We start from the raw sequence: 113,756 nt of genomic DNA, 5'->3' as shown, positions 1-113,756 counted from the left end.
CCGCAGCTACAACATCGGCGGCGAGAACGAGCGGACCAACCTCGAGCTGGTGAAGACGCTGTGTTCGATCCTCGATGCAAAGCGTCCCAAGGAAAGCGGCAGCTATGCCGATCAGATCACCTTCGTCACCGACCGCCCGGGCCATGACGCGCGCTACGCGATCGATCCCAGCCGGATCCGCGACGAGCTCGGCTGGCGGCCCTCGGTGACGGTGGAAGAGGGGCTGGAGAAGACCGTGCAATGGTATCTCGACAACGAGGCCTGGTGGCGGCCGCTGCAGGACCGCAAGGGCGTCGGCCAGCGGCTCGGGACGGGAGGAGCGGCATGATGCGCAAGGGGATCATTCTCGCCGGCGGCTCCGGCACGCGGCTCTACCCGCTGACCCAGGCGGTGTCGAAACAGCTGATGCCGGTCTACGACAAGCCGATGATCTACTACCCGCTCTCGGTGCTGATGCTGGCCGGGATCCGCGAGATCGCCATCATCACCACGCCGCAGGACCAGGCGCAGTTCCGTCACCTGCTCGGCGACGGCAGCCAGTGGGGGCTGGCGTTCACCTACCTCGAGCAGCCCAGCCCCGACGGGCTGGCGCAGGCCTACCTGCTGGCCGAGGAGTTCCTCGCCGGGGCCCCCTCGGCGATGGTGCTGGGCGACAATATCTTCTACGGCCACGGGCTGCCGGAGATGCTGGCCGAAGCCGATGCGCGCGAAAGCGGCGGCACGGTCTTTGCCTACCACGTGCAGGATCCGGAGCGTTACGGCGTGGTGGCGATGGACGCGGCGGGCCGCGCCACGGCGATCATCGAGAAGCCGCAGGTGCCGCCCTCGAGCTACGCGGTGACCGGGCTCTACTTTCTCGACGGCACGGCGCCGGAGCGGGCGCGGGCGATCACCCCCTCGGCGCGCGGCGAGCTGGAGATCACCACGCTGCTCGAGAGCTACCTCGCCGAGGGCGCGCTCGACGTGGCGCGCATGGGCCGCGGCTACGCCTGGCTCGACACCGGCACCCATGGCTCGCTGCTCGATGCGGGCAATTTCGTGCGCACGCTGCAGATGCGCCAGGGTCTGCAATGCGGCTGCCCCGAGGAGATCGCCTTCGAGCAGGGCTGGATCTGCCGCGAGGCGCTGCTGGCGCAGGCCGCCGCCTATGCCAAGACCGACTACGGCGCCTACCTGATGCGGCTGGCTGACACCTCGCACTGAGCGGGGTCCGCGGCGGCGGTGAATGGCGCAACGAACGGGGCGGAAACACCCCGTTCGCTTGACAAGGGCGCGGCTCTGCCCCTTCTGTCGCGCCACGCAGAAAAAGGGGAACTCCCATGAAAATCGCAATGATCGGCACCGGCTACGTGGGGCTTGTCTCCGGGGTCTGTTTCTCGGATTTCGGCCACGAGGTGGTCTGCGTCTTGGGGTGCGAGGACACCAAGCGGCGGATGACCGACAAGCTGCTCGACCTTTGCGGCGGCAGCTTCAACGGCAAGAAGGTCGCGGTGCTCGGTGTGACCTTCAAGCCCAACACCGACGACATGCGCGACGCGCCGGCGCTGACCATCGTGCCGGCGCTGGTGGGCGGCGGGGCGAGCGTGTCGGTGGTCGACCCGCAGGGCCGCCGCGAGGGCGAGGCGCTGCTGCCCGGGGTGACCTGGGAGGAAGACCCCTATGCCGCCGCCGCGGGCGCCGACCTGCTGGTCATCCTCACCGAGTGGAACGAGTTCCGCGCGCTGGATCTGAAGGTATTGGCCAAGGGCATGTCGACACCGCGCATGGCCGACCTGCGCAACATCTACACCTATGAGGATGCGCTCGCCTCCGGCTTCATCGATTACCAGAGTGTGGGCCGCGGCGATCCCGCGGGTGCCTGAAAGCGAGAACCGGAAAACGAGAACCGGGCGGCGCAGTGTTGCGCCGCCCGATCCGGATTTTACAATTTCTCCGCGTGTGCGGATCAGGAGAGGATCGTGTCGCTCGGCATGAACTCGAGCGCGTCGATGCGCAGCGGTTCGCTGCCGCCGTCCCCGTAGCCAACAAGCGAGATCTCGTCCCCGGCCGAGATCTCGACATCCGAGACCAGGTGGCGGGTGAGGGTGTTCTTGTTCGCCAGGCGATCGCCGAGGTCGGCATCCCAGTGCCAGGAGTCGATTACCTCGCCGTTGACGCGGAACTCCAGGTAGGAGACGCCGTCGTTCTCGTCGAAGTGGTCGATGCCCACGTCGTAGGTGCCGCTCTCGCCGTCGAAGTTGGTCCAGGCCTCGGCATCGCCGAGCGCGCTGAGCACCTGGCCGCCGGAGGCGGCCTTGAGGTCGGTGACCTCGAACCCGCGCTTGGCGCTGGTATCGAAGACAAAGCTCTCGGCCTCGATGAACAGCCATTCGGCCCCGTTGTCAGCGGCCTGCTCGCCCGACCCGTCGATCACATTGGTCATCTCGAGATCGATGCTGTCGACGCGGACCGGTTCGCCACCGTCGTTCAGACCCTGCAGGCTGATCACGTCGCCTGCGGAAAGCTCGAGGCCCTCGATCAGCTTGGTGGCCTTGGTGTCATTGTTGGCCAGCGCGCTGCCCAGGTTTGCGTCCCAGTCCCAGCTTGCGACTTTCTCGCCGTTGACCAGCACCGCCAGCGAGGCAACACCGTCGTTTTCGTCGAAGTAGTTGACGCTGAGACTGTAGACACCCGCATCCCCGTCAAAGGCGTAGGAGGCTGTCTGCACGGTGTCGGTCTCGTTCTGGATGACCGTACCGCCCGAAGCGCCGCCGACGTTCTTCAGCACGTAGCCATCGGTCAGCACCATGTCTTCGGCTTCGACCGAAATCACCGTGCCGATCGCACCCACATCACCCACATCACCGAGATCGCCCGTGTCGCCCGTGTCGCCAAGGTCGCCGGTGTTTCCGGTGTCCGTGCCAGTGTCGGTGTCGGTGTCGTCGAGTTCGCCGGTCATCTCGAGGCTGACCGTGTCGATCCGCAGCGGCTCGCCGGCGTCGTGCTGACCCTGCAGGGTGACGACGTCACCTTCCTTGAGCTCGAGACCTTCGATCACCTTGGAGGTGAGGGTCGACTTGTTGGCCAGCGCGCTGCCCAGCTCCTCGTCCCAATCCCAGGTTGCCACCTGCTCGCCGTTGACGAGAACCGCCAGCGTGCTCACACCGTCATTTTCGTCGAAATAAGTGACAGTGAGGCTGTAGACACCGGCATCGCCGTCGAAGGCCAGCGAGGCGCTCTGCAGCTCGCCGCTTTCGTTCTGGATCACCTTGCCATCCGAGGCGCTGGACAGCGACTTGGTCGCCCAGCCATCGGTGAGATCAAGGTCTTCAGCCTCGACGGTGATCACCGTGCCGATCGCGCCGGAGGTGTTGTCGTTGCCGTTGCCGTTGTCCAGGTCGGTCTCGTCGCCGCCGTCGGGCTGGGTCACGTTCCCGTTGTTGCCGGAATTCGAGAAGCCGTCGAGCAGGCCGTTAATGTAGTCCTCGATGTTCGAATAGCCGTCGCCATCCGCGTCACGATTGGCATCCGCGACCTTCGCGTCGGAGCCGATCACCTGCTCGTAGAAGTCCGGGATGCCGTCGCCGTCGCTGTCGGCGAGAGCGGTGCCACCTTCCAGCTTGCCGTAGCCGCCAGCTTCCTTCTGCGAGTCGATGATCGCGCCGGTGTTGTCCAGCACCGAGTCGATGATGCGCTGGTCGATCTCGCTCACCTCGCCGTCGAAGCGTGCGCCGGCGTTCTCGAGGATCCAGTCGACCACTTCGCTCGACGACATCACCTCGGTGGTGGCCGGATCGAACACGAAGTCGGATTGAATCTGCGAGGTGTTCACGCCACCGACTTCGGCGACGTTGTCGGTCACGTAGTAGGAGGCTTCGCCGGTGTTGCTGATGAAGCGGATGGCTTCACGTCCGCCGGAGTCCTGGCCCTTGATGAAGACGTTGCCGATTGCGTGCACGTCCCCTTTGCCAGCGACGACGAGGCCTTCTCCGCCGTAGTTGTAGATGAGGTTGTTGATGAACTCGATATTCGTCGAGTCATCCTTGACCAGCGCGTTGCGGAACTCGTTGCTGACCAGCAGGTTGCCGATGACGCTGACGTTCGAGCTTTCGTCACCGATGAGCAAGCCCATCGAGTGATCGCCCTTCGAGTGCAGCGAGCTCCGCAGCGCCTCGGCGATGATATTGTTCGAGATCGTGATGTTGCTCGGCGAACCCCAGGTCGAGATGTTCTCGTCAATCGCCCAGCTGACCGAGTTGCTGTCGAGAATTACGTTCTCGACGACAGAGCCCGACTTGCCGATCGAGAAGCCGTCGCGGTCGTCCGGGTCCTGTGCGTCGGGATCGTCGCCCGGACGCAGGGTCATACCGCGGATGATCACGTTGCTTTCGACGACACGCAGACGGCCACCGGTCACGGTGATCCCCCCGGGCGCAGTCTGCCCAGCCACCGTAACGTCACCGTTAATTTGAATCTGGCTCTTCAGGTCGATTTGTCCGCCGACGTCGAAAACCACAATGCGCGGGCCGTCCAGATCTTCGAGAGCCCAGCGAAGCGAACCTTCCCCGGAGTCGTTCAGATTTGTAACTTTAACAACTTCACCACCACGGCCGCCTGTCGCGCCTGCACCAAACCCTTGCGCTCCCTCAAACGCAAGAAGTTCCGAATTTTTGTCCACCATTATGTGACTTAGTCCCGATTTGTTACTTCATGTTGTGTGTGAGTAGGTCCTCTACAGTGGCTATCGGATACCCGCAGACCGCCTCGGAAGCATGCCGCTTGAAACTTTACCTAGGGGTACTGGGTGAATTTCCGCCGACAGCTGGGCGGTAAATTTCTGCCGGAATGCGCGATGCGACGGTTAAAATGGGCGACGTGCTTTGGAAGTGTGGCGAGAATGTGACCAGCCATCCGGACGCTTGCGCGACCGGAACTCGTCTAGACGATTAACTTTCAATGAATTTTGTACGTTAAAGTTAAGTTAACGTTTTACAATGGACATTGTTTGTATCGCCTGAGGAAAGGCGAGAAACCGCCGGATGGCCGCTGCCCAAAAAATGGGCGCGCTCCGAGTTTGCGCTGTTCGGTGAAGGCGCGCTGCGGCATAATTGGCGCAAGCAGCGTATGCTGCCCCTGCGGAAGTGGCCATTTGAGGCCGAATCGGCGCTGCAGCGCAGCACCCCGCGGCCCTAGAGTAATGAACATTTAAGACGAATTGTTTCTCAAATATGTGGATTACCCATGCGACAGATCAGTCTTCTCGCCCTGACGAAGTCGACCGGAGGCATTGCTCTCTACAACAAGTTGCTGCTCTCGGAGCTGCGTCGGATCGGGGTGCGCTCGCACACTCTTTGCCTTTCTGAAAACTCCGAAGCCTATGCTGCCGACCTGACCCGGCGCGGGCTCGGGGCGGAGCCGGTCGAGATGGCGCGCTACAGCATCGATCTAGGCGGTGATGCGCGCGTGCTGCGCCGCGTCATCGAGGCCAGTCGCGAGCAGGACGCGGATGTCATCGTCTGCCACGGCAGCAAGTCGGGGTTCATTGGGCGTGCCGCGGGGCGGATCACCGGTCGGCCGGTGGTGTATCGACAGGCGTCGATGCCTTTCCAGCGGCGGGTGCAGGGGGCGAAGGCCCCGTTCTACTGGGCTCTGGACTTCGCAGCGCGGGGGTTTGGCGGGCACGTGGTGACGCTGACCGATCACGCGCGGGACCAGACGCTGAGGGCAAAGCTCATGCCGCCCGAGCGGGTCAGCGTGATCCGCACCGGCGTGGATGTGGACCGGTTTCGCCCGGCACGGGAGCGGGCCGAGGCGCGCCGTGCGCTGGGGCTGGATCCCGAGCGGCCGGTCGTCGGCTGGATGGGGCGTATCGAGCCGCAGAAGGCGCCGCTCGACTACGTCGAGGCGCTGCGCGACCTGGTGGCGCGATATCCCCACGTCCAGTTCGTGATGGCGGGGGAGGGCCGTTTGCAGGCCGAGGTCGACCAGGCACTGCAGGCGGCCGGGCTGGCCGGCAGGGTGCGGATGCTTGGCTGGCAAGCCGACCCCGTCGCTGCGTTGCAGGCCTTCGATGTCTACGTGCTGAGCTCTCACTGGGAGGGGCTTCCGATCACCCTGCTCGAGGCCATGGCCTGCGGCTGCTGCTGCATCTCGACCGACGTGGACGGCTGCTCGGACGCGCTGGAGGACGGCATCAGCGGGCGTCTTGTGGCGGCTGCGGACACCACGGGCCTTGCCCGGGCGCTGAACAGCGTTCTGCACGATCCGGAGCTGCGCTGCCGCTACGCCGCCGCGGGGCGGGAGCGCGCAGTGACGCTCTTCGACAAGGAAACCATGGTGGCCAAATGGGTGGAGCTGCTGTCTCAGCTGACTGCGGGGCGGGCTTCCGTGCCGGTTGCTGGCGCGGCAGGAGCGGCATCGGAGGGCGGACAATGAGACCGGACAGCACCTCCTCCCTGACGCGGGCCCTCGGTGAGACGGACCTCGCCGCGGCCCAGCCGCTGCGGATCTGCATGATCATTTCGTCCTACCACCCGATCGTCGGCGGTGCCGAAAAACAGGTGGCGCAACTGGCCGGGTTGATGACCGGGCAGGGGCACGAGGTCTTTATCCTCACCCGCCGCTACCCGGGCTTGCCCGCCGCCGAAACCATTGACGGGGTCAAGGTCCGGCGCATCGCTATGCGCAAGCCGGCAAAGGGGGTGGGCTTCATTCTCGGGGCCGCGCGCATGGTGCGCGACCTCAACCCCGACGTGATCCACTGCCATTCGCTCTTTTCCCCGTCGCTGGCTGGGGCGCTCGGCAAGCGCTGGACCGGAGCGCCGCTGCTGGCCAAGCCGATGTGCGGCGGCGAGGCGAGTTCCATCGCGCAGAAGCCACTCGGTCGCCAGCGGCTGGGTTACATGGCGCGGGTGGTCGACCGCTTTCCGATGGTCAGCCGCGAGATCGAGGTGGAACTTACCGACCTCGGGGTCCCGGCGGAAAAGCTGCGCTTCATTCCCAACGGCGTCGACGGAGCGCGCTTCTGCCCGGCCAAGACCCAGGTCGACAAGGACAAGTTGCGCCTAAGCCTCGGCCTGCCCGCGGGACCGCTCTTCCTGTTTGCCGGCCGGCTCGCGGCGCAGAAGCGTCTGCCGCTGCTGCTCGAGGCGTGGTCGGACGTCCGGACGCGCATCCCGCAGGCGACGCTGGCGATCGCCGGGGCCAACCGGTCCTCCGGCTCGGGTTACCAGGCAACCTTTGGCGAGGGCGACGAGATTCCCGAGGCGCTGCTGCAGCAGCCGGGTGTGCGCATGCTGGGACACGTGGCGGACATGCCGAACCTGCTGCGCGCCGTTGATGTCTTCGTGCTGCCCTCGGCCCGCGAGGGGCTGTCCAACGCGCTTCTCGAGGCCTGCGCTTCGGGGCTGGCCTGCATCACCGCGCGCACCGGCGGGGCGATGGACTTCATGGTCGAAGGCGAGAACGGGCTGCTGTTCGATGTCGACGACCGCTGCGCGCTCGCCAAAGCGCTCGAAAAGATGGCCGGCGACTCCGAGCTGCGCGCCCGGCTCGGCGCCGCGGCGCTGCGCACGGTGGCCGAGAGCTACGACATTCGCCAGACCGCGACGTCGCTGCTGGGTCAATATGTCGAACTGGGGGCCGGCGCGCGCGCTGCGGCCGCCCGGAGGGTGTGACATGAGCGATACCTCCCCGATCTTCATTCTCGGCCTGCAGCGCGGTGGCACAAACCAGTTGCTCAACGCGCTGCGCTCGCATCCCGACACGGTCTGGCCCGATGGCGAGATGCACGAGGTGCTGCGCCCGAAGCCTGCGGTTCGCGCCGACGTCTTCCAGGCCCTGGCCGGCTACCTGCCCACCGTTCTGCGCAGCGGCGACATCATGAACCCCCGTCAGGCCCCGGGGCCGCTGCGTCCGCGCGACAGGGCCTGGATCGCCCGCGAGCTCGCCCGTGCCACCGCCCGCAACCTGCCCGAGGTCAGGCGCTACAAGCGCGCGCTGGCAGCGCAGGGGCTGGGGCCGAGCTTTCCCTCGGGGCGCAACCGGATGCTGGTCAAGGTGATGAACTACAACATCGGTCTCGCCACCGAGCTCGACCGGATCTATCCCGGAGCCCGCTTCGTGGGGCTGGTGCGCGATCCCTACGGCATCTGCGAGAGCATGATGGCCCGCGGCGCGGATCCGGCAAAGATCCTGCCGCTCTACCGTTATTTCGGCGAGACCTTGCTGCGACTCGAGGCGCGAGGCCTGCCGCTGAAGGTGGTCCGGCTCGAAGACATGATCACCGATTTCCGCAAAACCGTGGACGAGGTCTTCGCGCTGTGCGGACTTGAGCCCGGGGTGACCCAGGGGTTGTGCCTGCAGAGCAAGGAGCGGATCACCGACGCAAGCGGACGCGTGGTGGGGACGCGCAAGGTCGACACCTTCCATGCCTTTGACCACGTGAACGGGCACATGCGGGGAGACGTCAACGACATGGCGCGTGCGAGCCTCGCCCCCGAGGTCGCCGGCATGATCCAGAAGAACTGCGCGGCGATCATGGAGCGGTTTGGCTATCTGGCGCCCAAGGTCCTTGGGTGAAGAGGCGGCGGGGCGCGCTGCCCCGCCTGACCGATGGCACCTCTGCGTGGTTCACAACCCTAGCCTCGGATATCTGCTTGACGGCACTCCGCAAGAAACTTAAGGAGTGCCACACCCCCGGCGAGTTGGCGGAGTGGTGACGCAGCGGATTGCAAATCCGTCCACACCGGTTCGATTCCGGTACTCGCCTCCATATTATTCTACTGGGCATTTAAGCTGTTTTAGCCCTCTTCGGAGGAGCGCGAAATCGCCCAGTTTACACGGTGGTTTACAGGCCACCGGTTTCAGCCTCATCAGCGACACGAAAAGGGCCGCGAGGGTCTCTCCTCGCAGCCCTTGGTTTTTTGTCGGCTATGATGCCGGATCAGGCGGTCAGGCCCAGCCTGGAGAATCAGCGGAGCGCGGCGGCTCGGTCATTGTTCGACTGCGCCTCGATCCGGATCAGCGCGGCGCGGACCTGGTCCCGCGGCGCACCGAAATCGAGCGGCGCATAGCCGAGGAGCTTCAGGAAGACCCCGGCGAGCGCTACCGCGCCGGTGTCGACCATCGGCGCCACCCGCGTCCGGCCGGTATGCAGCGCGAACACATGGTCGTAGACGGGCAGGCCCGCAATGCAGGGGTGACGGACCTCGCACCAGGCCGCCGCAAGCGTCAGGTCGTCCCGGGTCTGGTTCAGCGCAATCATGCCCCGCCCCGCTTGGCCTCTTTCTTGGCGGCCTTGCGCTCAGCCTTCTCGACCTTCTTCCGGGCCTTCTTCAGCTTGCGGTGCACCTCGTCCGAGACTTCGGGTACGAGCGCGGCGTAACGCTCGATGACATTTGCCGCGTGGCGCAGCCCCCAGCCCATAGTCACCGCGATCTGGTTGAGCGAGCAGTCAGCGCGCAGAAGCGCCGTCGCCGCCGTGCCGCGCATGTCGTAGGGGCGCAGCTCATCCCTGATGCGCACCTTCAGCAGGCCATCATCGACCTTCTTGTTGTGCCTGATTTTGAGGTCGCGGATGATCTGGGACGCGCGTAGCGCCGTCAGTGGCTTGCCGGTCAAGGAGGTCACCAGCAGATCCTGCCCCTCGGGAAGGCTGTCGATCACCTCGCCCAGAGCCTCGGTCACAGGCAGACTGACGGGGTTGTCCGTCTTTTTCCTGGCGAAGAACAGGCGCCGGCCTTTCGGAGTGGTCTGCACATGCCGACGCCGAAGCAAGCCGACATCCTGCGGGGCCAGGCCCCCCTCGCTGAACGCGACCACCACGGCCTTTTCTTCAGGGCGTGCCTCGTCCAGAAGCATCTGGATCTCTTCCGGCATCCAAATGACCTGCGCCCTGTTCGACGAATAGAGCTTCTTCTGGCCTTTGTGGTGATGGAATTCGAGCGCGTGATCGGTGTCGACACACCAATTCAAGAAGGTTGTCACGGCGCCGCCCGCGTAGTCGTATTGCCTCGGTGAATTCTTCCACTTCGTGCGCCATTCGCGGATTTCTCCGATGGCCTCACGTTCCTGAAACATCGCGAGAGGATCCTCTCCGAACTCCGCCTCGAATGAGGTCAGGAACTTCTCGTAGTCATCCCGCGTCCGTGGTGCCAACCCGTTGAATTCGGCAGAGTCGCGATAGCGCTGCAGGGCGAGTGACGTGGATTTGCTGTCCGCCGCCGGAATCCGCATGTCCCTCTGGGCCTTCATGGCCGCATCGTAGGCCGAGACGTAGCGTGCATCGGTCGCATCGAAGGCCATGGAGCTGTCCCAGAACTTCGGGCCGCCTCTGAAGGCATAGTGATACTGGCGGTCAGGACCGTTCTTGCGCGACTTCGTGACCCGATGCACACCCTTAATGCGGTGTTCTTGATGATTACTTGCCACGACGCTGCCTCCGCATTTCAGTCAGGCTCCGGGGTTCGTTATTTTCGGTCGGCGCCTCCGGTGGCGTGAAGCCCCGAAGAGAGAGCCCCTGCGCCTCGTTGAGGCGGTGCCGCACATGATGCGGATCATAGAGATCGCTCCGGCCGGGCACCGGTTTGATGTCGAGCGACTTGAGCCACCCACGGAATGCCGAGGTGACACCAGAATAGCGCATCGCTTCGGCCAACTCGGATCCCGTCATGAGGGGCGGCAGCCACGGGTAGGAAGGGAGGGTGTCGAACATTTTTTCATCCTTTGCGTGTCGTTGTACGCAGGAAGTGCGATCGTTCCCGACCAGGCGGCCGGAACTGTGAATACGGTGCGTTATCTCGGGTCCGGCGCGCCGGCCGTGAGCAGCAGAAGGACTGCCGGCGCGCCGTCATGCAGTTGATTTTACTGCATGTTTCTGGATCATAAGGCCTGTCTTAGGGCCTCGATGGCGGCCTCGGCGGCGAGCCGATCCTGGATGGCTTCGAGAAGAAACTTGAGCTCGAGAATGACCGCGAGGGCTTTCGAAAGACCGTCCACCTCCTCTGTCGTCCTGGCCTCTTGCCAGAACACCGGTGAGACATTGCCTTCGCCCGCCTCGGCCCGGTCGACCACGAAGGTGCATTCGGTGATCCGCTCAACGAGCGGGGTCTCCAAGGCGTTGAGGTGGTCGAGAACCTGCGGCGCAAATATCTCGCGCGCGCCGAACATCCTCACCAGCAGCTCCGGCCCTGTTCGCTCCTGCGGCGCCAGCCGATGGAGCACGTCCTCGCGAATTGCTATAGCGGCAATTCGGGCGGTGGAGAGCGCCTCGGCGGCGAGGTCTTCGAGAGTCGGGTAAGTCTCGAGGCCGCTCATCGGGCGCCTCCCGCCAAGCCGCGGCCTTGCAGTAGGCGGCGGTTGTGCTGCGCCGCTGCGCGCCCCTCGGCCTGCCAGCGGCGGCGTTCCTCGAGCCGCACCCGGCGATGGTCGGCCGCGATGTCCGCTGCGGCCTGCATGCGGGCGCGAAGAGCGTGCAGCCGCTCCATCAGACCTTCGTCCAGTCGTCCGATGCGAGGGTCGCCGTGTTTCTCTGCCTCGAAGCCCGGGTGATCGAGACTGACGAGTAACGTCCGCTCGAGGGTGAAACGCGATGGCCGGTCAAGGCCGGCCGCTTCGATGCTGGTGGGCTGCCGGATGCTCACCTCGCGGCCCCGGTTCGAGTTGCCGTAGGCGGAAGTGCCGTAGGCGAGCTTGGCGAAGCGGTGCAGGCCGAGTCGGGGCGTGTCGAGGACGAGGCAGGGCCGCATCTTGGGCGTCTCCCCATCGGGGACATCCTCAGTCGTCGGAAAGCGGAAGAGGACGACGTCGCCGAGCGCGAGATCCTGCTGCCAGTCGTGGGGGTGTTGGTCGAACATATAAGCTCCTGTCGTAACGTGAAACGACGGCAGCTTTTCCTTCAAAGGCCCCATGGCCCCTTGCCGCTGCGCGTCACGAGGCGCGTGCGGCGGCAAGGGGGATGGGGCTTGGTATCGCCCCCGGGAAGATCTCCTCGGCCAGTGCGTTCTCTGCCGGTGTGGGTGACAGGTCCGACACGATGTTAGGCAGCTTCTCGGGCGGTCTTCGGCCGGGGTCGGGCCGGGTCGGGGTCGGTCGTGCGAAGCGCTGGTTGCGCTTTGCGGGGCCTTCGGGGGACAGGTGGAGGGGCTGGTGCCTCGCTGAGAGGTTGGGCCTGGGCCTGCGGCGTGGCAAGCCCCCCTGTGGCGGCGGCGGAGGTGTCTCACGCCAGTTGAGCGGGACCGGGCGCGCCCGCTCGGCGGTATTTGAGGCGGGCGCCGGCGGGCGGCCACGACGATACCATGTGGCACGGGAAATGCCGTGGGCTTCCCAGGGCTTGTCGCGCGAGACGCGGTGGGTTGCGAGGTACTCTTCGCGCGGCACCATTCCCTTCGCGCGGCGGCGGCTGGACTCCCGCTCCAGCCGCCGCCGGCCCCTTTCTGCCTCGGAATGGATCTGCTTCAGGTGCAGGCGGCGGGCGAGGTCGTCGGAGACGCCCAGCATTTCGGCTATGCGCCCCCCCGAATAGTAGTATCTCTCCTGCTCGCCCTTATGGCGCCGCTCCGCCGCGCGGATCAAAGTGGAGACTTCGGCGGATGGCAGGCCGGCACAGTAGCGTGCGGCAGCCTCGACTTCGGCTTCCAGATCGAGGTTCCCGTGTTGGTGCGTAAGGCAGGTGGCGACGAGGTGCAGCCACGTGTTCCGCAGTCCCTCGGGCACCTGCGCGCCCCAGTGGCGAGCCAGTGCCATCAGGTCGCCCCGCACCTGCGCGAAGCGGGGTGCGGGGGCGAGGCCGCGCGGGCCACCGGCCGGTTTTGCCTGCCGCTCCAACTTCCGGGCTTTGCGCCGCGCCATCTCCGCCCGGGTGGGCTGTCCGGCAGCGGTGTGGATCATATCGGCCAGAGGGTCGAAATCATGACGCTGTAGGGTGCCGTCAACAACGGTAACAGTACGGCCGCACTTGGTATTGACCGTCTCGGGGATCCGGAAGATGCGGGCGGCATCGCAGCAGGAGCGATCGGCTCCAAAGGCCATGAAAAGCCCGATCAGGCAGCGCTGCGCCGCCCGCCAGCGTGGCTCGGCGGCGGCGGGCAATGCGTGAAGCAGCCAGAGCAGGGCGAGGCCCCGACCGGTGTCGGTAATGACCGAGGGCAGCGGCAGGCCGAGGCCCTGTGCCGCCGTCTGCACCGCCTGTGCAACCTGCTCCGGTGCGCGCCCGTGCCATCGCGGCACGTCCCGATAATCGAGGTCCAGCGCCAGCACGTTCAGCGCCGCCAGCCGACCGCCGGACCGCGGGCCATGAAAGCGATGCAGGGTCACGTAGGATGAGGTGTCAAGCCAGACCGCGGCAGCGACAGGCAGCGCATCGGGCCGGAATGTGCGGGCGCAGCGCTTGTCGCCTTCGATCCGCATGAGCGTCGCCGAACCATGCGCTCCGAGCGGGTGCAGCAGGCGCAAGTAATCCTCCGCCGGCATCCGAGCGGCGGCGGGGCGGGCGTCAATGAAGGTTTGGTGCTGCGAGAGATCCATGGGGAGGACCTAAGTCCAGGCGGCACTCTTCAGAAATTGACGTAAAGTCATGCTGAAGATCGTTATCGGGCCACCCCGGATGCTCCGAAATCCTGATCAGGTAGTCGACCCTCGGCCGCCGCGCATCACAGGAAAGGAACCTCCGATGCATGTTCTCCCCGTTGGCCTGCCAGTACTTCTGCCGGGCATGGTCGCCCTCGAGGCGGCGAAGCTGAAGCTCCAGCTCAACGCCGCCGTCTCGGACCGGCTCCGCGAAGCGATGAGCCGGCATGAAGTGACGTGCTACGCCCGCCTGCACTTCGACACTCGCGGCGGGTTCAAGACGCTGACCATCAGCCTCGAGCGCCTCTCGGCGGAAGATTTCGAGGTCATGCTTTCGTGGGACACCTTCGGACTGCTTCGCTACCGGCTCGAGGAGCAGGTCGTCGCCGCATACCTGAACTGCGCCGTCAACCGCCGACTGAAGTGGGGGCGCGAGCTGGCGCATCTCGACGACGAGGCGCTTGAGGCTCTCCGGCTGCGCTGCCACTCGCGCATCGGCTCCGACCGACTGTCCAACACTCATCTGCAAGAGGCGTTTCTCGGCCGGCTCGCCGACGCAGAGGTCGCGGAGCGCCAGCGCGACGGCTCGAAACACCGAAGGCTTCAGGCCATCAAACAGGCCAAGCCCTTGCAGGAACTTCTGGAAGCAGAGCGTGCCGATGCAGAGCTCGATGGCGCGCGGCATCCCGATCTCAACGGCAGCAACTACTACGGCGTGGCGGCCAAAGCGCCCGAGGAGACCCGCAAGATCTACGACTACCGGGCCTATCACGCCGAACGGCGCGAGGGCTTTCCCCTGTTCGACATCTGGGGTGAGCCCTGGCCGAAACGCGGCCGGCCCAGGCGGGTGGCACCGGACGGCCAAGAGGTCGCGAAGGCCGGTTGACCGGGCGGTGGACGCCTTGCGCGCCCGGCATCGACGCGCATCACACGAAGGAAGTCTTCCATGAAAGACGCAGTCGACATGCTCCGCCACACCAAGGCTGAGAAAGCCGCGCACGAGGCCGCCCTGGCCGAGATTATCACTGGGACCGGAGGCTGCGCCACCGGCGCCTGCCGGCGGATCCTGAGGGCGTAGAGGTGGACGAGGAGATCGGCCCGCTTTCGACCAGCGAGATCATCGCCGTCGCGCTCGCCTTCGGTCGGCTGGACATGCTGCTCGAGGACCACGCCGATTTCCGCGCTGCATGGCACCGGCTCGACACGCGGCAGCGCCGCCTCGTCGACACGGTGGCCCGCGCGCCCTGGCGGCGGGGCTGAGCCGGAGAGGCTCTGAAGAATGGGCGGCAGCGCCAATCGGGGCGCGACATTCTCGCCAAGCGCAAGGCGTTCAACATGGCAAAGAGAGTTCTCCATCTACAATACGGCAACGGTCGGTCCTTCCTGAACGGCCACGTCACGTTGCTGGGCCGCGATTCCCATCGCGAGTTCCTTGTGGACGATTCCAAGGTGGTCGCGCGCCGCGACCTCGACCTGCGAAGAGCACCCCGCGAACGAGTTCAATCGGTCTGGCCGTTTCAGGATTTCGTGCTCAACGGCAAGTTTCCTGACGAGCGCAATGCACGTCAGCGAGGAGAGCGGGAGCTTGACGAAACGCACCGTCGATTCGACGACTGAGCGGCTTCTCGGGTCGGCACCCTGCCGCGACCGGCTTCACCCGCCGCCCCTCACCCTCTGCCGCTGACGCGGCCGCCAGGCGCATTTCTTGGCCCTCTCGTTCATTGCGAATTTCGGCGGTTGCTTGGGTTGCGGGGTGGCCACTGTTTCGTTTTCGAGATCGATGGTCTTGTCGCTCTCTGGGTCGATGTCGGCCTTGAGCCGTCCTTCAGCCCAAGAAATCGCGGCCTGCCATGGGTCGAGCGCGTCGAGGTGTGGGGCGGCTTCGATAACGTCGGCCCGAGCGGTGGTGGTTTCGGCGACGCCGATTTTCGCTTTGTCCTTGATTACTTCCGCTTTGCGCGCCGCCTCGGTTTCGGCGGCGATCCGCTGCGACCTTTCCAGCCGCGCCTTCTCGCGCTCGGCGTCCCGCAGGATCAGCCAGCTCTCCCAGAGTGCCTCGTTCGCGGCCCGTGTTTTCGCGCGAGCCTGTCCGAGGTAGGTGTCGTCGCTACCTGTCTCCAGTTCTCGCCGCCGACCACGCGCGGCGTTCCGTGGCCCGAGCTTGGTCTGCGGGGTCAGCCCATCGGGCGCGTCGCCAGCCAATGCAGCCGCCTCATAGCTGCGCAGATCGACACGGGTCGCCACCCCGGCCTTTTCCAGCTGCCGGTTGACGCGCCGCTGCCATTCCTCACGGATCTGCTGGACGCATTCTGGTCCGGTTTTCACGTCATCGAGGTCGCGGATTTTCCTGCCGAATCTTTGCGTTTCCTCGTCCCAGACTCGGGTCGGGCACAGGATATGTACATGCTGGTTCAGCGCATTGCCCCGTTCGTCCTTGCGCGGCTTGGCTGGCTTTTTCCGGCCCTCGGTCTGCGGGATCATGTCGGCGACGACCTCGTCATCGACGCCATGGGCAAGCGGGTGATGGATCGCCGCCATTGAGGAAATTCTGTAGCGGTCGTGCAGCCAGAGGCAAAAGCCGCGGACCAGAACGCGCTGCGTCTCGAGCGGTAGCTCGTGCGGCAGAGACACCAGAATTTCACGTGCGAGCCGGGCGCGGGGGTGTTTCTCCGAAGCGCTCGCGAAGTTCCAGATCCGCTCGGGATCATGCGGCATCTTGATCGACTCGACCGAGACAACATCGCGCCGGCGGGAATAGTTCTTCACTCGTTCGGTGCGGTCGCAGCGGTAGCGCCCGCCCGCACAATAGGCCGCCGCCGCTACGATGGAAGCGGTGTTGGCTCGGTTGCGAATCTTCACCTCAAGGCGTGATGCTTTGTGTCTCATAGCGAGGAGGTGGTGCCTGGTGCCGACCCTCGCTCCCGGAAAAAAGCCCGCCGCAGGCGCGCGGCAACTCCCCCGGAGTTGCGTAACCGCGCCCTTCGCCTTTTCAGGCTCGGTGGGGGCGCCTTTCGCCGCCATCGGGCGCACGGGAATTTTCGAGGAGCGGCACAGGCACTGGGGCTGCATTTCCCGTTCGGTGACAACGAACCGAATGGAGATGACCATGACACACACTGAGAAACAGATCGCTGCGCTGGAGGCGAAGATCGCGCGGGAACGCGAGAAACTGGCCGATGCGAAGGCCAAGGCGGCCGCCCAGAGCCGCAAGCGCGACACCCGTCGCAAGATCCTGTTCGGCTACGCCTTCCTCGACTGGCTGACTGCCTTGCCGAGGTCCGAGCGGCAACGCATTCTAAAGCTCGTTCATGTTCGCCTGAAAGAAAGGGAACGCATAGCGTTCCCTTTGGCTGAAATACTCAATCACGTCGATGCCGCTGCGGTGGCCCATACCTCAGCGAAGAAGGACGACGCCGAGACGGCGCAGCTGCCGTTTCCCTTAGAACATTCTTGACCGTTCGCAAGAACACCGGTGGCCTCGATGAGGGCGCAAACTCAGCAGGCTTCTAGCACGATCTCCGGCAGCACGACTTCCCAGGTATCGCGCCGAAGCTTGGATCGGTGTTCTTCGCTGCTCTCATGAGCGCGACGAGAGACAATCGCGCCGACCTCGGTTGAAACGATGCGCTGACCGGCGGGAACATCCCACCCGCCTTTCATCATGATCAGAGTGCGCCCGTCCAAGTCCCGGACCGCCCAACGGGAACCATCTTTCACCAGCGCGAGCCTGTCGCCGACCTGGGCCTCGGCGATCGCGGCGAGGCAGCGGTCTTCATCGCGCAAACGCCCGGGCCAATCTATGAATACCTGGCTCATGTCAGGCATCAGATATGTGCGATCTGGCGGCAGTTCGCGCGCATCGGGCAGCGCCGTTTGCCTGCGCAGGATGTTGTCGCCATCTGCTGGCATGAACGCATGTGCCCCCTGTGTCATCACCGCAAGGCTGCGCCGCGCTCGAGTCATGGCCACGTAGAACAGCCGGCGCGGCGCATCCAGATCTTCGTTCCTTGACGGCCTGTCCCAACCGCCGTTTAGGATCACGACATCGTCAAACTCGAGCCCCTTGGCCCGGTGCGCGGTCATCAGCAACAGTCCCCGCTGCTCGCCCCGTGCATCGCGTGCCCATTCGCCGAACCACTCTATAAGATCGGGGACCGAGACCTGTCCGGTACCGATCTCTTGCGCCAGCGCGGCGATGCCCTCAGCGATAAGGTTGGTCCAACGATTGCTCTGCAGGGCATTCACCACATCCAGCAAGTCCGTCACCCCAAGAACGTGTGTTCGATCGCGGCTCATACGATCGATGAACTGTCGCATCTCTCGCAAGCGCCAGAGGCTTGGCAGGCTTTCATTAGCCATCTCGACTGGGATCCCTTGTGCCTCAGCAAAGGAGCGCACCGGGGCAAGTTGCCGCCAGTTTCGCGCGATGATGGCCGTGCGCGACCAGTTCCACCCTGGCTCCTGCGCCTGCAGACGCTGCAGCTCGGACACGGCGACGACGGCTTGCGACCGATCTCCCGGTGGACAGTGGATCAATTGGACTCGCCCTTGCCCGACTGGGTCGCAAGTCTCCATGACACCGCCCGCCGCTTCTTTACGGCGCTTTCGGTCGATGGTGATGTCATGACCCAGCTTCATCCGGTCAGATGCCCCGGCTATCACCGTGTTGGAGGCCTCGATGATATGGCGGGTGGAGCGATAGTTCTCGACCAGAAACTCGGGCTTTGCCCGGTAATCCTGCTCGAACTGTCGGATGAATTTGATGGACGCCCCGGCGAACGCATAGATGTTCTGATCGTCATCCCCCACCGCGAAGAGACTGAGCTTCATGTCCTCGTCGTCGATTGTCCGCCCTGCGACGGCGGCGATCAGGGCATATTCCTCGGGGCCGATGTCCTGATATTCGTCTACGAGGATCCATCGATACCCTTGGATCAGCGTCTCGCGCTGCGCCTCGGCTTCGGTCTTGCTCAGTCCCTCTCCGGTCAGCTGGCGCACCGCCTCCATGACGATACCGTCAAAATCCCGGCTCTCGGCTTGCGCCCCGGCAAAGCTGGCGCCCACAAGTCGCATGGCCATTGCATGACAGGTCGAGACCGTCACGCCGAATGCCTCGTCTCCGACCAGATGCCGAAGCCGTGCCCGGATCTCCACCGCTGCGTGGCGGTTATAGCTCAGAACAAGAATGCTGCGCGGATCTTCACGCCGGACGCGGATCAGGTAGGCAATGCGGTGCACCAAGACACGGGTCTTGCCCGAGCCCGGGCCTGCAAGGACCAGCACATTGGTGGCGTCCCGGTCGTCGGCTACGATCTTTTGCTGCACGGGATTGTCCAGCACCTCGACAACATTCTGCCACGACTTCCCAGTTGTCTGTCGCTTTACTTCGGTCGTCTTGCCCTTCATCCAGCGGCCCATGAAGCCTTCCTGATCGAGGGCGAAATAATCCTCTGTCAGGCGGATGGCGTCTTGCATCGAGGACAGCCCGGTTTCCGCATAAGCCGCCATGACGTGGGTCTGCACCGTCTGTTCGTCGTAATGCTCTTGCAGCGGGGCGAAATCCTTGACCAGAAATTGCGTCTTTCCCGGCGCAAGCTGCACCGTCATCGCAGGCCGGAACACGGTCAGCCCTTTGCCAAGGGTCACCACCTCTTGCTCGTGCAGCCAGAGAAGTCCTCGGTCCATTAACCGGGTCATCTCCTTGACCTGGCTCCGGAGGAACGCGTCGCTCGTCAAACTCGCCAGCATGTCGCCCAGCGTGGTTTCGATCTGTTGGTCCTTGCCCCGCTGACCTTTTTCGAGCCGCCCCAACAAATGCTCCACCAGTGCCTCGCCAGCTTGGCGACGCAGCGCGGCCGACTGCTCCAAAACCGACCAGGACCGCTGCAAGGTGACGAACAGCGTGTCCCGAGAGGCCTTGCGCAGCCGGACATTGCCCTTGCCCCCGTCCAAGTCGCGGCCGTCGCGCGCCATGCCGCGCAACAGCTTCTCGACCACGTCAGGGCGGACATGACTATGCCCTTGGTCGCGCAGCTGCTGGCTGGCGAGTTGCAGGTTGAAGGGTGTGCTGACTGCGTCCTCTGCGTCGGGCGCCTCTTCCCTCATGAATGCGATCAGGTCTGTTTCGAGCCGTGTCGTCTGACTAAGCCGCTTGCGGGAATCGTCCGGCACTCCGAAATGCACAAAGACCGTAACCGCGGTATCGTTCCGGGCGATCCCGAGGGTTTCGAGGTCGGCCATGGCTTTGGTCAGCTGCCCGCCGGTCAATCCGCTCACGCCGGTAAGCTCGTCGGTCGATATGCCCTCATCAGGCGGCGCATTCATCAGGTGGCGGACGATGTCCATCAACTGCGTCCGGCGCATCCCGGTGATCTGCGCCTTGTCCAGTCGCAACCCAGCCTCTTTGGTGTCGCGCACCCGAAGCGACGACGGGAAAACCTGCACACGGTTCTCTTCGCGCGAGACCAGCCTGGCCTCCTCCAGCCAAGAGACCGCGGTCTTAACCCGCGTGTCGTCGGTCGCACTTTCGCGCTGAAACTCGCGGTCATGTTCCTGCCGCACGATCTCGCCCGAGGTGGCGACGACCGTGCCCGTGCTACGGGTGCGGACATCCATCCGGCGAAGCGCCTTCAGAATGGCCCCGATCTCGCGCCGGTCAAGACGCGATCGCGCCGACAACTGGAACTGGCGTTCGACATCGTCTGGCGCGTATAGCAGCACACAATTGGCGTGATCCCGATCCCGCCCCGCGCGGCCTGCCTCCTGCAGGTAATTTTCGAGCGATCCGGGAATATCGCCATGAACCACCAGCCTGATATCAGGCTTGTCGATGCCCATCCCGAAAGCATTTGTGGCGGCAATGACCCGCAATTCGCCGACGCGGAACCTCTCTTGGATGGTTTTTTTCTCATCCGGTGTCAGGCCCGCATGATAGCGCTCTGCCAACAAGCCCTGCTGTTGAAGGAACTGCGCGACGTCCTCTGTCGCTTTACGCGTCGCGCAATATACTACAGCGCCAGAGGCCCCTTCGGCGGGAAGCCTCTGTTCGATCACATCAAGGATATCGGCCAACTTCGTCCGCTTGCCGGTCGCGCGGACCTCGAAACTCAGATTCGAACGCGAGGCGCCGCCATCCAGCAGCAGCAGCTCGGTTCCAAGTCTTTGATGGAAATGGTCCCTGATATCGGCCACCACTTCGGGCTTGGCTGTGGCGGTCAGGCAGATCACCGGAGCCGGATCTCCGTCTCCTGCCGTCTCACGGATGAACCGAGATATATAGCGATAGTCGGGTCGAAAATCGTGCCCCCACTTTGAAACGCAATGCGCCTCGTCCAACACCCAAAGCCCGATCTCGCGCTGCTTCAGAGCTGAACGCACCGATATGCTGCGCAATTGTTCTGGCGAGATCAGCAGCATCGCAGCCTCGCCCATACAGACCCTGTCGAGTGCATCCTGACGTTCGGGCAGCGAAAGCATCCCGTTCACCGTGACCGCAGAAGAGATCCCCGCACGTTCCATCCCCGCCACCTGGTCCGCCATCAGCGCGACGAGTGGCGAGATCACGACCGTCAGCGCGCCGGTTCGGTCGAACTTGGCCAGCGCCGGGATCTGGTAGCAGACGGATTTTCCGGTCCCGGTTGGCAGGATACCAAGAAGGCTGTTGCCGCGCATACCCTCATCGACGATGCGCTCCTGCAAGGGGCGACCGTCTGCGTCCGTGGGCGCGGGCCGAAACCCGTCGAAACCGAACCAGCGAGAAAGCGCCTTAACTGGGTCGGCCTTCTCGCGGCACCACGCGCAGTCAGCGGCATCGCAGGCGGTGTCGCGCAGGCGTTTCACCATTCGCGCTGCGTCCGGAAACTGCATTCGCACCCAGGGCGGCATGACAGAATCGCCGCCGGCGACCGAAATCCATGCCACCGCATAGGCCAAAGGCCAGCCGGTATGCGGCGCACCGACCTGGTCCAGAACGTCCTGCACCGCCGTCGCGCAGGCCTCGTCGGCCAGCAAACCCTGCAGCGCCTGCCGCGCCTCGGCACCTGTGGGAACAGAAGCGCCACGCACGTAGCTGAACACGGCGTTGAACCCCTGATCCTGCTCGTCTCGCGTCGTCAGATAGTGGTAGGCAGTCACGGTCTCCGGCGCCGTGGCATTCAACGCGCGGAAGGCGTTGAGTTGATTTTGCAGCACGTCGAATACAAGCCGCGCGTCTGCCTCTGGATCGTTGACATGCCCCGACAGCAGCCGTCCGTCATGATAGTGCTTGACGAGGTGGTGATACGGGTTGCGCGGAAAGGCCAAAGGATTGAGCCAGAGCGTGTCGATCGGCGCTTCGGCAAGTTGCAACAGTCTCGGCCGCATGGCCGCCAGATGCGGCAGGTCATGGCGCAGGATATTGTGCCCGATGAGGTGCCGTGTTTCACCGAGGTCTGCCTCCAACTGATCCAGCGCGCCCGCCATGTCGCCTTTTTGGCAACGCAATGCTGGCCTGTCGTCACAGCGCACCGCCGCCAGGTCGAATACGCGCGCGGTTTTCGGGTCGATCTCGAGGTCGACAGACAGGCATCGTGCCAGGAATGGATCAGGTTGGTTGACGGTCTGTAGCAGGGGGCACCGGTGGAGCTATTTATATCAACAACTTATCTGAGATGCTTGGCCTGGCGTGGTCAAGCATGACACAGTATTTGACGTCGCCCGACCGCAAGGCCTGTGTTCGCAAAAGCACTTACTCAAAATGAAAGAACGTAATCATTGTCGAGTTTGTTAAGGCCTCGCAAATATTCCAAATTGATCATCAATAACTTGCACGAACCCGATAATCCTCCAGAATCGCGACGAAAAGATCGCGGCAAATAAAATTGCCCGAAAATTTATATGAGCGAATTTTACAACACGAACGCCGAGAAATTCCTGCAAGACACTCAAAACGCCGACATGTCGTCCCTTCGCGATCGATTTCTCGCTGCAGTCCCGAAAACTTATGCCGGGATTGCTCGCATCCTTGATGCCGGGACAGGATCCGGTCGCGAGGCGCGCGCACTTCACCTCGCAGGATACCAGGCTGAGGCATTTTCCGCCTCACCTTCCATGGTGCGTGCGGCGACCGCTTTTTCCGGTGTTCCCGCCCGGCAGATGCTCTTTGAAGATTTCGAGTGGGAACACTCTTTCGAGGGCATCTGGGCCTGCGCTTCTCTCCTACACGTCGAGCGCGGCGACTTGCCGGATGTCTTGCGAAGATTGGCAGACCATTTGGTCTCTGCGGGGGCTCTGTATGCCTCGTTTAAGATTGGCGACGGCGACCGGCAAGAGGCGGCGCGACAATTCTCCGACATGACTGAGGAATCCTTTGCGGCGCTCCTGGACGAATGCCCGTCGCTCCGGCAGGTTAAATTTTGGCGGACTGAAGACCGCCGTCCGAATAGAAAAGACGACCTTTGGCTCAATGCCTTGATGAGAAAAGCCTGACGAGTGCCCTCCGAGATTACCCGACCTAAGTCAAAACCATCCTGCCCGTGCTGCGCGCCATCCATCGTGAAGATAGTCGAGTGCGATGCTCAAACCATCCTGATCCGAGATGGAATGGCCATCATTCTCGCGCCGCGACGCCATGTGACCCGTTGGCGCGACCTTTCGGAGCCTGAACAAGCTGCCCTTGTTGCACGCATCACGCCGGCGCAGGCGCTCTTGGAGGGTGATGGCGGCCTGGCGCCCGTCAAACTTATTGAAACCACCGAGCACTTCCATATTCGGCTGGATGTTCCCAGCATCGCCTTTAGCCCCATCCCCGGCGCGCCACATGATCGCGCATTGATCTCCGGCGGCGAGGATGCGCTGCACGCTCATCTGCGCCCCTTGATTGACCAGGCGCAATCTGTCGATCTGGCTGTATCCTTCCTGATGACCTCGGGAGCGCGTTTGGTCCTGCCTCATCTGCGCGACCTTTTGGAACGCGGTGGTCGGCTTCGGCTGCTCACAGGCGACTACCTCGACGTGACCGAGCCGACTGCACTGCGCCTGATGGAGGATCTGGACCACGACCGCCGGCTCTACGTTTTCCGAGCTACCAGCATCCCATTTCACCCGAAGGCATGGATGTTTTCTTTTGCCGATGGAGCCGGGGCGATGATCGTCGGCTCGTCGAACCTTTCCCGTTCGGCATTGACCGATGGTGTCGAGTGGAACCTACGCCACTTTGATCGGTCAGAGGCTGCGCCTTTGACCGCTGCCCGAGAGGCTTTCGAAGACCTGCTGGTCCGAGCAGAGGTGACAGAACTCTCGGGGGAATGGATCGACAGCTATGAGGCCCGCCGGATTCCCCCCTTGCCAATGCACTCCGGCGTTCCGGAAGAGACACCCGAAGATGCGCCCAAGCCCCACGACATCCAGAGAGAAGCCCTGAACGCTTTGGCTGCCACGCGCGTCAAGGGGTATCGCGCCGGGCTGGTCGTGCTTGCAACTGGCCTCGGCAAGACCTTCCTTGCCGCATTCGACAGCCAGCCGGCCACACGCATTCTCTTCGTTGCCCATCGCGAAGAGATCCTGACCCAGGCCATGGAGGCTTTCCGCGCTGTAAGACCCAAGGCACGCCTCGGTCGGTTCGGCGGGGGCGACAAGGATTTCGACGCGGATGTCCTTTTTGCCTCGATCCAGACGCTCTCCCGTAACCAGCACCTGCAACGCTTCGCTCCAGACGCCTTCGACTACATTGTCGTCGACGAATTTCACCACGCCGCCGCGGCGACCTACCGCAGGATCATCGACCACTTCACCCCGAAATTCCTGCTAGGCTTGACGGCAACACCAGACCGCAGCGATGGTGGCGATCTTCTGGGCCTTTGCGAAGAGAACCTCGTATATGAATGTGACCTCTGGTCCGGTATCGATCGCGAACTTCTGGCCCCGTTCAAATACTTCGGCGTGCCCGACCCTGTGGAGTATGCGCAGATCCCCTGGCGCAGCGGCAAGTTCGACGAGGCCGCGCTGACCTTGGCCGTCGCTACGCAGGCGCGCGCGGAAAACGCCCTTGATCAATTGGCCCGGCGCGGCGGCAAGAAGGCTATCGGCTTCTGCGTCTCGCGCCGCCACGCAGATTTCATGGCCGAGTTCTCGCAGGCGCGGGGATTGCGTGCTGTCGCCGTACATTCCGGCGACACGTCATCCCCGCGCGCCAGCGCCCTCAAGGCCCTCGAAGACGGCGACCTCGACATTGTCTATGCCGTTGACATGTTCAACGAAGGAGTGGACGTGCCGTCTATCGACACCGTGCTGATGCTGCGCCCGACTGAAAGCCCTGTGATCTGGCTCCAGCAACTCGGGCGCGGCCTGCGCCGCTCAATCGGCAAGACCCACCTTGCCGTGATCGACTACATCGGCAACCACCGGATCTTCCTCACCAAGGCGCGCACACTGCTACAGAGCGGCGCAGGCGAAGGTGCCCTGCGAATGGCACTCGAGAGGTTCGAGCGCCATGAGATCATCTTCCCTGCAGGCTGCGAGGTCACTTACGATCTCGAAGCCCTCGACATCCTTAGATCCTTAATTCGGCTGCCACGCGACGGCGAGGAACTGGCAGCCTTCTATCGCGATTTCCGGGATCGGCATGGCGTCCGCCCAACCGCATCTGAGGTTCAACACGCAGGCTTCAACCCAGGCCGCACGGGGCATGCTGGATGGTTCGGCTTCGTCAATGACATGGGCGACCTCACCGGCAGTGACCATGCCGCCTGGACGTCGCACAAAGGTCTGCTCGACGAAATTGAAACAACCCGCATGACGCGCAGCTACAAGATGCTGGCGTTGCGCGGCATGATCGAGGCCGGAGCCTTCCCGGGCCACATCTCTGTTAAGACTCTTGCCGAGCGCATTGCTCGCCTTGCTAAGCGAAACCCTGAAATCCAGGCGGATATCAGCGTCGCCCCGGACGACCTTGAGGCCGTTCAGGCCATGCTCACGAAATACGCCTTGAAGCTCTTGGGCGACACCAAATGGTTCCGCTTCGGCCCTGGCGTATTCGAGACCACCCTTGACGACAACGGCGACATCTCGCTTGCCAATCTCGCCTCGGAACTCGTCGACTGGCGGATACTTCGTTACTTGCAAACCCGCAGCGTGACCTACGATCAGCACGAAACAAGCCCTCTTGCCGAAGCAACCGAAGCACCTGCCGCGCCTCTCTCTCCTCCTGCTACGGGCCCCCAGATCTGGGAAGAATACCCGCGCGACCGTATCCCACCGCTCTTTGGCGCGGTTTTCAACACTGGCTCTTGGAATTCCGGCATCGTCGTCATCCCAGATGCCAAGGCCATGGTGCTGCTTGTGACCATGGATAAGAGCAGCATGTCCGTCGGTGACCACTACGCCGACGCGTTCGTCAGTCCCACCCGTTTTGTCTGGCAGACCCAAACCAGCACTCGACGAAATAGCGCCCGCGGACGAATCATTTCAGGGGAAGAACCAGGCTGGAGCGTGCACCTATTCATCCGAAAATCGAAACTTCGTGATGGTCGCGCGGCGCCTTTTCGATATGCGGGGCCAGTTCATTTCGCCGGGTGGGAAGGCGAGGCGCCAATCACTGTGCAACTGAATCTACCCGATGCATTACCCGAGGGCTTGCGCACACTTTTCGGCATGAAGTGAGCGATCGGCGATACTGGCGTCGGTGCGATAGCTCATACCTCAACCCTTTGGGGCAAGTAAGGTGTCAGTCGAACCCAAATGGTCGGAGAGACACCGGTCGCTACAATCGCTCCGAATGTGTGCTTTATACGCTTAGTTTTCGTGTTGCTGCGACAGAACAGTAAGCCGAATAAAGTCAGGATGATTTGATAGGGCAGGATTGGCTCCCTGGATAATGTGCAACAAAGTGCTCAGACCGCCATACAAATAGTGAACGTCCTGAGGGATTGTGGCGTGCAATAGCGACAGTATCTCTCTGGGATGTTCAGCGGCCAGACCACCATCCTCTAGGAGATGGAGTAGATAGCTAAAGTCCGCGGTTTGCCCTAAGTGATTTTTGAAACAAGCGAACGCTTCTTCAAACCCGTTTCGAGATACTGCTGTCATTTGAGCGAAGTACCGGAACGTTTTCGGGGTGCGTGATTCATGCTTGCTAGGCCAGAATTTCTTTACAAATGGTATGACCCGGTTCGTTAGGTACTCTTCTTGTTGTTCACCTGAGCTCTGCAAGGCTCGGAAGAGTGTTTCTGCGACGGTTTCGAGTTGCTCAACAGTGAGCTTAGCAAAAACTTGCCTCAATTCACTCGGACTAAAAACCGATGCTTCGCCTAGAGAAATGTAGGTTAAGAACCTCGCATATTGCTCTAAGCACTGCTCTTCCATATCGCCGATGTGGTCGGGAACTTCTAGAAATGGCGATTTGAGTAGTTCAAGCAGTGGCAGGTATATTCTTGGGGCGTGCAGAAAACTATCCCAGATCGCGGCGGCTTGTGTAACGTCTGGCTCCCATTCAAACGATGGTATCAAATACTGTTTGGTCCAGTCCCGGTCCACACGCAGTAACGGGATGACTTGTTGCGCTAGAACAACCGAGCCAATCCAAAGGGACTGATTGTCGGAATTACACATCTCTGAAAATCGATCCTTCAGCTCATCTGGAAGCCCCTGATCATCTTCGGGTTTCATTGAGAACCACCAGTTCAAGAGTGAACTTGCAGCATGACCAACTGGATGATTTATGGCTTGATTGAGCGAAAAATCGTCGGAAGCTTCGATATTTGTGGCGCCGGTTTCTATTATTCGGTTAACAAGCGCGAAGAACGTTTTTTCATGCTCCCTGACGTTCTTTGATATCCGATTTACCCACAATGCAACCGCATGCAGGACATCAACGAAGTACTCGTCAGGCATGCCCTCAATAACGGAGGATGCATACTTCCATGAACGGCCTAGAAGCTCGTCACTGGACCACGCGTACAAGGCCTCAGCCCAACGTTGAGGAAGCCACACATCTTCGCTTGCCAGGCTCCTTAACGCAAAGAACGAACGCCTAAAGTCATCGCGGCATCTCTCAGACCAATTGTCCCCGCTGAAAACATTTTCAGATGCGGGATTGTTTCGGAGCCACTCAACCAGCTTCTTTATATTCTTAGGTGATTGTTCGGCCGGCTGCTCTTCACCATTGGAGCTCCATATTGGGAATTCATCGCGCTCATCAGGTGACAATTTCCATTCTGGATATCTCTCTTCCACCGATGCGATGAAAGTGTCTGCATCTTCTGTTGCGGTGCCGCCATTGGAAAGGAGCTTTCTCAATCTCAACCAGCGCATTCGATCTGAATGACGCTGAAGCGTATCATCGCCAATATCATTTCTGAAGCGCGTCCTGGGAGGGCCTTGGACTATTGCAGCTTGAAGCCTCTCCATGTGGCTAACAGTCAAAATTGGACCGAACGAAACCAGCAAGCGCATCACCTCTCGCATTGTCGAGGTCGACCAAAGCCAATGCCCATCTTCTGCCAAGAGCCACGACGTCGCTGTGTCAAACGACACGAGATAGGGCCTCTGCGCCAACGCGAAAAAGACTAGCCGGCGGAATACGGCATGTTTAGAATTTGCCCAGATCGATAGCATCGCTTTTGCATTTTCACGATTGCGATCTGCAGTTGCCAACCAAGCGTCGCGACACAGGGTCACCAAGAGTGTCCAGTCGTTGTAATCCTTGTTTTGATTATGGTCTGAAATCGACGGGAGTTGTATGTAGCTGTAGTCTTTAAGCTCGGATGAAATTTCAGCTTCGCACATAAGGGCGAGCGTTTCCGACAACAATTCTGACATGTCGGTCAAAATATTTGCAAGAAAACTCTCGAATTGCTCGGTTTTTTGAATGCTCTCATATGCCGAATGAACGTGATCGGATGCCAACGCCACTTCCACGTTAGCAATCGATGAAATCTTTTCGCTTGTATCGATGGAAGGGTCTGTTCTGAAATAATATGGGCGTGAGATCCTTAGCGATGGACGCAGTGCATCCTTGAACTCTTGCCTTATAAGAATTGTGTCCCCATGTGTCTTGAAGCGCTTTTCCCACCCGTAAAGGCTGCCATTGTAGTGGCGTGATCGGGCGTACCCTGAAACTACAAAATCCCATAGCTTTCGCATGGTCGGGTTAAGGTGGTTAGCATCCTCTAGAGCTTTCCGAAGGTACCATTCGAAACGTGGACTTAGATTGCTACCTTGCCCAATTACCCAGAAAAGGGCCTCGGTTTCTTCCAGGTGTCTCACCAGCCACTGCGCAAGTGCCTTCATTACTTCGTCCCAATCGGAACCGTGTCTGGAATTGAGATCAACAATAGACATTTGAGGAGCTAGATGGGCTGGGGCAGGTCTTGATAGCAGGCTGAATTTGAATTCTTCGCTAGGCCATGTGGTAAAGAGATCACTTCTTGGCACTGCAAATCTGGGGAGATCATCAATACCAAATCTCCGTTTGGAGAACTCTTCCAACCATTCAATTGGTGGAACAGGATCGAGTTGAGCGAAGTGCTTCGCGGGTAAACCTGTTGGATCGCTCAGCGCCCAAATCATCCGCGTCACGAAATCATCCTGCACTGTGCTTCCACTTGGTTTATGGTGTGCATGACGCGCCACAATTGCCGACTTGCCATTAATGCCATCGCGATAGCTGTTGGCCCATGCATGGAGCGTTTCGTGCAGATAATAGTGATGGCTGTGGTTTTTATAGAGTATGGGAACTACGTGTTTGGTTACCCACTCGGAATGGACTCGATCCTTTTTGCTTGGCGTATAGTTTCCAAACGCATATGCGATCCGGGTGCTTTCACCCATCATGCTATCGGCTGCCAAAGCGTCCATCATGTACCGCAGAATGGGGTCGTTGATGCTGTACCCAATAAAACAGACTGTATAGTTACGAAATAGTTCAGACACAAAGCGCGCAGCCCATCTTTCCACAAGGTAAGCCAAGCCAAAGTCACCGCTTGTGGCAACGAGACTATTCAGGTTCGCTTCGGATCCTGATCCGTCTAACAGGCCGTGTAGGTAAATCAATCCGTCCCATCTGTTCTTTGGAATCGGTAGAAATGGGGCCGCATGTGTTGGTGTTTGGAGCTTTCTCGTCTCTATAACCTCTTCAAAAACTCGATCAAAATTCGTAGTAATAAGCCGCGTGGCACCCGAGCGTGTCTTGCTAAGTTGAAGGAGCGCCTCATGTGTCTGTGTCGATTTTTTGCCGCTTAAATTCGGTTGAAGCGCACTTGAAATTGCCTCACGCACCCTCTGTCTGCCGTTCGGGAGCCTTTGCTCCAAAAGGCCCAGTGTTGTGTCATAATTGTTGGCTTTTAATGCTTCGGCTTCGGCCCCACTGCATACCTCTCCGAGTACATCAAATACGGCTTTCACCAAACCTCTGAAGGTTGGCAGTTCTGCGGGGTAAGATATTCCTGCGCCGCAGAAGAAAACCACTTTCCCATCTTCATGAGCTTCTAAAAGGGCTTCTGGAATGTCCGGGCCATTGGGAATGTACTGCATATTGTACTCAACAAGTCAGGGTAGTGCTGCTCCACGGATAGTTTGACCATGCTTCCATGACAAGTGAAGTCTTTGGTCTTGGTCTACGCAGAATGGACATCAATTTTCGATCTTCTTAAAATCCGTTCAGGGCCGGGAGTGACGGCACATGTGCGTGCCCCGTGCGTCGCCGCATATATGGCCCCGAACGGCCATATTGCGCTAATCGAACAACAGTACGAGGATCCCCTTCTTCGAGAGGGTTACCCTCCTTGTCGCAATCGATCCTATGGTCGAGTGCGGCTTACCTAGTCAGCGGCTGCATAGTCGGAACGTGTTTCAGAACCTCTGAGGCAGCGGCAACTGGATCTTCGCTGTCGAACAGGGCCTTCAGTGGACGCAACGCATACTTCTTGAGGTCGTGCTCATTCCGAAGCGCAAAGATTGGGATGGAAAAGAAATATGAATAGTACTTGCCGTTAAGCGGCCATGCCCAGAGGCCGCTGCCAGCATGCGCGATGCTGGCCACATTTTCGTCCTTAGGCTCAAAGTTTTCGATCTCCCAGTAGTCATTAGGTGCATCTGAGGCGCGCCAGCCGAGGATTAGGCAAGCTTGGTCCAGCCACGGCCAATCGACAGATTTATCTTCGACCTCCTCTATATTGCAGAGGCGTACGATGAACGTCAGGGTGCCGAGCTGAATCGGCTTTGGAGGACGGCCCCGTTTAACCGGCGATAGCTCTGGGCGCCGCAGCACCTTGGCGTTGTAGGCATAGCCGGTCGCTAGCCAATCATCCTCATCCCCGGCGCCTTCGTCGCCTAGGTCCTCAATCGGCCCGAAGTATTCCTGACTCTTAACAGCCTCCCACAGGCTATCCATCAACGCACTCAGATCAGGAGCCGATCTTCGCAGGTTCTCCGCAGAGCGGAAGAGCCTTCGGCTGTTTTCAATGATCTCTGCGTCGGTCACTGCGCTTCTCCGAATGTATATTTTATGGACTGAGGTTCTTGCAGGGCCCGATCAAGCCATGGTGGATGTCCCGGCTTGCGGAACTGGAAGGATGCGCCGTCAGGATCGGCAATTGCAGAGAGCCCGGCGAATACGCGCCCCATATCCGTTTCTTGCAGGAAGGCGAGCATCGTCGCTTGCCACCGCCACAGCGGTGAGCGCCGCGGGGCGCTCGCTTTCTGAAGCTCCGCAGCGACGTCACGCCATGTCCGGCGGAATGCGCGCACGCCGCAGATCTCGTCTTCTACGCCGGCTTCTCCCAGCATGACGACGGCGGTGATGCTTTCGGTTCCCGCGGCTTCGACCTGTTGCTCAAGCTGACGCTCGGACAGGGGGGCGTGCCACTTCACTTCAACGACTGCGGTCCTGCCGGCCGATTTCAGAAGGATGTCGGGTTCGACATGCCTCCGCCCTGCGGGCCCTGCAAGGCGCGGCCAAAAGTCCAAGTCGATGTCATCTTCGGGTGTGAAGCCAGTTTCCTTGAATGCGTCACGCCCCAGCAGGATTTCGATCGCGCCATATCGATCCTCTGGCGACATCTGCGAGATCGAACCAAACACCGCAGATGTGACCATGTCTTCCTGCGGCCGCCGTTTGCCATAGAAGGACTTCGCGCTTTCAGCGTTGAAGAGCCAGTGGGCCTTCCGTCTCGCAACGGCTTCTAACATAGCACTACGCCTCCACAATCTGTCAGGAAGCTGGTCTAATGTAGGGGGATAGGCAACCCCGAACGCCTCACCGGCAGAAAAACGATGCGATGCCTGCTGATGTTGCGCCGCTACCTCCACTTGCTAGGATCGCCCGAAACACCGGAGCACTGACGTATGTACGATGAAAGCCCAGTACCGCGCGCGGATCTTCTGGCGATGATCTCAGACGAGATCTCGGAGGTCTATCCGGACTACGGTATCAAAAAGACCGAGGCTCTGGCCGTACGGGTCTTGGAGGACCTCTATATCTTGGCGAGATGTGCGATCAGCAAGTGCCGTCTGACCTACACCGATGCGATCATCCTTCGGGGATATGGGAATAGGCAAAATGGCAAATGGCTGGATGACGTCTACGGCTTTGCAATCTCTCCTTTGGGGTTCCCTGATCTCACCATGCTGGTGGTGAACGCGGCCACCGGGCAGCCCAGTGAGGACGCCTTCGAGGCACGCCGGAGCAAGCTCAGTGAGATACAGGTCTCAGAAGTCCCCCGGGAGCAGAACCGGTGCATTTGGTTCGATGGCTATGAGGCAGTGCTCGGGCCGCTGGAGCCTATTCCAAAGGAATATCACTATGCACGATCGGTGATGCCAGAGCCGCCACTGGAAACCGAGATCCGTCGGGCAGTCTCGAACGCGATACAGCGTGTGAATGGCGTCGGCAAGGTGACCATGAAGTTCGGCAAGGAGTACGCGGGCTCTGGGAGCTACTCGGAGCTCTGTCTTCTGACGAGCCAGCTTTTGAAAAAGCAGAAAGGTCGCTGCGCTTTGACCGGCCAGCCTTTCGAGAAGCGCTCGGCCGCGGAGGGGGGCGTCCAGGATGATCGAATGTCACTCGACCGGATCGACAATTCCCACGGCTACTACGATGGGAACGTCCAGCTTGTGACGCAGTTCGCAAACCGCGCACGCGGGCAGATGTCGGTCGAAGAAGCTCGGCGCCGACTCATTCAGCATGAGGAGCCTTGATCGCTCATATACCTGCGCCGTCACGGGAGCCCGGTTTGGGGAAGCTGCACCGCAGCAGAGCCCATCCCGGTGAATGGCCGCTTAGGGCCAGAGTATCACTGCGCCCTGCTGATGAATTTCCCTGAGGTCCTGCCTTCTCCTGTTAACCCATGCTCCATGTGAACCAGCCCTCCGCTGCTTGGCAAGCTGGGGGTTAAAAGTATCCTTGAATGGCAAGGGACTCGCTTTTGGCCTGTCCGGGGCGCCTCTGGCATACGACGTCCGCATGGTGTCAAGCAGCTCAAGGCCGGTTTACATAAGTCCGACTAACCCATTGAAATTCGGTGACCACTCCGCAGAGTGGTTTACAAAATTACGTAGCAAAATCAACGTTGCCGACGGATTGCAAATCCGTGTACACCGGTTCGATTCCGGTACTCGCCTCCAAACACCCCCCCTAGAAAATTGCGTCATAGCTTGTCTCCGCGATCTGACCGTGCGCGCCGGTGAGCTTGTGTGGCAGTGGCTGCATGAGTCTCAAGAGCTTGCAGGGCCCCGAGCGCGGCAGAACGTTCGAAACACGAGTTTCCCATACATATTCTGATCAACTTCTGACGTTGCGCCGCTGAAGCGCTCGCATCTTCAGCATCTTCGTGCACGAACCAGCGAAAACCAAAGAAGTGTATTTTACCGTTTGGTAAAAAAAACTTTGCTGACCTCAGACGGCCCGCGGGCCGCATGACACCTGTCCGAACAAGAGGTCGCACATGGAAATCGGGGTCTTTCTTCCCATCGGAAACAACGGCTGGCTCATCTCCGAGACCGCGCCGCAGTACAAGCCGAGCTTCGAGCTCAACAAGCAGATCACGATGAGCGCCGAAAAGCACGGGCTCGACTTCGTGCTCACCATGATCAAGCTGCGCGGCTTCGGCGGCAAGACGGAGTTCTGGGATCACAACCTGGAAAGCTTCACGTTGATGGCCGGTCTGGCGGCCTGCACCAGCAAGATCCGCCTCTATGCCACCGCCGCCTCGCTGGTGATGCCGCCGGCGATTGTGGCGCGCATGGCCGCGACCATCGATTCCATCTCGAACGGCCGTTTCGGGGTGAACCTGGTGACCGGCTGGCAAAAGCCCGAGTACACGCAGATGGGTATGTGGCCGGGCGACGAATTCTTCGGCACGCGCTACAAGTACCTCGGGGAATATGCGCAGGTGCTGCGCGACCTCTGGGAAACCGGCAAGAGCGATCTCAAGGGCGAGTTCTTCCAGATGGAGGACTGCCGTCTGAGCCCGCAGCCGCAGGCCGACATGAAGGTGATCTGCGCCGGCTCATCAGACGCGGGCATGGAGTTCTCGGCGACCTATGCCGACTACAACTTCTGCTTCGGCAAGGGGGTGAACACGCCCACGGCCTTCGCGCCCAACGCCGAACGGCTCAAGGAGGCCACCGCCAAGACCGGGCGCGACGTGTCCACCTACGCGCTCTTCATGATCATCGCCGATGAAACCGACGAGAAGGCCCGCGCCAAGTGGGACCTCTACAAGGAGGGCGCCGACCAGGAAGCGCTGTCCTGGCTCGGGTTGCAGAGCGCGGCGGACACCACCTCGGGTTCGGACACCAACGTGCGGCAGATGTCGGACCCGGTCTCGGCGGTGAACATCAACATGGGCACGCTGGTGGGTTCGTATGAGACCGTCGCGAAGATGCTCGACGAAGTGGCAGAGGTGCCCGGAACGGGCGGTGTGCTGCTGACCTTCGACGATTTCGTGCAGGGGGTCGAGGATTTCGGCTCCAAGATCCAGCCGCTCATGGCCTGCCGCAAGTCGGTGCAGGTCGCAGAACCCGCATGAGGACCGAGATGGAAGTTGCCGCACAACCCGAAGCCTTCGGCTTCGATCCAGAGACCACCGCGCTGATCGTGGTGGACATGCAGAACGCCTATGCGACCAAGGGCGGCTACGTCGACCTCGCGGGCTTCGACGTGTCGGGCGCGCGGTCCTGCATCGAGAACATCTCGAAGGTGACCAAGGCCTGCCGCGACGCCGGCGTGCTGGTCACCTTCCTGCAGAACGGCTGGGATCCGGCCTATGTCGAGGCCGGCGGGCCGGAATCTCCGAACGTCAAGAAATCCAACGCCATCAAGACCATGAAGAAGCGCCCAGAACTCTGGGGTCAGCTTCTGGCCAAGGGCGGCTGGGACTATGACATCATTGACGAGCTGAAGCCGCGGGAAGGCGATCTGTTGATCCCGAAGCCGCGCTACTCGGGCTTCTTCAACTCCTACCTCGACAGCGCGCTGCGCTCGCGCGGGATCAAGACGCTGATTTTCACCGGCATCGCCACCAACGTCTGCGTCGAAAGCTCGCTGCGCGATGCCTTCCACCTCGAGTACCACTGCCTGATGCTCGAGGACGCGACCAACCACCTCGGCCCGGACTTCATCCAGCAGGCCTCGGTCTACAACGTCGCCACCTTCTTCGGCTGGGTCGCCAAGACCGAAGACTTCTGCGCCGCACTCATCTCCAAGGAAGAAAAGGAACTTTCGAATGCCTAAGACTCCCGTGATCCCCGAAGGCACCGGCAAGCCGCTCGCACCCTACCTGCCGGGCGTGCTGGCCGACGGGGTTGTGTACGTGTCGGGCACGTTGCCCTTCGACAAGGAAAACAACGTCGTGCACGTGGGCGATGCGGCGGCGCAGACCAAGCACGTGCTGGAGACCATCAAGGCGGTGATCGAGAAAGCCGGCGGCACGATGGACGACGTGGTGATGAACCATATCTTCGTCACCGACTGGGCCAACTACGCCGCGGTGAACGAGGTCTATGCGACCTATTTCCCGGGCGACAAGCCGGCGCGCTACTGCATCCAATGCGGGCTGGTGAAGCCCGATGCGCTGGTCGAGATCGCCACGGTCGCGGTCATCAAGTGATGGAATTCACCCATCTCAAGTGCGGGCGCGAGGGCGCCCGCACGCTTGTCCTGTGCTCTGGTCTCGGCGGTGCGCAGGGCTATTGGGCACCGCATCTCGAGGCTCTCGAGCCAGCCTTCGATCTGATCCTCTATGACCAGCGCGGCACGGGCGCGAATGGCTGCGATCTGGGGCCGACCTCGATCAAGGACATGGCCGACGACATTCTCGAAGTCTGCGACGCCGCCGGTGTCGGGGACTTCGACCTGATGGGCCATGCGCTCGGCGGGCTGGTAGGCTTCGATCTGGCCGCCCGCCCGGAGCGGCGCGTCGGGCGCGTAGTGGCGATCAACGCCTGGCCCGAGATCGATGCCCATACGGCGCGCTGCTTCGACATCCGGCTGGCGACGCTGGCGGGGCAGGGGCTGCCAGCCTTCGCCGCGTTGCAGATGAACTTCCTCTACCCGCCGTTCTGGATTGCGGCGCATCCCGAGAAGATCGCGACCGAGGAAGCCCATGCCGTGGCGCATTTCCAGGGGGTGGAAAACATTACCCACCGCATCAATGCGCTGCGCGATTTCTGCCTGCCGCAGATCGCCGACGGATCGGGCATCCTGCTGATCGCCAGCAAGGATGACGCGCTGGTGGATGTGGCGCAGTCCGAGCGGCTTGCGGCACGCATCCCGGGCGCCAAGCTTGTGATCTTGGATCAGGGCGGCCATGCGATGAATCTGACCATGCGCGTGGAATTCGAGGCCGAGGTCCTGCCGTTCTTGTCGGCAGGCTGATCTTTGCGTCGCGTCGGCCCGTCAGTGCGGGCTGGCGCTTTGCCGCCAGGGTGAAGGCATCCCGCCTTACTTGGGACAAAGCACTGAACTCGAGGGTGGAGGCGCGATCCCACTGCCCCGGGCTGGCGCTGGACAATCCCTGCCCGCGCTTGCACCCTCCGCCTTACTCACCGAAAAGGATCCGCCGCATGGCCCACGAGATGCAGAAGCCTGCCGCCCCCGCGCCGCTGCGCAATGTCGATCTGGGCACCGACGCGATCCAACTTGCGCGGGTCGATCTCGCCGCGACCCTGCGCATGGCGGCGCGCTACGGGCTGGAAGAGGGCATCTGCAACCATTTCTCCGCCGTGGTGCCCGGCCATCCCGATCTCTTCCTCGTCAACCGGCTGGGCGATGCCTTTGCAGAGGCCAGGGCCTCCAGCCTGCTGATCTGCGATTTCGACGGTCACGTGCTGCAGGGCGATGGAGAACCCGAGGCCACCGCCTTTTACATCCATGCCCGTCTGCACAAGCGGCACCCGCGCGTCGGCGCGGCGTTCCACACCCACATGCCCAACGCCACCGCACTGACGATGATCGAGGGCGAGCCCCTGGTCTGGGCCGGGCAGACCGCGCTGAAATTCTACGGCCGTACCGTGGTGGACGAGGCCTACAACGGGCTGGCGCTCGACAACGCCGAGGGCGACCGTATCGCCGAGGCGATGGGCGAGGCCGACATTGTTTTCATGCGCAACCACGGCGTCATGGTCTGCGCGCCGAATATCGCCGAGGCTTGGGATGATCTCTACTACCTCGAGCGCGCCGCCGAAGTGCAACTCAAGGCGATGAGCTCGGGTCGCCCGCTGATCCCCGTTGCGAAGGAGCTTGCCGAAAGAACGGCAAGACTGATGCGCGAGGGCGACCCTGAAAGCGCGCGCATGCATCTCGAGAGCATCAAGCGTCAGCTCGACCTGACCTCGCCCGGTTTCCGGGACTGAGGCGCGACGGCGTCAGGCGACGATCACCTCAACCTGCGCCGCCGCGAGCGCGTCGGCAAAGGCGCCCTGCGGCGCGGCATCGGTCACCAGGGTGTCGATCTTCTCGAGCGCGGCCACCTGCACCAGCGCGGGCAGGCCGAACTTGCTGCTGTCGGCCAGCACCACGCAACGCCCGGCACGGGCGGCAAAGGTGCGCTTCATCTCGGCATCCTCGATGCAAAGATCGAAGATGCCCTCCCCGGAGATCGAGGCGACACCAAGGAACACCGTGTCGAACCACAGCTTCCCGGCCTGCTCCATCGCCACCGGGCCGACCAGCGACATCGCGGCGGGGCGGATCCGGCCGCCCAGCATGTAGACCTCGGCTTGGGATTCGAGCGCCGCGATGCGCAGGTTGTTGGTGAACAGGCGACGCCGGGCATCACCGACCATCAGCCGGGCCAGCTCCAGAACCGTGGTGCCCACGTCCAGTGCCACCATGTCCGTCGGACTGGTCAGCGCCAGCGCCTGCCGTGCAATGCGCGCCTTGGCCCCGGCGTTGCGGTTCTGTCGCTCGCAGAAGAAGGGCGCGGGCACCGGATCTGGCAGCCCGCCGTCCCCCAGAACGGCGCCCCCGTGGGTGCGGCGCAAGTCCCCCCGGTCCTCCAACTCGCGCAGGTCGCGGCGCACGGTCATCTCTGAGACGCCGAAATGTCCCGCGAGATCCGCTGACGACAGAAAACCGGCCTTGCGGATCATCTGCGCGATGCGATCCTTGCGAACCTCGCCCATCATGCGGGGCTGGGAGACATCCTTTTCGGCGGTCATGATCTCTCGGCCACGCCCCTACCGCGAACGTCTCACGGGGTCTTTGGCAGGGCGGGCACGTGCCTCCTTGGGGCAGGGGCACCTGACAGGCGCGCGGGCTGCGCGGGTGTCGGTGCCGATGGTCACAGTCTAGCACGAGGCAACATGAGCGAACAAAAGATAACGTGAAGTAAAGGGCGCTCGCCGCTGCTGCCCGGTCGCGCTGCATTCATATGCGACGCAACGTCCCTTTCCAAGGTCCGTGAAAGGGCAGTACACATCGGGGCATGAGCCGTTTGCGCGCCTTTCGTCTGACCCTGCCTCTCGTCATCCTTGCGGTGGCGCTGGCCAGCGTCGTCTTTGCGGCGCGTATGGCGCCCGAGGAACCGGCGGAGGCAAGCCTGCGCGGCTACCTCGCGATGGGTGGAACCCTGGCCGACCTCTGCGAAGGTGACACCTTCCACCACGCGCACCATTGTCCGGTCTGCAACCTCTTGCCCGAGGTGCCCGAAATTGCGCCGGCTGCCCTGACGCACAGGATCGATCACCGCTTCCAGGTGGCGGCCCTGCGCGAGCTCGGTCTGGTGCCGCAGCAGGCTTATCCGCGAAACTCTCCGCGCGCGCCCCCGGCGCAGGTCTGATCCGGAGCCGCGGCGCGAGGCCGCTTTCCCGAACAGACCCCAGGGCCGCATGGCCCGAGACATGTCCCGCGCAGGCAGCGGTGCGTCCGCGCGCGCGTCGGAGGAGAGAAAAAATGAAGACCCCCCTGATCACCGCCCTCGGCCTTGCCCTGCTGTCCACCGCGGGCGCCCATGCCGGCAACGAGCTTGCAGGGCACGAGATGAGCAAAGCCCAGCACGTGGGAATGCGGGCCGATGCGAGCTACGAGATCGGCGCCCTACGCATCGAGAAGCCCTTCTCGCGTGCCAGCCTGCCCAACCAACCGGTGGGCGGCGGTTTCTTCACGGTGACCAACACCGGCACCGAGGATGACCGGCTGGTCGCCGCGGGCACCTCGGCGGACCTCGCCGACCACATGGAAATCCACGAGATGGCCATGGAAGGGCAGGTGATGAAGATGCGCGCGCTGCCGGACGGGCTGGTGATCCCCGCGGGCGAGACTGTCGAGTTGAAGCCGGGCGGCTATCACCTGATGCTCATGGGGCTTAAGCAGCCGCTGGTGATGGGCGAGAGCGTGACCATCTCCCTCACCTTCGAGAAGGCTGGCACGATCGAGGTGCCGCTGGCCATCGGCGCGCCCAACGCCAAGGGCGCGGGCCACGGCCAGATGACCCACGGCAACTGAGGGCTGGGCGCGTGACGAAACAAGGCATCACCACGATCCGCATCGCGCTCTGGGGTTTGGTCTTCCTTGCCCTCCTCGCCCTGCTCTGGTTCCGCGTCGTTGCCCCGCGGCTGGAGCAGGACGTGACGGCCTCGCTGGGCCGGGGCGACTATCACCTGACCGCCACCGACGGCAGCACCTTTACCCAGGACAGCCTGAAAGGCGCGCCCTCGGCGGTGTTCTTCGGGTTCACCCATTGCCCCGAGGTCTGTCCGACCACCCTGGGCGACATCGCCACGTGGCAGGAGGGGCTCGGTGAGGCGGGCGAGGCGCTGCGCGTCTATTTCGTCACCGTCGACCCCGAGCGCGACACGCCCGAGCAGCTGGAGCAATACGTCTCCTGGGTGCCCGGCGTGCTGGGGGTTTCGGGCGCGCGCGAGGAGATGGACAAGGCGATCAAGGCCTTCCGCATCTATGCCCGGCAGGTGGCGCTGGATGATGGGGGTTACACCATGGATCACTCCGCCATGGTGCTGCTCTTCGACGAGGGCGGCGATTACGCCGGACTGATCAACTACCAGGAAGACTACGACCGGGCGCTCGGCAAGCTGCGCGCGCTGGTCGGGGCCTCCTGAACGTCGGGCCGGAAAACCCGCCCGGTGGCAAGGGCTTGCCGATGGTCCGGCAGGCCCTTGCCGAGGCGTCCGGGGCGGGTCAGTCTGCCTGCAAAACCTACAAAGGGGCGGAGCGGGCAGATGGGCAGCACAAGACGGACTTTCCTGATCACGGGCGGGGCGATGGCCCTACTGGCGGGCTGCGGAGGCGGCGGATATTCGGGCGGTGCGAGCGCGCCGGACGATCCCATGCTGCGACCCCAGCCGAACCCCGGCTGGGATGCCTGGGTCGCCTCATTCCGGGGCAGGGCGCTGTCGCAGGGCATCTCGGCAAGCACCTATGACGGGGCCTTCCGGTCGGCGGGTTTCCTGCCCGGGGTGGTCGAGCGCGACCGCAGCCAGACCGAGTTCACCCGCACGCTCGAGGATTACCTCGCGATCACCGCGAACGAGCAGAAGGTCAGCCAGGGGCGGGCCGAGCTACGCCGCAACATGGATGTGCTGCGCCAGATCGAAGCGCGCTACGGGGTCCCGCCGCATGTGGTCTGCGCGGTCTGGGGCATGGAGAGCAGCTACGGCACCCGGCGCGGCAACATCCCGGTGATTTCGGCCTGCTCCACGCTGGCCTACGACGGGCGGCGCGGGGCCTTCTTCGAGGCACAGACCCTCGCGGCCCTGCGCATCCTCGAACGCGGCGACATCGACCCGGCGCATCTGACCGGCAGCTGGGCCGGGGCCATGGGGCACACGCAGTTCATCCCCACCACCTACCAGAGCTACGCGGTCGACTTCCGGGGCGACGGGCGACGCGACATCTGGTCGGACGATCCGACCGACGGGCTGGCCTCCACCGCCAACTACCTGTCGCGCAGCGGCTGGCGGCGCGGCGAGCCCTGGGGGCTCGAGGTGGTGCTTCCCTCCGGCGGTGCCTCCATGGCGGGCGGTACCCGCAGCGGCGCGGGCTGGGCCTCGGCAGGTGTCCGGCCGGCGGCGGGTGGATCGCTGCCCTCGGGGTCCGGCAAGCTGCTGCTGCCGCAGGGCGCGAGCGGCCCGGCATTCCTCGTTTACCGCAACTTCAACGTGATCCTGCGCTACAACAACGCGCAGAATTACGGCATCGGCGTCGGCCACCTGTCGGACCGGCTGCTCGGAGCGGGACCGATCCGCGGGGGCTTTCCGCCGGATCGCTACGGGCTGACCATCGATGACCGGCGCGAGTTGCAGGGCCGGCTCAACAGCGCGGGCTTCGACGCCGGCACGCCTGACGGGGTGTTGGGCAAGAAGACCACCGCCGCAATCGAGGGCTATCAGGCGCGCGCAGGCCTGCCGGTCACCGGCGAGCCGTCGCAGGGCCTTCTGGCACGGTTGCGGCGCGGCTGAGCGCCGCGCCACCTTCGCTCCTCAGGCAGGGTCAGACCCCTGCGGTGCCGCCAAGCGCCGCCTGCAGGTCGGCCAGCGTCTTTTTCTCGGCGTCGGAAACGGCCTCGCCGCCGAAGCCGAGAAAGCCGCCCTCCTTGGCCGCCTCTGCAGTGCGGGTCGCGGTGTCGATCAGGAACTCCGAGAAGGCCCCCGCTTCTTCCGGGACGGTGGTCTTTACAGTGCCGAGGATCTCCGACAGGCGGGCGATTGCGGCTTCAGTGATCTCTGGCGGCTTCTTGCCCTTCACCAGCGCCTTCACCCCGTCCATCGCGGTCGAGCGGCCCTCTGAGGTCTTGTAGGCCTCGGCCACCTCGGCGGCGAGCGTGCCGGCGGAGGCATCTTTCAGCGAGCCGGCCATGGCCGCGCTTTCCTGAACCGCGCCGATCAGCCCCCCGGGATCGGCGGCGGTGATCGCCAACCCCGAGAGCATCGGGGCCTCGAGAACCATCGCCCAGTCGGTCTCGGAGAATTTTTCCTTGAGTGCCATGAGTGCCTCCGCTCAATCGTTGTGTGAGTCCGTTGCGGGTGTCCCGGGGAAGGCCTATGGGTAGTCCGCCGCTATGACGCGGCTTTCCCGGACGTGAGCCCGAGGCTGGGTGCAGGCTGAAAACAGGTACCTGCGCTTGTCTGAAATGATCGGGTCCGACCTCAATCTTCTGGTCGGCCCCCGGGGTCTAAGGTCCTGAACCGGAACGTTTGGATGCTAGCTCAACCATCGCGGGTGATCCAGCGTGCGCCCGGTGGACCGGCGTCTATGCGCGCACGGTGATCGGATTTCCGCCGATGCCCTGCAGGCCCGGCGGGGGCGCGGCATGGCGCTCCAGCCCGCGATAGAGCGCGTCTGCCTCGGCGAAGAGCGCGGGGGTGTAGAGATCCTGCGGCGCGCGGTCGGGCGTCGGGCGGAAATGGGTGCTGAAGTTCACCCCCGCCGGATCGACGTCCAGCTGCGCGCAAAGCGCCTCAAGCGTCTCCTGCGGCTCCGCCCGCATGTCGTCCTGCAGCACGAAGAGGCAGCGGTCCTTGTAGCGCTCGACATGGCGGAAGGCGTGCAGCCAGTAGTCCATCCAGTGGTCGGGCGTGACGGGATCGAAGGCCTCGGGATCGAAGCCGGGAAAGAGCAGCGGCTTGTGGATCTGGCCGAATTCGAAGTGACCGATGTCGCGCATGTAGCGGCGGATGAACTCGTCGTCTTTCTGCAGCTTCAGGAAGTTCAGGTGCTGGCGCAGCAAAGAAGCGGCATGGGTCTCGGGGCGGCGCAGCGGCACCACGATCCGGCAGCCGGGGAAGGCCTCGAGCAGATAGGGGATGCGGGCGATGTTGGCATTGTTCTTCGAGCAGTAGCGGGCTGCTCCGGGCGCCGCGCGCCGGGCGTGGATCACCTTGCGCATCTGCCGGGAGATGAAGGCCTCGGCCTCTGGAGCGCGGTCGGACGTGTCCCACAGAGCGATCCCCTCGGACCGGTACTTGCCGGGCCAGAGGGTCTTCCACAGCACCTCCTCGAAGGCCTCCGGGCTGTCGAGGTCGATCTCCAGCCCGTCGCCATGCGCCCGCTCGTGGCGTCCGACGTCGCGCCCGCGTCCACCGGCGAGACGGTTCCACAGCGCGGGGGCGGTGACGAAGGGCATGTCGCGGTAGGTGTGCGTGGCGATGCCCGGCACCTCGTGCAGGGCGTTGAGCAGCGCGGTGGTGCCGCCGCGCGCCAGCGAGGTGATGAAGATCGGCGGGCCGTCTGGGGCCTGGACCGCGTCCGGCATCAGCCTGTCCTCGAGCTTAGAGGCGCCCTTCATCACCGCCGGGCTGGAAAAGGCCAGCATGTGGAAGAAGCGATCCGCGGTGGAATAGCGGTTGATCTCGGGCAGGGCCTCGGGGTCGTGCCGTGCCGGGCCGCGCAGGCGCCGGAGCAGGTGCGCCCCCGCAAGCACTGCCACCGAGACGATGAAGAGGTAGTCGAGCCGCATCATCAGTGTCAGTACCGCCTCGGCCGGTACGAGCCCCACCTGATCGGCGGTGAAGATCGGCAGCGCCGCAAGGGCAAGCGACAGGGCGAGGCGCCAGCACAGGCCGAAGGCGGCGCGGATCAGCGCAAAGCCGGCGCGGCGCACCGCAACCTCCTTCGCATCGTCGTCCAGCTCGCTGTCCATCATCGCGGTGATGCCGGCCATGGCGGTGCCCATGGCAGAGCGTGCGACCGTCGCCACGTGGCTGCGCCAGAGCCCGATCCCGAAACCGGCCACGGCGAGCAGAGAGACGGCGAGGGCAACCATCATTTGCGGGTATCGCTCGCGGTATCTCCGCGCGCGGCGGCCCGGTTCCTCAGCATCCGCTTGAGCGGATACCACACCAGGCCAACCAGCAGCAGCAGGACTCCCAGCAGGATCGCCAGGGTCACGGCGATCGCGCCGAGGCCGGCTCCCGGACCGATATAGGCCGAGGCGGGGTCGGGCATCGCGATCACGAATGCCAGGAGGAAAAGCGCCGCTGCGCGTACGTTGCTCGTCATCTGTCGCTGTCTCCTTTTGGTGCGGGGGAGGCCGCTCGTTTCCGTGGTCCGGCTACTCGCCGGCGCAGCTCTCCCAGGCGGTTTCGAAGTGCTCGGGCGGATAGGCATCGGCATTGGTGATCTCGCCGACGCTGTCTGCGTCGAAGGCGTTGACGTATTCCCAGACCACCTTGCCGGCAGCGTCGGTCTCGATCACCCGGCCGCCGTCGAATTCGGCGATCACCATGCCGCCGCCGGGCCGGATCTCGTGCTGGCCGCGGATGGCCGAGAGCATCTCCTGTCCCGGCGCCTCGCCGAAGAGCACCTCGACCTCGCCGCTTTCGGGGTCCACGGCGGTGATGTTGGTGACCGGCGGGGTCGACAGATCGAGCACCTCGTCCGGGTAGACGGTGCGGTAGACGTTGTTGTTGAAGATCGAGATGCGCCCGTCGGGAAGGAACTCGGGGTCGTGCTGGCGAAGCCACGGTCCGGTCTGGTGCCATTTCACGTCCCAGCTGAGCGGATCGACGACCATGACTAGGTTGAGGTCGCGCATCGACAGCAGCAGGTCACCCGTGTCGAAGCGCGGGAAGGCATCTGCGTAAACGGAGGAGAGCTCGGCCACCTTGTTGGCGTGGACCAGCTCGCCCCGATCGGCGGACTCGCGGCTGAAATCCTCGCCGTTGGCGGTCAGCAGCGCCTCGAGGTGGGCGTCGCGCATCAGCTGCGGGATCGACACCTCCAGCAGGATCTCCCCGTCCTCGCTGATCTTCATGATGGTGTCCTCCTTGATCTCCTGATCGGTCGCGGAGGTCGAGAAGGGCGGCATGCGGGCGGGCGCGTCGGCGGCGGTCCAGCGCTGGCGCCCCAGCAGCCAGTAACCGCCCCCCGCGGCGGGGACGATCGAATGGTGTGTGCGGTCGTTCAGGGTCCAGACCACGTCGCCACAGGGCGACAGCTTCACCGTGCCGCAGTACTCGTAGTTGAAGACCACTTCGCCCCGGCGCGTGACCAGCGCGCCATGCTGGTCCACGTTGAGGGTGGTGGCCAGCGCGCACATCCGGGTCTCCGCGTCGGGGAAATGCGTGAAGTAGTCGAGCGACCACTTGCGCATCACGCTGCCGTCGCGGTGCACCAGCCGGGCCTGGTTCTCGTCGTCGAAAAAGCCGGCCATGAAGACCAGAGCGCCATCGTCGCCGATCTCGTTGACGACGACTCCCTCGCCCAGGCCGCGCGACGGCTGCAGGTGGTGGCGCCGGGGATGGCTCGTCAGGTCATTGTGCCCGAGGGTGGTGAGCATGTCATAGGCGAATTCGAGCTGCGGAGCGGGAAACAGGTTCTTTCGGGTTGCGAGCGCGCCGTAGAGGAAACCAGCGCCAAGAACGGCGAGGATCAGGCAAAACGAGAATACGCGCCGCGCGATCTTGTCGGAGGCTTGCGACATAATGACTGGCTTTCAAATTCTGACCTGCCCCGGAAATCACTGGGGCTGACCCGGCAAAAACATTCGGGCGTGGGGCAGTCTTGAACAGAGATTGTGGAATCGCAAGCTTTTCCTAGGAAAAACGGCACAGTAGCGCGGTTTTCTGTCCTGCGGCCGGAAAATCCTTGATGCCTGCGGTATCAGACGACCTCAATCACGTCCTTGTCGATGGCGAGGTGATAGCCCTTGCGCGCGATGTTGCGCACCAGCAGTTCGCTGACCATCTGGTTGCCGAGGCCATCGCGCAGCCGCTTGATCCGGGTCGCCCCCGCGGCCTCCTCGCAGTCGCTGGCATCGCGGCCCGAGATCATGCCCTCGATCTGAGCGCCGGTCAGCGTCTCGTCGTCCATCCGCGCCTCGGCCAGGACCGAGAGCGTCTCGATCATCGCCGCCGTCAGCTTGAAGCCCATGGTGTTGAGATAGACCATGTTCTCCTCGCGGCTGATGATCAGCGAGCTGACCTGGATGCCCGAGCGTTCGATCTGCGCCATGCGGCGGTTCATCCCGGCCAGCATCACCAGGAAGACCAGCGCGGCGACCAGCATGGCGGCGGCGAAGACCAGCAGCACGAAGATCACCATCCGGTAGCTCGCCAGCGTGTCGGCAAAGGCGGTGCCCGAGAGCGCGAGGATCTCCAGAAGTTTCACTTCGGCCTGGGCGGTGAGATCATGCTCGACGAAGATCCGCTCGACCCGCGCGTTGAAGGCGTTGCCGTCGGGCAGGGTGAACATCAAAACCCCGCCGGCAAGAACCAGCAGGGCGATGATCGCGGCGATGCCGAATGTGACTATGCGCCCGCCCGCGCGGCGGGCGTCAGTAGCGGAGATAGAACTCGCCGGCATTCTTCTTCTTTTCTTCCGAGGGCGGCTGTTCGGACAGGGCGACGACGCTCAGCAGCGTCCAGCCATTGCGGTCGAGCCGGATCTCCAGCTGTGCCGCCGCGGTGTTCTTGGACGGGCAAGTCTCCGTCGGCAGCAGGGCGATGCCGTACTGAAGGCGCAGCGGGTCGTCCTGTTTGGCCTTGTACTCCGCATAGCACTCGGCCTGCGCGGCGGTGGCGCCAAGGGCGAGCAGAAGCGAGAGGGTGAGAAGCGGCGTGTTCATGCCTGAAGACTGAGCGCGCCGCCGCCGCAATTCAATAGCCCCGAACGGATAGGCGGCGGATATCCGATAACATCGGAGGGATATTGCCTGTTTCGCCGGGGCGGGCCGAGGCTCCTTGCAGATCGCGGCATCCGCCGTGATGGCCTATCGGACCCATTCCAAGGAGACAGCCCATGTCCAGGAAGTTCATTGCCGGCGTGCTCGCGGCCTCGCTCGTCGTCACCGGTTTCAGCGCCGCCCCCTCCCGTGCGGCGGAAGCGCGGGACGTCGCCAAGGTGATCGGCGGGGCCGCTCTCGTCTACATGATCGGCAAGGCGGTCAGCGAGGCGCGCGCGGAGGATCGCGAGCGGGACAAGAAGAAGGAAGCGCAGAAGAAGGCGCAGCAGGAGGCGCAATGGCGCGCGGAAAATTCGGCGCCCTACCTGCCGCGTCCCTATGTCTTCGACAACCGCGCCGGCCAGGTAGCAAAGTCCTCGCAGGCGCAACCTCGGGGTGTTTTGCCGGGCACCTGCCTGCGCGAGGTGCGTGGAGAGCGGGGCGCCATCATGCAGCGCTCCTGCCTGCGCAGCGCCGCGGTACGGACCGACGCGCTGCCGGACCGGTGCAGCAAGAAAATCCGCATCGGCAAGGACAAGGAGCGCGTATTTTCGGCGCAATGCCTCGAGAAGGCGGGCTGGCGCATCGTTGGCCGCGGGACCGGGCAGGGCCGCGATCGGCATGACGGCTGGCAGCGCGACTGGCACCACGACGGCCGGCGCGACTGAGCGCGCCGGCCTGTTCGGCTCCCCGGGGGTCAGTGCAGATCCTCGGGCAGCAGCAGGTTGAGCAGGATCGACAGACCTGCGGCGGGCAGCAGCCCCGAGGTCAGCAGCACCTGTGCCGTCTGGGGCAGGTGCTGCAGCGCCGAGGGTTCGAGCTGCAGCCCGAAGCCCACCGAGAGCGAGATCGCGAAGATCACCATGTTGCGGCGGTTCCAGACCACCTCCGAGAGCATGTTGACCCCCGCGGCGCAGACCATGCCGAACATCACGATGACGGCGCCGCCCAGCACGTTGATCGGCACCGTCGAGACCGCCGCACCCACTTTCGGCACCAGCCCGCAGACGATCAGGAACAGCGCGCCGATGGTGACCACGTGGCGGCTCATCACCCCGGTCATCGAGATCAGCCCGACGTTCTGGCTGAACGAGGTGTTGGGCAGGCCGCCGAAGACCCCGGCGACCGCCGAGCCCAGCCCGTCGGCAAAGGTTGCCCCGCCAACCTCGCGGTCGGTGGCCTCGCGGCCCGCGCCGCCCTTGGTGATGCCCGAAACGTCGCCCACCGTCTCGATCGCCGAGATGATCGCCATGAAGCACATGCCGATGATGATCGCCGCGTTGAACTCGATGCCCCAGCGGAACGGCATGGGCAGTTCGAAGACCGGCGCGTTGGCGACGCTGCCGAAGTTGACCTGCCCCATGGCCAGCGATACGAGATAGCCCGCCACGAGACCGACCAGCACCGCCGAGAGCGACAGCAGCCCCCGGGTGAAGAATTTCACCGCCAGTGTCACGAGGATCACCACCAGCGCCGGCAGCCACATGGCGAGACTGCCGAACTCCGGCGTGCCCAGCTTCGGCACCCCGCCCGCGGCGTATTGGATGCCGACCTTCAGCAGCGCGAGGCCGATCATCAGCACGATCAGCCCGGTGACCAGCGGTGGCAGCGCGTGGCGGATCTTGGTGACTATGAAGCCGAGGCAGAAATGGAAGATCCCGCCGATCACGATGCCGGTCATCAGCCCGGCCATGCCCGCGACGCCCTGTCCGGCCACCGCCGGGATCATCACCGGCAGGAAGGCAAAAGACGTGCCCTGCACGATCGGCAGCCGCGCCCCCACCGGGCCGAAGCCGATGGACTGGAACAGCGTGGCGATGCCGGCAAACAGCATGACCATCTGGATCATGTAGATCATGTTGGGAAAGTCGGGGCTGTTCGAGCCGTAGCCGAAGCCCGCGGCCCCGGCGATGATGATCGCCGGGGTGACGTTCGAGGCGAACATCGCCAGCACGTGCTGCAGCCCCAAAGGCACGGCCTTGCCGAGCGGCGGCATGTAGTCGGGGTTCATCAGCTGCTCGGGCGTGCCGATCGGGTGGCCCTTGGGGGCGGTTGCGTCAGTCATTCCATAGTCTCCCTCGTCGTGTTTGCGTCGTGGTTATGAGATGACCCGCCGCCTCTGCCGGGCGTCTGCGCGGGGTGGCCCCGGCGGGGCCGGGGCTCTGTCAGCCCCGGGTGATCAGTAGCGGCTCCTCCAGCCAGTGTTCCTCGAGGTTGGGCGTCGCGCCGATGCGGTCGACCACGGCAAAGAGCCCCGGCGCGTGAAGCGGTGTCAGCACCCCGTGCCAGGTGCCGCGGTGGAAGTTGATCCCCTGTCCCGGCGCGGCGAGGAAGGCATGCACCGCGCCCGGCGCCTCGTTCTCGCCCGGGCCGGGCTCGGCGACGATCACCAGCCATTCGTTCTGGTGAATCGGCAGGAAGGCCTGCGAGCCTTCGGGGTGCCGCTCGACCAGTTCCAGCGTGTAGGGCAGGGCGCGCGGCTCGGCGTCGAAGAGGCTGATGCCCGCCCGCCCCTCGGGGCCGAAGTCCATGGCGGCGCGGTCGTGGTGCCGCCCGCAGAGCCCTTGGTTGATGATCTTGTCCGCCGCGCCCCGGACCTCGAGCACCTCGCCGAAGGGCGCGAAGGCCTCGGCGGTCAGCGGCCGTGCTGCAATCTCTCTCATCGCGCCGCTCCGAAGGGCGCGAGCGAGACGTGGCGGTTGACGTCCTTGTAGAGCAGGTAGCGGAAGCGCTCGCTTTCCTCGACGATGCAGGCCTGCGGGCAGAAGGCGCGCAGCCACATGAAATCACCCGGCCCCACGTCGACCCAATCCTGGTTGAGCAGGTAGCGCGCGCGCCCTTCGAGCACGTAGAGCCCGTGCTCCATCACGTGGGTTTCGGCAAAGGGAATGCGCCCGCCCTTGCCGAAGGTGACGATATTGGCATGGAAATCGTGGCGGATGTCGAGCGGATCGGCAAAGCGCTGGGTGCCCCAGAGCCCCTCGTTGTCCGGCATCCAGGAGATCGCCACATCGTCGTCATGGGTGATGATCGCGTCCGGCGCGGTGAGCCCCTCGGCGGGCTGCCAGCGCTTGCGGATCCAGTGGAACTTGAAGGGCACCTCGCCGGTGTTCCACAGCGTCCAGACCGCGCTCGCCGGTAGGTAGACATAGCTGCCCGCGCGCAGCTCGTGACTGTCGCGGCCCAGGGTCAGCCGCGCCGTGCCTTCGGCGACGAAGATCGCCGCCTGCGCATCGTGGTCGGGCTCGGGGGCGTTGCTGCCGCCGCCCGGGGCCAGCTCCATCGCGTATTGCGAGAAGGTCTCTGCAAAGCCCGAGAGCGGGCGGGCGATGATCCAGGCGCGGGTCTGCTGCCAGCCGGGCAGGAAGGAGGTGACAATGTCGCGCATCGTGCCCGCGGGGATGAAGGCATAGGCGGTGGTGAAGACCGCAGCGCCCTGCGGGTTGTCGCCGCGCGGCGGCATGCCGGCGGGCGGGAAGGCGTAGGTCTTGGTGATCTCGGGCTTGGTCATTTCAGTCGTGCTCACAGGATCGCCTCCACGCGCAGGCGGGCGATGCGTTCCACCTGGCGGCAGGCCTCGGCAAACTCGGTTTCGGTGTCGTTTGCGATGCGGCGCTCGAAGGCGGCGAGGATGCCCGTCTTGTCGTGGTCGCGCACAGCGATGATGAACGGGAAGCCGTGCTTCTCGACGTAGGCGGCATTGAGCTCGGTGAAGCGCGCGCGCTCGGCGTCGGTCAGCGCGTCGAGCCCGGCGCTGGCCTGTTCGGCGGTGCTGTCCTCGGTCAGCCGCTTGGCCTCCGCAAGCTTGCCGGCAAGATCCGGGTGCGCCTGCAGAACGCCCAGCCGTTCCTCGCGGCTGGCGGTACGCAGCACGCGGGCGAGGGCGTTGGCCAAACCCGCGGGGCGGTCATGCGCTGCGCCCAGTTCCAGCTCGAAGGCGCGCTCGGCGACCCAGGGCGAATGCTCGACGATGCCGCCGAAGGTGCCGACAAAGGTCTCGCGGTCCATGGCCGAGGGGCGCGGGCCCTTCTTCGGAGGATGCGTTTTCGCCCAATGCTCGGCGATCTCAAGCCGTGTCGGGGTCCAGACGCCGTCGAAGCCGCCGATGTAGTCGAGGAAGCGCTTCAGCCCCGCCATCTTGCCCGGGCGGCCGATCAGCCGGCAGTGCAGCCCCACCGACATCATCGCCGGCTTGCCCGCCGCGCCCTCGACGATCAGCGTGTCGAAGGCGTCCTTGAGGTAAGTGTAGAACATCTCGCCCTCGATCCAGCCGGGCGAGGTGGCGAAACGCATGTCGTTGGCCTCGAGCGTGTAGGGGATGATCAGCTGGTCGCGGCCCTCCATTTCCAGCCAGTAGGGCAGATCGTCGTCATAAGTGTCCGACACGTAATCCATCGCCCCGGTCTCGGCGACCAGACGCACGGTGTTGGCGCTGCAGCGCCCGGTGTACCAGCCGCGCGGCGGCTCGCCGACGACTTCGGTGTGCAGGCGGATCGCCTCGGCGATGGACGCGCGCTCCTCCGCCTCGGGCATGTCCTTGTGCTCGACCCACTTGAGCCCGTGCGAGGCGATCTCCCAGCCCGCATCCTTCATTGCCTCGACCTGCTCCGGCGAGCGGGCGAGCGCGGTGGCGACGCCGTAGATCGTGAGTGGGATCTCGTAGCCGGTGAAGAGGCGGTGCAGCCGCCAGAAGCCGGCGCGGGCGCCGTACTCGTAGATCGACTCCATGTTCCAGTGGCGCTGGCCCTGCCATTGCGCCGCGCCGGCGATGTCCGACAGGAAGGCCTCCGAGGCCGCGTCCCCGTGCAGCACGCAGTTCTCGCCGCCCTCTTCGTAGTTGAGCACGAACTGCACAGCGATCTTCGCGCCGCCGGGCCATTGCGCGTCGGGGCGGTCGGGTCCGTGGCCGATCATGTTGCGGGGATAGCGCTGCATCTGCCGGTCCTCTGGCATGGGTCGTTCTCCTGTCGATACTGGCGCACCGGCCGCTGCGGAACCGCAAAGCCCCGCGAGGCGGCGCGCGCCTTGCCTTCCCTGTTAGCACCGCTGAAAAAAGGAGCAAGGACATGTGGCAATGGGCGTTGCCAGCTTCGGCGCGACGAGGGGCGCGCGCCCGGAAGCCTCCGGCGGGGATATTTCCCGCGAGACGGAGAGGGCGCTCTCGGTCTCCTGCACCTTCGCCAGGATACAAATATTCCGGGGGAGAGGCGCGCAGCGCCCCGGGGGCGGAGCCCCCCTTCCTGCCGGCTCCGCGCGTATCCCGCGCTCGGGCGGAGCCCCAATCTCGGCAACGCCATATGGACAGAGCGCCCCTCAGCCCCTATGTGCACCCATCATGGCCCAGCAGAAGTCCGACCCGAACTACAAGATCATCGCCGAGAACCGGCGCGCGCGCTTCGATTACGCGATCGAGGACGATATCGAGTGCGGCATCATCCTCACCGGATCCGAGGTGAAGAGCCTGCGCGAGAACAGCTCCAACATCGCCGAGAGCTACGCGGCGGTGGAGGACGGCGAGCTGTGGCTGGTGAACTCCTACATCGCACCCTACACCCGCGCCATGTTCCCGCACGAGGAGCGGCGTCGCCGCAAGCTGCTGGTCTCCAAGAAGGAGCTGTCGCGGCTGTGGAACGAGACCCAGCGCAAGGGCATGACGATCGTGCCGCTGGTCATGTACTTCAACCACAAGGGCATGGTGAAGCTGAAGATCGGCATCGCCAAGGGCAAGCAGAACCACGACAAGCGCGAGACCGAGGCCAAGCGCGACTGGAACCGCCAGAAGCAGCGCCTGCTCAAGGAGCGCGGCTGACGCCGTGACGGTGCCCGGGGGCGCGCGAGCGATCCCGCCCTTGCGAGTCCGGGGCGGGCACCTTAGAGACGAGGCGATGCTGACTGCCCCGGGGAGAGGTGATGGCAAGTGACGATCCCAAGACGCTGGTGTCGACCGACTGGCTGGCGCGCCACCTGAAAGATCCCGACCTGCGCCTGCTCGATGCGAGCTGGTACATGCCCGGATCCGGCCGCGATCCGAAGGCCGAGTACGAGGCCGCGCACATTCCCGGCGCGCGCTTCTTCGACATCGACGAGATCTCCGACCTGCGCTCGAACCTGCCGCACATGGTGCCGCCCATCGACAAGTTCATGTCCCGGATGCGCGCGCTTGGCGTCGGCGACGGCCACCAGATCGTCGTCTACGACGGCACCGGCCTGTTCTCCTCCGCGCGCGTCTGGTGGCTGTTCAAGCTGATGGGTCATGACGACATCGCCGTGCTCGACGGTGGCTTGCCGAAATGGCAATCCGAGGGCCGCGAGGTCGAGGATCTGCCCCCGGTCATCCGCGACCGCCACATGATGGTGCGCCGCCAGAACCACCTGGTGAAGGACGTCACGCAGGTCTCGGCCGCTTCGAAGCTGCGTGACCACGAGATCATCGACGCCCGCGCCCCTGCGCGCTTCCGCGGAGAGGTGCCCGAGCCGCGCCCGGGCCTGCGCTCGGGGCATATTCCCGGCTCGAAGAATGTGCCTTTCGGCACGCTGCTCAACCCCGACCAGACGATGAAATCGCCCGAGGCGCTGCGCGCCGCCTTCGAGGCGGCCGGCGTCGATCTGGGCAAGCCCGCCATCACCAGCTGTGGCTCCGGCGTCACCGCCGCCATCCTGAGCCTTGCCCTGACGCGTTTGGGCAAGACCGACCATGCCCTATATGACGGGTCCTGGACCGAGTGGGGGCAATTCCCCACGCTGCCCGTCGCCACCGGAGAGGACTGATGTTCGAAACTCTGAAAGAGCAGCCCGCAGACAAAATCCTGATGCTGATGCAGGCCTACAAAGAGGACCCGCGGACGCAGAAGGTCGACCTCGGGGTCGGCGTCTACAAGGACGCCAGCGGCAACACGCCGGTCATGCGCGCCATCAAGGCGGCGGAAAAGCAGCTCTGGGAGAGTGAGACCACCAAGTCCTACACCGGTCTCGCGGGCGATCCGGCCTTTGCCGAGGCTCTGGGCAAGCTGGTGCTGGGCGACGCGGTCCCGGCCGAGAACGTGGCGGCGGCCGCGACCCCCGGCGGCACCGGCGCGGTGCGCCAGGCCTTCGACATGATTAAGATGGCCAACCCCAAGGCGCGCGTCTTCGTCTCGGACCCGACCTGGCCCAACCACCTGTCGATCCTCAAGCACATGGGGCTGCAGATCGTTCCCTACCGCTATTTCGACGCCGAGACCCGCGGCGTGGACTTCGTGGGCATGATCGCCGACCTGCAGCAGGTGCTCCCAGGCGACGTGGTGCTGCTGCACGGCTGCTGCCACAACCCCACCGGCGCCAACCTGAATATCTCGCAGTGGAAGGCCGTGACCGAGCTGCTGCTGGAAAAGCAGGGCACGCCGATGATCGACATTGCCTACCAGGGCTTCGGCGACGGTCTCGAGGAAGACGCCGCCGGCGTGCGCCTCGTCGCCTCTTCGGTGCCCGAGTGCCTGATCGCCGCCTCCTGCTCGAAGAACTTCGGCATCTACCGCGAACGCACCGGCCTGCTGATGGCGGTGAGCCGCGACGCCTCGGCGAAGAAGTTGAACCAGGGCACGCTGAATTACCTCAACCGCCAGAACTACTCCTTCCCGCCCGATCACGGTGCGCGGCTGGTGACCATGGTTCTGAACGATCCCGAGCTGCGCGCCGACTGGGCCGCCGAGCTGGAGGAGGTGCGTCTGTCGATGCTGGGCCTGCGCGAGCAGCTGGCCTCCGAGCTACAGCGCCTGTCGGGCTCGGATCGTTTCGGGTTCATCGCCCAGCACCGCGGCATGTTCTCGCGGCTCGGCGCAACGCCGGAGCAGGTCGAGACCATGCGCCGGGATCACGGCATCTACATGGTCGGCGACTCGCGGCTGAACATCGCGGGGCTGAACAAGACCACCGTGCCGATCCTCGCGGAGGCGATCATCAAGGCGGGTTGCTGAGCCGAGACCGCAGCTTCAAGATGGTATGAGTTTCAAACGCGGGCCCTCGGGCCCGCGTTTCGCATTTTAGCCATGCTCGGCGAGGCTGTCCTGCGGCGCCTCGGCCCGGTCGTCCATGCCGTAGTCGCGCAACACCTGGCAGACCCGCAGCCGGTAGCCGGCGAAGATGCCCTCGCGCCCGGCCCTCTGCGCACCGCGATGCGCTGCCAGTTTCCGCCAGCGCTCCACCGCCGCCTCGTCTTCGAAGAAGCTGAGCGAGAGCAGTTTCTCGGGATTGGTGAGGCTCTGGAAGCGCTCGACCGAGATGAATCCCTCGACCTCCTCGACCATGGGGCGCATGGCGGCGGCGATGTCGAGGTACTGGTCCTTGCGGCCCTCGGCGGGGATGACCTCGAAGATGATGGCGATCATGGCTGTCTCCTCTGTGCGCGCCAGACTTTCCGGCGCGCGCGGAGATTTGCAAGCCGGATCCGCCGCGCGCCTGCCGGGCCGCGCGCCCGTGGCGGGTTCCGGATTTGCGTATTTGGAAAGAGAAGAAGGGGTTGGGCGCGGACACCTGCTTCTTCTCTTTTCCAAATACGCGTTCGGGGCGTTTCCATGCGCGGTGACGCCGGGGTAGGGGGGCGGTGGCTCGCCGCCAGCCCCGCTCTGCCGAGGAGTCGCTTGCCGATCGGGGCCATGCCGCGTATCCGCAGGGCTGGCCCGCTTGCCGATGCGCGGGGGCCGTGCGACCCTTCCCGCCGGAGGACCCCTGTTATGACCGAGACGATGAGCCGATCCGAAACCAGCCTGCTGCCGCAGCTGCACGAGCCGCGCAACCCGGGCATGCCGCTCGACATGGACCGGATTATGCGCGCAACCGCCAACCGCTCGGCGATCGAGCGGCGCGCCGCGACCCTGCCGGGCCGGCGCTCGGTGAAGAAGGATTACCAGGCGGCCTGGCTCGCGCGTGCCATCAGCTGCATCGACCTGACCACGCTGGCGGGGGACGATACGGCGGGCCGCGTGGCGCGGCTCTGCGCCAAGGCGCGCCAGCCGGTGCGGGCGGATATCCTCGAGGCGCTGGGGCTCGAGGGGCTGACCACGGGCGCGGTCTGCGTCTACCACGACATGATCGCCCCTGCCGTCGAGGCGCTTGAAGGCACCGGAATCCCGGTGGCGGCGGTCTCGACCGGCTTTCCGGCGGGTCTCTCGCCCTTCCATCTGCGCGTCGCCGAGATCACCGAGAGCGTGAAGGCCGGCGCGCGGGAGATCGACATCGTCATCTCGCGTCGCCACGTGCTGACTGGCGATTGGCAGGCGCTCTACGACGAGATGCGCGCCTTCCGCGAGGCCTGCGGCGAGGCGCACGTCAAGGCGATCCTCGCCACCGGCGAGCTCGGCACGCTGCAGAACGTCGCGCGTGCCTCGATGGTCTGCATGATGGCGGGCGCCGATTTCATCAAGACCTCGACCGGCAAGGAGAGCGTCAACGCCACGCTGCCGGTCAGCCTCGTGATGATGCGGGCGATCCGCGAGTATTACGAGGAAACCGGCTACCGCGTCGGCTACAAGCCCGCGGGCGGCATCTCGAAGGCCAAGGACGCGGTGACCTATCTCGCGCTGGTCAAGGAAGAACTCGGCGACCGCTGGTTGCGGCCGGACCTCTACCGCTTCGGCGCCTCCTCGCTGCTGGGCGACATCGAGCGGCAGCTCGAACATCACGTGACCGGGGCCTATTCGGCCTCCTGGCGCCACGCCACGAGCTGATGGCGCATCTGCGGAACTGGAGACGACGGACATGAGCGTGAAAGAGATCTTCGAGAGCATGGATTATGGACCCTCGCCCGAGAGCGCCGCGGATGCGCTGACCTGGATCGTGGACCAGGGCTCGCGCTTCGGCTGCTTCATCGACGGCGGCTTCACCAAGCCGGGGCAGACCTTCGAGAGCCGCAATCCGGCCACCGGTGAAGTGCTGGCCGAGGTGACGCAGGCGACGCAGGGCGATGTCGACGCGGCGGTGAAGGCCGCGCGCGCGGCGCAGCCGGCCTGGGCGAAGCTGGGCGGCAAGGGACGTGCGCGCTTCCTCTATGCGCTGGCGCGCCTGGTGCAGAAGCATTCGCGGCTGCTCGCGGTGCTGGAGACCCTCGACAACGGCAAGCCGATCCGCGAGAGCCGCGACATCGACGTGCCGCTCGTGGCGCGGCATTTCTACTACCACGCGGGCTGTGCGCAGCTGATGGACGCGGAGCTGCCGGGGCGGGAGGCACTGGGCGTCTGCGGCCAGATCGTGCCGTGGAACTTCCCGCTGCTGATGCTGGCCTGGAAGATCGCTCCGGCGCTGGCGATGGGCAACACGGTGGTACTGAAGCCCGCCGAATGGACCTCGCTCACCGCGCTCTGCTTTGCCGATCTCTGCCAGCAGGCGGGCCTGCCGAAGGGCGTGGTCAACATCGTCACCGGTGACGGCGCGGTGGGCGAGATGATCACCGGCGCCGAGGTCGACAAGATCGCCTTCACCGGCTCGACCGAGGTGGGCCGCAAGATCCGCGCCGCCACCGCCGGCAGCGGCAAGTCGCTGACGCTCGAGCTGGGCGGCAAGTCGGCCTATGTGGTCTTTGAAGACGCAGACCTCGATAGCGCGGTCGAAGGGCTGGTGGATGCCATCTGGTTCAACCAGGGACAGGTCTGCTGCGCGGGCTCGCGCCTCTTGGTCCAGGAGGGCATCGCCGAGCGCTTCCACGACAAGCTGAAGGCGCGGATGGACAAGCTGCGCATGGGCGACCCGCTCGACAAGTGCATCGACATCGGCGCCATCGTCGACCCCGAGCAGAAGGCCCGGATCGAGGCGCTGATGGCCAAGGCAAGCGGTGAGGGCGAGGTCTATACCGGCTGCGCTGCGCCCGAGGGCTGCTTCATTGCGCCGACGCTGGTGACGGGTCTCTCGCCCGCCTCGCTGTTGATGCAGGAAGAGATCTTCGGTCCGGTGCTGGTCTCGACCACCTTCCGCACGCCCTCCGAGGCGGTGCAGATCGCCAACAACACCCGCTACGGGCTCGCCGCCTCGGTCTGGTCCGAGAACATCAACACCGCGCTCGACGTGGCACCGAAGCTCGAGGCCGGGGTGGTCTGGGTCAATGGCTCGAACATGTTCGATGCGGCGGCGCCTTTCGGCGGGCTGCGCGAGAGCGGCTTTGGTCGCGAGGGCGGCTGGGAGGGCCTCGCGGCCTACACCCGTGCCGCGGGCAAGGCGAAGGCACTGAAGAAGGTCGAGCCGTTTGCCGGTGAGAGCGCCGAACCGCAGGACGTGGACCGCACCGCCAAGCTCTATGTCGGCGGCAAGCAGGCGCGGCCCGACGGCGGCTACGCGCAGAACATCTACGACAAGAAGGGCAAGCTGCTGGGGCAGGCGCCGATCTCGTCGCGCAAGGACATCCGCAACGCCGTCGAGGCGGCGCGGGGCGCTTCGGGCTGGTCCGCAGCAACGGCGCACAACCGCGCGCAGGTGATCTACTTCATCGCAGAGAACCTGCAGGCGCGGGCCAGGGAGTTCGCGGCGCGGATCGATGCCATGACAGGCGGCAAGGGGGGCGCGGCAGAGGTCGAGGCCTCGGTCGACCGGCTCTTCACCTATGCCGCCTGGGCCGACAAGTACGAAGGCGCGGTAAAGCCCGTGCCGCTGCGCGGTACCGCGCTGTCCCTGCGCCAGCCGACCGGCGTCATCGGCGCCTTCTGCCCGGACGAGGCGCCGCTGCTCGGCCTCGTTTCTGTCATGGCCCCGGCCATCGCCATGGGCAACCGCGTGGTGCTTGTCGCCTCCGAGCCCTTCCCGCTGGCGGCGACGGATTTCTACCAGGTGCTCGACACCTCTGACCTGCCGGGCGGGGTGGTCAACATCCTTACCGGTCCGCACGAGGACCTCGCGCCGGCGCTTGCGAGCCACATGGATGTCGAGGCGGTGTGGAGCTTCTCGTCGTCGGATCTGTCGAAGGCCATCGAAAAAGGCGCGGCAGGCAACCTCAAGCGCAGCTGGGTGAATGACGGCAAGGCCCGTGACTGGAGCTCGGCAGCGGGGGAGGGCGAGCTCTTCCTCGAGGCGGCGACCGAGGTGCAGACCGTGTGGATTCCCTGGGGCGCCTGAGCGCCGCAGCCGACAATGGACCCGAGTCGCGCGTGGGGCGCCTTGTCGCGCCCCACCGTTTTAGGCGTTGAATCAGCCCGCTGTCCCGGATAAGGGGCGATCTTTCGCCGCAACGTTGAGAAAAGCCCTCTCCGATGCTATCTTATAAGGGCCCGGCGCCGGGGTCACATTCGGCGCGTGCCATGAAGGAGGACAATGTCCTGTCACTTACTGCCGATGCGGCCGGTGCCGCTGTTGCGGGGATGCCCATGAGCGGGCTGACCCACACCGAGGTTACGAGCGAGCTTATTCTTGCCGCCGTCCTCAAGTCTCTCGACGACAACAAGGCGGAAGAGACCGTGCAGATCGACCTGCGCGGCAAGACCTCCGTCTGCGACCATATGGTGATCTGCTCGGGGCGTTCGTCGCGGCAGGTGGCCTCGATCGCGCAGAAGCTCGCCGAGGATCTGAAGCATGAGCTTGGCGTCCTGTGCAAGACCGAGGGCGAAGAGACCGGCGATTGGGTGCTGATCGACGCGGGCGACGTGATCGTCCACGTGTTCCGTCCCGAGGTGCGCGAGTTCTACCAGCTCGAGAAGATGTGGATGCCGCTGGGCAAGGTGACCCAGAGCGCGACCTGACCGGGAGCGTTCATGCGCGTGCATCTCTGCGTCGTGGGCCGCCTGCGGGCCGGCCCCGAGCGCGATCTGATTGACGATTATCTCAAGCGCTTCGACCGTACGGGGCGGGCGCTGGGACTGGGTCCGGTATCCGTGACCGAGGTTGAAGACCGCAAGGGCGGCGGCATGGCGGCGGAGGCCGCGCTGCTGCGCAAGGCGATTCCCTCGGGGGCGCGGCTCTGCATCCTCGATGAGCGCGGAAAGCTGATGAGCTCGCCGGAATTTGCCCGGCAACTGGGCGACATTCGCGATGCCGGCACGGGTGATCTGGCCTTTGTCATCGGCGGTGCCGATGGGATCGACCCGTCGCTGCGGGCCGAGGCGGACATGGCACTCAGCTTTGGCCAGATGGTCTGGCCGCACATGCTGGTGAGGGTCATGCTGTCCGAACAGCTCTACCGTGGCGCGTCCATTCTGGCGGGCAGCCCCTACCACCGAGTTTGATTTTGTGTAGGTTTTCGCGTCGGCGGTTTCCTGCCTGTCGACGGACTCGCGCACGGCGGGAATCCGCGCGAATGCAAACCCCGCGTTGCAAACTCCGAAATCCCTGATTTAGCTGCACTTATCGCACCGTCGCGCAGCTGTGAAGACGAGCGAGGTTGACTGCCCTTCTACTGTCCCTGCCGGCTCCCCCGCCGGTCCCGGGCAGATCAACGGCCCCGGAGTTTCCCCGAACTCCGGGGCCCTTCTTTTCTAGGGGTCCTCAGCTGTAGGCGATGACCAGCAGGATGACCCCGAGGACCACCCGGTAGATCACGTAGGGCGTGAAGCTCACCGAGCGCAGCAGCCGCATCATCAGCGTCAGTGCGAGCAGCGCCGAGACGAAGGCGAAGCCCGCGGCGATCGCGCCGTCCCTTGCTGCCTGCGCGTCGGCGGTGCCGATCACCTCGGCCCCGAGAAGCACGCCGGAGGCAAAGATTGTCGGGATCGACATGAGCATCGAGATCTTCGCCGCGTCGTGGCGCTTGTAGCCCATCTGCCGGGCGCCGGTGATGGTGATGCCAGAGCGCGAGGTGCCGGGAATCAGCGCCACGGCCTGCCACAGGCCGAGCTTGATGGCATCCTTGAGAGTCCAGTCCGCCTCGGTCTTCTCGACCGGGCCTTTCTGGTCGGCCCACCACAGCACGACGCCGAAGATCAGCATCGTCCATCCGATCACCGCGATCGATCGCAGCATGTCCGAGAGGCCGGTCAGGTTGAGGATCAGCCCGACGAGGATCACCGGCACGGTGGCGACGGCGAGCAGGAAGGCGAGCTTGGAGCCGGGGGTGTCGATCTTGCCGGTCAGCATGCGGGGGATGCCGGCCAGTCCCACGCGGACGTCCGACCAGAAGTAGAGCACGACCGCAAAGAGAGTTCCGACATGAACTGCAACGTCGATGACCTGTCCCTGGTCCTGCATGCCGGTCAGCCCTGGCAGGAGAATCAGGTGACCTGACGAGGAAATGGGGAGAAACTCGGTGATACCCTGGATGAGCGCGAGGATAATCAGTTGAGACAGGGGCATGAACGCAGGTCTCCGCTTAAATGGCCCTTTCGCTATAGGTTGTTGGTTTTCAGGGGGAAAGAGCGAATTTGGTCCGTTTTCGGACCTATTTTTTGATCACCTTGGGGTGCGCTGCGAGCTTCGAGCCAAATTTTTATCAATATAGGTCAGCATGTGTGACTTTTATTTGGTTTCGAGTTTAAGTAAGCAAGCCCGACCGATTGATTTGCTTGGAGACAAGGCATCATGGCAAAGCAACCCATGCTGAAATTCGTGAAGATCGAGCGCGACATGCCCGAGAAGCGGGAGGCCTCCGTCCGCAGCCACGACTTCGACGAAATTTATGCTGAGTTCGCAAAGGCCAAGGCCGAGGAGCAGGCGAGCCGCTGCAGCCAGTGTGGCGTGCCCTATTGCCAGTCCCACTGCCCTCTGCACAACAACATCCCCGACTGGCTGCGCCTCACCGCGACCGGCCGTCTGGAGGAAGCCTACGAAATCAGCCAGGCCACCAACACCTTCCCGGAAATCTGCGGTCGCATCTGCCCGCAGGACCGTCTGTGCGAAGGCAACTGCGTGATCGAGCAGTCCGGTCACGGAACAGTGACCATCGGCTCTGTCGAAAAATACATCACCGACACCGCTTGGGAGCAGGGCTGGGTGAAGCCCGCCGCGCCGGTTTCCGAGCGTGACGAGAGCGTCGGCATCATCGGCGCGGGCCCCGGCGGGCTTGCGGCGGCTGACATGCTGCGCCGTGCCGGCGTGCAGGTGACCGTCTATGACCGCTACGACCGTGGCGGCGGCCTGCTGACCTACGGCATCCCGGGCTTCAAGCTCGAGAAAGACGTGGTCATGCGCCGCATCAAGCAGCTCGAGGACGGCGGTGTACGCTTTGTCTTCAACTGCAACGTCGGCGAAGACCTGAGCTTCGACGAGATCCGCGATCAGCATGACGCGGTGATCATCGCCACCGGCGTTTACAAGTCGCGCGACCTGCGTGGCCCGGGCGCGGGTGCCAAGGGCATCGTCAAGGCGATCGACTATCTCACTGCCTCGAACCGCACCGCCAACTTCGGCGACACCGTGCCCGAGTTCGAAAGCGGCGAGCTGAACGCCAAGGGCAAGAAGGTCGTGGTCATCGGCGGCGGTGACACCGCCATGGACTGCCTGCGCACAGCGATCCGCCAAGGCGCGGAGAGCGTGAAATGCCTCTATCGTCGCGACCGTGCCAACATGCCCGGCTCGCAGCGCGAGACCGCGAACGCCGAGGAAGAGGGCGTGCAGTTCGAGTGGCTGACCGCGCCGAAGGGCTTCAAGGGCGATGAGACCGTCGAGGCGGTGATGGTGCAGAAGATGCGCCTCGGCCATCCCGACGCCACCGGCCGTCAGGCCCCGGAACTGATCGAAGGCGCCGACTACGAAGAGCCCGCTGATCTGGTGATCAAGGCGCTCGGCTTCGAGCCCGAGGAACTGCAGACCCTCTGGGGCGCGCCCGAGCTTGAAGTCACCCGCTGGGGCACCGTGAAGGCCGAGTTCACCTCGGGCCGGACGGCGCTGCCGGGCGTCTACGCGGTGGGCGACATCGTGCGCGGCGCCAGCCTCGTGGTCTGGGCGATCCGTGACGGCCGCGACTGCGCCGAGCACGTGCTGAAGGACTTCGATAAGCTCGCGGCCATCGCCGCCGAGTAAGGCCACACCCGCAATGCACATCCCATGCACAGGACATGCGCATGGGGTGTGCATCCCCCGAAACCCACGCCCAAGGAGAGGTCAGCGGCGCTGACCCTCGCCGAAAAAGGAGCGGTGCATGACGCAGAAGACCGGACAATGCCTCTGCGGCGCGGTACGCTTCACCGTGACCGAGTTCGGCAGCTTCGGCGTCTGCCATTGCGAGCAGTGCCGCCGCTGGGCCGGATCGGCGCTGTTCGCGGTGAACGTGCCCGAGGCGGCGATCTCGATCGAGGGTGCCGATGCGATCCGCAGCTTCCGTAGCTCGGATTGGGCTTCGCGGCACTTCTGCGGGACCTGCGGCTCGGTGCTCTGGTACCGCTACGACAAGGGCGTCGATGGGGCAGGGGAGTACGAGGTCTGCCTTGGGCTTCTGGACGACGGCAACGGCTTCGAGATGAAGAGCGAGATCTTCGCCGACGAGAAGCCCGACAGCTGGGCGCTCACCGGGGGCCACCCGAAATACACTCGCGCCGAGACGCTGAAGAAATTCGGTGCGGACGTCAGCGGCGCCTGAGCCGCAGGACCAAAACCGCGGCGCCTGAGCCGCGACACAGAATTCCGGCGCGATGACGCGCCATTTCATTCGGCGCCCTTGCGCGCCAGCCACGTATCCCGGCCGCCCCGGCGGCCTTCCATGGAGGTGCTAAGCCATGACCACTTTCGACGCAAACTGGGTTGCCGCAGAGGAAGCCAAGCGCAAGTGGATGGAGGAGAACGGCCTGTTCCGCGAAGAGCATGAACACTCTTCCTGCGGCGTCGGCCTTGTGGTCTCCATCGACGGGAAGCCGTCGCGCAAGGTTGTCGAGGCGGGCATCACCGCGCTGAAGGCGATCTGGCACCGCGGCGCCGTCGACGCCGACGGCAAGACCGGCGACGGCGCGGGTATCCACGTGCAGATCCCCGTCTCCTTCTTCTACGACCAGATCGAGCGCACCGGCCACGCGCCGCGCAAGGACGAGCTGATGGCCGTCGGCCAGGTCTTCCTGCCGCGCACCGATTTTGCCGCGCAGGAAACCTGCCGGACCATCGTCGAGACCGAAGTGCTGCGCATGGGCCACTACATCTACGGCTGGCGCCACGTGCCGGTGAGCGTGGATTGCCTTGGCGAGAAGGCCAACGCGACCCGCCCCGAGATCGAGCAGATCCTGATCTCCAACGCCAAGGGCGTGGACGAGGAAACCTTCGAGCGCGAGCTCTACGTCATCCGCCGCCGCATCGAGAAGGCCGCGGCTGCCGCGGGCATCAACGGGCTCTACATCGCCTCGCTGTCGTGCCGGTCGATCATCTACAAGGGCATGATGCTGGCCGAGCAGGTCGCCGTCTTCTACCCGGACCTGCAGGACGAGCGTTTCGAGTCCGCCTTCGCGATCTACCACCAGCGCTATTCCACCAACACCTTCCCGCAGTGGTGGCTGGCGCAGCCCTTCCGCATGCTTGCCCACAACGGCGAGATCAACACCATCAAGGGCAACACCAACTGGATGAAGTCGCACGAGATCCGCATGGCCTCGGCGACCTTCGGAGAGATGGCCGAGGACATCAAGCCGATCATCGCGACCGGGGCGTCGGACTCCGCCGCGCTGGACGCGGTGTTCGAGGTGCTGGTTCGCGCCGGGCGCAACGCGCCGATGGCCAAGACCATGCTGATCCCCGAAGCCTGGTCAAAGCAGGCGGTGGAGCTGCCGCAGGCCTGGCTCGACATGTATTCCTACGTGAACTCGGTGATGGAGCCCTGGGACGGCCCCGCGGCGCTGGCGATGACCGACGGCCGCTGGGTTTGCGGCGGTCTCGACCGCAACGGCCTGCGTCCGATGCGCTACGTGGTCACCGGTGACGGCCTGCTGATCGCCGGCTCCGAGGCGGGCATGGTGCCGGTCGACGAGTCGACCGTCCGCGAGAAGGGCGCGCTCGGCCCGGGCCAGATGATCGCCGTCGACATGGAAGAGGGCAAGCTCTACCGCGACACCGAGATCAAGGACCGCCTTGCCGGTAGCCAGCCGTTCGGCGAATGGGTCGGCAAGATCACCGAGCTCGACGAGAGCCTTGCCAAGATCTCCGAGAAGCCGCTGTTCTCGGGGGCCGAACTGCGCAAGCGCCAGATTGCCGCGGGCTACAGCATCGAGGAACTGGAGCAGTCGCTCTCGGCCATGGCCGAGGATGGCAAGGAAATGCTCGCCTCGATGGGCGACGATACCCCGTCCGCTGTTCTGTCCAAGAAGTACCGGCCGCTGAGCCACTTCTTCCGCCAGAACTTCAGCCAGGTGACCAACCCGCCGATCGACTCGCTGCGCGAATTCCGCGTGATGTCGCTGAAGACTCGCTTCGGCAACCTCAAGAACGTGCTCGACGAGAGCTCGGCGCAGACCGAGATCCTCGTTTTGGACACGCCCTTCGTCGCCAATGCGCAGTTCGAGGAGCTGACCAAGCACTTCAACGCCGGTCTGGTCGAAATCGACTGTACCTTCCCCGCTGGTGCCGGCGAGGGCGCGCTGCGTGATGGCCTGGCCCGTATCCGGGCTGAGGCCGAGGATGCCGTGCGCTCGGGCGGCGGCCACATCGTGCTGACCGATCACCACCAGGGTGACGACAAGGTCGCCATGCCGATGATCCTCGCTACTTCGGCGGTGCACAGCTGGCTGACCAAGAAGGGCCTGCGGACCTTCTGCTCGCTGGGCGTGCGCTCGGCGGAATGCATCGACCCGCATTACTTCGCGGTTCTCGTCGGCTGCGGTGCGACCATCGTGAACCCCTACCTGGCCGAGGACAGCATCGCCGACCGCATCTCGCGCGGCCTGATCGACGGCAGCCTGACCGAGGCCGTGGCGCGCTACCGCGAGGCCGTCGACCAGGGCCTGCTGAAGATCATGTCGAAGATGGGCATCTCGGTGATCTCCTCCTATCGCGGCGGTCTCAACTTCGAGGCCGTGGGCCTGTCGCGCGCCATGTGCGCCGAGTATTTCCCCGGCATGCTGTCGCGGATTTCGGGCATCGGCGTGCACGGCATCCAGCAGAAGGCCGAAGAGGTCCACGCGCTCGGCTTCAAGGGCGGTCGCGACGTGCTGCCGATCGGCGGTTTCTACAAGGCCCGCAAGTCCGGCGAGACCCACGCCTGGGGCGCGCAGAACATGCACCTGATGCAGGCGGCCTGTAACAAGGCCAGCTACGAGCTGTGGAAGACCTATTCCAAGGCGATGCGCGCCAACCCGCCGATCCACCTGCGCGACCTGCTCGACATCAAGCCGCTGGGCGAGGCGATCCCGTTGGAAGAGGTGGAAAGCATCACCTCGATCCGTAAGCGCTTCGTGACGCCGGGCATGTCGCTGGGGGCGCTCTCGCCCGAGGCGCACAAGACGCTGAACATCGCGATGAACCGCATCGGCGCCAAGTCGGACTCCGGTGAGGGCGGCGAGGATCCGGCACACTTCGTGCCCGAGCCCAACGGCGACAACCCCTCGGCGAAGGTCAAGCAGGTGGCCTCGGGCCGCTTCGGCGTCACCGCCGAGTACCTGAACCACTGCGAGGAACTCGAGATCAAGGTCGCGCAGGGCGCCAAGCCCGGCGAGGGTGGCCAGCTGCCCGGCATGAAGGTGACCAAGCTGATCGCACGCCTGCGCCACTCGACCGAGGGCGTGACGCTGATCTCGCCGCCGCCGCACCACGACATCTACTCGATCGAGGACCTCGCGCAGCTGATCTACGATCTCAAGCAGATCAACCCGCGCTGCAAGGTGACGGTGAAGCTGGTGGCCTCCTCGGGCGTCGGCACCATCGCCGCGGGCGTTGCCAAGGCGAAGGCCGACATCATCCTGATCTCGGGCCACAACGGTGGCACGGGTGCTTCTCCGGCGACCTCGATCAAGCACGCGGGTCTGCCGTGGGAGATGGGCCTCACCGAGGCGCATCAGGTTCTGGCGATGAACAAGCTGCGCGACCGCGTGACGCTGCGCACCGACGGCGGCCTGCGCACCGGGCGTGACATCGTCATGGCCGCGATGCTCGGCGCCGAGGAGTTCGGCATCGGCACCGCCGCGCTGATCGCCATGGGCTGCATCATGGTCCGCCAGTGCCAGTCGAACACCTGCCCGGTGGGGGTCTGCACCCAGGACCCGGAACTGCGCGACAAGTTCACCGGCAATGCCGAGAAGGTGGTGAACCTCATCACCTTCTACGCCACCGAGGTGCGCGAGATCCTCGCCTCCATCGGTGCGCGCTCGCTGAACGACGTGATCGGCCGCGCCGACCTGCTGAGCCAGGTCAGCCGGGGTGCCGAGCATCTCGATGACCTCGACCTCAACCCGCTGCTGATCCGGGTGGATGGGGCCGACGACATCGTCTACGACCGCGCGAAAGAGCGGAACGTGGTGCCCGACACGCTCGACGCCGAGATCGTCCGCGACGGCAGCCGCTTCCTGCAGGACGGCGAGAAGATGCAGCTCTCCTACGCGGTGCAGAACACGCACCGTACGGTCGGTACGCGCACCTCGAGCCACATCGTCAGCAAGTTCGGCATGCGCAACGCGTTGCAGCCCGACCACCTGCACGTCAAGCTCACCGGCTCTGCCGGCCAGTCGCTGGGTGCCTTCGCGGCCCCGGGCCTGAAGCTGGAAGTGTCGGGCGACGCCAACGACTACGTCGGCAAGGGCCTGTCGGGCGGTACCATCGTGGTGCGGCCGCCGATGATGTCGCCGCTGACCGCGTCGAACAACACGATCATCGGCAACACCGTGCTCTACGGCGCCACCGACGGCTATCTCTTCGCCGCCGGCAAGGCTGGCGAGCGCTTCGCGGTCCGCAACTCGGGCGCGAAGGTGGTGGTCGAGGGCTGCGGCACCAACGGCTGCGAGTACATGACCGGCGGCACAGCGGTGATCCTCGGCCCGATCGGCGCCAACTTCGGTGCGGGCATGACCGGCGGCATGGCCTATCTCTATGATCCCGAGGGTCTGACCCCGGACCTGATGAACATGGAGAGCCTGGTGACCTGCCCGGTGGGTGAAGAGCACTGGGAAGCCGAGCTGAAGGGGCTGATCGAGCGCCACGCGACGGAGACCGGCAGCCGCAAGGCGCTGGACATCCTGCAGAACTGGGAGACCGAGAAAGCGGCCTTCGTGCAGGTCTGCCCGATCGAGATGCTCAACAAGATCCCGCACCCGCTGGGCATCGAGAGCGATCTCGCGGTTCCGGCGGAATAGGCCCGCCCGATCCCGCAAAGGTGACGCGCCCGGACCGCTGGTCCGGGCGTTTTCCGTTGCGCAGCATCGCAGAGCGCTTTTCCATGTGCGCGCAGCCGTGTAGATCTGCGCCATGGCGCGAGCAGCAAAAACCACCAGATGCAAAACGAAGAAACCCGCGAAGGGCACGAAGAGCACCGCAAGGCGATCAAAGCCGCTGCGCGGGCTGATCACGCGCGCCCTGCAGGCGGCGGTGGTGCTGGCACTGCTGCTCGGTCTCGCGGTGCTGGCCTACCGTTTCGTCAATCCTCCGGGCACGCTCTACATGTGGAGCGAGGGGCGCAGGCTGGGTGCCCCGGTGGCCTACGAATGGGTGGATGCCGAGAATGTGGCGCCGGTCGTGCTGCGTGCGCTGGTCGCCGCCGAGGACGCAAATTTCTGCACCCACTGGGGGTTCGACATGCGGGCGATCCGCGCCGCCATTGCCGAGGGAGGCAACCGCGGGGCCTCGACGATCAGCCAGCAGGTGGTGAAGAATGCCTTCCTCTGGCAGGGCCGGAGCTGGCCGCGCAAGGCGCTGGAGGCCTCGCTGACCCCGCTGATGGAGGCGCTCTGGCCGAAGCGGCGCATCCTCGAGGTCTACATGAACATCGCCGAGTTCGACGCGGGCGTCTTCGGCATCAAGGCGGCCGCGCGCCACTACTTCGGCGTCGAGCCGTCTCAGCTGACCTCGACGCAGGCGGCGCGGCTTGCCGCGATCCTGCCTGATCCCAAGGACCGCTCCGCCTCGAATCCCTCGAACTTCGTGCAGCGCCGTGCCGGGCAGATCCGCGACGGCGCGGCGACGATTGCCCGCGACGGCCGGGCGCGCTGCTTCGAGTAGGCCGGGGCAGACGCAGGCCCGCGTCCGAAGCGCGATGACCCGAGACGAACCCGCCGTTTGTTATCGGGCCCATATCGAGGTCTGAACCGGCAGGACTGCGACATGCGGCACCCTTGCGTCGGCGCGGAGTTGGTACAACGGTCGCCGCATCGGGCGCGACGGCTACCGCGCCATCCGGGATCTGCGTTTCGAGATCGTGCTGCTGCTCTACACGCCCGCGTGCAAAGCCGCATGGCCGGATTCCGATTGCACTCCGGTGCCGGGGCTCGTCGGCCTGCCGGTGAACGGCAGGCGGGTGCAGTTCGGCTGCGACGTCCCTGCTTCTTCTCTTTGAAAATACGCCGGGTGCGCGCGCCGCCCAGTGGCGCTGCGGGGAACAGCGCCCCCTTTGCACGTTGCCAGCACCGGATGAGATCCCTCCGGTCATCACCCGCCCGTGTCTGCATGCCCAGTTGAATCGCCGCCGCTTTCACGGCAAACAGGCGGGAGATTTCCTTCAGACCCGGAGCCGCTTCCCCGAATGGCAAAGCTTTACCACCTGCCGCTCTCGCCCTTTTGCCGCAAGGTTCGCCTGAGCCTCGCCGAGAAGAAGATCGAATGCGAGCTGGTCGAAGAACGCTACTGGGAGCAGGATGCGGATTTCCTGCGCCGCAACCCGGCGGGCAAGGTCCCTGTGCTGCGCATCGATGGCAAGACCATGTCCGAAAGCGCCGCGATCTGCGAATGGCTCGAGGAAAAGTACCCCGATCCCGCGCTACTGCCGCGCTCGCCCGATGCGCGCTACGAGGTGCGCCGGCTGGTCGCCTGGTTCGATGACAAGTTCCACCATGAGGTCACGTCGAAGCTGCTCTACGAGCGGGTGAACAAGAAGATCATGAAGACCGGTTTTCCCGACTCGGGCAACGTCAAGGCCGGGGCCAAGGCGATCAAGTATCACCTCGACTACATGGCGTGGTTGCTGGATCACCGGCGCTGGCTGGCCGGCGACGTGATGACCCTCGCCGATTTTGCCGCCGCGGCGCATCTGTCGTCGCTCGACTACATCTCCGACGTGGACTGGAACCGCTCGGCCGTGGTCAAGGACTGGTACGCGAAGATCAAGTCACGCCCGGCATTCCGCTCGATCCTCGCCGATCAGGTCCCCGGGTTCCCGCAGCCTGCGCATTACGCCGACCTCGACTTCTGAAGCGAAGTTTCCGAGGCTGTTGCCGGGTGAGAGGGGGCGCTGCCCCCTCGGCGCTGGCGCGCCTCACCCCCGGGATATTTTGACCATGTGGAAGGGCGAGAGCTTGGACGACCTCAAGGCGCGATTGTTGGCCGAGGCGGCGGAGGTGGGATTTTCCGCCTGCCGCGTCTGCCGGCCGTGGGACGTGCCACAGGTCGCCGAGCGGCTGGCGGCCTTTCTCGAGGCGGGGCACCACGGGCAGATGGGCTGGATGGCCGAGCGCAGCCATTGGCGCGGCAACCCTGCGGCGCTCTGGCCCGAGGCGCGCTCGGTGATCATGCTGGCCGAGAACTACGGACCCGCCCATGACCCGCGCGACGTGCTCGCGGAGCGGGAGCGGGCGGCGATCTCGGTCTACGCGCAGAACCGCGACTACCACGACGTGGTGAAGAAGCGGCTCAAGCGGCTGGGGCGCTGGCTGATCGACGCCGGTGCGCGCGCGGGAGGCGGGAACGGCGAGGCCCCGCAGATCAAGGTCTTCGTCGACACCGCCCCGGTGATGGAGAAGCCGCTCGGTGAGGCGGCGGGGCTGGGCTGGCAAGGCAAGCACACCAATCTGGTCAGCCGCGAGCTGGGCTCATGGTTCTTCCTGGGGTCGATCTTCACTACGCTGGAGCTGCCGATCGATGGCGCCGAGCGGGACCATTGCGGCTCGTGCCGGGCATGTCTCGATGCCTGCCCGACCGCGGCCTTTCCGGCGCCCTACCGGCTCGATGCCCGGCGCTGCATCTCCTACCTGACGATCGAGCATCATGGGCCGGTGGACGAGGACCTGCGCGGGTTGATGGGCAACCGCATCTACGGCTGCGACGACTGCCTGGCCGCCTGCCCGTGGAACAAGTTCGCCGAGGTCGCCTCGGAGGTGAAGTACCACGCCCGCGACGATCTTCTGTCGCCGCCGCTGGCAGAGCTGGCAGCGCTCGACGACGCAGAATTCCGGGCGCGCTTCTCCGGCTCGCCGATCAAGCGCATCGGGCGCGATCGCTTCGTGCGCAATGTGCTTTATGCCATCGGCAACTCCGGCCGGGCAGAGCTGCGAGGGGTGGCGCAGGGCTTGTGCGAGGATGCCGACGCGACGGTGCGTGACGCGGCCCGCTGGGCGGTGGCGCGGTTGCAGCTGTCCTGAGCTCGGCGACATCGCCGCCGCGGGCCCTGTTCGACCGCCAAAGCAGAAAGGAAAGCGCCGGTGCCGAGGGATTGGCACCGGCGCCCACGAGGGTCCTGGATTCCAGGAGGTTCTGACAGGAGTACGTGCCTCCTGCCTGAAAGATGGGCGGCTGCGGGATCGTCTGCAAGTGAAATCACGCGAATGGGATGGGAGGTGTTCGCGAATTACGTGTGTCGCGATCACGGAAGTCGCGTTGGTTATCCGCGATACGTGAGCCCCCCGTGCTGGAGAACACGGGGGGCGCCGGGACCACGAGGCAGGCCCCGGGAGCCGCGCCGCGGGGGCGCGGAACTGCCGTCGCGAGGCGCGACCTTCAGGCGCGATCGTCGACCAGAAGCTCGATACTGTCCTCAGAGGCGTAGACCCCGATCACGTCCTCGGGGGCGTAGCCTTGCTCTTCGAGCTGCGCGGTCAGCGCGTCATTCTCGGTCATCAGCGTGCGCAGAGCCTCGAGCTCGGGTGTCGCGGCTTCGATCGCCTCGTCGAGGGCATCGGCGCTTTCATTGGCTTGGCCCTTGAGGGCGCTCAGCGGCTGGATCGTCACCTTCGAGGCTTCGGTCACGGTTTCCGGATCGGCCATGGCGAGGTCCGCGTTGCGCAACGAGGAGATGACCTGCCCGTAGGACGTCGGCGCGTCAGCGCGCAGCTCGGCGGCGGTCTGCGGCGAGACCGGCATCGTGCCGGTGACGCCGGAGCCGCTGGCACCGGTGGACGCCCCCATCTCCGGGCTCGACATCGGCGTGTCCTCCTGCGTGGCGGGCTCCATGGCACCGGAGGAGGGGGCGGCGGACTGCGCAAGCGCTGCGCCCGAGAGCGAGGCGGCGGTGAGCACGGCGAGGCCGAACTTGCTGGTGGAACGGAGGGTCATGTCGGGTCTCCTGACATCCTTGATCTTCGTCTCCGGACGCGGGGTGCGCCGGTCAGGGAGATAATGCGCCGGGAGCCGATTGGGATCCCTTTGTTCCCGGCAGAGTGTCCGATCCTTGTGCGACCGGCGGGCTCCCGCCGGAAACGGGTGGCCGGGGGTGGCGGAGGTTTGCCGGGTTCCCGATCAGGTCGCGCGCGGCAAGCGTGCCGGTGGAACCTTGGCGCAGTTGCGAAGGGGCCTTTGCATTGTCGCTCCGCGACCCCATTTTAAGGCCAAAGGCAAAGACCGGAGGATTCCATGGCGACATTTGAACGCAATCCCGACGTGATCGCGGCGCTCGACCCCGAGCAGTACCGGGTCACGCAGGAGAACGGCACCGAGCGGCCGGGCACCGGCAAGTACCTCGACAACAAGGCACCTGGCATCTACGTCGACATCGTTTCGGGGGAGCCGCTGTTTGCCTCGTCCGACAAGTACGAGAGCGGCTGCGGCTGGCCGAGCTTCACCAAGCCGATCGAACCCGCGCACGTGGCCGAGCTGCGCGACACGACCCACGGGATGATCCGCACCGAGGTGCGCTCGACCCATGGCGACTCGCACCTCGGGCATGTCTTCCCCGACGGGCCGGTGGATCGCGGCGGCTTGCGCTACTGCATCAACTCCGCCTCGCTGCGCTTCGTGCCGCGCGAGGAGATGGAGGCCGAGGGCTATGGTGCCTATCTCGATCAGGTGGAGGACGTGGCATGAGCACCGAACGCGCAGTTCTGGCCGGTGGCTGTTTCTGGGGCATGCAGGACCTGATCCGCAAGCTGCCCGGGGTCGAGGCCACCCGTGTCGGTTACACCGGCGGCGATGTGCCCCATGCCACCTACCGCAACCACGGCACCCACGCCGAAGGCATCGAGATCCTCTTCGACCCGGAGAAGATCAGCTATCGGCGGATCCTCGAGTTCTTCTTCCAGATCCACGATCCGACCACGCTGAACCGGCAGGGCAACGACCTTGGCATGAGCTACCGCTCGGCGATCTACTATCTCGACGAGGCGCAGAAGGCCGAGGCGCTGGAGACCATCGCCGATGTCGACGCCTCGGGGATCTGGCCCGGCAAGGTGGTGACCGAGGTCGAGCCGGCGGGGGATTTCTGGGAAGCCGAGGCGGAGCATCAGGATTACCTGGTGCGCTATCCCGGTGGCTACACCTGCCACTTCCCGCGCCCGGACTGGGTGCTGCCGCGGCGCGCCGCGGCGGAGTAAGGTCCGGATAATCATTGGCGGCGGCGGGGCGGCAACACCCCGCCGCCGCGCTTTGCGCCGTGGAACCGGCAAGCACCGGTCCGCGTTCGTCCGGTGGACGACACCTGAGCAGGACCATGACCACATGAGCACCACCGCCGACCCCGGCACCGCGTCCGACCGCCCCGTCGGCGAGATCGTCGACCGCCTGCAAGAGGCAGCCGGGGGTGCGCGGGTCTCGCTGCGCGACATGGTGGAGAGCTTTGGCGAAAGCTCCTTCATCCCTGCCCTGATGGTGCCCGCGCTGCTGGTGGTCTCGCCGTTGTCGGGGATCCCGCTGTTTTCCACCTTCTGCGGCCTGCTCATTGCCTTCATCTCGGGTCAGATGCTGATCTCGCGCCGTCACCTTTGGCTCCCGGACTTCCTGATGGAACGGAACTTCGACGGCGAAAAGGCCCGCAAGGGGCTGGGCAAGCTGCGCGGGGTTGGCGACTGGCTCGACCGCACCGCCCGCAGCCGGCTGCGGGTGATGACCGCCGGGCCGATGCGCAAGCTCTTGCAGGCGGTTTGCCTGCTCTGCGGACTGGCGATGCCGTTCCTCGAACTGGTGCCCTTTTCCTCGTCGATCCTCGGGCTGACGGTGCTCTGCTTTGCCACGGCTCTGCTGGTGCGTGACGGGCTTTTTGCCACCATCGGCTGCGCGACGTTGGCTGCCGCCGTGCTGGTGCCGCTGATGGTCGCAGGGGTTATCTGAAAGGCGCCTAGGGCATCCCGGCCCGGTTGAACAGGCCGATGACCAGGAGCGCGGCCACGCAGAGTACGCCGAAGAGCAGAACGGCTCGGCGCCCCTTGCGGCGGCTGCCGGGAGGTTCGGGCAGGCGCGTGGGCCGGTCCGAGGCACCTGCATCGCCCGGTCCGGCCCTGGTTTCATGCGGGTGGGCGACGTCGTGCTCGTGCTGTCGGCGGCGTTCGGACGTCATTTGAACCTCCTTGCGAAAGGGCGCCTCAGTTGATCGGAGCATCGTGCCGTGGCGAGGGTTCCGAGCGCACCGGCCAATCGGGGCTGCGCTCCCAGCCGTTCTCTCCGAAGCTGTAGTGCCGCCGCTCGTCTTCGACGAAGTGCTTCTCGCGCGCGATCATGCGGCGGATGCTGGCGCTGTGGCTTTCCAGATCGAGAATGGCAAAGTCGTTTTCCTGCCCGCGCAACCGCGTCGAGAGCCCGGTGCCCACATGTACCTGCAGCACCTGTGCCCCGTGCTTGCGCGACAGGAAGGGTTCGGTGCGCCAACGGTGCAGGTGGCCGGACAACACGACATGCGCGCCGCATTCCGACAGCCTTTCGATGGCCTGATCGGCATCGCGCATCAGCGATTTCTCGACGTCCGGATCCTGCTCGAACGGATGATGCGCGAGCACCACGTTGAGCCCCTTGCTCTCGGAGAAGATGCGGCAGGCCTGCCGCATCTGCAGCCAGCGGATCTTGCCGCGCTGCCAGCGGAAGCGGTCCACGGTGTTGAAGCCTACCACGGTCAGTCCCGGCAGGTGTTTCACCGGCATCATCTCCTCGGTGATGAAGCGGCGGTAGCGGCGGTAAGGGCGCACGAAGCGCAGCCAGAGATTGTCGAGCGAGACGTCGTGGTTGCCCGGCACCGCCATCCATGGCGCCTTCAGTCTGCGCAGGAAGGCGCGGGCGTCGCGATACTGGCTGCGGCGCGCGCGCTGGGTGAAATCGCCGGTGACCGCCACGAGATCCGGTTCGGCGGCGTTCACCGCGCGCAGGAGCGGATCGAGAAGCTCCGGAGCGGTGCGCCCGAAGTGGAGGTCAGAGAGATGAACGAGGCGGGTCATGCGGGCAGCGCTTTTTCCACGGCAGCGCTGGCGGGCTTTTCCGGCTCGGGCTTGTCCTCGGCGGGCGCATTCTCGGCGGGGACCATCACCCGCAGAGGCTCGGCTCGGCGTCGGAAACGGATCGGCGTCTCCATCAGCTCCTTCTCGCCGTCGCGAGCCACCAGCGCGCGTGGGCGGCCGGTGTGCAGGGTGATGTCGCGCCCGGTGACGAGGCCGAATTCCTCCCCCTTCTGCGCCTTGCCCATGGCGAGTCGCAGCGACGCGCGCACGAGGTCCCAGCGACTGTCGCCCTTGGAAGTGAAGAGCACGAAGTCGCCGTTGCGGATCGCCTCGCCGCCATCGAGGTTGAACTGGTCGAGTTGGTAGGCGCTGTTGGCGACGAAGGCGAGCGGGGTGCGGATCTCCGTTGTCTTGCCGTCCACTTCGGCTTGCAGACGCAGCGGCTTGCGGAAGCCGGCGAGCGCCAGCACCACCGACCAGTAGGCGGCGACGCGCGAGCGGCCCCAGCGCTGATAGACGCCCTCGCGCGTGCGCAGGATCAGCGGGTAGATCCCGAGACTGGCGTTGTTGAGGAAGACCTCGCCGTTGACCTCGCCGAGGCTGATCTCGCGCAGACGGCCGGTGGCGAGGATGCGTACGGCGCCCTCGGGCTCCTCGGGGATGTCGAGGCCGCGGGCGAAATAATTGAAGGTTCCCTGCGGGATCACCCCCATCGGCACGCCCGCCTCATGCGCGGCGGCGGCCACTGCGCCGATGGTGCCGTCGCCGCCCGCGGCGACGATGATCTCGCAGCCATTGCCGGCAGCCTTGCGCGCGGTTTCGAGGATCGGTGTCTCGGGGGTGAGGCCGATCAGCTCGGCTTTCAGCCCGTTCTGCTCGAAAAGCTCGGTCAGGGTCTCTCGGCGGCTCTGCTTGTCGGGGTGGTCGCCGGACTGCTCGTTCAGAATGACACAGATCTTGCGTTGTTCCGCCACGGGGAGGTCTCCATCAGGGGTGTGATGGTCAACGCGTGGTGGTCGTGCCGGTTCCCTTGGGGCAGCGGGCAAAGCCCATCTTGATCAGCTGCGCCCCGGTGAGCGTGATCGGCACGGCGCCCCTGTAGCGGGCGGTCGACATGAACCAGCCGCGCAGGCGCGGCGGATAGGCGTCGGCCATGCGCTGCGACCAGTATTCGAAACGCTCCTCGGGGATCGGGCGATCGAGGTAGTGCGGGCCGTGAAAGCCGAAGCGGGTGCGCGGCGAAACGCAGACATCCTCGACCCCGAGCAGGAGGGTGCAGGAGGAGTTGCAGTAACGGCCGCGGAACTCGACCCGGGTCTGCTGGTCACGCAGGTCGCTGACCAGCTGCAGGCGGGGGCGTAGCCGCCCCCCGGGATCATCGCGGATCACCAGCAGCTTCGGAATGTTGCCGCTGGACGACATGAGGGCTGGCTGCTGCAACTCCTTGGCCGCGGCGCTTCGTGCAGACAGGAGAAGCGAAGACAGCAAAAGGAGTAGAAGAAGGCAGAGCGACATGGCAGACGCCGCTGACCACACGTGGTCCGGCGCCGCGCCCGGGGAGGTGCGACTGGGCAAAGGAGGAACTCGCTAACGATTTTCACCGACCGTATGGCCGAAGTCGTAATGAAGGGTTTACAAGGGCTTGAAAAGGCGACTTTGGCACTTATGACGTGCATTGACGTCAGGTTTGGTTCCGCGAAGGATGAGGACATGCCCGAAGCTTCCCCCAAGGACGTCGCGGAATCCGGTTCGGCGACGCGCTCCACCGAAGAGGACCGCCTGCACCTGCGCCATGTCGGGGTGCGCGGCTGGCTGCACGCGCTGTGGCGGACCTGGCAGCGCATGGACGAGCGCAATCTCGGGCTCATCGCGGCCGGTGTGGCATTCTATGCCTTCCTGTCGATCTTTCCCGCCATGGCTGCGGTCATCGCCATCTGGGGCTATTGGGCCGATCCGATCGCCATAGCCGAGCAGATGGAACTGCTCACCGATGTGGTCCCGGAGACTGCCTACCAGCTCATCGACGCGCAGATCACCCAGCTGATCTCGACCAACCGCTCGACGCTGCAATGGGCCTCGATCGCCTCTATCGTGCTGGCGATCTGGTCGGCACGGGCTTCGGTCGCGGCGCTGATCCGGGGGCTCAACGCGGTCACCGAGGCGCCACACCGGATGAATCCGGTGCGCCGGGTGCTGGTCGCCTACGGCATGACCGCGCTGCTGGTGCTGGTGGCGCTGCTCGCCTTCGCCGCGGTGGTGGTGATTCCTGCGGGCATGGCCTTCCTGCACCTGCCCGCAGGGGTGGAGATCGCGGTCGAGGGTGCGAAGTGGATCGTGCTGCTCTGCGTGGTCTACCTTGCGGTGGCGCTGGTCTACCGCTTCGGACCGAACCGCCGACACGCGCGCATGCCCTGGCTGACGCCGGGCGCCGCCATCGCGGTGATCGCCTGGGCCATCGGCTCCTTTGCCCTTGCCAGCTACGTGCGCAACTTCGACCGGCTGAATGAGGTCTACGGATCGCTCGGCGCGGTGGTCGCCCTGCTGCTGTGGTTCTATGTCAGCGCGCTGGTGACACTGCTCGGGGCGCAGCTCAACACCGAACTTTTGAGGGTGCTCACCGCCCGCCGCGCGGCGGAAAAGGCAGAGGCCGAGCGGGCCCGTGCCGAGGCCTCCGACGGGGTCGAAGAAGTTTCTGAAAAAATTTGATGAATTGCGGGAACCATCCGTTCGTTCGGGTGTTGGAAGCTCAAGGACGTACCGACGGTCCAGTCCCTGATCCCGGGTTGCAACCCTGTCCCGACTTCCCTCGTGTGGCCCGGATCGTTTAAAGGCTCCACCTTTCCCCGAGGTGGAGCCTTTTCCCATTCAGCACCCTGCCACCCCGCCTTGAGCGCCCATTCCGCGCCTCAGCGCTGCGCGGCAGGCACCGATCCGCAGGTCCGTCACGCGGTCCATGGCATCCGGACAGGTCTGCGTCGCGCGGCTGTGGAACCTGGGCCCGCTGGGCAGGGGGGGCGCTTTCGTTTGTCGCAGCGCCGCGGCTGGCGTACCCTCGCTTTGGCAGACCGGTATCGACGGGAGGGTCTTTCCGATGGCTGATTGCGTCAAGCTCCGCCCCGGGGGCACTTATTCGGGCAAGCAGGGGTTCGACTACTTCGAGGGTATCGCAAGGGAGACAGTCGGCAGTCAGGGCATCTGCATGCACCTGCTGACCATCCCGCCGGGTGGTCGCGCCCGGGCGCACAAGCACGAGTCCCATGAAACGGCGATCTACGTCTTGTCTGGCACCGCCCGGATGTATTGGGGCGCGCGGCTGGAGAATGTGATGGAGGTCGCGGCCGGGGATCTGATCTACATTCCCGCCGACACACCGCATCTGCCGCTCAACGATGGAGAGGCGCCCGCCGTGGCGGTGATCGCGCGGACCGATCCCAACGAGCAGGAAAGCGTGGCCCTGCTGCCGGAACTCGAGGCGCTGGTTCCGGGCTGAACGCCGGTCGATGGAGGCGCGCTCAGGGCTGCGGTGCGGCGCTGGCCAGCGCAGCCGTGCCGAGCGCGGCTTCCATGTCGGCGACGGCGGCGATCAACGGCGTCTGCGGCACGATGGAGAAGCCGTCGGAGGCCCGGCTGAGATCCTCGATGGTCACCAGCACGGCGGTCAGCACCACCGAAAAGACCATCGTGCGCCAGCTCAGCCTGCGGCCCTGCAGCGCGGCACGGTTGCCGATGATGAAGACGCCGGAGCCGGCGGCGAAGGTCAGCAGCATCCAGATGCCCGAGGTGATGCTTTTCGACGCGGCGGCGACGCGGCGGCTGTGCGCATCGAGCACCTCGGTTATTCCGCCCGCCACAAAGGTGGCGACGGGCGCGGGTACCTCGGGGGTGAGCGCTGCCATCGTGGCGGGCCAGAGCGACGCCTGGGCCTCGGTACTCTTTGCCACGAAGGCGTCGATGTTCTCGCGGGTAGGCCGATAGCCGGGGGGCACGATGCGGGTGCGTCCGTAGTCGAGCAGCGCCTGCTGCAGCGGCCGTCCCTCGGCGTCGGGCAGCAGGTCGGCGCGCAGGAAGGCCGTGCCGAGCGCCGCGGCCTCCTCGACCACCGCCGAGACGCTGGCCTCGCGCCAGTTCAGCGTGGCGCTGAAGGTGAAGCCGAGCAGCAGGCCCAGCAGCGCCAGCAGCGCACCGAGCGAAGCCTCGCCCGGCAGCTTGCCCTCGACGAAGCGCGCGGGATTGCGGGTCAACTCGAGGCTGCCGAAGCGGAAGCCGGCAAAGGCGCAGATCGGCAGCGCCAGAAGGAAGATCAGGGCGACCAGCCCGAAGGGGATCGAATGGGATGCAATGGACACCGGAAAACCCTCACCTCCTGAAAACCGCGCAGGGTCCGCCGAGTCGGAAATGTCGGGTGCTCCGCGGAACTCCTGCCGGGGCAATGATCTCCTATCCGGGCGTTTTCGCAAAGAGTTTCTTGTGTCACGCTGCCGTGGAACCGCCGGGGCGCAGAACGCCCCGGACGCGCGGGATCAGGCCGCCGGGCGGCGGCTCGCCGGGGATTTGCGCCCCTCGCCGATGATGTCGAAGAGGTGCAGCACGATCACCGTCGTCGGGATCGCAACGATGCCGCCGATCGGGCCCCAGAGCCACAGCCAGAACACCAGCGAGACGAAGATCAGGAAGGGGTTGATCTGAACGTGCTTGCCCACCAGTCCCGGGGTGACGAACTGTGCCTCGCACATGTTGAGCGTGAGGTAGACCGCCGCGGGCGCAAAGCTCATCAGCCCGTCAAAGGCGACCAGCCCATTGAGCAGCAGTCCTGCCACCATCGCCGCCGGCCCGACGTAGAGCACGTAGTTCAGCAGCGCGGCCGCGATGCCCCAGATCGGTGCCGCCGGCATGCCGATGGCCATCAGTCCGCCGGTCACCGCGAAGCCGAGCCCGATATTGATCAGCGAGATTGTCGCGAAGTAGCGTGCCACGGAATTCTCGGCGGCGCAGAAACGGTCGAGGATCGCGGCGGTGGTGGTGTTGTCGCCGATGCGATGCGCCATCCAGCTGTAGATGTTCCAGCGCGTCAGCAGGAAGAAGAACAGCCCGCCGAAGAACACCAGCGCCTGGGCGATGATGACCGGCGCGAGATAGAGCGCGTCGGTCACGCTCGGCATGCCCGAGCCCTCCTCGGCCTTCTTCTGCGCGGCGCCGAGCGCCTGCTCGACCTCATCGATGCCGCGGATCAGGTCGCGGTATTCGAACAGGAACTTGCGGATCTCGTATTTCACCGTCGGGATCCGGTCGATGGCCGCGGTGATATAGGGCTCCGCGAGAAAAGCCAGAGAGGCGATGAGGAAGAAGATCAGCACGATCAGGATGATGGCCACGAGCCCGCGCGGCAGGCGCAGTTTTTCCATCCTGTCCGCCACGGGCGAGAAGATGATGCCGACGATCACCGCCAGCATCAGCGGGGCAAAGATGTTCTGGGCAAGCTTGAGGCAGACCAGCAGGGCCAGCCCCGCCAGGATCGCGGCGCTGACGCGGAGCACGGGGTCGGCTTGGGTGGGACGGTTCATGAAATGGGCAGTCTCAAATGAGGGATCATGGCCCTCAACTTCGAAATGCGGAATTTGTTCCCGCGCCGTGCCCTGTGCCGGCCAAGCCCATTTGTGTCAGCCGGGCGAAGGGACAAATCTGTCCGCTCCGCCCGGCCTTCATCTAGGTTCCGATACCTCTGCCAGCAGGGGTGCGACTTATTCTGCCGCGCGGGCCAGCGTGTAGCGGTTGCCGGGCTCGGAAATGCCGAGGTTGCCGCGCAGGGTGTCCGCCTCGTACTCCTCGCGGAAAAGGCCGCGGCGGCGCAGCTCGGGCACCACCAGCCGGGTGAAATCCTCGAGCGAGCTGGGCAGCGTCGGGAACATCAGGATGAAGCCGTCGGCGGCGCGGGTCTCGAACCATTCCTGCATGAAATCGGCGATCTGCGTGGGCGTGCCGGTCAGCCCGTTGCCGGTGTGGCGGCGGGCATAGTGCGTGATCAGCTCGCGCATGGTGTGGCCTTGGGTCACGAACTCCTTCAGCTCGTCGAAGAGCGCCTTCGAGCCCTTCGCTTTCTCCGGCATGCGCTCCATCGGGAAGGGCTTGTCGAGATCGACGCCGCGCAGGTCGGCCTCGAGGAATTCCTGCAGCATCAGCAAGCCGACGTCGGGGTGCATGAGATCCACCAGCTGCTGCGCCTTTGCCTCGGCCTCTTCCTCGGTCTCACCGACGTTGATGACAATGCCGGGCATGATCTTCAGATCGTCCTCGTGCCGCCCGTATTTGGCCATACGGCCCTTCACGTTGGCGTAGAAGGCGCGGTTCTTGTCGATGTTGGAGGCCAGCGAGAAGACCATCTCGGCGGTGCGGGCGGCCAGTTCCATGCCGGGCTCCGACCCGCCCGCCTGGGCGATCACCGGGCGTCCCTGCGGGGTGCGGGCGATGTTCAGCGGGCCGCGCACCTGGAAGTGCTTGCCGTGGTGGTTCAGCTCGTGGACCTTGTGCTGGTCGTGGTAGATGCCGCTCTCGCGGTCGAGCAGCAGGGCGTCGGGCTCGTAGCTGTCCCAGAGACCGAAGACCACATCGACGAATTCCTCGCAGCGCTCGTAGCGCTCGGCATGCGGCGGCAGCCCTTCGCGGTTGTAGTTGTAGCCGGTCTCGTCATGGTCCGAGGTCACAACGTTCCAGCACATCCGCCCGCCCGACATGTGATCGGCCGAGGCGAAGAGCCGCGCGATGTTGTAGGGTTCGTAGTAGGAGGTCGAGGCGGTGGCGACGAAGCCCAGCTTCTCGGTGTGCTGCGAAAGCGCTGTGATCGCGGTGATCGGCTCGAAGCGGTTCATCTTGGTGGGTTGGCGCGCGAGTGCAGCGGGATCGCCGATGGCCGCCGCCGGGCTGTCGGCAAAGAACATGAAGTCGAGCTTGGCCGCCTCGGAAATCTGCGCGACTTTCTTCAGGTGCGACAGGTCGTTGGCGCCATGCACGTCGCTGCCGGGATGCATCCAGGCCGCCGGGTGGAAGCCGAAGGTATAAACGAAAGTACCGAGTTTGAGCTGGTCGGGGCGCGACATGGGGAGTCCTCTGGCGAGCGAAAGATGCAGCGAGAATGTCGCTTGGGTGCCCTTTGGACAAGCGGGGCAGGGCTGCGCATTAGTTTAGTTTTTCTAAAGTGATTGAGGGTGCTGGAGCGCTGGGGCTTTGCCACCTTCGTGCAACGGAACGATCGAGCCCGATTTTGGCCGAGACAAAACGAATGCCTCAGATGTTGTAGCGCCATCCGTCGGGCAGGCGCTCACTCTGCTCCCGTTGCGCCTGTTGGGTAGGCATTTGAATGCCCGCGCGCGGGTTATCCCGACGGCTCGATTGACAGCTCTCTAATTGTATAGACATAAAGGCGCAACGACCGGGAGAATCGAGATGACAAAGCAACAGGTGCTGCGCGGCGGAACCCTGGTGACGCTGGAGGGCGACAAGGGTTACGGGCTGCTTGAAGGTGGAGCCGTGGCGATCGACGGTGACACCATCGCCTGGGTCGGCCCCCTGGCCGACCTGCCCGAGGCCTACGCGCATTGGGACGTGACCGAGCTCGAGGGGCGTCTGGTGACCCCCGCGCTGACCGATTGCCACACCCACCTCGTCTACGGAGGCTCGCGTGCCCGCGAGTTCGAGATGCGCCTAGAGGGCGCCAGCTACGAGGAAATCGCCCGCGCCGGAGGCGGTATCGCCTCGACGGTGCGCCACACGCGCGACGCGGACGAGGGCGCGCTGATCGCGCAGTCCCTGCCGCGGCTCGATGCCCTGCTGGCCGAGGGGGTGACCACGGTTGAGATCAAGTCCGGCTACGGGCTGGACCGGGAGACCGAGCTGCGCCTGTTGCGCGTCGCGCGCAAGCTCGCCGATCTGCGGCCTGTCAACGTGGTGACCACCTTCCTCGGCGCGCACGCGCTGCCGCCCGAGTGGCAGGGGACAAAGGCCGAGTACATCGCGCAGGTCTGCCTGCCGACCCTGCGCGCGGCCCATGCCGAGGGGCTGGTCGATGCGGTTGACGGCTTTTGCGAGGGTATTGCTTTTTCCGCCACCGAGATGGAGCCGGTCTTTGCCGAAGCACAAAAGCTCGGCCTGCCGGTCAAGCTGCACGCCGAGCAGCTGTCGCATCAGGGCGGCATTCAGCTGGCGGCCAAGTACGGCGCGCTTTCGGCCGATCATGTGGAATACGCCACCGAGGCCGATGCCGAGGCCATGGCCGAGGCGGGTATGGTCGCCGTGCTGCTGCCCGGCGCCTTCTATGCCATCCACGAGACGCAGGCTCCGCCCGTCGCGGCCTTCCGCCAACACAACGTGCCCATGGCGCTCTCAACCGACGCCAACCCCGGCACCTCGCCGCTGACCTCGCTGCTGCTGACCATGAACATGGGCTGCACGCTCTTCCGCATGACGCCGGAAGAGGCGCTGCGCGGGGTGACGGTGAACGCCGCCAAGGCGCTGGGCTTCAGCGACCGGGGCCGGATCGTCGCGGGCCAGCGCGCCGATCTCAACATCTGGAACACGAGCAGCCCTGCAGAGCTGTCCTATCGCATCGGGTTCAACCCGCTTCATGCCCGTATCTTTGGAGGCCAAGCATGATCCTCACCCCCGGCACCGCCACGCTGGCGCAGCTCGAACAGCTCTGGCGGACCGACGCGCCGGCCCGTCTCGACGACGCGGCGCGCCCGGCCATTGCCGCCTCGGCGAAGGTTGTCGCGGATGCCGCCGCCGGCTCCGAGGCGATCTACGGCGTCAACACCGGCTTCGGCAAGCTCGCCTCGATCAAGATTGCGCCTGAGGACACGGCGACGCTGCAACGCAACCTGATCCTGTCGCATTGCTGCGGCGTCGGCGAGCCGCTGCCCCGCGCCACCACGCGCCTGATGATGGCGCTCAAGCTGCTCAGCCTCGGGCGCGGCGCCTCTGGCGTGCAGGTGCAGACGGTCGAGCTGCTGGAAGCGATGCTCGACAAGGGCGTCACCCCGGTCGTTCCCTGTCAGGGCTCGGTCGGTGCCTCGGGCGATCTCGCGCCGCTGGCACATATGACCGCGGTGCTGCTTGGCGCAGGTCAGGCGGAATTCGAGGGCGAGGTGCTGCACGGTGCAGAGGCGCTGGCCAAGGCCGGGCTGGAGCCGGTGGTGCTGGGGCCCAAGGAAGGCCTCGCGCTGATCAACGGCACGCAGTTCTCGACCGCGCTGGCGCTGGTCGGGCTCTTCGAGGGCTGGCGCAATGCGCAGACTTCGATCGTCACCGCCAGCCTCACCACCGATGCGATCATGGGCTCCACCGCGCCGACCCGCGCCGAGATCCACACGCTGCGCGGCCACCGCGGGCAGATCGAAGTCGCTGCGGGCATCCGTGAGCTGATGGACGGCTCGGAGATCCGCGAGAGCCACCGCGAGGGCGACACCCGCGTGCAGGACCCTTATTGCATCCGCTGCCAGCCGCAGGTGGCCGGCGCGGCGATCGACCTGCTGCGCTACGCCGCGACGACGCTGGAGATCGAGGCCAACGCGGTCACCGACAACCCGCTGGTGCTGGGGCCGGGCAACATCGTCTCGGGCGGCAACTTCCACGCCGAGCCGGTGGCTTTTGCCGCCGATCAGATCGCACTGGCGCTCTCGGAAATCGGCGCAATCGCGCAGCGCCGCGTGGCGCTGATGGTCGATCCTGCGATGAACCACGACCTTCCGCCTTTCCTGACGCCCGCGCCGGGGCTGAACTCGGGTTACATGATCGCCGAGGTGACCACCGCGGCGCTGATGTCCGAGAACAAGCACCTCGCCAATCCCTGCTCGACCGACAGCACGCCGACCTCGGCCAACCAGGAGGACCACGTCTCCATGGCCGCCCATGGCGCGCGCCGGCTCGGGCTGATGAACCGCAACCTGTCGGTGATCCTCGGGGTCGAGGCGCTTTGTGCCGCGCAGGGCGTGGATTTCCGCGCGCCGCTCAAGACCTCGCACCGTCTGGCACGGGTGGTCGCGAAGATCCGCGAGCATGTCGCGCCGCTGGAGAACGATCGCTACCTTGCGCCGGATCTGGAAAAGGGCGCCGCGCTGGTGCGCGAAGGCGAGTTGCTGGCGGCCGCAGGACTGGAGGAAGCGCTGTGAGAAACGAACCCGTCACGGTCACCCGGGGCGACAGCCCGGTCGTCCTTGGCCTGCCCCACACCGGCACCTACCTGCCGGACGAGATCTTCGACAAGCTCACTCCGCGCGGCAAGGAGCTGAGCGACACCGACTGGCACATCCACACGCTTTACGAGGGGTTGCTGCCCGGTGCGACCATGGTGCGCGCCACCTTCCATCGCTACGTGATCGACGCCAACCGCCCGCCCGACGGCGCTAGCCTCTACCCGGGGCAGAACACCACCGGGCTGGTGCCGCTCACGGACTTCGACGGCACGCCGATCTGGACCGAGGAGCCGGGTGAGGCCGAGATCGCCGCCCGCCGCGAGGCTTTCCACGCGCCCTACCACGCGGCGCTGCAGGCCGAGCTGGAGCGGGTGCGGGCGAAACACGGCGTGGCGATCCTCTACGATTGCCACTCGATCCGCTCGCACATCCCCTTCCTCTTCGAGGGCAAGCTGCCCGATTTCAACATCGGCACCGGCAAGGGCACGACCTGCGATCCGTCGATCGAGACCGCCACCGCCGAGGTCTGCGCCGCCGCCGGGGGCTACACCTCGGTGCTCAACGGCCGCTTCACCGGCGGCTGGACCACGCGCAACTACGGCCGCCCCGACGAGGGCTTCCACGCCATCCAGATGGAGCTGGCGCAGGACACCCACCTCGAGAGCGAGGTGGCCCCCTATGCCTATGACCAGAGCAAGGCCGCGAAACTGCGGGTCCACCTTGCCGAACTGCTGCAGCGGATCGAGGCGCTTGCGCCCGCGCTTGCCAAATAACCCTGCCCAACGAGGAGGCCCCCAGATGACCAACCCCCGCCACAACCTGCGCGACGTCTTCCCCGCGACCGGCACCGAGATCACCGCGAAAAGCTGGCTCACCGAAGCGCCGATGCGGATGCTGATGAACAACCTGCACCCCGACGTCGCCGAGAACCCGCACGAGCTGGTGGTCTACGGCGGCATCGGCCGCGCCGCCCGCACATGGGAAGACTTCGACCGCATCGTCGACTCGCTGAAGAAGCTGGAAGAAGACGAGACCCTGCTGGTGCAGTCGGGCAAGCCCGTGGGCGTGTTCCGCACCCATCCCGACGCGCCGCGCGTGCTGATCGCCAACTCCAACCTCGTGCCGCATTGGGCGAACTGGGACCATTTCAACGAGCTCGATAAGAAGGGTCTGGCGATGTACGGCCAGATGACAGCGGGCTCCTGGATCTACATCGGCGCCCAGGGCATCGTGCAGGGCACCTATGAAACCTTCGTCGAAGCGGGCCGCCAGCACTATGACGGCAACCTCAAGGGCAAGTGGATCCTGACCGGCGGCCTTGGCGGCATGGGCGGCGCGCAGCCGCTGGCGGCGGTGATGGCCGGGGCCTGCTGTCTTGCCGTGGAATGCGACGAGACCCGCGCCGACTTCCGCATCCGCACCCGCTATTGCGACGAGAAGACCCATTCGCTGGACGAGGCGCTCGAGATGATCGACCGCTGGACCAAGGCGGGCGAGGCGAAATCCGTGGCGCTGATCGCCAATGCCGCCGACGTCTTCCCCGAGCTGGTGCGCCGCATGAAGGCGGGCGAGCCGATGCCGAACGGGCGTCCGGACATCGTGACCGACCAGACCTCGGCGCATGACCCGGTGCATGGCTACCTGCCGAAGGGCTGGAGCGTCGCCGAGTGGCGCGAAAAGCAGGAGAGCGATCCCAAGGGCGTCACCAAGGCGGCGAAAGCTTCCATGCGCGACCACGTCGCGGCGATGGTCGACTTCTGGAACGCCGGTGTACCGACGCTGGATTACGGCAACAACATCCGCCAGATGGCGCTGGAAGAGGGGCTCGAGGAGGCCTTCGCCTTCCCCGGCTTCGTGCCCGCCTACATCCGCCCGCTCTTCTGCCGCGGTGTCGGCCCGTTCCGCTGGGCGGCGCTTTCGGGCGATCCCGAGGACATCTACAAGACCGACCAGAAGGTGAAGGAGCTGATCGACGATCCGCACCTGCACAACTGGCTCGACATGGCGCGCGAGCGCATCGAGTTCCAGGGCCTGCCGGCGCGGATCTGCTGGGTCGGCCTCGGGCTGCGCCACAAGCTGGGCCTCGCGTTCAACGAGATGGTCCGCAACGGCGAGCTGAAGGCGCCGATCGTCATCGGCCGCGACCACCTCGACAGCGGCTCGGTGGCCTCGCCGAACCGCGAGACCGAAGCGATGAAGGACGGCTCGGACGCCGTGTCGGACTGGCCGCTCCTGAACGCGCTGCTGAACACCGCCTCGGGCGCGACTTGGGTGTCGCTGCACCACGGCGGCGGCGTCGGCATGGGCTTCTCGCAGCACTCCGGCATGGTGATCTGCTGTGACGGCACCGAGGCGGCGGACAAGCGTCTGGCGCGCGTGCTCTGGAATGACCCGGCGACAGGCGTTATGCGGCACGCGGATGCGGGCTACGAGATCGCTCTCGACTGTGCCCGCGAGCATCAACTCAACCTGCCGGGGATCCTGGGGTGACACGACACGAGACCGCCTTCGCCGACCTTGAAGCCGCCTTTCCGGGCCGTATCGAGCGCGGCGAGGCGGTCCGTGCCCAGCACGGGGCAGGGGACAGCTGGCACCCGGCGGCCCTGCCTGACGCGGTGTTCATGGCGCGAACCACCGAGGAGGTGGCGCAGGCGGTCAAGCTCTGCGCCGCCCATGGCTGCCCGATCGTGCCCTTCGGCGCGGGCAGCTGCATCGAGGGGCAGGTGAACGCCACCCAAGGCGGGCTCTGCATCGATCTCTCGCAGATGGCCAAGCTGCTGCGCGTCAGCCCCGAGGACATGGATTGCACCGTGCAGACCGGGCTCACCCGGCAGGCGCTGAACGAGGAGCTGCGGGCGACGGGCCTCTTCCTGCCCATCGACATCGGCGCGCACGCAACGCTCGGCGGCATGGCCTCGACCCGGGCCTCGGGCACGATGACCGTGCGCCATGGCACCATGGCGGATCTGGTGATGGGGCTGACCGTGGTGCTGCCGGACGGGCAGATCGTCCGCACCGGCGGGCGGGCACGGAAATCCTCGTCGGGCTATGACCTTACGCATCTCTTCATTGGGGCCGAGGGCACACTGGGTATCATCACCGAGCTTACGCTGCGCCTGACCGGCATCCCCGAGGCGTCGAAGGCCGGACTCTACAGTTTCCCCAGCATCGAGGCGGCGACGCAGACCGTGGTCGAGGCGCTGCAGTTCGGGCTCTGCCTCAACCGCATCGAGCTGATGGACGCCTTGCAGGTCAAGGCGATCAATGCCTACAACAAGACGGAGCTGCCCGAGCAGCCGACGCTGCTTGTCGATCTCGCGGGGTCCGAGCAACAGGTTGACACCGATCGAGATACTTTCGACGAGCTGGCTTCTGAGAATGGCGCAGAGCTGCATCCGGTCGCGACGCCCGAGGACTACAGCAAGGTTTGGGCGCTGCGCCATTCGGCACTCTACGCCGCGCGCGGGCTGCGGCCAGGCTGCAAGTCGCTGTCGACGGATGTCTGCGTGCCGGTCTCGGAACTGCCGCGCATCCTCGCCGAGACCAGCGCGGACCTTGATGCCGAGGGGATCATCGCGCCGATGCATGGCCACGTGGGGGACGGCAACTTTCACCTGGTGATGCTCTTCGATGAGGAGGATGCCGCGGAGAAGGCGCGGGTGCAGGCGGCGCACGGCCGTCTGGTCGAACGCGCCATCGCCCTGGGCGGCACCGCCACCGGCGAGCATGGCGTGGGGCTGGGCAAGAAGAGCTACTTGGAGGCCGAGCACGGCGCAGGTCTGGAGCTGATGAAGGTGCTCAAGCGCGCTGTGGATCCGGCGAATCTGATGAACCCGGGAAAAATCTTCGATCTCTAGCAGGTCGTGACCTTGCGCCACGTGCTTGATTTTTGGGCGTTTGAACTTGCCTGTCACAAAGCCGCATGAGAGGGCGTGTCAGGAGGGATTGACACAAAGGGCCGAGGTGGTCCCTTTTTGTCTAGTCAAAATCGGAACCCGGCCCGAAAGGCGGCAGGGACCGACAACAGGGAGACTACTGGATATGCGCAACAAAGTCATCTCCGCACTCGCGGGTGCCGCGCTTCTGATGGGTGGGGCCGCAGCGGCCCAGGCGCAGGACGCGCTCGCCCGGATCAAGGAAGCCGGCGTCATGAAGGTCGGCACCGAGACCGCCTTCGCTCCGTTCGACTACATCGACGCGGGCGAGCACGTCGGCCTCAACATGGATGTCTTCGCCGCCATCGGTGAGGAACTGGGCGTCGAGATCGAGTGGATCACCCTCGACTGGGCCGGCGTCCTGCCGGGCCTCGAAGCCGGTCAGTTCGACGTGGTCGCGGGCCCCGCAACCATCACCGCCGCCCGCATGGAGCGCTACCGCTTCACCCCGCCGATCGCCGAGGCCACCGTTGCCCTGCTGAAGTCGGCCAAGGACGACTCGATCACCAAGCCCGAGGACATCGCCGGCAAGGTCATCGGCTCCGGCCACGCCACCGCGCAGCTCGCACAGCTCGAAGCCTTCGGCGAGACGCTCGACCCGGCACCGGAAACCAAGGACTACGTTTCGTTCAACGAGGCCTACGCCGACCTCGCCGCCGGCCGCATCGCCGGTGTCGCCAACTCGCTGCCGAACATCGCCTTCGTGGCGCAGCAGCGCCCCGAGATCTTCGAGGTGGTCGCGCCCTTCGGCACCAAGACCTACTTCGGCTTCCCGGGCCTGAAGGACGACGACCACGCCTCGCTGATGGATGCGATCGATGCGGCCCTGCTGAAGATGAAGGCCGACGGCCGTCTCGGCGAGATGCAGCAGAAGTGGTTCGGCCAGACCTTCGAGACGCCCGACGCGGTGACCGAGCCCAACATCTAAGCCAATCCCTGCCGGTCCGTTCACCCGGGCCGGCCCTTTCGGCCTGGCCGGCGGCCGGTCCCGCGGGACCACCGCCGGCATTTTTCTCCCCCGCCACAGACGCCAAGCCCGAGGCCATTCCCGGAATATGAGCTGGAAACTCTTCAACCTGCTGCTCGAGGCCTCGCTGATGACGATCTTCGTCAGCACCGTCTCGATCCTGATCGGCCTCGTTCTGGCGATCCTGCTGTCGGCGGCGAACCTGTCGGGCATCCGCCCGCTGCAATGGTTCGCGAAATTCTTCATCTCCTTCTTCCGCGGCACGCCGCTGCTGGTGCAGCTCCTGCTGCTCTACAACCTGCTGCCGGTGATCGGCGTGCAGATCCCCTCGCTGGTGACCGCGATCATCGGCCTTTCGATCTGCACCGCCGCCTACCAGGCGGAGAACCTGCGCGGTGGCTTCGAAGGGGTGCCCACGGGCCTTGTGGAAAGCGCCGACATGGCGGGCTTCACCCCGGTGCAGACCTTCTTCCACATCCGCGTGCCGATCGCCCTGCGGCTGACCCTGCCGGCGCTGATCAACGAAGCGATCCTGATCCTCAAGGCCTCGTCGCTCGTCTCGGTCGTCGGCCTGATCGAGCTGACGCGCATGGCGCAGAACCTCGTCGCCTCGACCTTCATGCCGCTGGAAATCTACGCCAGCGCCGGGCTCATCTACCTGGTGATCAACCTCGTGGTGGCCACCGCGGGCCGCCAGCTTGAACGCCGCCTGCCCGGCGTGGGAGGCAAGTGATGGGCTTCGATTTCAACGTCATCCTGTCGAAGCAGGACGCGCTCGTCTCCGGCATCGCCATGACGGTCTTCGTCTGGGTGGTAGGCACGCTCGCCGCGGCGCTGATCGGCTTCATCGTCGCCACCGCGCGGCGCTATGGCGGCGTCATCGTCGACAAGGCGCTGACCGTACCGATCGAGGTGATCCGCGGCACGCCCTTCCTCGTGCAGCTCTTCCTGCTCTACTTCGGCGGTCCCTACATCGGCCTGTCGCTGGATGCGCTGCCGGCGGGTCTGCTGGCACTGAGCATCTACGGCGCGGCCTATTTCGCCGAGATCTTCCGGGCGGGCTACCAGTCGGTGCCGCCGGGCCATGTCGAGGCGGCGGAATGCCTCGGCTTTACGCGCATCCAGATCATCCGCAACATCCTGCTGCCCGAGATGGCGCTGCTGGTGATCCCGCCCTCGGTCAACATGGCGATCATCCTGCTGAAGGAAACGGCGCTGCTTTCGCTCATCACGGTCCCCGAGATGACGATGACCGCCAGCGCCATCGGCTCGCAGGAATATGCCTTCGTCGAGGCCATGGTGCTCATCGCGCTCGTTTACTGGGTGCTGGTCGAATTGGCGGGCGTGCTGGGGCGCTTTGCTGAAAAGAAACTCTCAAGATACAGGCTGGCCAAGGCATGAGCGACAACGCGATCTCCGTTCAGCATCTGGTGAAACGTTTCGGCGAGACGACGGTTCTCGACGACATCTCGCTGGAAATCCCGCGCGGGCAGGTGTCCTGCCTGATCGGCCCCTCGGGCTCGGGCAAGTCGACGCTGTTGCGCTGCATGGCCTTCCTCGAAGAGGCCACCGACGGCTCGATCTTCATCGAGGGCGCGCCGCTCGGTTTCGTCTACGACGGCGCCGGCAAGCGCCAGCGCCAGAGCGCGACCGACCTGCGCAAGGTCCGCTCGCAGATCGGCATGGTGTTCCAGCAGTTCAACCTGTGGCCCCACATGACCGCGCTCGGCAACGTTTCTGCGGCGCTGCGCCGGGTGCGCAGGATGAGCAAGGCCGAGGCCGAGGAAAAGGCAATGGTGCAGCTGCGCAAGGTCGGGCTGGAGAACCGCGCCGGGCACTATCCGAGCCAGCTTTCGGGCGGCCAGCAGCAGCGCGTGGCGATTGCCCGCTCGTTGGCGCTGGAGCCGAAGATCATGCTCTTCGACGAGCCGACCTCGGCGCTCGATCCGGAGTTGACCGGCGAGGTGCTGAACGTGATGCGCGGGCTCGCCTCCGAGGGGATGACCATGGTCGTGGTGACCCACGAGATCGGCTTTGCCGCCACCGTTGGCAACCAGATCAGCTTCCTTGATCAAGGCAAGCTGCTGTTCACCGATGCGCCGTCCAAGGTCTTTGCCAAGCCGCGTCACCCGCGCCTCGAGCAGTTCCTCGACACCTATCTCGACCGCGGCGCCTCGACGCTGGTCTGACGGAGGGCGGCATGAGCAAGGAGACCGCCCCCAGAGCGTCGCTGCACGATCGCATCCGCAGCGACCTCGAGGGCAAGATCCTCTCCGGCGCCTGGCCGCCCGGACACCGCATCCCGACCGAGCAGGAGCTGCGGACGGAATACGGTTGTTCGCGGATGACCGTGAACAAGGTGATGACCCAGCTCGCCAATGCCGGGCTGGTGCTGCGGCGGCGCAAGACCGGCTCCATCGTGATGCCGCAGCAGAGCCAGAACGCGGTTCTGGAGATCAAGGACATCAAGGACGAGGTGACCGCGCAGGGTGGCACCTACCGCCACGAGGTGGTTGAGAGGGTGCTGCGCAAGGCCGCGCCCGGCGAGGCCGGGGAGCTGGGAATCGAGGTGGGCAGCGAGGTGCTGGCGCTTACCTGCCTTCACTATGCCGACGAGGCGCCTTTCTGCCTCGAGGACCGGGTGATCAACCTCGAGGTCGCGCCCGCGGCACGCGGCGAGAGCTTTGCCGAGCTGGCGCCGGGGGTCTGGCTGCTGCGCCACATCCCGTGGAGCGAAGCCGAGCATACCATTGCCGCGGTCGGCGCCTCGGCGCGCGTGGCGAGGCTGCTCGATCTCACGGCAGGCACGCCGTGCCTGGTGATGGAGCGTCGCACCTGGCGGCAGGGCGAGACAGTGACCGAGGTGCGGCTGACCTATCCGGGCGCGGCCAACCGGCTGAGCGCGCGGTTCACGCCGTCGTTGACCTGAGCTTCAGCGCGGTCGGGCGCCGTCAAGGAACAGGGTGATCGCACGGTCGCGCCGTATCGCGCGCAGCTCCGGCGACGAGCAGAAGCGCTCCGGGTCCAGAAGCTTGTGGATGCCGTTGCCGAGGCACATGTCCATCAGCATCTCGGCGGCGGAGTCGCAATCCGCGGGATCAAGCGCCAGTTCCCCCTTTTCCACCGCCTCGGAGAGCTCGCGGGCAATGTGGTTGCGCAGGGCAAGCGCGCCGCTCTCGAGGATGCTGCAGGCGAGCTTCGGGTAAGTGGGCGCCGAGGTGATCACCGCGCGCAACAGCTCCAGCGGGGCCTCGTTCAGCGTCGGTTCCTCGTTCAGCGTCAGAAGGTGGCGCAGCCGCTCCTCGAGCGGCGCGTCTAGGTTCTCGGTGTCGCGGCTGCGGAAAATCCGCTGCCCGATACGGGCGAAACAGGCCCCGAGCAGCGCCTCGCGGCTGTCGAACATTGTGTAGATCGTGCGTTTCGACATGTGCACCTGCCGGGCGATGGCAGCGACCGAAGCCTCCTCAAGCCCGCGCTCGGCGATCATCTGCGTCGCGGTGGACAGGACCAGTTCTTCCCGCGTCTTGTGATCCATTTGCACCGGTCGCCCGCGGCGGCGGGGCGGGGTCTGGGCGTCGTCGGACTGGGCAGAATCGGTCATTGGTGTCCTTGGGTCACAGGGCGGTATCTAAATCGTAACGCTGGTACATCTCGGCGCTTTACAAAACCATTGCGTTTCCTTATCGCGATTCAGGACTTTTGTGCAAGATGCACCTTATTGCTGTTTCCGGAGCCCTCCCATGCCGATCCGACCCGCCTCCGCACTGCTGCGGCCATTCGCCCTGATCGCGGCACTGACCGTCGCCACAGCTGCGGCTGCGCAGCAGGGGGGCGAGCAACCGCCGCAGCCCGTGACTGTCGTGACGCTGCAATCCGCAGACGTAACGCTGACCGCCAAGCTGCCGGGCCGGGTGCAGGCGTCGGGCGTGGCGGAGGTGCGGCCGCAGGTGAGCGGCATCATCAACGAGCGGCTTTTCGAAGAGGGCACCACGGTGAACCGTGGCGATCCGCTCTACCGCATCGACCCGGCCACCTACGAGGCGGCCAAGGCCTCGGCGGAAGCCGGTCTCGCTCAGGCACAGGCGCAGCTCGCCTCGGCGGAACGCGAACTGACCCGCCAGCAGGAACTGCGCGAGCGTTCGGTGAGCAGCCAGCAGTCTCTGGACGACGCTCTGGCGGCGCGTGACGTGGCCGAAGCAGCGGTGAAAGTGGCCGAGGCGCAGCTGCTGTCCTCGGACATCGACCTCGAGCGGACCACCATCCGTGCGCCGCTGTCGGGCGTCGTGGGCCTGTCGGACGCGACGCAGGGCGCGCTGGTCACCTCCGGCCAGGCCACCGCGCTGACCACGATCCGCGCCATCGACACGGTGAACGTCGACGTGACGCAATCCGCCGCCGAGATGCTGCGCTGGCGCCGCAGCGGCCAGGCCGCCGCGCGTGAGAGCGAGGCGGAAGTGAGCCTGCGCCTCGCCGACGGCGAGCTCTACGAGCACACGGGCCGTCTTGCCGCCGCCGAGCCGCATGTGAACGAGCAGACCGGCGTGGTCGTGCTGCGTCTCGAATTCCCCAACGAAGACCACCTGCTGCTGCCCGGCATGTACGTGCAGGTCGAGCTGCCGCAGGGTTCGGTCTACGGCGCCATCCTGGTGCCGCAGGAAGGCGTCAGCCGCGACCGCCGCGGCCGTCCGATGGCCATGGTTGTCAACGCCGAGAACGTCGTCGAGACCCGCCAGCTGACCATCGAGAGCGACCAGGGCAACCAGTGGGTGGTGAGCGAAGGGCTCCAGGCCGGGGACCGCGTGGTCGTGGCCGGCCTGCAGAAGATCGCCGAGGGTCAGACCGTTGCGCCGGAGGAACGCGCGGCTGCCGGAACCGAAGAAACCGCCGCGGCCACCGAGTGAGCCCGACGCAAGGAACCTGACAATGGCACGCTTTTTCATCGACCGTCCGGTCTTTGCCTGGGTGATTTCGATCCTCATCATGGGGATCGGGGTGCTCTCGATCCTCAACCTTCCCATCGCGCAATACCCAGAGATCGCACCGCCCTCGGTGCGGATCAGCGCGCAGTACCCCGGCGCCTCGGCCGAGACGGTGGCCAATACGGTCACCCAGATCGTCGAGCAGCAGATGACCGGGCTCGACGGCATGCGCTATATGTCGTCGTCGTCGACCTCGGCGGGCACCGCCTCGATCACCCTGACCTTCGAGTCCGGCACCGATCCGGACGTGGCGCAGGTCCAGGTGCAGAACAAGCTGTCACAGGCGACGGCGCTGCTGCCCGAGACGGTGCAGCGCCAGGGCGTCACCGTGGAAAAGGCCTCCTCGTCCTTCATGATGGTGATCGGCCTGATCTCGGATGACGGCCGCATGGACCAGGCCGACCTCTCGGACTACCTGAACTCGAACCTCGTGGACGAGTTCAGCCGGATCGAGGGCGTCGGCGGGGCACAGGTCTTCGGCGCGCAATATGCGATGCGGATCTGGCTCGACCCGTCCAAGCTCTCTGCCTTCGAGATGACCCCCTCGGACGTGGTCAGCGCGGTCTCGGCACAGAACGCGCAGATCTCGGCCGGTGCCTTCGGCACGCTGCCCGCCCCCGAGGGTCAGCAGCTCAACGCCACGATCACCGCGCAGTCGTTGCTCAGCACCCCCGAGGATTTCCGCAACATCGTGCTGCGCTCGGAAACCGATGGCGGTCTCGTGCTGCTCAAAGACGTGGCGCGGGTCGAGGTCGGGGCCGAGAACTACTCGACCATCGCGCGCTACAACGGCAAGCCCTCCTCGGGCATGGCGCTGCAGCTCGCCTCGGGCGCAAACGCGCTCGACACCGCCGAGCGGGTGAAGGAACGCATCGCCGAAGTCGCCGAATTCTTCCCCGAGGGCGTGAGCTACGTCATCCCCTATGACACCACCCCGTTCATCGAGATCTCGATCCACGAGGTGCAGAAGACGCTGATGGAAGCCATCGTGCTGGTGTTCCTGGTGATGTTCCTGTTCCTGCAGAACATCCGCGCGACGATCATCCCGACGCTGGCGGTGCCCGTGGTCATCCTCGGCACCTTCGCGATCCTCGCCATGGCGGGCTTCACCATCAACACGCTGACCATGCTCGCCATGGTGCTGGCCATCGGCCTACTCGTCGACGACGCCATCGTGGTCGTGGAGAACGTCGAGCGGATCATGGAAGAAGAGGGCCTCGGCCCCCGCGAAGCAACCCGCAAGTCCATGGGCCAGATCACCGGGGCGCTCGTCGGCATCGCGCTGGTGCTGTCGGCGGTGTTCGTGCCCATGGCCTTCTTTGGGGGCTCGACCGGGATCATCTACCGGCAGTTCTCGATCACCATCGTCTCGGCCATGGGCCTGTCGGTGCTGGTCGCGCTGACCCTGACACCGGCACTCTGTGCCACCATCCTCAAGTCCAAGGACGCGCATCACACGAGCCGTGGTCCGCTGGGCTGGTTCAACAAGGGGTTCGACAAGCTGACCGGCGGCTACGCCGGCACCGTGGGCCACATCATCAAGCGCCCGCTGCGCATGCTGGTGGTCTACGGCGCGCTCGGCTACGCCATGGTGTTCCTGTTCAACAGCACGCCGACCGGTTTCCTGCCGGATGAGGACCAGGGCATCCTGATGACCCTCATCCAGGCGCCGACCGGGGCCACCGCCGAGCGCACGCTCGACGTGGTCGAGCAGGTGCAGGACCACTTCGCAACGGAAACCGAGGCAGTGGATTCCATGTTCGGCGTCGTCGGCTTCTCCTTTGCCGGGCAGGGTCAGAACATGGGTCTCGCCTTCGTGCGGATGAAGGACTGGGAGGAACGCCCGTCGCCCGCGCAGAGCGTGCAGGCGGTGGCGGGACGCGCCTTCCCGGCCTTCATGGGCATCCGCGACGCCATGGTCTTCCCGATCGTGCCGCCGGCGGTGATCGAGCTGGGCAACGTCTCGGGCTTCGACTTCTACCTGCAGGCGCAGGGCGGGCAGACGCATGAGCAACTGCTCAACGCGCGCAACCAGCTCTTGGGCATGGCCTCGCAGAGCCCGCTGATCGCCTCGATCCGGCCCTCGGGACTGGAGGATGCGGCGCAGTTCAAGCTCGACATCGACTGGCGTGCCGCCGGCGCAATGGGCGTGACCCCGACCAACGTCGGCAACACGCTGTCCATCGCCTGGGCTGGTCAGTACGTGAACGACTTCAACGACAACGGCCGGATCAAGCGGGTTTACGTGCAGGGCGAGCCGGACAGCCGTGCGACGCCGTCGGACCTCGAGAAGTGGCGCGTGCGCAACGCCTCGGGCGACCTGGTGCCCTTTGCCAACTTCACCAAGGAGAGCTGGACCTACGGTCCGCAGGGCCTGAACCGCTACAACGGGATTCCGTCGATGCAGATCCAGGGCTCGCCGGTGCCGGGCGTGACCACCGGCGAGGCCATGGCCGAGATCGAGAAGCTCGCCTCGCAACTTCCGCCGGGCTACCAGATCGCCTGGACCGGCCTGTCGCTGGAAGAGCGCGATTCCGGCGGCTCTGCGGGCCTGCTCTACGGCCTGTCGCTGGCGGCGATCTTCCTCTGCCTCGCGGCGCTCTACGAGAGCTGGACGATCCCCTTCTCGGTGATGCTGGCGATGCCGATCGGCGTGCTGGGCACCATGGGCGCGGCCTATTTCTTCGGCTTCGAGAACGGCGTCTTCTTCCAGGTCGGCCTGCTGACCGTGATCGGTCTGACGGGCAAGAACGCGATCCTGATCGTGGAATTTGCCCGGGAACGCTACGAGGAGAATGGCGAGCCGCTGCTGGTCGCGGTGAAGGAGGCGGCGCGTCAGCGCTTCCGTCCCATCATCATGACCTCGCTGGCCTTCTCGCTGGGGGTGGTGCCGCTGGTGCTGTCCTCGGGCGCGGGCGCCGGCGGCCGTCAGGCGGTGGGCTCGGCGGTGCTCGGCGGGACGATCACCGGCACCGTGCTGGGCGTGCTCTTCGTGCCGCTGTTCTTCGTCGTGGTGATGAAGGTCTTCGGCCGCAAGAAGGAGCGCGAGCTGGCCGCCAAGAGAGCGGAAATGGCCAGCTGATCACGGCAAAGCTGAGAGTTGAGAGAGCGGGCCTACGGGTCCGCTCTTTTTCTTTGGGGAGGCGCGGGATCTGCGAGAGGTGAGCCGGGCGCGCGCTGGCCCGTGGAATGGCGCGGCCTTGTGCGAGGGCTTCGCTTCATGCCCGCCGGAGGAGAGCAGCCGAAAGGGTCGGAACCCGGAGACAAAGTGCCTGCCCGCCGGGACGCCGCCGCCCATCGGGCTTGCACCGATGGCGCCACTTGGAACGCACACCCAACCGGCACCTTCGCCTTAAGTCCGGCGGCGAGAGCGGGACCGCCACTGGACGCTTTACCTTCCGTCTCCGCGCCGCGAAGCTGCGCCCGTCTCAACCCGGAGCCCGTCGACATGACCCATCATCACCTCGCCGCCACCCCGCAGACCGTCCACTGGGGGCGGTTCTGGTCAGAGCTGCCGCCGGTGATGACCGTGGCGTCCGGTGACCGCGTGACCATCCAGACCTTCTCGGGGCGCGAAGAGCTGTTGCCGGCCGAGGGCTCGGGCATGACCGTCGCCCCGGAACTGCGAGAGATCCTCGCCGCCGGTCTTCCGCGCGTCGCCCATCTGCTGACCGGCCCGGTGGCGATCGAGGGGGCGATGCCGGGGGATGTGCTGAAGGTCGAGATCGAGCGCGTCGAGCTTGGCGCCGACTGGGGCTTCAACCTCGTGCGCCCGGCGTCCGGTACCTTGCCCGGCGAGTTCCCCGTGTCGCAGCAAGCCGTCTCGCTGATCCCCATCGACCGTGACGCAAAAACCTGTCGCCTGCCCTGGGGCGCGACGCTGCCGCTCGCGCCGTTCTTCGGGGTGATGGGCGTTGCCCCGGCCCCGGAGTGGGGCGAGATCACCTCGATCCAGCCACGGCTGCACGGGGGCAACATGGATCTCAAATTGCTGACCGAGGGGGCGACGCTCTACCTGCCGGTGCAGACCGAGGGGGCGCTGTTCTCCTGCGGTGACGGGCATGGCTGCCAGGGTGACGGCGAGGTCTGCATCACCGCGCTGGAGACGGCGCTGACCGGGACCTTCCGGTTCGACCTGCTGAAGGCGGGCACGACGGGAATCGATCACCCGCGGGCAGAGACCGAGGCGGAACTGATCTCCATGGGCTTTCACGCCAGCCTCGACACGGCGCTGCAGATCGCCCTGCGCCAGATGATCGCGATGATCCGCGAGCGGGTCGGGATCAGCGAGACCGAGGCCTACCAGCTCTGCTCGCTGGCGGCGGATTTCGCCATCACCCAGTCGGTGAATCAGGAGAAGGGCGTGCACGGGCGCCTGCGCAAGTCGATCCTCGAGACGGGCAACCTCGCGCCCCGGGCCCGAACGCTGACCTAAACTCCGGCCTAAACTCCGGCGTCGCGGAAGAGCTGGGTCATGCGCATCAACCGCCGCGCGAGGTTTTCGGCCACGGTTCGGTGCAGCAGCGCAGCCGCCGCGCGTCCCTGGTCGCCGTGCGGGATGCGCTCCGGGTCGATCCGCAGGACCGTGCTGTCGGCATCGGCGAGCACGGCGGCGGTGCGCGGCACCTCGGCGTAGTAGGCGATCTCGCCGACCAGCGCCCCGGGTAGCAGCCGGGCAACGACGCGGGCCCGCCCGTCGGAACCGTCGATCTCGGCTCGCAGCTGACCACTCAGCAGCTGATAGACCTCGGTCGAACAACTGCCCGCCGGGATCAGGCAGGCACCTCGTGGCACGGGCAAAACCTCGGTGAAGCGGGTGACGTCGAGATCGGGGAACTGCGCGCGCATGCTGTCCAGCAGGCTATCAGAGGCGTGCTCTGCCGAGCCCCCGAGAAGCCGGGTTTCGAGCGTCAGCAGCGCGTCGTCGAGCGTGTCGTGAAGCTCCGCGCCGGGCAAGGGCCCCAGGGCCTCGAAGAGGCGGTGGCCGGCCTCAGGCAGGGCGCAGAGCAGGAGCTCGGCGCGGTGCAGCGCGCTGGCCTCGGCGATGCGGGCGATGGCAAAGGCCGCCGAACTGTCGACGCCGGTGACCCGGGCAAAGTCCAGCACGATGCGCTTCGGCGGGGTGTCACCGTCGAACTCGGCCCTGATCTGGTCCAGCAGGCGGTTCGCGGTGCCGAAGAAGAGAAAGCCTTCGAGCTCGTAGATCGCGGTGTCGCGTCCGGCATCCGCCAGCGCGGCCTGCGCTTCGCGCCCGCGCTCGACCGAGGAGCGGCGGGCCGCGCCGGTGGTGCGCAGCCGCACCACCTCGACCCCGGCGTAAGAGACGGTGAACAGCAGCACCGCCGCCAGAAGCCCGACGCAGAGCGCTGGGAGAAAGCCCACCGTCGCGGCGGTCAGCAGGATCGCGAGGATCACTGCCACGTCCGCCTTCGGCAGCCGCCTGCGCCGCAGCCAGAGCCAGTCGTAGAGCAGGTCGATGCCGAGGAAGGCCACCACGGATGCTGCGAGCCCGACCGGGAAGGCCGAGAGCACCGAGGCGCCGAACACCAGGGTGAGCGCTGCGGCGAGCGCGATACAGACCGGGGTCTTGCGCCCCTCGAGGCCCATCTTGCTGGCCAGCAGGGTCTCTCCGATCAGATGGTAGCCCGGGAGCCCGCCGGTCATCCCGGTGGCGGCATTTGCAAGGCCTGTCGCCTTTAGCTCGCGTTGCAGATCAAGCTCGCGCGACAGCGCCATCTCGATGCCGCTGGCGTTGATCAGCACGCCGAGTACCGCCATGCCGGCGATGGCGATCACGGTCGGTGTCTGCATCAGGATCAGTTCCCAGCGCGCCTGCAGCGGCAGCGTCGGGGACACGCCCTCGAGAAAGCCCGATCCGGTGAAGGGGCCGAGTAGCAGCCCGAGGCGCTCGGCGGCGGCGAGATCTAGGCCCAGCAACCAAAGCACGGCGTAGAACCCCGCCGCCCCGAGCACCAGCAGCGCGGGCAGCACATAGTCCGACCGCGATGTGCGGACCGCGGCCACGGTGCAGATGCTGAACAGCAGCCACGGTCCCCAGTGCAGCGCGGCGCGCGGCTGCAGCAGCGGCGCCAGGTGCCAGACCGAGACCTGCTGTTTCACCAGCATCGACAGGGCCCCCAGCAGCAACAGCAGCCCAGTGGCGCAGAGAAAGCCCCCGATGACCGGGTAGGGCAGGTAGCGTGCCAGGGCTCCGAGCCGGAAGTGCCCGGCCAGGTAGAGCGCCGCGCCGGCGGCAAGCGAGGAGAGCGCGGTCAGCGTCGCGACAGTGGCAAAAGCGGCCTCGCCGGTGCCGAGCACGCCGGCGATCCCGCCCGCGGCACCGGCCAGCAGCACGGCCGGCACGTCCTGTGGTTGCGCGATCGCGCCCCGGAACGAGCCGAGCGTGCTGACGATGACCGGCATGGCGATGGCCCCGAGCAGCGCGAGCCCGATGCCCTTGCCCAGCTGGTCCGAAAGCGGGCCGGTATAGACCAGCGCCGCGAAGGAGATCACGAAGGACACCGAGAGTACGGCGAGCACGACAAGTGCAACGCAGACGCTCAGGCCATGAGACAGGCGGGTGCGGGCCGACGGTGGCCCCTTGGCAATCACTTTGGTCAAATGGGCGCTCTCCTCCCCGGGCGCTTCGGGGAGTTTTGCCTCCAAACCTCCACGGTGCAAGAATTTTTCCCGCTATGCGGGTGCGCGCGGGGCAGGCGTGCTCGCCTGCGGTTCGCCCGAACGGCCACAGGGCGGTGCGGCACCGGTCTGACATTGCCCAAAGAACTGGCGCTTTTTGCCCCGCGCCCGCGGGGCAAGGTGGTGGCCGCTTGCGCAAGCGGTTTCCCGGCGCAAGCCGCGGAAATTGAAACTTGCCGTAGCGTCAGCATTTGCCGAGAATTGCCAGACTTGAGCACAATGGATTGGAGGGCACGGATGAAGGCGTTTCCGGACGACGCGTTTCTGGCGGGCAACACCGTGCTGGGGCAATACCTAGAGGCGCTGGTTGCCGAGCTCTCCGCCAACGACGCGGGCGACGTGGCGACCTACATCCCGCAACTCGGCCTCGCCGACCCGTCGGATTTCGGTATCGCGGTCGCGACAGCCGACGGTCGGCTCTACAAGGCCGGCACCTGGGATCGCGAGGTGACGATCCAGTCGGTCTCGAAACCCTTCATGTATGGGCAGGCACTCACCGAGCTCGGTCGCGAGCGGGTGCTCAGGAGCGTCGGGGTCGAACCCACCGGCGAACGGTTCAACTCCATCCTGCTCGACGAGGCGCACAACCGCGCCTTCAACCCGATGGTCAACTCGGGCGCCATCGTCACCGCCTCGCTACTCACCCGCGAGAGCACCGGGCAGGGCACCGAGGAGATGCGTGCGCTTTTCTCGCGGCTCGCCGGGCGGCAGCTAGAGATCGACGAAGCGGTGTTCCGCTCCGAGCATGAGACCGGCCACCGCAACCGCGCCATCGCCTGGCTGATGCTGAATTCGGGGATGATCGAACCCGACCCGGACCGGGTGCTCGATCTCTACTTCCGGCAATGCTCGGTGCTGGTGAACTGCGCCGATCTTGCGGCCATGGCCTGTACGCTGGCGACATTGGGCCGCCAGCCGATGACCGGTGTGCAGGTCTTTGCCCCCGAGGTCACCCGCGACGTGCTGTCGGTGATGACCACCTGCGGCATGTACGACTACGCCGGGCAATGGCTCTACGACGTCGGCCTGCCAGCCAAGAGCGGCGTGTCGGGGATGATCATGGCGGTGGTGCCGGGGCAGGTGGGGCTGGCGGTCTACTCGCCGAAGCTCGACCCGGTGGGCAACTCGGTGCGGGGCATCGAGGTCTGCCGCAGCTTCGCGAGGGACTTCGGGCTGCACACCTGCACCAGCGTGCTCGACCCGGGATCGGCGATCCGGCGGGTCTACGGCGCGCGCGAGGTCCGCTCGCTGCGCCAGCGCACCGGAGCCGAACGCGAGGTTCTGGCCGCCGGCGGCGAGGCCTTTGCGGCCATTGAACTGACCGGACCGCTCTACTTCGCCACCGCCGAGCGGGTGGCCAGCGAGGCCAGCCGCTGCGCCCGGACCGCGGGCACCGTGGTGCTGGATTTCCGGCGGGTCGAGAGCATCGATCGCGCCGCGCTCGACATTCTGTCGCGCATTCCCGGCCTGGTCGGTGGCAAGGGCAGCCGGATCCTTTTGACCGAATTGCCCGACCGCCTTGGCCCGGCGCTGCCCCAGGCGCTGGTCGCGCAGGGCGCGGCAGATGCGCTGAGCTATACGACCACCGAGGCGGCGCTGGAGGACTTCGAGGACGGCGTGCTGGGTACGGCGCGGGTGACCGGCGCGGGGGATGCGATGCGGCTCGAGCAGGCCGAACTGTTCCAGGGGCTCGCGCCCGAGGACATCGCGCTGCTGCAGAATGCCGCCGCGACCTTTTCCTACCAGCCAGGCGCTCGGATCATCACCCAGGGCGAGGCGGCGCTGGCCTTCTATGTGGTGGCGCGCGGGGTCGTCAGCATCACCATTCCCGTCGGCGAGACTGCTCGCAGGATCAGCGCGGTCGGTCCCGGGCAGGCCTTCGGCGAGCTGGCGATGCTCGATGGCGGCCTGCGCTCGGCCAATGCGGTAGCGAGCGGGCCGGTGGTCTGCCACGCCTTCGCCATCGACCAGATCCGGGAGATCGCCGACAGGCGCCCGCAGGCCTATGCGGTCATCCTCGCCAATCTCGCACGCAGCCTTTCGGACCGGCTGCGTGCCGCGAACGAGCAGATCGGGACCTTCGAATGAGACGAGGCTTTCAGGGGGCGCTGCGGCGCGCAGCATGCGGGATCGGGGTGCTGGCGACGGCAATGCTCGTGGCCCTGCCTCTGCCCGCTCCGGCGCAGGAGCTGGACGGCCTGGTGGAGACCGGCAACCGGCTCGCGGCGCTCTTGCGCGCCGGGCGCGCGGTGGTCTCGGCCAACCAGGAGCGGATCAACGATCCGGGTGCCGGCGACAAGGGGCTCTCCCCCGACGTCTTCATGGACCAGGTGGCGCTGCGCTATGAGGAGGTCAACGGTCTGGCGCCTCTCGCCGGCGACCTCAGCCCGCTGCAACGCCGCCTGACGGAGGCGCAGCTGCAGGCGATGCGCGAGGTCGTCGCCGAGTCCCAGCCGCTGATCAACATGGAGGGCATGGGGTTCAAGGGCTTCATCCCGGCGGTCTTTGCGCGGCTGGTGAACGAGCGCTTCGGCGCTGCGGTGGGCGATCTGGCACGGGTCAAGGTCACCGCCCCGCCAGAGCTGGTGCGCAATCGCACCGCCCGGCCCGACGACTGGGAAGCGCAGGTGATCGAGACGCGCTTCGCCGCGGCTGAGCACGAGACCGGGTCCGCCTGGTACGAGGTGGTGCCGGGCGCGGATGGCGCCGAGGAGTTCCGCATGCTGATCCCCGAGTATTACTCGGCGTCCTGCCTGAGCTGCCACGGCACGCCCGAGGGCGAGGTGGACATCACCGGCTTTCCCAAGGAAGGCGGCGCGGAGGGCGATCTCGGCGGCGCGATCTCGATCACCCTGCACGAGACCAGATGACTGGCGCCGCCGCGGGCCCGGGCAGGCGGATCAGCCGGATCGGCTTTCGCATCGGCGGGCTGTCGGCGGTGCTGCTGGGTGTGCTGGTGCTCTCCACGGTGATCATGGCGGTGGAATTCTCGGCCAACCAGGGCCGCATCGCCGAGGCCACCGAGCGGTTCCGCCGCCTGCAGGTCGCGGCGGCGGCGCAGCGCGAGTTCGGCGCGGTGCGCTACTGGCTCGCAGACCTCGCGGTCAGCCAGCTGACGCTGTCGGAGCGCAATGCCGGCGCGGCGCGTGACCGGCTGACCGAGCGGCTGGCCGAGCTGCGCGGCTTTGCGCCCGAAGCGGCGGCGACCATCGAGGGCGCGCTGGACGGTATCTGGAACAGCGCCATCGCCGCGGTCGACTCTTATGCCGACGGCAACCGGGTGGTCGGAAACACCCTGCTTTCGCAGGCGCGGGTGCAGAGCGACGGCGCCAGCGGGGCGCTGGCCGCACTGGTCGAGACCCTGTCGCGCCAGTCGGAGGAGGCGAACCGCACGGCGGCCACCGCGGCGCAGGCGGCGCGGCTGCGGGCAATCGTCATCTGCGCGCTGATCGTTGTGGCCGGGGCGCTGCTGACCGCCCTCGTGCTGCGCTCCATCCTGCGCCCGCTGACCCGTATCGACCGGGCGATGGTCGACCTGCAGGAAGGCCGCGCGCCGGGCGACCTGCCGCCCGAGGGCGCGGATGAGTTCGGGCGGCTCGCGACCACGCTGAGAGCGCTGCACGAGGCGCAGCAGGCGCGCGCCGAGCTCGAAGAGATCAACGCCAGCCAGCGCCGCACCGTGCTCACCGCGGTGGAGACGATTCCCGACGGCTTCGCGCTCTTCGATGCCGCGGACCGTCTGGTGCTGCGCAACCGTCGGTTCCTCGAGATTTTCGCCTTTGCCCGGGATCTGCCGGAGAGTGCCAGCTACGCCGAGCTGCTCGACGCCGAGCTGGCCTCGGGCACCCTCGACGTCGCGCCGGAGGAGGTCGACACCTGGCGCGCCGAGTGCCTTGCCCGCCATGCCAGCCCGGCCGGCTCGCGGGTCGAAATGGCCTACGACGGCCGATGGCTGCTGGTGTCGAAGCGCAAGACGCCGGACGGCGGCACGGTGGCGGTCTATTCCGATATCTCCGAGCTGCGCGCCCGGCAGGTCGAGCTCGAAGACGCCCGCGCCGAGGCAGAGCAGGCAAACGAGGCCAAGAGCCGTTTCCTCGCCTCGATGAGCCACGAGCTGCGCACGCCGCTCAATGCGATCATCGGCTATTCCGAGATGCTGATCGAGGACGCCGAGGACGCGGGCGAGACCGGGTCGGTGCCCGACCTGCAGCGCATCGAAAGCTCGGGGCGGCATCTTCTGGCATTGATCAACGATGTGCTCGACCTGTCGAAGATCGAGGCCGGTAAGATGGAGCTGTTCCTCGAGGAGGTGGAGATCACCCCGCTGATCGAGGACGTGCGGCTGACCGTGGCACCATTGTTGGCAATCAATGCCAACAGGCTGAGCGTCGCAGTGCCCCCGGGCATAGGCACGATGCGGACCGACCGCACCAAGCTGCGGCAGAACCTGTTCAACCTGCTCTCCAACGCCAGCAAGTTCACCAGCAAGGGTCGGGTCGAGCTGGAAGTGCGCCGGGACGGCGGGGAGGTGGTCTTCGAGGTGCGCGACGAGGGGATCGGCATGAGCGAGGCGCAGCTGTCGCGCCTGTTCCGCCCCTTCGTGCAGGCGGACAGCTCCACCTCGGGCAAATACGGGGGCACCGGTCTCGGCCTGTCCATCGTCAAGAGCTACTGCGAGATGCTGGGCGGCAGCATCGGCGCGACCTCTGCGCCGGGGGCAGGCGCGTGCTTTACCATGCGCCTGCCCGCAGGCGGCGCGGCAGATGCGGGACAGGGGGGCGCGGCGACGATCCTGATCATCGACGATGACGCTGCGGCGCTGGACAGCCTCGGCGCGACGGTACGCGGGGCGGGCTACCGGGTGCTGACCGCTTCGGACGCGGTCGCGGGTCTGGCGCTGGCGCGCGCGCGGCGCCCCGATGCGGTGCTGCTCGACATCATCATGCCGGAGACCGACGGCTGGTCGGTGCTGCGCGAGATGAAGGAAGACCCGCTGCTCTGCGAGACGCCGGTGATCATGGTCTCGATCCTGTCGGATCGCGAGATGGGGCTGGCCTTCGGCGCGGTGGAGCTGCTCCGCAAGCCGGTGGAGCCCGAGCTGCTGCTGGCGGCGCTGCGCGCGCTCACCGGCGATCAGGCGCGCGAGGTGCTGCTGGTCGACGACGATCCCGCGACACGCGGCCTGTTTCGCCGTATCCTCGCGCGCGAGGGTTGGGCGGTGCGCGAAGCCGCCGATGGCGCGCGGGCGCTGACGCTGATCGCCGAGCGGATGCCGGGGCTGATGGTGCTCGACCTGATGATGCCCAACCTCGACGGGTTCCAGACCCTGCGGCGGTTGCGCGAGACCGAGGCGGGGCGGGCGTTGCCGGTGATCGTGGTCACCTCGAAGGACCTGACGCGGCGCGAATTCGATTGGCTCAAGGCCAACGCCCGCGACGTGGTGAGGAAAGGCGGAGACGGGCGCTCGGGGCTGCTGGCGGCGATCGCCCGGCAGGTGGGCGCGGGAGACGGGACGGTCGGACCACCGGGGGAGGAGCGCGCATGACGACGATCCTGATCGTCGAGGACAACGACATGAACCTCGACATGCTGAGCCGGCGGCTGCAGCGCAAGGGCTACGAGATCCTCGCCGCGCGCGACGGGCAGGCGGGGGTGGACATGGCGCGCGACGCGCGCCCGGACATCGTGCTGATGGACATGAGCCTGCCGGTGCTCGACGGCTGGGCCGCGACGCGGGCGCTCCGGGCCGACGCCGCGACAGCCGCGATCCCGGTGATTGCGCTCACCGCCCACGCGATGGAGGCCGACCGGGTGAAGGCGATGGAGGCGGGGTGCGATGCCTTCGGCACCAAGCCCATCGACCTGCCGGACCTGCTGGCTAAGATCGAGGCTCTGCTGGCAAGCTGATGCAGGATACGCCGGAAGATATTCGCGAGCGGGCCCTGGCCACCCGGGTGATCCAGCGCCTGGCGGGGCCGGCGGAGGCCATCGCCGGGATACAGGAGATCGTGCTGGAGGAGATCCGCGGCCTCGGCCTGGCTGAGGCCGCCGCGGACGCGGAGCGCGTGGCCATGGCGGCGCGGCAGCTGCTGGCGCTGATCGGGAGCGCTGCGCAGGGCGGGGTCGTCCCGTCCGACCGGCAGCGGCTGCGCCACGACCTGCGCACACCGATCAACGCCATCATCGGCTATTCCGAGCTGGTCGCCGAGGACTTCGAGGCGGCGCTGCCGGAGGCGCTGCTCGGCGACATCCGCAGCGTGGTGGGGGAATGCGCGCTGCTTCTGGCGCAGATCGACCGGGTCCTCGGGCCGGACGCGGAGGCGGGCAGCCTCGCAGGCTCGGCGCTCGACGGGCTGGTCGCCGCCTCGGTTGCGCGGAGCCTGGCGGCGGGCAGCGGCGTGCCTCAGGGAGAGGCGGGCCGGGTGCTGGTGATCGACGATACGGCCGAGAACCTCGACCTGATGCGCCGTCAGCTCGGCCGCCACGGCCACGAGGTGACCACCGCCGGCTCGGCCTCCGAAGGTCTCGTGGTGCTGGCCCGGGCTGAGATTGACGTGATCCTCGTGGACGTACTGATGCCCGACATGAACGGCATCGAGCTGCTGGCGCGGATCAAGCAGAACCCGCGCTGGCGGCACATCCCGATCATTGTCGTCTCGGGGCTGAAGGACATGCGCGCGGTCACCCGCTGTATTGCCGCCGGGGCCGAGGACTACCTGCAGCGCCCGGTGGACCCGGTGCTGCTGCACGCGCGGGTCGGCTCCTGTCTCGAGAAGCACCGCTGGCACCAGCGCGAGCTGCGCTACCTCGCGGAGATAGAATACGAACGTGACCGCGCCGATGCTATGCTGCACGCGGTGCTGCCGGCGCCGGTGATCGCGCGCCTGCGGGCGGGGGAAACGCAGATCGCCGACCGGGTGCCAGCCACGACGATTGTGTTTGCCGATATCGTCGGTTTCACCCCTTGGACGGCGCGGCTCGACCCGGGCGAGCTGCTGCAGCGGCTGACCGAGATCTTCCTCGCCTTCGACGATCTCGCGGCGCAACACGGGGTCGAGAAGATCAAGACCATCGGCGATGCCTACATGGCGGCGAGCGGCGTTCCCCTGCCGGCCGAAGACCACGCCGAGCGTGCCTTGGGTTTCGCCCGGGCCATCGTCGGAGACATCGCCCGCCGTACGGCGGGCGAGATGACCATCCGCGTCGGCCTGCACAGCGGGCCGGTGATCGCCGGGCTGATCGGGCGCAGCCGGTTCGTCTACGACGTCTGGGGCGAGACTGTGAACCTTGCCAGCCGCATCGAGGCGGCGGGGACGCCGGGGCGCATCCACCTGTCCGAGGCGACGCGGGCGCTGCTGCGCGATGCCGGCGGGTTCGAAGCGCGGACCAGCGAGCTGCGCGGAGTCGGAGCGGTCCGCACCTTTCTCGCCGACTGAGCAAGGCTTTTCCGAATTCGGGAGGTTCTCCCCAAGTTACCAGCCGCCGAACCGGGGCCAGACCTGGCGCGGGCCACCGCCTGCAGGCAGCAGGTGGTATTGGCCATGCTGCGCGGCGGTGGCGCAGGCGTGGTTGGGCAGGATGCGCAGCTGCGTGCCGAGCGGCAGGTCGGGCAGCATGGCCGTGCTGCCGGGGCGCAGCGAGACGATGCCGTGCTCCTGGTTGGCACCCGAGACGATGAGGTCGGGGATCACCTGCCCCGCTGCATCGCAGACCAGCCCGTAGCCCTGATCCACCGACTGCGCGGCAGTGCCGCGGTCGCGCGACAGGGCCATCCAGCCTGCGTCGACCATCACCCAGCCTTTGGCCTGCTGGTGGCCGATCACCGTGGTCAGCACGCTGAGCGCGATGTCGTCCACCTCGCAGACGCCGATCCCTGCCATCACGAGGTCGAAGAACATGTAGACCCCGGCGCGCAGCTCGGTGACGCCCGAGAGGTCGCGGGCGGCATGAGCGGTGGGGGTCGAGCCGACACTGACCACCGGGCAGGGCAGACCCGCGCCGCGCAGCGCCTCGGCGGCGCGCACGGTGGCGCTGCGTTCCATCTCGGCGAACTCGGCATGGGCCTCGCGCCCGCGGGCGCCGTAACTTTCGCCGGCGTGGGTGATCACCCCGCGCAGCAGTCCCGCGCCGTGCAGGATCCGTCCGACTTCGACCAGCGCCGGAGCATCGGGCGCGAGCCCGCCGCGGTGGCCGTCGCTGTCGATCTCGATGAGCGCGGGCACGCCTGCCCTGGCCGCCGCCTCCGCCTGCGCGGCACTGTCGAGGATCACCGTCAGGTCGCAGCCTTGTGCCCGCAGGGCCTGGACGCGCGGCAGCTTCTGCGGGGCGATGCCGACGGCGTAGAGGATGTCGCCATGCCCGGCGGCATGGAAGACCTCGGCTTCCGCCAGTGTCGAGACGGTGATCGGTCCGCCGAGGCGGCGCGCGATTTCGGTGGATTTCGCCGTCTTGAGGTGCGGGCGCAGGGTGACGCCGAGCGCGTCGGCCTGCGCCGCCAGCCGGTCGATGTTCCGGCTCATCCGTGCCTCGTCGAGGAGCAGGGCGGGGGTGCCGATGTCGGTGAGGTCGGGGGCGTGGGACATGTCGGGGCGATCCTTCGTCTGTCGATGCGCCGGGCATAGCAGCTTGCCCGCGCGCATCCCATTCCCCGACAAGAAAAACCGCCCCGCTTGGGGGCGATCCGAGCTGCGCGGTCGAAGGAACCTGATCACGGGCCGGCCCCGGGGAGAGCCGGCCCGCGACGGACCCGCTACATGCCGTAGACGAGGTCCACCAGCGAGAGAGACACAGCCGGCACGTAGGTGACGAGCAGCAGCACCAGCACCAGCACGCCCACGAAGGGCAGGTTGGTGACCGAGGTCCGCCACACGTCGGTGCGGGCGATTGAACAGGAGGTGATCAATACGCTCGCGACCGGCGGGGTCTGCTGGCCAAGCGCGATATTCAGCGTCAGCAGAATACCGAACTGGATGGGGTTGATGCCAAGCTCATGCACCAGCGGCATGAAGATCGGCACCGTCAGGATGATCGCCGCCGCACCATGCAGCACCATGCCCACGAAGAGCAGGAAGAGGTTGATGATCATCAGCACGGCGAAGGGGTTGGTGGTGATCTCGGTGATGCCCGCGGCGAGCCGCTGCGGCATCTCGGTCTCGGTGAGGTAGAGGCCCAGCACCGCCGAGGCGGCGACCATCAGCATCACCACCGAGGTCTGCAGCACTCCGTCCACCAGCGCTTGATAGAGGTGGCGCAGGTCGATCTCGCGGTAGATGAAGACGCCGATGAAGAGGGCGGCCACCACTGCCAGCGCCGCGCCCTCGGTCGCCGTGACCACGCCGCCGAAGATTCCGCCGAGGATCACTACCGGCAGGATCAGCGCCCAGGAGGCGTCCTTGGCGGTCTCGCCGAGACGGCGCAGCGAGAAGGCCTCGTCGCGCGGCAGGTCGTAGCGCCGGGCCATGTAATAGCAGAGCGCCATCAGCAGCCCGCCGCCCAGCACGCCGGGCACGATGCCCGCGACGAAGAGCTTGACCACCGAGGTGTCGGACATGGCGCCGTAGAGGATCATCGGGATCGACGGCGGGATGATGATCGCCAGCGAGGCCGACGAAGAGGTGATCGCCGCGGCCATGCGCGGGGTGTAGCCCTTGTTCTTCATCGCCGGGATCAGCACCGAGCCGGTGGCGGCCACGTCGGCCACGGCGGAGCCGGAGATTTCTGCGAAGAACATCGACACGCCGACGTTGACCATCGCCAGACCGCCGCGCACGAAGCCGATAAGCGCCGAGACGAAGGCAATGAGCCGTGTCGAGATGCCGCCGGTGTTCATCAGCGCGCCGGCAAGGATGAAGAGCGGGATGGCGATGAGCGGGAAGCTGGTGGCGCCGTCGTAGAGCGACAGCGCGGCGTTGAGAAAGCCGAGCTCGCCGTTGAGCAGGAAGACCCCGAGCAGCGCCGAGCCAAGGATCGAGAAGGCGATGGGCATGCCGACCGCGATCAGCACGAACATGAACAAAAGGATGCCGGCTTCGATCATTGGGTGACCTCCTTGGGTGCCGCGGGGCTGCGCTGGCTCTTGCCGCGGGCTTCGGCCAGCTCGGCCTCGGCGCGGGCGATCTCGTGCTCGATCTCGGCGGTGTCCGGATCGATGCCGTCGCGCACGGCCTGCAGGCGCTCGGGCAGGGTCAGCAGCCGTCCGAGGATCATCAGGCCGAAGCTGATCGGCAGGATGCCTTGCAGCACGGCACGCGGCACGAAGCGGACGGTGGTCATCACCTCGTCGCCGAAGATCTCGAGGATCGCCCAGCCGGCCCATGCGGTGATCGCGCAGATGGTCAGGAACAGCAGCTCGACGAGGCCGAAGAGCACGAAGCGCCCGGCCCCCGGCAGGCCGAACATCAACCCGTTGAAGCCCATGTGGGAGTTGCGCACCACGGCCAGCGCGGCCCCGGTGAAGGTGATCCAGGCGAGGAGCGCCGCGGCGACCTCGTCGTACCAGATCAGCGACTGGCCGCTGTAGCGGTAAGCGACGCCCAGGAGGACGACGCAGGCCAGCGCGACGATCATCGCGATTGTGGCGATCTGCAGGAACAGGTCGAGCCAGCGGGTGGGACGGGACAGCAAGGTTGCCTCCGGGAATTCTGCGAGGGGAGAGGCGGCGCGGGACAGCCGCGCCGCCGGTTCACCTGTGTGGCTCAGGAACCCGAGCCATTGGCCAGCGAGAGGGCCTGGTCGATCATCTCCTGACCGCCTTCGACCTCGGCCGCGAACTTCTCATAGATCGGCTTGGAGGCCTCGACGAAGGCATCCCGGTCGGTCTTGTTGACCGCGAGCCCGCCCTCTTCGAGCTTGCCCACCAGTTCGCCATCCTGTGCTTCGCCGGTGTCACGCGCCCAGAAGGCGACCTCCTTTGCGGTCTCCTCGATGATCTGCTGCACCTCGGGGTCGAGCTTCTCGAAAGCCTTCACGCCGACGGTCGGATAGGCCGGCGAGTAGACGTGGTTCGACAGCGACAGGTACTTCTGTACCTCGTTGAGCTTGCCGCCGTAGATGTTGGTCATCGGGTTTTCCTGCCCGTCGACCACGCCGGTCTGCAGCGCCACGAAGAGCTCGGAGAAGGGCATCGGCGTCGGGTTCGCGCCGTACTCTTGGAACATTGCCACGCGCCAGCTCGAGTTCGGCGTGCGGATCTTCAGGCCCTTGAGGTCGGCGGGCGTGGTCACCGGGTGCTTGGAGTTGGTGATCTGGCGGAAGCCGTTCTCCCAGATCGCCAGCGGCTTGTAGCCCTTGGCCTCGGCGGCGGGCTTCAGAACGCTGTCGAAGAGCGCCTCGTCGATCTTCGCCAGGTGTTGGCGGTCGGCCACGAGGAAGGGCAGGTCAAAGAGCGCGTACTCGGGCGCGATCTCGGGCATGGTCGAGCTGGGCAGGGTGATGTGCATCGTGCCCAGCTTGATCTTCTGCAGCATGTCCTTGTCCTTGCCCAGCTGCGAGCTGTCAAAGACCTTCACTACCGCCTTGTCGCCGAGTTTCTCGTTGGCGCGGCGGGCAAATTCCTCGGCGGTCTGGTCCTGCAGCGAGCCATCGGCGGCGCTGATACCGAAAATGATCTCGGTCTGCGCCAGCGCAGGCGCGGCCTGCAGCGTGACGGCGACGGCGCCGATCAGTGCGATATGCTTGAGTTCCAAGTGTGTCTCCTCCCTGAGTGCTTGGTCCTGTTGGTGGGGTGGGCTCAGCCGGCCAGAACCTCCGGTTCGGTGAGCGCCGCGATGGCCCCGGCCGCGTGCTGGCGGTCCTCCTCCGTGGCTGGCGGACGGGGCTGCAGCCCGGCCAGCTTGCGGCCGAGAGCGATGGCATTGAACGTGGCGCCGGTGTCGGCGCGGCCCTGGCCCGCGATGTCGAAGGCGGTGCCATGCGCCGGGGTCACGATCGGGAAGGGGTAGCCGGCGATCAGCGTCACCCCCCGGTCGAAGCCGATCAGCTTCATCGCGATCTGCCCCTGGTCGTGGTACATGGTCATCA

The 113,756-nt window shown here is 65.6% G+C and carries 99 protein-coding genes, 1 tRNA gene and 2 pseudogenes (2 of these 102 cut by a window edge); 62 read left to right on the top strand and 40 right to left on the bottom strand.

Annotated elements, in window-relative coordinates:
- The 4 genes and pseudogenes from rfbB to BM397_RS08085 form a co-directional block, all read left to right on the top strand.
- Positions 1 to 328, top strand: partial view of a dTDP-glucose 4,6-dehydratase gene (gene rfbB / locus BM397_RS08095; RefSeq protein ID WP_092430804.1) — the 3' portion only. It extends 728 nt beyond the left edge of the window; 328 of the gene's 1,056 nt are visible here — the last part of the coding sequence; the start codon falls outside the window, past its left edge; its stop codon occupies positions 326 to 328.
- Positions 325 to 1,203 carry a glucose-1-phosphate thymidylyltransferase RfbA gene (rfbA, locus tag BM397_RS08090; RefSeq protein WP_092430806.1) on the top strand — a complete coding sequence of 293 codons (879 nt, stop codon included), beginning with the start codon at positions 325 to 327 and terminating at the stop codon, positions 1,201 to 1,203. Before rfbB ends, rfbA begins: the two co-directional genes overlap by 4 nt.
- 116 nt (positions 1,204 to 1,319) lie before the next feature.
- Positions 1,320 to 1,394 (top strand): annotated as a pseudogene (locus BM397_RS30060) (hypothetical protein); the annotation flags it as partial.
- A gap of 21 nt (positions 1,395 to 1,415) precedes the next feature.
- Positions 1,416 to 1,862, top strand: a pseudogene (locus tag BM397_RS08085) (UDP binding domain-containing protein); the annotation flags it as partial.
- An 83-nt stretch (positions 1,863 to 1,945) separates the two neighbouring features.
- On the opposite strand, the gene BM397_RS08080 reads toward BM397_RS08085, so the two are convergent.
- Positions 1,946 to 4,396 (bottom strand): right-handed parallel beta-helix repeat-containing protein, encoded by a 2,451-nt coding sequence (locus BM397_RS08080; protein WP_092422835.1) that lies wholly within the window; start codon positions 4,394 to 4,396, stop codon positions 1,946 to 1,948.
- Between the two features lie 824 nt (positions 4,397 to 5,220).
- On the opposite strand from BM397_RS08080, the gene BM397_RS08075 reads away from it, so the two are divergent.
- The 4 genes from BM397_RS08075 to BM397_RS08060 all read left to right on the top strand — a co-directional run bounded on the left by BM397_RS08075 (position 5,221) and on the right by BM397_RS08060 (position 8,752).
- A complete protein-coding gene (locus BM397_RS08075; RefSeq protein ID WP_092422834.1) occupies positions 5,221 to 6,414 on the top strand; it encodes a glycosyltransferase in 1,194 nt (397 codons plus the stop codon).
- Positions 6,411 to 7,655, top strand: coding sequence for a glycosyltransferase family 4 protein (locus BM397_RS08070; protein WP_176806553.1), 1,245 nt, complete (start codon positions 6,411 to 6,413; stop codon positions 7,653 to 7,655). The genes BM397_RS08075 and BM397_RS08070 overlap by 4 nt, the downstream gene beginning before the upstream one ends.
- Position 7,656: 1 nt before the next feature.
- Positions 7,657 to 8,559 carry a sulfotransferase gene (locus BM397_RS08065; RefSeq protein ID WP_176806551.1) on the top strand — a complete coding sequence of 301 codons (903 nt, stop codon included), beginning with the start codon at positions 7,657 to 7,659 and terminating at the stop codon, positions 8,557 to 8,559.
- 119 nt (positions 8,560 to 8,678) lie between these two features.
- Positions 8,679 to 8,752 (top strand) — tRNA-Cys (locus tag BM397_RS08060).
- Positions 8,753 to 8,950: 198 nt separating this feature from the next.
- On the opposite strand, the gene BM397_RS08055 is transcribed toward BM397_RS08060, so the two are convergent.
- The 6 genes from BM397_RS08055 to BM397_RS08030 all read right to left on the bottom strand — a co-directional run bounded on the left by BM397_RS08055 (position 8,951) and on the right by BM397_RS08030 (position 13,503).
- On the bottom strand, positions 8,951 to 9,244 hold the full coding sequence (locus BM397_RS08055; protein ID WP_092422829.1) for a hypothetical protein: 294 nt from the start codon (positions 9,242 to 9,244) through the stop codon (positions 8,951 to 8,953).
- Positions 9,241 to 10,284 carry a tyrosine-type recombinase/integrase gene (locus BM397_RS08050; protein ID WP_092422827.1) on the bottom strand — a complete coding sequence of 348 codons (1,044 nt, stop codon included), beginning with the start codon at positions 10,282 to 10,284 and terminating at the stop codon, positions 9,241 to 9,243. Before BM397_RS08050 ends, BM397_RS08055 begins: the two co-directional genes overlap by 4 nt.
- A 115-nt stretch (positions 10,285 to 10,399) precedes the next feature.
- Positions 10,400 to 10,693, bottom strand: coding sequence for a hypothetical protein (locus BM397_RS08045; RefSeq protein WP_092422825.1), 294 nt, complete (start codon positions 10,691 to 10,693; stop codon positions 10,400 to 10,402).
- 167 nt (positions 10,694 to 10,860) lie between these two features.
- On the bottom strand, positions 10,861 to 11,295 hold the full coding sequence (locus tag BM397_RS08040; protein ID WP_092422823.1) for a hypothetical protein: 435 nt from the start codon (positions 11,293 to 11,295) through the stop codon (positions 10,861 to 10,863).
- Positions 11,292 to 11,834 (bottom strand): hypothetical protein, encoded by a 543-nt coding sequence (locus BM397_RS08035; RefSeq protein ID WP_092567373.1) that lies wholly within the window; start codon positions 11,832 to 11,834, stop codon positions 11,292 to 11,294. The genes BM397_RS08040 and BM397_RS08035 overlap by 4 nt, the downstream gene beginning before the upstream one ends.
- Positions 11,835 to 11,907: 73 nt before the next feature.
- Positions 11,908 to 13,503: a hypothetical protein gene (locus BM397_RS08030; protein ID WP_092422819.1), complete on the bottom strand. Its 1,596-nt coding sequence runs from the start codon at positions 13,501 to 13,503 to the stop codon at positions 11,908 to 11,910.
- Positions 13,504 to 13,648: 145 nt separating this feature from the next.
- Here BM397_RS08030 and BM397_RS08025 point away from each other — a divergent pair, with 145 nt between their 5' ends.
- From BM397_RS08025 to BM397_RS28950, 4 genes are all read left to right on the top strand, one after another.
- The gene (locus tag BM397_RS08025) at positions 13,649 to 14,431 is read left to right on the top strand and encodes a hypothetical protein (RefSeq protein ID WP_092422817.1); all 783 of its coding nucleotides are present in this window, start codon (positions 13,649 to 13,651) and stop codon (positions 14,429 to 14,431) included.
- 60 nt (positions 14,432 to 14,491) lie between these two features.
- A complete protein-coding gene (locus BM397_RS29640; protein ID WP_256218745.1) occupies positions 14,492 to 14,623 on the top strand; it encodes a hypothetical protein in 132 nt (43 codons plus the stop codon).
- 2 nt (positions 14,624 to 14,625) lie between these two features.
- Entirely contained in the window at positions 14,626 to 14,805 is a 180-nt protein-coding gene (locus BM397_RS08020; RefSeq protein ID WP_092422815.1) for a hypothetical protein, read from the top strand.
- A gap of 75 nt (positions 14,806 to 14,880) precedes the next feature.
- Complete coding sequence (locus BM397_RS28950; RefSeq protein WP_143015355.1) at positions 14,881 to 15,162, top strand: hypothetical protein; 282 nt, start codon at positions 14,881 to 14,883, stop codon at positions 15,160 to 15,162.
- A 36-nt stretch (positions 15,163 to 15,198) separates the two neighbouring features.
- Here the strand turns inward: BM397_RS28950 and BM397_RS08010 are convergent, their stop codons facing one another.
- Entirely contained in the window at positions 15,199 to 16,653 is a 1,455-nt protein-coding gene (locus tag BM397_RS08010; RefSeq protein WP_092422811.1) for a MobA/MobL family protein, read from the bottom strand.
- Here BM397_RS08010 and BM397_RS08005 point away from each other — a divergent pair.
- Positions 16,652 to 16,999, top strand: coding sequence for a hypothetical protein (locus BM397_RS08005; RefSeq protein WP_092422809.1), 348 nt, complete (start codon positions 16,652 to 16,654; stop codon positions 16,997 to 16,999). The two genes, BM397_RS08010 and BM397_RS08005, sit on opposite strands and share 2 nt — an antisense overlap.
- Before the next feature lie 41 nt (positions 17,000 to 17,040).
- Here BM397_RS08005 and BM397_RS08000 read toward each other — a convergent pair whose 3' ends face one another.
- Positions 17,041 to 22,005: a RecQ family ATP-dependent DNA helicase gene (locus tag BM397_RS08000; protein ID WP_245696020.1), complete on the bottom strand. Its 4,965-nt coding sequence runs from the start codon at positions 22,003 to 22,005 to the stop codon at positions 17,041 to 17,043.
- Positions 22,006 to 22,419: 414 nt separating this feature from the next.
- On the opposite strand from BM397_RS08000, the gene BM397_RS07995 reads away from it, so the two are divergent.
- The gene (locus BM397_RS07995) at positions 22,420 to 23,010 is read left to right on the top strand and encodes a class I SAM-dependent methyltransferase (RefSeq protein ID WP_092422805.1); all 591 of its coding nucleotides are present in this window, start codon (positions 22,420 to 22,422) and stop codon (positions 23,008 to 23,010) included.
- A 114-nt stretch (positions 23,011 to 23,124) separates the two neighbouring features.
- Positions 23,125 to 26,181: a DUF3427 domain-containing protein gene (locus tag BM397_RS07990; protein ID WP_092422803.1), complete on the top strand. Its 3,057-nt coding sequence runs from the start codon at positions 23,125 to 23,127 to the stop codon at positions 26,179 to 26,181.
- 132 nt (positions 26,182 to 26,313) lie between these two features.
- Here the strand turns inward: BM397_RS07990 and dsr1 are convergent, their stop codons facing one another.
- The 3 genes from dsr1 to BM397_RS07975 all read right to left on the bottom strand — a co-directional run bounded on the left by dsr1 (position 26,314) and on the right by BM397_RS07975 (position 31,707).
- Positions 26,314 to 30,051, bottom strand: a complete 3,738-nt coding sequence (gene dsr1, locus BM397_RS07985; protein WP_092422801.1) for an anti-phage defense-associated sirtuin Dsr1 — start codon at positions 30,049 to 30,051, stop codon at positions 26,314 to 26,316.
- A gap of 283 nt (positions 30,052 to 30,334) precedes the next feature.
- Complete coding sequence (locus tag BM397_RS07980; RefSeq protein ID WP_092422799.1) at positions 30,335 to 31,000, bottom strand: hypothetical protein; 666 nt, start codon at positions 30,998 to 31,000, stop codon at positions 30,335 to 30,337.
- Positions 30,997 to 31,707: a hypothetical protein gene (locus BM397_RS07975; RefSeq protein ID WP_092422797.1), complete on the bottom strand. Its 711-nt coding sequence runs from the start codon at positions 31,705 to 31,707 to the stop codon at positions 30,997 to 30,999. Before BM397_RS07975 ends, BM397_RS07980 begins: the two co-directional genes overlap by 4 nt.
- Positions 31,708 to 31,863: 156 nt before the next feature.
- Between BM397_RS07975 and BM397_RS07970 the strand changes: the two genes are divergently transcribed.
- The 6 genes from BM397_RS07970 (at position 31,864) to BM397_RS07945 (ending at position 37,371) form a co-directional block, all read left to right on the top strand.
- The gene (locus BM397_RS07970; RefSeq protein ID WP_092422795.1) at positions 31,864 to 32,715 is read left to right on the top strand and encodes a hypothetical protein; all 852 of its coding nucleotides are present in this window, start codon (positions 31,864 to 31,866) and stop codon (positions 32,713 to 32,715) included.
- Positions 32,716 to 33,461: 746 nt separating this feature from the next.
- Positions 33,462 to 34,547 (top strand): pyrimidine utilization protein A, encoded by a 1,086-nt coding sequence (rutA, locus tag BM397_RS07965; RefSeq protein WP_092422793.1) that lies wholly within the window; start codon positions 33,462 to 33,464, stop codon positions 34,545 to 34,547.
- Complete coding sequence (locus BM397_RS07960; RefSeq protein ID WP_092422791.1) at positions 34,544 to 35,251, top strand: isochorismatase family protein; 708 nt, start codon at positions 34,544 to 34,546, stop codon at positions 35,249 to 35,251. The genes rutA and BM397_RS07960 overlap by 4 nt, the downstream gene beginning before the upstream one ends.
- Complete coding sequence (gene rutC / locus BM397_RS07955) at positions 35,244 to 35,627, top strand: pyrimidine utilization protein C (protein ID WP_092422789.1); 384 nt, start codon at positions 35,244 to 35,246, stop codon at positions 35,625 to 35,627. Before BM397_RS07960 ends, rutC begins: the two co-directional genes overlap by 8 nt.
- Positions 35,627 to 36,394 carry a pyrimidine utilization protein D gene (gene rutD, locus BM397_RS07950; RefSeq protein WP_092422787.1) on the top strand — a complete coding sequence of 256 codons (768 nt, stop codon included), beginning with the start codon at positions 35,627 to 35,629 and terminating at the stop codon, positions 36,392 to 36,394. The genes rutC and rutD overlap by 1 nt, the downstream gene beginning before the upstream one ends.
- Positions 36,395 to 36,582: 188 nt before the next feature.
- Entirely contained in the window at positions 36,583 to 37,371 is a 789-nt protein-coding gene (locus tag BM397_RS07945; RefSeq protein WP_092422785.1) for an aldolase, read from the top strand.
- A 12-nt stretch (positions 37,372 to 37,383) separates the two neighbouring features.
- Here the strand turns inward: BM397_RS07945 and BM397_RS07940 are convergent, their stop codons facing one another.
- Positions 37,384 to 38,178, bottom strand: coding sequence for a DeoR/GlpR family DNA-binding transcription regulator (locus tag BM397_RS07940; RefSeq protein ID WP_092422783.1), 795 nt, complete (start codon positions 38,176 to 38,178; stop codon positions 37,384 to 37,386).
- A 266-nt stretch (positions 38,179 to 38,444) separates the two neighbouring features.
- Between BM397_RS07940 and BM397_RS07935 the strand changes: the two genes are divergently transcribed.
- The 4 genes from BM397_RS07935 (at position 38,445) to BM397_RS07920 (ending at position 41,436) form a co-directional block, all read left to right on the top strand.
- A complete protein-coding gene (locus tag BM397_RS07935; protein ID WP_092422780.1) occupies positions 38,445 to 38,798 on the top strand; it encodes a hypothetical protein in 354 nt (117 codons plus the stop codon).
- Between the two features lie 113 nt (positions 38,799 to 38,911).
- Positions 38,912 to 39,463 (top strand): copper chaperone PCu(A)C, encoded by a 552-nt coding sequence (locus BM397_RS07930; RefSeq protein WP_092422777.1) that lies wholly within the window; start codon positions 38,912 to 38,914, stop codon positions 39,461 to 39,463.
- Positions 39,464 to 39,474: 11 nt separating this feature from the next.
- Entirely contained in the window at positions 39,475 to 40,077 is a 603-nt protein-coding gene (locus tag BM397_RS07925; protein WP_092422774.1) for an SCO family protein, read from the top strand.
- A gap of 120 nt (positions 40,078 to 40,197) precedes the next feature.
- Positions 40,198 to 41,436: a lytic murein transglycosylase gene (locus BM397_RS07920; protein ID WP_092422772.1), complete on the top strand. Its 1,239-nt coding sequence runs from the start codon at positions 40,198 to 40,200 to the stop codon at positions 41,434 to 41,436.
- Positions 41,437 to 41,467: 31 nt separating this feature from the next.
- Here BM397_RS07920 and BM397_RS07915 read toward each other — a convergent pair whose 3' ends face one another.
- The 6 genes from BM397_RS07915 to BM397_RS07890 form a co-directional block, all read right to left on the bottom strand.
- On the bottom strand, positions 41,468 to 41,962 hold the full coding sequence (locus tag BM397_RS07915) for a hypothetical protein (protein ID WP_092422769.1): 495 nt from the start codon (positions 41,960 to 41,962) through the stop codon (positions 41,468 to 41,470).
- 265 nt (positions 41,963 to 42,227) lie between these two features.
- Complete coding sequence (locus BM397_RS07910) at positions 42,228 to 43,742, bottom strand: sulfotransferase (RefSeq protein ID WP_092422766.1); 1,515 nt, start codon at positions 43,740 to 43,742, stop codon at positions 42,228 to 42,230.
- Positions 43,739 to 43,975, bottom strand: coding sequence for a hypothetical protein (locus BM397_RS07905; RefSeq protein ID WP_245696019.1), 237 nt, complete (start codon positions 43,973 to 43,975; stop codon positions 43,739 to 43,741). Before BM397_RS07905 ends, BM397_RS07910 begins: the two co-directional genes overlap by 4 nt.
- A gap of 52 nt (positions 43,976 to 44,027) precedes the next feature.
- Positions 44,028 to 45,398, bottom strand: a complete 1,371-nt coding sequence (locus tag BM397_RS07900) for an arylsulfotransferase family protein (protein WP_092422763.1) — start codon at positions 45,396 to 45,398, stop codon at positions 44,028 to 44,030.
- Positions 45,399 to 45,577: 179 nt separating this feature from the next.
- Positions 45,578 to 46,279, bottom strand: coding sequence for a winged helix-turn-helix domain-containing protein (locus BM397_RS07895; RefSeq protein ID WP_092422760.1), 702 nt, complete (start codon positions 46,277 to 46,279; stop codon positions 45,578 to 45,580).
- A complete protein-coding gene (locus BM397_RS07890) occupies positions 46,251 to 46,541 on the bottom strand; it encodes a hypothetical protein (protein WP_092422757.1) in 291 nt (96 codons plus the stop codon). The genes BM397_RS07895 and BM397_RS07890 overlap by 29 nt, the downstream gene beginning before the upstream one ends.
- Positions 46,542 to 46,714: 173 nt before the next feature.
- On the opposite strand from BM397_RS07890, the gene BM397_RS07885 reads away from it, so the two are divergent.
- Positions 46,715 to 47,305, top strand: coding sequence for a hypothetical protein (locus BM397_RS07885; RefSeq protein ID WP_092422755.1), 591 nt, complete (start codon positions 46,715 to 46,717; stop codon positions 47,303 to 47,305).
- Between the two features lie 29 nt (positions 47,306 to 47,334).
- Here the strand turns inward: BM397_RS07885 and BM397_RS07880 are convergent, their stop codons facing one another.
- From BM397_RS07880 to puuE, 4 genes are all read right to left on the bottom strand, one after another.
- Positions 47,335 to 48,702: a uracil-xanthine permease family protein gene (locus BM397_RS07880; protein ID WP_092422752.1), complete on the bottom strand. Its 1,368-nt coding sequence runs from the start codon at positions 48,700 to 48,702 to the stop codon at positions 47,335 to 47,337.
- 100 nt (positions 48,703 to 48,802) lie between these two features.
- The gene (locus BM397_RS07875) at positions 48,803 to 49,300 is read right to left on the bottom strand and encodes an ureidoglycolate lyase (RefSeq protein ID WP_092422749.1); all 498 of its coding nucleotides are present in this window, start codon (positions 49,298 to 49,300) and stop codon (positions 48,803 to 48,805) included.
- Positions 49,297 to 50,148, bottom strand: a complete 852-nt coding sequence (locus BM397_RS07870; protein WP_092422746.1) for a bifunctional allantoicase/(S)-ureidoglycine aminohydrolase — start codon at positions 50,146 to 50,148, stop codon at positions 49,297 to 49,299. Before BM397_RS07870 ends, BM397_RS07875 begins: the two co-directional genes overlap by 4 nt.
- Positions 50,149 to 50,159: 11 nt before the next feature.
- Positions 50,160 to 51,572 (bottom strand): allantoinase PuuE, encoded by a 1,413-nt coding sequence (gene puuE / locus BM397_RS07865; protein ID WP_092423259.1) that lies wholly within the window; start codon positions 51,570 to 51,572, stop codon positions 50,160 to 50,162.
- A gap of 400 nt (positions 51,573 to 51,972) precedes the next feature.
- Here puuE and smpB point away from each other — a divergent pair, with 400 nt between their 5' ends.
- The 3 genes from smpB to BM397_RS07850 all read left to right on the top strand — a co-directional run bounded on the left by smpB (position 51,973) and on the right by BM397_RS07850 (position 54,589).
- Positions 51,973 to 52,446 carry an SsrA-binding protein SmpB gene (smpB, locus tag BM397_RS07860; RefSeq protein ID WP_092422743.1) on the top strand — a complete coding sequence of 158 codons (474 nt, stop codon included), beginning with the start codon at positions 51,973 to 51,975 and terminating at the stop codon, positions 52,444 to 52,446.
- 101 nt (positions 52,447 to 52,547) lie between these two features.
- Positions 52,548 to 53,405 carry a 3-mercaptopyruvate sulfurtransferase gene (gene sseA / locus BM397_RS07855; protein WP_092422740.1) on the top strand — a complete coding sequence of 286 codons (858 nt, stop codon included), beginning with the start codon at positions 52,548 to 52,550 and terminating at the stop codon, positions 53,403 to 53,405.
- Positions 53,405 to 54,589: an amino acid aminotransferase gene (locus BM397_RS07850; protein ID WP_092422737.1), complete on the top strand. Its 1,185-nt coding sequence runs from the start codon at positions 53,405 to 53,407 to the stop codon at positions 54,587 to 54,589. The genes sseA and BM397_RS07850 overlap by 1 nt, the downstream gene beginning before the upstream one ends.
- A gap of 66 nt (positions 54,590 to 54,655) precedes the next feature.
- On the opposite strand, the gene BM397_RS07845 is transcribed toward BM397_RS07850, so the two are convergent.
- Entirely contained in the window at positions 54,656 to 55,000 is a 345-nt protein-coding gene (locus BM397_RS07845) for an antibiotic biosynthesis monooxygenase family protein (protein WP_092422734.1), read from the bottom strand.
- A gap of 345 nt (positions 55,001 to 55,345) precedes the next feature.
- Here BM397_RS07845 and deoC point away from each other — a divergent pair, with 345 nt between their 5' ends.
- From deoC to rlmH, 4 genes are all read left to right on the top strand, one after another.
- Complete coding sequence (gene deoC / locus BM397_RS07840; protein ID WP_176806549.1) at positions 55,346 to 56,338, top strand: deoxyribose-phosphate aldolase; 993 nt, start codon at positions 55,346 to 55,348, stop codon at positions 56,336 to 56,338.
- A gap of 31 nt (positions 56,339 to 56,369) precedes the next feature.
- Positions 56,370 to 58,709 (top strand): aldehyde dehydrogenase family protein, encoded by a 2,340-nt coding sequence (locus BM397_RS07835; RefSeq protein WP_092422731.1) that lies wholly within the window; start codon positions 56,370 to 56,372, stop codon positions 58,707 to 58,709.
- A gap of 248 nt (positions 58,710 to 58,957) precedes the next feature.
- On the top strand, positions 58,958 to 59,329 hold the full coding sequence (gene rsfS, locus BM397_RS07830) for a ribosome silencing factor (protein WP_092422728.1): 372 nt from the start codon (positions 58,958 to 58,960) through the stop codon (positions 59,327 to 59,329).
- A gap of 12 nt (positions 59,330 to 59,341) precedes the next feature.
- Positions 59,342 to 59,812, top strand: a complete 471-nt coding sequence (gene rlmH, locus BM397_RS07825) for a 23S rRNA (pseudouridine(1915)-N(3))-methyltransferase RlmH (protein ID WP_092422725.1) — start codon at positions 59,342 to 59,344, stop codon at positions 59,810 to 59,812.
- 259 nt (positions 59,813 to 60,071) lie between these two features.
- Here rlmH and BM397_RS07820 read toward each other — a convergent pair whose 3' ends face one another.
- A complete protein-coding gene (locus tag BM397_RS07820) occupies positions 60,072 to 60,875 on the bottom strand; it encodes an undecaprenyl-diphosphate phosphatase (RefSeq protein WP_092422722.1) in 804 nt (267 codons plus the stop codon).
- 225 nt (positions 60,876 to 61,100) lie between these two features.
- Here BM397_RS07820 and BM397_RS07815 point away from each other — a divergent pair, with 225 nt between their 5' ends.
- From BM397_RS07815 to queG, 6 genes are all read left to right on the top strand, one after another.
- Entirely contained in the window at positions 61,101 to 62,540 is a 1,440-nt protein-coding gene (locus BM397_RS07815; protein ID WP_092422719.1) for an NAD(P)-dependent oxidoreductase, read from the top strand.
- 118 nt (positions 62,541 to 62,658) lie between these two features.
- Positions 62,659 to 63,096 (top strand): GFA family protein, encoded by a 438-nt coding sequence (locus BM397_RS07810; RefSeq protein WP_092422716.1) that lies wholly within the window; start codon positions 62,659 to 62,661, stop codon positions 63,094 to 63,096.
- Positions 63,097 to 63,232: 136 nt separating this feature from the next.
- Complete coding sequence (gene gltB, locus BM397_RS07805; RefSeq protein ID WP_092422713.1) at positions 63,233 to 67,774, top strand: glutamate synthase large subunit; 4,542 nt, start codon at positions 63,233 to 63,235, stop codon at positions 67,772 to 67,774.
- Between the two features lie 112 nt (positions 67,775 to 67,886).
- The gene (mtgA, locus tag BM397_RS07800) at positions 67,887 to 68,636 is read left to right on the top strand and encodes a monofunctional biosynthetic peptidoglycan transglycosylase (protein ID WP_092422710.1); all 750 of its coding nucleotides are present in this window, start codon (positions 67,887 to 67,889) and stop codon (positions 68,634 to 68,636) included.
- A gap of 520 nt (positions 68,637 to 69,156) precedes the next feature.
- A complete protein-coding gene (gene fzlA, locus BM397_RS07795; RefSeq protein WP_092422707.1) occupies positions 69,157 to 69,822 on the top strand; it encodes an FtsZ-binding protein FzlA in 666 nt (221 codons plus the stop codon).
- Positions 69,823 to 69,907: 85 nt separating this feature from the next.
- Positions 69,908 to 70,987 carry a tRNA epoxyqueuosine(34) reductase QueG gene (queG, locus tag BM397_RS07790; protein WP_092422704.1) on the top strand — a complete coding sequence of 360 codons (1,080 nt, stop codon included), beginning with the start codon at positions 69,908 to 69,910 and terminating at the stop codon, positions 70,985 to 70,987.
- A 355-nt stretch (positions 70,988 to 71,342) separates the two neighbouring features.
- Here the strand turns inward: queG and BM397_RS07785 are convergent, their stop codons facing one another.
- The gene (locus BM397_RS07785) at positions 71,343 to 71,897 is read right to left on the bottom strand and encodes a hypothetical protein (RefSeq protein ID WP_092422702.1); all 555 of its coding nucleotides are present in this window, start codon (positions 71,895 to 71,897) and stop codon (positions 71,343 to 71,345) included.
- Positions 71,898 to 72,194: 297 nt separating this feature from the next.
- On the opposite strand from BM397_RS07785, the gene msrB reads away from it, so the two are divergent.
- The 3 genes from msrB (at position 72,195) to BM397_RS07770 (ending at position 73,883) form a co-directional block, all read left to right on the top strand.
- On the top strand, positions 72,195 to 72,644 hold the full coding sequence (gene msrB, locus BM397_RS07780; RefSeq protein WP_092422699.1) for a peptide-methionine (R)-S-oxide reductase MsrB: 450 nt from the start codon (positions 72,195 to 72,197) through the stop codon (positions 72,642 to 72,644).
- Positions 72,641 to 73,150 carry a peptide-methionine (S)-S-oxide reductase MsrA gene (gene msrA / locus BM397_RS07775; protein ID WP_092422696.1) on the top strand — a complete coding sequence of 170 codons (510 nt, stop codon included), beginning with the start codon at positions 72,641 to 72,643 and terminating at the stop codon, positions 73,148 to 73,150. Before msrB ends, msrA begins: the two co-directional genes overlap by 4 nt.
- Positions 73,151 to 73,274: 124 nt before the next feature.
- Positions 73,275 to 73,883 carry an exopolysaccharide biosynthesis protein gene (locus BM397_RS07770; protein WP_092422693.1) on the top strand — a complete coding sequence of 203 codons (609 nt, stop codon included), beginning with the start codon at positions 73,275 to 73,277 and terminating at the stop codon, positions 73,881 to 73,883.
- 7 nt (positions 73,884 to 73,890) lie between these two features.
- Here the strand turns inward: BM397_RS07770 and BM397_RS07765 are convergent, their stop codons facing one another.
- The 4 genes from BM397_RS07765 to BM397_RS07750 are packed head-to-tail and all read right to left on the bottom strand — an operon-like array spanning position 73,891 to position 76,399.
- Positions 73,891 to 74,109, bottom strand: coding sequence for a hypothetical protein (locus BM397_RS07765; RefSeq protein WP_092422690.1), 219 nt, complete (start codon positions 74,107 to 74,109; stop codon positions 73,891 to 73,893).
- Positions 74,110 to 74,134: 25 nt separating this feature from the next.
- The gene (locus BM397_RS07760) at positions 74,135 to 74,977 is read right to left on the bottom strand and encodes a metallophosphoesterase family protein (protein ID WP_092422687.1); all 843 of its coding nucleotides are present in this window, start codon (positions 74,975 to 74,977) and stop codon (positions 74,135 to 74,137) included.
- Positions 74,974 to 75,951, bottom strand: a complete 978-nt coding sequence (locus BM397_RS07755; protein ID WP_092422684.1) for a diacylglycerol/lipid kinase family protein — start codon at positions 75,949 to 75,951, stop codon at positions 74,974 to 74,976. The genes BM397_RS07760 and BM397_RS07755 overlap by 4 nt, the downstream gene beginning before the upstream one ends.
- Before the next feature lie 28 nt (positions 75,952 to 75,979).
- Positions 75,980 to 76,399: a hypothetical protein gene (locus tag BM397_RS07750; protein ID WP_092422681.1), complete on the bottom strand. Its 420-nt coding sequence runs from the start codon at positions 76,397 to 76,399 to the stop codon at positions 75,980 to 75,982.
- 288 nt (positions 76,400 to 76,687) lie between these two features.
- On the opposite strand from BM397_RS07750, the gene BM397_RS07745 reads away from it, so the two are divergent.
- Together BM397_RS07745 and BM397_RS07740 are read left to right on the top strand one after the other, a co-directional pair.
- Positions 76,688 to 77,683, top strand: a complete 996-nt coding sequence (locus BM397_RS07745) for a YihY/virulence factor BrkB family protein (RefSeq protein WP_092422678.1) — start codon at positions 76,688 to 76,690, stop codon at positions 77,681 to 77,683.
- A gap of 385 nt (positions 77,684 to 78,068) precedes the next feature.
- Positions 78,069 to 78,467, top strand: a complete 399-nt coding sequence (locus tag BM397_RS07740) for a cupin domain-containing protein (RefSeq protein ID WP_092422675.1) — start codon at positions 78,069 to 78,071, stop codon at positions 78,465 to 78,467.
- Positions 78,468 to 78,489: 22 nt separating this feature from the next.
- Here BM397_RS07740 and BM397_RS07735 read toward each other — a convergent pair whose 3' ends face one another.
- The 3 genes from BM397_RS07735 to BM397_RS07725 form a co-directional block, all read right to left on the bottom strand.
- Positions 78,490 to 79,323: a bestrophin-like domain gene (locus tag BM397_RS07735; RefSeq protein WP_092422672.1), complete on the bottom strand. Its 834-nt coding sequence runs from the start codon at positions 79,321 to 79,323 to the stop codon at positions 78,490 to 78,492.
- Positions 79,324 to 79,497: 174 nt separating this feature from the next.
- Positions 79,498 to 80,538 carry an AI-2E family transporter gene (locus BM397_RS07730; protein ID WP_092422669.1) on the bottom strand — a complete coding sequence of 347 codons (1,041 nt, stop codon included), beginning with the start codon at positions 80,536 to 80,538 and terminating at the stop codon, positions 79,498 to 79,500.
- A gap of 177 nt (positions 80,539 to 80,715) precedes the next feature.
- Complete coding sequence (locus tag BM397_RS07725; RefSeq protein ID WP_092422667.1) at positions 80,716 to 82,068, bottom strand: LLM class flavin-dependent oxidoreductase; 1,353 nt, start codon at positions 82,066 to 82,068, stop codon at positions 80,716 to 80,718.
- Between the two features lie 346 nt (positions 82,069 to 82,414).
- On the opposite strand from BM397_RS07725, the gene hutI reads away from it, so the two are divergent.
- From hutI to hutC, 10 genes are all read left to right on the top strand, one after another.
- Positions 82,415 to 83,620, top strand: coding sequence for an imidazolonepropionase (gene hutI, locus BM397_RS07720; RefSeq protein ID WP_092422664.1), 1,206 nt, complete (start codon positions 82,415 to 82,417; stop codon positions 83,618 to 83,620).
- Positions 83,617 to 85,134: a histidine ammonia-lyase gene (gene hutH / locus BM397_RS07715; RefSeq protein WP_092422661.1), complete on the top strand. Its 1,518-nt coding sequence runs from the start codon at positions 83,617 to 83,619 to the stop codon at positions 85,132 to 85,134. The genes hutI and hutH overlap by 4 nt, the downstream gene beginning before the upstream one ends.
- The gene (gene hutG, locus BM397_RS07710) at positions 85,131 to 85,931 is read left to right on the top strand and encodes an N-formylglutamate deformylase (RefSeq protein WP_092422658.1); all 801 of its coding nucleotides are present in this window, start codon (positions 85,131 to 85,133) and stop codon (positions 85,929 to 85,931) included. The genes hutH and hutG overlap by 4 nt, the downstream gene beginning before the upstream one ends.
- 25 nt (positions 85,932 to 85,956) lie before the next feature.
- Positions 85,957 to 87,648, top strand: a complete 1,692-nt coding sequence (gene hutU, locus BM397_RS07705) for a urocanate hydratase (protein WP_092422654.1) — start codon at positions 85,957 to 85,959, stop codon at positions 87,646 to 87,648.
- Positions 87,645 to 89,015: an FAD-binding oxidoreductase gene (locus BM397_RS07700; protein ID WP_092422651.1), complete on the top strand. Its 1,371-nt coding sequence runs from the start codon at positions 87,645 to 87,647 to the stop codon at positions 89,013 to 89,015. The genes hutU and BM397_RS07700 overlap by 4 nt, the downstream gene beginning before the upstream one ends.
- Before the next feature lie 184 nt (positions 89,016 to 89,199).
- Positions 89,200 to 90,021 (top strand): transporter substrate-binding domain-containing protein, encoded by an 822-nt coding sequence (locus BM397_RS07695; RefSeq protein ID WP_092422648.1) that lies wholly within the window; start codon positions 89,200 to 89,202, stop codon positions 90,019 to 90,021.
- Between the two features lie 127 nt (positions 90,022 to 90,148).
- Complete coding sequence (locus BM397_RS07690) at positions 90,149 to 90,793, top strand: amino acid ABC transporter permease (RefSeq protein ID WP_092422645.1); 645 nt, start codon at positions 90,149 to 90,151, stop codon at positions 90,791 to 90,793.
- On the top strand, positions 90,793 to 91,461 hold the full coding sequence (locus BM397_RS07685) for an amino acid ABC transporter permease (protein WP_092422642.1): 669 nt from the start codon (positions 90,793 to 90,795) through the stop codon (positions 91,459 to 91,461). The genes BM397_RS07690 and BM397_RS07685 overlap by 1 nt, the downstream gene beginning before the upstream one ends.
- On the top strand, positions 91,458 to 92,249 hold the full coding sequence (locus BM397_RS07680) for an amino acid ABC transporter ATP-binding protein (protein WP_092422639.1): 792 nt from the start codon (positions 91,458 to 91,460) through the stop codon (positions 92,247 to 92,249). The genes BM397_RS07685 and BM397_RS07680 overlap by 4 nt, the downstream gene beginning before the upstream one ends.
- An 11-nt stretch (positions 92,250 to 92,260) precedes the next feature.
- Entirely contained in the window at positions 92,261 to 92,989 is a 729-nt protein-coding gene (hutC, locus tag BM397_RS07675; RefSeq protein WP_092422636.1) for a histidine utilization transcriptional repressor HutC, read from the top strand.
- 3 nt (positions 92,990 to 92,992) lie between these two features.
- Here hutC and BM397_RS07670 read toward each other — a convergent pair whose 3' ends face one another.
- Positions 92,993 to 93,661: a TetR/AcrR family transcriptional regulator gene (locus BM397_RS07670; RefSeq protein WP_092422633.1), complete on the bottom strand. Its 669-nt coding sequence runs from the start codon at positions 93,659 to 93,661 to the stop codon at positions 92,993 to 92,995.
- Between the two features lie 139 nt (positions 93,662 to 93,800).
- On the opposite strand from BM397_RS07670, the gene BM397_RS07665 reads away from it, so the two are divergent.
- The 3 genes from BM397_RS07665 (at position 93,801) to BM397_RS07655 (ending at position 99,474) form a co-directional block, all read left to right on the top strand.
- Complete coding sequence (locus BM397_RS07665) at positions 93,801 to 94,961, top strand: efflux RND transporter periplasmic adaptor subunit (protein ID WP_092422629.1); 1,161 nt, start codon at positions 93,801 to 93,803, stop codon at positions 94,959 to 94,961.
- 22 nt (positions 94,962 to 94,983) lie between these two features.
- Positions 94,984 to 98,121, top strand: a complete 3,138-nt coding sequence (locus BM397_RS07660; RefSeq protein WP_092422626.1) for an efflux RND transporter permease subunit — start codon at positions 94,984 to 94,986, stop codon at positions 98,119 to 98,121.
- A 366-nt stretch (positions 98,122 to 98,487) separates the two neighbouring features.
- Complete coding sequence (locus BM397_RS07655) at positions 98,488 to 99,474, top strand: acetamidase/formamidase family protein (protein WP_092422623.1); 987 nt, start codon at positions 98,488 to 98,490, stop codon at positions 99,472 to 99,474.
- An 8-nt stretch (positions 99,475 to 99,482) separates the two neighbouring features.
- Here BM397_RS07655 and BM397_RS07650 read toward each other — a convergent pair whose 3' ends face one another.
- A complete protein-coding gene (locus tag BM397_RS07650) occupies positions 99,483 to 101,651 on the bottom strand; it encodes a SulP family inorganic anion transporter (protein ID WP_245696033.1) in 2,169 nt (722 codons plus the stop codon).
- Between the two features lie 324 nt (positions 101,652 to 101,975).
- Here BM397_RS07650 and glsA point away from each other — a divergent pair, with 324 nt between their 5' ends.
- The 5 genes from glsA to BM397_RS07620 are packed head-to-tail and all read left to right on the top strand — an operon-like array spanning position 101,976 to position 109,174.
- On the top strand, positions 101,976 to 103,826 hold the full coding sequence (gene glsA / locus BM397_RS28945) for a glutaminase A (RefSeq protein WP_176806543.1): 1,851 nt from the start codon (positions 101,976 to 101,978) through the stop codon (positions 103,824 to 103,826).
- Positions 103,823 to 104,608 carry a Tll0287-like domain-containing protein gene (locus BM397_RS07635; RefSeq protein WP_218124856.1) on the top strand — a complete coding sequence of 262 codons (786 nt, stop codon included), beginning with the start codon at positions 103,823 to 103,825 and terminating at the stop codon, positions 104,606 to 104,608. Before glsA ends, BM397_RS07635 begins: the two co-directional genes overlap by 4 nt.
- Entirely contained in the window at positions 104,605 to 107,283 is a 2,679-nt protein-coding gene (locus BM397_RS07630) for a response regulator (protein WP_092422614.1), read from the top strand. Before BM397_RS07635 ends, BM397_RS07630 begins: the two co-directional genes overlap by 4 nt.
- Positions 107,280 to 107,645: a response regulator gene (locus BM397_RS07625; RefSeq protein ID WP_092422611.1), complete on the top strand. Its 366-nt coding sequence runs from the start codon at positions 107,280 to 107,282 to the stop codon at positions 107,643 to 107,645. The genes BM397_RS07630 and BM397_RS07625 overlap by 4 nt, the downstream gene beginning before the upstream one ends.
- Positions 107,645 to 109,174, top strand: coding sequence for an adenylate/guanylate cyclase domain-containing protein (locus tag BM397_RS07620; protein ID WP_092422608.1), 1,530 nt, complete (start codon positions 107,645 to 107,647; stop codon positions 109,172 to 109,174). Before BM397_RS07625 ends, BM397_RS07620 begins: the two co-directional genes overlap by 1 nt.
- Before the next feature lie 36 nt (positions 109,175 to 109,210).
- On the opposite strand, the gene BM397_RS07615 is transcribed toward BM397_RS07620, so the two are convergent.
- The 5 genes from BM397_RS07615 to BM397_RS07595 all read right to left on the bottom strand — a co-directional run.
- A complete protein-coding gene (locus BM397_RS07615) occupies positions 109,211 to 110,320 on the bottom strand; it encodes an alanine racemase (protein ID WP_092422605.1) in 1,110 nt (369 codons plus the stop codon).
- Between the two features lie 167 nt (positions 110,321 to 110,487).
- The gene (locus BM397_RS07610) at positions 110,488 to 111,774 is read right to left on the bottom strand and encodes a TRAP transporter large permease (protein WP_092422602.1); all 1,287 of its coding nucleotides are present in this window, start codon (positions 111,772 to 111,774) and stop codon (positions 110,488 to 110,490) included.
- On the bottom strand, positions 111,771 to 112,361 hold the full coding sequence (locus BM397_RS07605) for a TRAP transporter small permease (RefSeq protein ID WP_218124855.1): 591 nt from the start codon (positions 112,359 to 112,361) through the stop codon (positions 111,771 to 111,773). Before BM397_RS07605 ends, BM397_RS07610 begins: the two co-directional genes overlap by 4 nt.
- 71 nt (positions 112,362 to 112,432) lie before the next feature.
- A complete protein-coding gene (locus tag BM397_RS07600; protein ID WP_092422599.1) occupies positions 112,433 to 113,422 on the bottom strand; it encodes a TRAP transporter substrate-binding protein in 990 nt (329 codons plus the stop codon).
- Between the two features lie 44 nt (positions 113,423 to 113,466).
- Positions 113,467 to 113,756, bottom strand: the final stretch of a protein-coding gene (locus BM397_RS07595; protein ID WP_092422596.1) for a 4-hydroxythreonine-4-phosphate dehydrogenase PdxA. Its footprint extends 781 nt past the window's final position; 290 of the gene's 1,071 nt are visible here — the last part of the coding sequence; its start codon lies beyond the right edge, outside the window; the stop codon is at positions 113,467 to 113,469.

The organism is Alloyangia pacifica, assembly GCF_900116195.1.
Classification (GTDB): Bacteria; Pseudomonadota; Alphaproteobacteria; order Rhodobacterales; family Rhodobacteraceae; genus Salipiger; species Salipiger pacificus.
The sequence above is the reverse complement of the archived record's forward strand: the minus strand, read 5'-3'. Positions and strand labels throughout refer to the sequence as shown.

Coding starts and splice junctions, on each gene's coding strand:
- rfbA (WP_092430806.1), top strand. CDS start 325: ATGATGCGCAAGGGGATCATTCTCGCCGGCGGCTCCGGCACGCGGCTC.
- BM397_RS08075 (WP_092422834.1), top strand. CDS start 5,221: ATGCGACAGATCAGTCTTCTCGCCCTGACGAAGTCGACCGGAGGCATT.
- BM397_RS08070 (WP_176806553.1), top strand. CDS start 6,411: ATGAGACCGGACAGCACCTCCTCCCTGACGCGGGCCCTCGGTGAGACG.
- BM397_RS08065 (WP_176806551.1), top strand. CDS start 7,657: ATGAGCGATACCTCCCCGATCTTCATTCTCGGCCTGCAGCGCGGTGGC.
- BM397_RS08055 (WP_092422829.1), bottom strand. CDS start 9,244: ATGATTGCGCTGAACCAGACCCGGGACGACCTGACGCTTGCGGCGGCC.
- BM397_RS08050 (WP_092422827.1), bottom strand. CDS start 10,284: ATGGCCTTCGATGCGACCGATGCACGCTACGTCTCGGCCTACGATGCG.
- BM397_RS08045 (WP_092422825.1), bottom strand. CDS start 10,693: ATGTTCGACACCCTCCCTTCCTACCCGTGGCTGCCGCCCCTCATGACG.
- BM397_RS08040 (WP_092422823.1), bottom strand. CDS start 11,295: ATGAGCGGCCTCGAGACTTACCCGACTCTCGAAGACCTCGCCGCCGAG.
- BM397_RS08035 (WP_092567373.1), bottom strand. CDS start 11,834: ATGTTCGACCAACACCCCCACGACTGGCAGCAGGATCTCGCGCTCGGC.
- BM397_RS08030 (WP_092422819.1), bottom strand. CDS start 13,503: ATGGATCTCTCGCAGCACCAAACCTTCATTGACGCCCGCCCCGCCGCC.
- BM397_RS08025 (WP_092422817.1), top strand. CDS start 13,649: ATGCATGTTCTCCCCGTTGGCCTGCCAGTACTTCTGCCGGGCATGGTC.
- BM397_RS29640 (WP_256218745.1), top strand. CDS start 14,492: ATGAAAGACGCAGTCGACATGCTCCGCCACACCAAGGCTGAGAAAGCC.
- BM397_RS28950 (WP_143015355.1), top strand. CDS start 14,881: ATGGCAAAGAGAGTTCTCCATCTACAATACGGCAACGGTCGGTCCTTC.
- BM397_RS08005 (WP_092422809.1), top strand. CDS start 16,652: ATGACACACACTGAGAAACAGATCGCTGCGCTGGAGGCGAAGATCGCG.
- BM397_RS08010 (WP_092422811.1), bottom strand. CDS start 16,653: ATGGTCATCTCCATTCGGTTCGTTGTCACCGAACGGGAAATGCAGCCC.
- BM397_RS08000 (WP_245696020.1), bottom strand. CDS start 22,005: ATGGCGGGCGCGCTGGATCAGTTGGAGGCAGACCTCGGTGAAACACGG.
- BM397_RS07995 (WP_092422805.1), top strand. CDS start 22,420: ATGAGCGAATTTTACAACACGAACGCCGAGAAATTCCTGCAAGACACT.
- BM397_RS07990 (WP_092422803.1), top strand. CDS start 23,125: ATGGCCATCATTCTCGCGCCGCGACGCCATGTGACCCGTTGGCGCGAC.
- dsr1 (WP_092422801.1), bottom strand. CDS start 30,051: ATGCAGTACATTCCCAATGGCCCGGACATTCCAGAAGCCCTTTTAGAA.
- BM397_RS07975 (WP_092422797.1), bottom strand. CDS start 31,707: ATGTTAGAAGCCGTTGCGAGACGGAAGGCCCACTGGCTCTTCAACGCT.
- BM397_RS07970 (WP_092422795.1), top strand. CDS start 31,864: ATGTACGATGAAAGCCCAGTACCGCGCGCGGATCTTCTGGCGATGATC.
- rutA (WP_092422793.1), top strand. CDS start 33,462: ATGGAAATCGGGGTCTTTCTTCCCATCGGAAACAACGGCTGGCTCATC.
- BM397_RS07960 (WP_092422791.1), top strand. CDS start 34,544: ATGAGGACCGAGATGGAAGTTGCCGCACAACCCGAAGCCTTCGGCTTC.
- rutC (WP_092422789.1), top strand. CDS start 35,244: ATGCCTAAGACTCCCGTGATCCCCGAAGGCACCGGCAAGCCGCTCGCA.
- rutD (WP_092422787.1), top strand. CDS start 35,627: ATGGAATTCACCCATCTCAAGTGCGGGCGCGAGGGCGCCCGCACGCTT.
- BM397_RS07945 (WP_092422785.1), top strand. CDS start 36,583: ATGGCCCACGAGATGCAGAAGCCTGCCGCCCCCGCGCCGCTGCGCAAT.
- BM397_RS07940 (WP_092422783.1), bottom strand. CDS start 38,178: ATGACCGCCGAAAAGGATGTCTCCCAGCCCCGCATGATGGGCGAGGTT.
- BM397_RS07935 (WP_092422780.1), top strand. CDS start 38,445: ATGAGCCGTTTGCGCGCCTTTCGTCTGACCCTGCCTCTCGTCATCCTT.
- BM397_RS07930 (WP_092422777.1), top strand. CDS start 38,912: ATGAAGACCCCCCTGATCACCGCCCTCGGCCTTGCCCTGCTGTCCACC.
- BM397_RS07920 (WP_092422772.1), top strand. CDS start 40,198: ATGGGCAGCACAAGACGGACTTTCCTGATCACGGGCGGGGCGATGGCC.
- BM397_RS07915 (WP_092422769.1), bottom strand. CDS start 41,962: ATGGCACTCAAGGAAAAATTCTCCGAGACCGACTGGGCGATGGTTCTC.
- BM397_RS07910 (WP_092422766.1), bottom strand. CDS start 43,742: ATGATGGTTGCCCTCGCCGTCTCTCTGCTCGCCGTGGCCGGTTTCGGG.
- BM397_RS07905 (WP_245696019.1), bottom strand. CDS start 43,975: ATGACGAGCAACGTACGCGCAGCGGCGCTTTTCCTCCTGGCATTCGTG.
- BM397_RS07900 (WP_092422763.1), bottom strand. CDS start 45,398: ATGTCGCAAGCCTCCGACAAGATCGCGCGGCGCGTATTCTCGTTTTGC.
- BM397_RS07895 (WP_092422760.1), bottom strand. CDS start 46,279: ATGCCGGCGAGTTCTATCTCCGCTACTGACGCCCGCCGCGCGGGCGGG.
- BM397_RS07890 (WP_092422757.1), bottom strand. CDS start 46,541: ATGAACACGCCGCTTCTCACCCTCTCGCTTCTGCTCGCCCTTGGCGCC.
- BM397_RS07885 (WP_092422755.1), top strand. CDS start 46,715: ATGTCCAGGAAGTTCATTGCCGGCGTGCTCGCGGCCTCGCTCGTCGTC.
- BM397_RS07880 (WP_092422752.1), bottom strand. CDS start 48,702: ATGACTGACGCAACCGCCCCCAAGGGCCACCCGATCGGCACGCCCGAG.
- BM397_RS07875 (WP_092422749.1), bottom strand. CDS start 49,300: ATGAGAGAGATTGCAGCACGGCCGCTGACCGCCGAGGCCTTCGCGCCC.
- BM397_RS07870 (WP_092422746.1), bottom strand. CDS start 50,148: ATGACCAAGCCCGAGATCACCAAGACCTACGCCTTCCCGCCCGCCGGC.
- puuE (WP_092423259.1), bottom strand. CDS start 51,572: ATGCAGCGCTATCCCCGCAACATGATCGGCCACGGACCCGACCGCCCC.
- smpB (WP_092422743.1), top strand. CDS start 51,973: ATGGCCCAGCAGAAGTCCGACCCGAACTACAAGATCATCGCCGAGAAC.
- sseA (WP_092422740.1), top strand. CDS start 52,548: ATGGCAAGTGACGATCCCAAGACGCTGGTGTCGACCGACTGGCTGGCG.
- BM397_RS07850 (WP_092422737.1), top strand. CDS start 53,405: ATGTTCGAAACTCTGAAAGAGCAGCCCGCAGACAAAATCCTGATGCTG.
- BM397_RS07845 (WP_092422734.1), bottom strand. CDS start 55,000: ATGATCGCCATCATCTTCGAGGTCATCCCCGCCGAGGGCCGCAAGGAC.
- deoC (WP_176806549.1), top strand. CDS start 55,346: ATGACCGAGACGATGAGCCGATCCGAAACCAGCCTGCTGCCGCAGCTG.
- BM397_RS07835 (WP_092422731.1), top strand. CDS start 56,370: ATGAGCGTGAAAGAGATCTTCGAGAGCATGGATTATGGACCCTCGCCC.
- rsfS (WP_092422728.1), top strand. CDS start 58,958: ATGAGCGGGCTGACCCACACCGAGGTTACGAGCGAGCTTATTCTTGCC.
- rlmH (WP_092422725.1), top strand. CDS start 59,342: ATGCGCGTGCATCTCTGCGTCGTGGGCCGCCTGCGGGCCGGCCCCGAG.
- BM397_RS07820 (WP_092422722.1), bottom strand. CDS start 60,875: ATGCCCCTGTCTCAACTGATTATCCTCGCGCTCATCCAGGGTATCACC.
- BM397_RS07815 (WP_092422719.1), top strand. CDS start 61,101: ATGGCAAAGCAACCCATGCTGAAATTCGTGAAGATCGAGCGCGACATG.
- BM397_RS07810 (WP_092422716.1), top strand. CDS start 62,659: ATGACGCAGAAGACCGGACAATGCCTCTGCGGCGCGGTACGCTTCACC.
- gltB (WP_092422713.1), top strand. CDS start 63,233: ATGACCACTTTCGACGCAAACTGGGTTGCCGCAGAGGAAGCCAAGCGC.
- mtgA (WP_092422710.1), top strand. CDS start 67,887: ATGGCGCGAGCAGCAAAAACCACCAGATGCAAAACGAAGAAACCCGCG.
- fzlA (WP_092422707.1), top strand. CDS start 69,157: ATGGCAAAGCTTTACCACCTGCCGCTCTCGCCCTTTTGCCGCAAGGTT.
- queG (WP_092422704.1), top strand. CDS start 69,908: ATGTGGAAGGGCGAGAGCTTGGACGACCTCAAGGCGCGATTGTTGGCC.
- BM397_RS07785 (WP_092422702.1), bottom strand. CDS start 71,897: ATGACCCTCCGTTCCACCAGCAAGTTCGGCCTCGCCGTGCTCACCGCC.
- msrB (WP_092422699.1), top strand. CDS start 72,195: ATGGCGACATTTGAACGCAATCCCGACGTGATCGCGGCGCTCGACCCC.
- msrA (WP_092422696.1), top strand. CDS start 72,641: ATGAGCACCGAACGCGCAGTTCTGGCCGGTGGCTGTTTCTGGGGCATG.
- BM397_RS07770 (WP_092422693.1), top strand. CDS start 73,275: ATGAGCACCACCGCCGACCCCGGCACCGCGTCCGACCGCCCCGTCGGC.
- BM397_RS07765 (WP_092422690.1), bottom strand. CDS start 74,109: ATGACGTCCGAACGCCGCCGACAGCACGAGCACGACGTCGCCCACCCG.
- BM397_RS07760 (WP_092422687.1), bottom strand. CDS start 74,977: ATGACCCGCCTCGTTCATCTCTCTGACCTCCACTTCGGGCGCACCGCT.
- BM397_RS07750 (WP_092422681.1), bottom strand. CDS start 76,399: ATGTCGTCCAGCGGCAACATTCCGAAGCTGCTGGTGATCCGCGATGAT.
- BM397_RS07745 (WP_092422678.1), top strand. CDS start 76,688: ATGCCCGAAGCTTCCCCCAAGGACGTCGCGGAATCCGGTTCGGCGACG.
- BM397_RS07740 (WP_092422675.1), top strand. CDS start 78,069: ATGGCTGATTGCGTCAAGCTCCGCCCCGGGGGCACTTATTCGGGCAAG.
- BM397_RS07730 (WP_092422669.1), bottom strand. CDS start 80,538: ATGAACCGTCCCACCCAAGCCGACCCCGTGCTCCGCGTCAGCGCCGCG.
- BM397_RS07725 (WP_092422667.1), bottom strand. CDS start 82,068: ATGTCGCGCCCCGACCAGCTCAAACTCGGTACTTTCGTTTATACCTTC.
- hutI (WP_092422664.1), top strand. CDS start 82,415: ATGACAAAGCAACAGGTGCTGCGCGGCGGAACCCTGGTGACGCTGGAG.
- hutH (WP_092422661.1), top strand. CDS start 83,617: ATGATCCTCACCCCCGGCACCGCCACGCTGGCGCAGCTCGAACAGCTC.
- hutU (WP_092422654.1), top strand. CDS start 85,957: ATGACCAACCCCCGCCACAACCTGCGCGACGTCTTCCCCGCGACCGGC.
- BM397_RS07695 (WP_092422648.1), top strand. CDS start 89,200: ATGCGCAACAAAGTCATCTCCGCACTCGCGGGTGCCGCGCTTCTGATG.
- BM397_RS07690 (WP_092422645.1), top strand. CDS start 90,149: ATGAGCTGGAAACTCTTCAACCTGCTGCTCGAGGCCTCGCTGATGACG.
- BM397_RS07685 (WP_092422642.1), top strand. CDS start 90,793: ATGGGCTTCGATTTCAACGTCATCCTGTCGAAGCAGGACGCGCTCGTC.
- BM397_RS07680 (WP_092422639.1), top strand. CDS start 91,458: ATGAGCGACAACGCGATCTCCGTTCAGCATCTGGTGAAACGTTTCGGC.
- hutC (WP_092422636.1), top strand. CDS start 92,261: ATGAGCAAGGAGACCGCCCCCAGAGCGTCGCTGCACGATCGCATCCGC.
- BM397_RS07670 (WP_092422633.1), bottom strand. CDS start 93,661: ATGACCGATTCTGCCCAGTCCGACGACGCCCAGACCCCGCCCCGCCGC.
- BM397_RS07665 (WP_092422629.1), top strand. CDS start 93,801: ATGCCGATCCGACCCGCCTCCGCACTGCTGCGGCCATTCGCCCTGATC.
- BM397_RS07660 (WP_092422626.1), top strand. CDS start 94,984: ATGGCACGCTTTTTCATCGACCGTCCGGTCTTTGCCTGGGTGATTTCG.
- BM397_RS07655 (WP_092422623.1), top strand. CDS start 98,488: ATGACCCATCATCACCTCGCCGCCACCCCGCAGACCGTCCACTGGGGG.
- glsA (WP_176806543.1), top strand. CDS start 101,976: ATGAAGGCGTTTCCGGACGACGCGTTTCTGGCGGGCAACACCGTGCTG.
- BM397_RS07635 (WP_218124856.1), top strand. CDS start 103,823: ATGAGACGAGGCTTTCAGGGGGCGCTGCGGCGCGCAGCATGCGGGATC.
- BM397_RS07630 (WP_092422614.1), top strand. CDS start 104,605: ATGACTGGCGCCGCCGCGGGCCCGGGCAGGCGGATCAGCCGGATCGGC.
- BM397_RS07625 (WP_092422611.1), top strand. CDS start 107,280: ATGACGACGATCCTGATCGTCGAGGACAACGACATGAACCTCGACATG.
- BM397_RS07620 (WP_092422608.1), top strand. CDS start 107,645: ATGCAGGATACGCCGGAAGATATTCGCGAGCGGGCCCTGGCCACCCGG.
- BM397_RS07615 (WP_092422605.1), bottom strand. CDS start 110,320: ATGTCCCACGCCCCCGACCTCACCGACATCGGCACCCCCGCCCTGCTC.
- BM397_RS07610 (WP_092422602.1), bottom strand. CDS start 111,774: ATGATCGAAGCCGGCATCCTTTTGTTCATGTTCGTGCTGATCGCGGTC.